Origin of the sequence: Mesorhizobium sp. M2D.F.Ca.ET.226.01.1.1, assembly GCF_004022705.2 — a bacterium.
GTDB lineage: Bacteria > Pseudomonadota > Alphaproteobacteria > Rhizobiales > Rhizobiaceae > Mesorhizobium.
The window spans coordinates 123,208-230,157 of sequence record NZ_RZOY02000012.1; the positions used below are offsets into that span (position 1 = coordinate 123,208).

87 protein-coding genes, 1 tRNA gene and 2 pseudogenes are annotated in these 106,950 nt (G+C 63.8%); 47 read left to right on the forward strand and 43 right to left on the reverse strand.

Annotated elements, in window-relative coordinates; translation table 11 throughout:
• On the reverse strand, positions 1 to 2,860 hold a 2,860-nt coding region (locus EN869_RS25905; protein WP_210236309.1), incomplete at its 3' end, for a VCBS domain-containing protein.
• Positions 2,861 to 3,210: 350 nt separating this feature from the next.
• Here EN869_RS25905 and EN869_RS25910 point away from each other — a divergent pair.
• Positions 3,211 to 4,128 (forward strand): transglutaminase-like cysteine peptidase, encoded by a 918-nt coding sequence (locus EN869_RS25910; protein ID WP_348630873.1) that lies wholly within the window; start codon positions 3,211 to 3,213, stop codon positions 4,126 to 4,128.
• 102 nt (positions 4,129 to 4,230) lie between these two features.
• Here the strand turns inward: EN869_RS25910 and EN869_RS25915 are convergent, their stop codons facing one another.
• The 5 genes and pseudogenes from EN869_RS25915 to EN869_RS25935 all read right to left on the reverse strand — a co-directional run.
• Complete coding sequence (locus tag EN869_RS25915; RefSeq protein WP_127230820.1) at positions 4,231 to 4,872, reverse strand: ribbon-helix-helix domain-containing protein; 642 nt, start codon at positions 4,870 to 4,872, stop codon at positions 4,231 to 4,233.
• Positions 4,862 to 6,151 (reverse strand): HlyD family type I secretion periplasmic adaptor subunit, encoded by a 1,290-nt coding sequence (locus EN869_RS25920; protein WP_127230821.1) that lies wholly within the window; start codon positions 6,149 to 6,151, stop codon positions 4,862 to 4,864. Before EN869_RS25920 ends, EN869_RS25915 begins: the two co-directional genes overlap by 11 nt.
• Before the next feature lie 15 nt (positions 6,152 to 6,166).
• Positions 6,167 to 8,299, reverse strand: a complete 2,133-nt coding sequence (locus EN869_RS25925) for a type I secretion system permease/ATPase (RefSeq protein ID WP_127230822.1) — start codon at positions 8,297 to 8,299, stop codon at positions 6,167 to 6,169.
• Between the two features lie 40 nt (positions 8,300 to 8,339).
• A complete protein-coding gene (locus EN869_RS25930; RefSeq protein ID WP_127230823.1) occupies positions 8,340 to 9,788 on the reverse strand; it encodes a TolC family outer membrane protein in 1,449 nt (482 codons plus the stop codon).
• 333 nt (positions 9,789 to 10,121) lie between these two features.
• Positions 10,122 to 10,220 (reverse strand): annotated as a pseudogene (locus EN869_RS25935) (3-oxoacyl-ACP reductase); the annotation flags it as partial.
• A 248-nt stretch (positions 10,221 to 10,468) separates the two neighbouring features.
• On the opposite strand from EN869_RS25935, the gene EN869_RS25940 reads away from it, so the two are divergent.
• Positions 10,469 to 11,809 carry an NAD(P)H-dependent oxidoreductase gene (locus EN869_RS25940; protein WP_127230824.1) on the forward strand — a complete coding sequence of 447 codons (1,341 nt, stop codon included), beginning with the start codon at positions 10,469 to 10,471 and terminating at the stop codon, positions 11,807 to 11,809.
• Here EN869_RS25940 and proC read toward each other — a convergent pair.
• The 3 genes from proC to EN869_RS25955 form a co-directional block, all read right to left on the reverse strand.
• Positions 11,784 to 12,599 (reverse strand): pyrroline-5-carboxylate reductase, encoded by an 816-nt coding sequence (proC, locus tag EN869_RS25945; protein WP_127230825.1) that lies wholly within the window; start codon positions 12,597 to 12,599, stop codon positions 11,784 to 11,786. The two genes, EN869_RS25940 and proC, sit on opposite strands and share 26 nt — an antisense overlap.
• Positions 12,600 to 12,681: 82 nt before the next feature.
• Positions 12,682 to 14,001, reverse strand: coding sequence for an O-antigen ligase (locus tag EN869_RS25950; protein WP_127230826.1), 1,320 nt, complete (start codon positions 13,999 to 14,001; stop codon positions 12,682 to 12,684).
• On the reverse strand, positions 13,970 to 14,968 hold the full coding sequence (locus EN869_RS25955; protein WP_127230827.1) for a glycosyltransferase: 999 nt from the start codon (positions 14,966 to 14,968) through the stop codon (positions 13,970 to 13,972). Before EN869_RS25955 ends, EN869_RS25950 begins: the two co-directional genes overlap by 32 nt.
• A gap of 170 nt (positions 14,969 to 15,138) precedes the next feature.
• On the opposite strand from EN869_RS25955, the gene EN869_RS25960 reads away from it, so the two are divergent.
• From EN869_RS25960 to EN869_RS25970, 3 genes are read left to right on the forward strand one after another with little or no spacing between them, the layout of a single operon-like run.
• The gene (locus EN869_RS25960) at positions 15,139 to 16,311 is read left to right on the forward strand and encodes a glycosyltransferase family 4 protein (RefSeq protein WP_127230828.1); all 1,173 of its coding nucleotides are present in this window, start codon (positions 15,139 to 15,141) and stop codon (positions 16,309 to 16,311) included.
• Positions 16,308 to 17,102, forward strand: a complete 795-nt coding sequence (locus EN869_RS25965) for a WecB/TagA/CpsF family glycosyltransferase (RefSeq protein WP_127230829.1) — start codon at positions 16,308 to 16,310, stop codon at positions 17,100 to 17,102. Before EN869_RS25960 ends, EN869_RS25965 begins: the two co-directional genes overlap by 4 nt.
• A complete protein-coding gene (locus EN869_RS25970) occupies positions 17,099 to 18,019 on the forward strand; it encodes a DUF6492 family protein (RefSeq protein WP_127230830.1) in 921 nt (306 codons plus the stop codon). The genes EN869_RS25965 and EN869_RS25970 overlap by 4 nt, the downstream gene beginning before the upstream one ends.
• A 155-nt stretch (positions 18,020 to 18,174) precedes the next feature.
• Here EN869_RS25970 and EN869_RS25975 read toward each other — a convergent pair whose 3' ends face one another.
• Positions 18,175 to 19,470, reverse strand: a complete 1,296-nt coding sequence (locus EN869_RS25975) for a lipopolysaccharide biosynthesis protein (RefSeq protein WP_127230831.1) — start codon at positions 19,468 to 19,470, stop codon at positions 18,175 to 18,177.
• Between the two features lie 201 nt (positions 19,471 to 19,671).
• On the opposite strand from EN869_RS25975, the gene EN869_RS25980 reads away from it, so the two are divergent.
• The 4 genes from EN869_RS25980 to EN869_RS25995 all read left to right on the forward strand — a co-directional run bounded on the left by EN869_RS25980 (position 19,672) and on the right by EN869_RS25995 (position 26,026).
• A complete protein-coding gene (locus EN869_RS25980; RefSeq protein WP_127230832.1) occupies positions 19,672 to 22,131 on the forward strand; it encodes a GumC family protein in 2,460 nt (819 codons plus the stop codon).
• Between the two features lie 210 nt (positions 22,132 to 22,341).
• Positions 22,342 to 23,241 carry a bifunctional methylenetetrahydrofolate dehydrogenase/methenyltetrahydrofolate cyclohydrolase FolD gene (gene folD / locus EN869_RS25985; RefSeq protein ID WP_127230833.1) on the forward strand — a complete coding sequence of 300 codons (900 nt, stop codon included), beginning with the start codon at positions 22,342 to 22,344 and terminating at the stop codon, positions 23,239 to 23,241.
• 14 nt (positions 23,242 to 23,255) lie between these two features.
• Entirely contained in the window at positions 23,256 to 24,254 is a 999-nt protein-coding gene (locus EN869_RS25990) for a GlxA family transcriptional regulator (RefSeq protein ID WP_040988147.1), read from the forward strand.
• 113 nt (positions 24,255 to 24,367) lie between these two features.
• Positions 24,368 to 26,026, forward strand: a complete 1,659-nt coding sequence (locus EN869_RS25995; protein WP_127230834.1) for a VWA domain-containing protein — start codon at positions 24,368 to 24,370, stop codon at positions 26,024 to 26,026.
• Positions 26,027 to 26,094: 68 nt separating this feature from the next.
• On the opposite strand, the gene edd is transcribed toward EN869_RS25995, so the two are convergent.
• Genes edd through zwf form a run of 3 tightly spaced genes read right to left on the reverse strand, consistent with a single transcriptional unit; the run spans position 26,095 to position 30,145 of the window.
• Positions 26,095 to 27,918, reverse strand: coding sequence for a phosphogluconate dehydratase (gene edd / locus EN869_RS26000; protein ID WP_127230835.1), 1,824 nt, complete (start codon positions 27,916 to 27,918; stop codon positions 26,095 to 26,097).
• A 59-nt stretch (positions 27,919 to 27,977) separates the two neighbouring features.
• Positions 27,978 to 28,694, reverse strand: coding sequence for a 6-phosphogluconolactonase (pgl, locus tag EN869_RS26005; RefSeq protein ID WP_127230836.1), 717 nt, complete (start codon positions 28,692 to 28,694; stop codon positions 27,978 to 27,980).
• Positions 28,676 to 30,145 (reverse strand): glucose-6-phosphate dehydrogenase, encoded by a 1,470-nt coding sequence (gene zwf / locus EN869_RS26010; RefSeq protein ID WP_127230837.1) that lies wholly within the window; start codon positions 30,143 to 30,145, stop codon positions 28,676 to 28,678. Before zwf ends, pgl begins: the two co-directional genes overlap by 19 nt.
• A gap of 308 nt (positions 30,146 to 30,453) precedes the next feature.
• Between zwf and EN869_RS26015 the strand changes: the two genes are divergently transcribed.
• Positions 30,454 to 31,200, forward strand: a complete 747-nt coding sequence (locus EN869_RS26015; protein ID WP_127230839.1) for an SDR family oxidoreductase — start codon at positions 30,454 to 30,456, stop codon at positions 31,198 to 31,200.
• A 310-nt stretch (positions 31,201 to 31,510) separates the two neighbouring features.
• Here EN869_RS26015 and EN869_RS34590 read toward each other — a convergent pair whose 3' ends face one another.
• The 5 genes from EN869_RS34590 to EN869_RS26040 all read right to left on the reverse strand — a co-directional run bounded on the left by EN869_RS34590 (position 31,511) and on the right by EN869_RS26040 (position 36,242).
• On the reverse strand, positions 31,511 to 31,768 hold the full coding sequence (locus tag EN869_RS34590; RefSeq protein WP_167507098.1) for a hypothetical protein: 258 nt from the start codon (positions 31,766 to 31,768) through the stop codon (positions 31,511 to 31,513).
• Positions 31,769 to 31,803: 35 nt separating this feature from the next.
• Positions 31,804 to 32,703: an SH3 domain-containing protein gene (locus tag EN869_RS26025; protein ID WP_167507099.1), complete on the reverse strand. Its 900-nt coding sequence runs from the start codon at positions 32,701 to 32,703 to the stop codon at positions 31,804 to 31,806.
• 258 nt (positions 32,704 to 32,961) lie between these two features.
• The gene (locus tag EN869_RS26030) at positions 32,962 to 34,248 is read right to left on the reverse strand and encodes an FAD-binding oxidoreductase (protein ID WP_127230838.1); all 1,287 of its coding nucleotides are present in this window, start codon (positions 34,246 to 34,248) and stop codon (positions 32,962 to 32,964) included.
• 146 nt (positions 34,249 to 34,394) lie between these two features.
• Complete coding sequence (locus EN869_RS26035) at positions 34,395 to 34,763, reverse strand: four helix bundle protein (protein WP_127230614.1); 369 nt, start codon at positions 34,761 to 34,763, stop codon at positions 34,395 to 34,397.
• A 45-nt stretch (positions 34,764 to 34,808) separates the two neighbouring features.
• Positions 34,809 to 36,242: a glutamine synthetase family protein gene (locus tag EN869_RS26040; protein WP_127230665.1), complete on the reverse strand. Its 1,434-nt coding sequence runs from the start codon at positions 36,240 to 36,242 to the stop codon at positions 34,809 to 34,811.
• A 169-nt stretch (positions 36,243 to 36,411) separates the two neighbouring features.
• Between EN869_RS26040 and EN869_RS26045 the strand changes: the two genes are divergently transcribed.
• Entirely contained in the window at positions 36,412 to 37,125 is a 714-nt protein-coding gene (locus tag EN869_RS26045; RefSeq protein ID WP_127230615.1) for an HAD family hydrolase, read from the forward strand.
• 29 nt (positions 37,126 to 37,154) lie between these two features.
• Here EN869_RS26045 and EN869_RS26050 read toward each other — a convergent pair whose 3' ends face one another.
• The 3 genes from EN869_RS26050 to aceA all read right to left on the reverse strand — a co-directional run bounded on the left by EN869_RS26050 (position 37,155) and on the right by aceA (position 39,416).
• Entirely contained in the window at positions 37,155 to 37,604 is a 450-nt protein-coding gene (locus EN869_RS26050) for a response regulator (protein ID WP_127230666.1), read from the reverse strand.
• Between the two features lie 225 nt (positions 37,605 to 37,829).
• Complete coding sequence (locus EN869_RS26055; RefSeq protein WP_127230616.1) at positions 37,830 to 38,072, reverse strand: hypothetical protein; 243 nt, start codon at positions 38,070 to 38,072, stop codon at positions 37,830 to 37,832.
• A 54-nt stretch (positions 38,073 to 38,126) separates the two neighbouring features.
• Positions 38,127 to 39,416 carry an isocitrate lyase gene (aceA, locus tag EN869_RS26060; RefSeq protein WP_127230617.1) on the reverse strand — a complete coding sequence of 430 codons (1,290 nt, stop codon included), beginning with the start codon at positions 39,414 to 39,416 and terminating at the stop codon, positions 38,127 to 38,129.
• Between the two features lie 251 nt (positions 39,417 to 39,667).
• Between aceA and EN869_RS26065 the strand changes: the two genes are divergently transcribed.
• From EN869_RS26065 to EN869_RS26090, 6 genes are all read left to right on the forward strand, one after another.
• Positions 39,668 to 41,110, forward strand: coding sequence for a helix-turn-helix transcriptional regulator (locus EN869_RS26065; protein WP_127230618.1), 1,443 nt, complete (start codon positions 39,668 to 39,670; stop codon positions 41,108 to 41,110).
• 214 nt (positions 41,111 to 41,324) lie between these two features.
• Positions 41,325 to 42,275, forward strand: coding sequence for a DMT family transporter (locus tag EN869_RS26070; protein WP_127230619.1), 951 nt, complete (start codon positions 41,325 to 41,327; stop codon positions 42,273 to 42,275).
• A gap of 343 nt (positions 42,276 to 42,618) precedes the next feature.
• Positions 42,619 to 43,716, forward strand: coding sequence for a polyamine ABC transporter substrate-binding protein (locus EN869_RS26075; protein ID WP_127230620.1), 1,098 nt, complete (start codon positions 42,619 to 42,621; stop codon positions 43,714 to 43,716).
• An 82-nt stretch (positions 43,717 to 43,798) separates the two neighbouring features.
• Positions 43,799 to 44,938: an ABC transporter ATP-binding protein gene (locus EN869_RS26080; RefSeq protein ID WP_127230621.1), complete on the forward strand. Its 1,140-nt coding sequence runs from the start codon at positions 43,799 to 43,801 to the stop codon at positions 44,936 to 44,938.
• A 9-nt stretch (positions 44,939 to 44,947) separates the two neighbouring features.
• Positions 44,948 to 45,913 (forward strand): ABC transporter permease subunit, encoded by a 966-nt coding sequence (locus EN869_RS26085; RefSeq protein WP_127230622.1) that lies wholly within the window; start codon positions 44,948 to 44,950, stop codon positions 45,911 to 45,913.
• Positions 45,910 to 46,728, forward strand: a complete 819-nt coding sequence (locus EN869_RS26090; protein WP_127230623.1) for an ABC transporter permease subunit — start codon at positions 45,910 to 45,912, stop codon at positions 46,726 to 46,728. The genes EN869_RS26085 and EN869_RS26090 overlap by 4 nt, the downstream gene beginning before the upstream one ends.
• Before the next feature lie 34 nt (positions 46,729 to 46,762).
• On the opposite strand, the gene EN869_RS26095 is transcribed toward EN869_RS26090, so the two are convergent.
• Positions 46,763 to 48,643 (reverse strand): AsmA family protein, encoded by a 1,881-nt coding sequence (locus EN869_RS26095; RefSeq protein ID WP_127230624.1) that lies wholly within the window; start codon positions 48,641 to 48,643, stop codon positions 46,763 to 46,765.
• Between the two features lie 263 nt (positions 48,644 to 48,906).
• Here EN869_RS26095 and EN869_RS26100 point away from each other — a divergent pair, with 263 nt between their 5' ends.
• Entirely contained in the window at positions 48,907 to 50,865 is a 1,959-nt protein-coding gene (locus EN869_RS26100) for an acetoacetate--CoA ligase (protein ID WP_127230625.1), read from the forward strand.
• A gap of 242 nt (positions 50,866 to 51,107) precedes the next feature.
• Here the strand turns inward: EN869_RS26100 and EN869_RS26105 are convergent, their stop codons facing one another.
• Positions 51,108 to 55,154 (reverse strand): PAS domain S-box protein, encoded by a 4,047-nt coding sequence (locus EN869_RS26105; RefSeq protein WP_127230626.1) that lies wholly within the window; start codon positions 55,152 to 55,154, stop codon positions 51,108 to 51,110.
• 260 nt (positions 55,155 to 55,414) lie between these two features.
• On the opposite strand from EN869_RS26105, the gene EN869_RS26110 reads away from it, so the two are divergent.
• From EN869_RS26110 to EN869_RS26120, 3 genes are all read left to right on the forward strand, one after another.
• Positions 55,415 to 55,873: a phasin gene (locus EN869_RS26110; RefSeq protein WP_127230627.1), complete on the forward strand. Its 459-nt coding sequence runs from the start codon at positions 55,415 to 55,417 to the stop codon at positions 55,871 to 55,873.
• A gap of 342 nt (positions 55,874 to 56,215) precedes the next feature.
• Positions 56,216 to 56,292: transfer RNA gene (locus EN869_RS26115), tRNA-His, on the forward strand.
• A 176-nt stretch (positions 56,293 to 56,468) separates the two neighbouring features.
• Entirely contained in the window at positions 56,469 to 56,723 is a 255-nt protein-coding gene (locus EN869_RS26120) for a DUF768 domain-containing protein (protein WP_127230628.1), read from the forward strand.
• Positions 56,724 to 56,753: 30 nt separating this feature from the next.
• Here the strand turns inward: EN869_RS26120 and EN869_RS26125 are convergent, their stop codons facing one another.
• Together EN869_RS26125 and xseA are read right to left on the reverse strand one after the other, a co-directional pair.
• The gene (locus tag EN869_RS26125) at positions 56,754 to 57,878 is read right to left on the reverse strand and encodes a P1 family peptidase (RefSeq protein WP_127230629.1); all 1,125 of its coding nucleotides are present in this window, start codon (positions 57,876 to 57,878) and stop codon (positions 56,754 to 56,756) included.
• Between the two features lies 1 nt (position 57,879).
• Positions 57,880 to 59,445 (reverse strand): exodeoxyribonuclease VII large subunit, encoded by a 1,566-nt coding sequence (gene xseA / locus EN869_RS26130; protein WP_127230630.1) that lies wholly within the window; start codon positions 59,443 to 59,445, stop codon positions 57,880 to 57,882.
• Positions 59,446 to 59,565: 120 nt separating this feature from the next.
• Here xseA and EN869_RS26135 point away from each other — a divergent pair, with 120 nt between their 5' ends.
• Positions 59,566 to 61,776 carry an EAL domain-containing protein gene (locus EN869_RS26135; RefSeq protein ID WP_127230631.1) on the forward strand — a complete coding sequence of 737 codons (2,211 nt, stop codon included), beginning with the start codon at positions 59,566 to 59,568 and terminating at the stop codon, positions 61,774 to 61,776.
• A 95-nt stretch (positions 61,777 to 61,871) separates the two neighbouring features.
• Here EN869_RS26135 and EN869_RS26140 read toward each other — a convergent pair whose 3' ends face one another.
• On the reverse strand, positions 61,872 to 62,828 hold the full coding sequence (locus EN869_RS26140; RefSeq protein ID WP_112100734.1) for a LysR substrate-binding domain-containing protein: 957 nt from the start codon (positions 62,826 to 62,828) through the stop codon (positions 61,872 to 61,874).
• 182 nt (positions 62,829 to 63,010) lie between these two features.
• On the opposite strand from EN869_RS26140, the gene EN869_RS26145 reads away from it, so the two are divergent.
• Positions 63,011 to 63,301 carry a DUF1127 domain-containing protein gene (locus EN869_RS26145; RefSeq protein WP_127230632.1) on the forward strand — a complete coding sequence of 97 codons (291 nt, stop codon included), beginning with the start codon at positions 63,011 to 63,013 and terminating at the stop codon, positions 63,299 to 63,301.
• Positions 63,302 to 63,659: 358 nt separating this feature from the next.
• On the opposite strand, the gene EN869_RS26150 is transcribed toward EN869_RS26145, so the two are convergent.
• From EN869_RS26150 to EN869_RS26165, 4 genes are all read right to left on the reverse strand, one after another.
• Positions 63,660 to 64,664, reverse strand: a complete 1,005-nt coding sequence (locus EN869_RS26150; protein WP_127230633.1) for a DUF937 domain-containing protein — start codon at positions 64,662 to 64,664, stop codon at positions 63,660 to 63,662.
• Positions 64,665 to 64,765: 101 nt separating this feature from the next.
• Positions 64,766 to 66,139, reverse strand: coding sequence for a glutamate--cysteine ligase (locus EN869_RS26155; protein ID WP_127230634.1), 1,374 nt, complete (start codon positions 66,137 to 66,139; stop codon positions 64,766 to 64,768).
• Positions 66,140 to 66,343: 204 nt separating this feature from the next.
• Entirely contained in the window at positions 66,344 to 67,078 is a 735-nt protein-coding gene (locus EN869_RS26160) for a 16S rRNA (uracil(1498)-N(3))-methyltransferase (RefSeq protein ID WP_127230635.1), read from the reverse strand.
• A gap of 31 nt (positions 67,079 to 67,109) precedes the next feature.
• Positions 67,110 to 67,772, reverse strand: a complete 663-nt coding sequence (locus EN869_RS26165) for a hypothetical protein (protein WP_127230636.1) — start codon at positions 67,770 to 67,772, stop codon at positions 67,110 to 67,112.
• A gap of 86 nt (positions 67,773 to 67,858) precedes the next feature.
• On the opposite strand from EN869_RS26165, the gene EN869_RS26170 reads away from it, so the two are divergent.
• Both EN869_RS26170 and EN869_RS35565 read left to right on the forward strand, forming a co-directional pair.
• Complete coding sequence (locus EN869_RS26170) at positions 67,859 to 68,557, forward strand: type 1 glutamine amidotransferase (RefSeq protein WP_127230637.1); 699 nt, start codon at positions 67,859 to 67,861, stop codon at positions 68,555 to 68,557.
• A 294-nt stretch (positions 68,558 to 68,851) separates the two neighbouring features.
• On the forward strand, positions 68,852 to 68,983 hold the full coding sequence (locus EN869_RS35565; RefSeq protein WP_263481599.1) for a hypothetical protein: 132 nt from the start codon (positions 68,852 to 68,854) through the stop codon (positions 68,981 to 68,983).
• Positions 68,984 to 69,079: 96 nt separating this feature from the next.
• On the opposite strand, the gene EN869_RS26180 is transcribed toward EN869_RS35565, so the two are convergent.
• The 3 genes from EN869_RS26180 to EN869_RS26190 all read right to left on the reverse strand — a co-directional run bounded on the left by EN869_RS26180 (position 69,080) and on the right by EN869_RS26190 (position 71,912).
• Positions 69,080 to 69,847, reverse strand: a complete 768-nt coding sequence (locus EN869_RS26180) for a metallophosphoesterase family protein (protein ID WP_127230638.1) — start codon at positions 69,845 to 69,847, stop codon at positions 69,080 to 69,082.
• Between the two features lie 112 nt (positions 69,848 to 69,959).
• Positions 69,960 to 71,096: an alpha-hydroxy acid oxidase gene (locus EN869_RS26185; protein ID WP_127230639.1), complete on the reverse strand. Its 1,137-nt coding sequence runs from the start codon at positions 71,094 to 71,096 to the stop codon at positions 69,960 to 69,962.
• A 12-nt stretch (positions 71,097 to 71,108) separates the two neighbouring features.
• Positions 71,109 to 71,912: an FCD domain-containing protein gene (locus tag EN869_RS26190; RefSeq protein ID WP_127230640.1), complete on the reverse strand. Its 804-nt coding sequence runs from the start codon at positions 71,910 to 71,912 to the stop codon at positions 71,109 to 71,111.
• A gap of 208 nt (positions 71,913 to 72,120) precedes the next feature.
• Between EN869_RS26190 and EN869_RS26195 the strand changes: the two genes are divergently transcribed.
• The 5 genes from EN869_RS26195 to glcF all read left to right on the forward strand — a co-directional run bounded on the left by EN869_RS26195 (position 72,121) and on the right by glcF (position 78,313).
• A complete protein-coding gene (locus tag EN869_RS26195; RefSeq protein ID WP_127230641.1) occupies positions 72,121 to 73,443 on the forward strand; it encodes a DUF3422 family protein in 1,323 nt (440 codons plus the stop codon).
• Between the two features lie 144 nt (positions 73,444 to 73,587).
• The gene (locus EN869_RS26200) at positions 73,588 to 75,084 is read left to right on the forward strand and encodes an FAD-linked oxidase C-terminal domain-containing protein (protein WP_127230642.1); all 1,497 of its coding nucleotides are present in this window, start codon (positions 73,588 to 73,590) and stop codon (positions 75,082 to 75,084) included.
• A 235-nt stretch (positions 75,085 to 75,319) separates the two neighbouring features.
• Positions 75,320 to 76,564, forward strand: a complete 1,245-nt coding sequence (locus EN869_RS26210; protein ID WP_127230644.1) for an FAD-binding protein — start codon at positions 75,320 to 75,322, stop codon at positions 76,562 to 76,564.
• A 20-nt stretch (positions 76,565 to 76,584) separates the two neighbouring features.
• Positions 76,585 to 76,974, forward strand: a complete 390-nt coding sequence (locus tag EN869_RS26215; protein ID WP_127230645.1) for a DUF4870 domain-containing protein — start codon at positions 76,585 to 76,587, stop codon at positions 76,972 to 76,974.
• Between the two features lie 10 nt (positions 76,975 to 76,984).
• A complete protein-coding gene (gene glcF / locus EN869_RS26220) occupies positions 76,985 to 78,313 on the forward strand; it encodes a glycolate oxidase subunit GlcF (protein ID WP_127230646.1) in 1,329 nt (442 codons plus the stop codon).
• 6 nt (positions 78,314 to 78,319) lie between these two features.
• On the opposite strand, the gene EN869_RS26225 is transcribed toward glcF, so the two are convergent.
• Both EN869_RS26225 and EN869_RS26230 read right to left on the reverse strand, forming a co-directional pair.
• On the reverse strand, positions 78,320 to 79,240 hold the full coding sequence (locus tag EN869_RS26225) for a bifunctional 5,10-methylenetetrahydrofolate dehydrogenase/5,10-methenyltetrahydrofolate cyclohydrolase (protein WP_127230647.1): 921 nt from the start codon (positions 79,238 to 79,240) through the stop codon (positions 78,320 to 78,322).
• A gap of 369 nt (positions 79,241 to 79,609) precedes the next feature.
• Positions 79,610 to 80,350 carry a L,D-transpeptidase gene (locus tag EN869_RS26230; RefSeq protein ID WP_127230648.1) on the reverse strand — a complete coding sequence of 247 codons (741 nt, stop codon included), beginning with the start codon at positions 80,348 to 80,350 and terminating at the stop codon, positions 79,610 to 79,612.
• A 217-nt stretch (positions 80,351 to 80,567) separates the two neighbouring features.
• Between EN869_RS26230 and EN869_RS26235 the strand changes: the two genes are divergently transcribed.
• On the forward strand, positions 80,568 to 81,206 hold the full coding sequence (locus EN869_RS26235; RefSeq protein WP_127230667.1) for a DNA-3-methyladenine glycosylase I: 639 nt from the start codon (positions 80,568 to 80,570) through the stop codon (positions 81,204 to 81,206).
• A gap of 97 nt (positions 81,207 to 81,303) precedes the next feature.
• On the opposite strand, the gene EN869_RS26240 is transcribed toward EN869_RS26235, so the two are convergent.
• Positions 81,304 to 81,531: a hypothetical protein gene (locus tag EN869_RS26240; protein WP_127230649.1), complete on the reverse strand. Its 228-nt coding sequence runs from the start codon at positions 81,529 to 81,531 to the stop codon at positions 81,304 to 81,306.
• 363 nt (positions 81,532 to 81,894) lie between these two features.
• Between EN869_RS26240 and hisS the strand changes: the two genes are divergently transcribed.
• From hisS to EN869_RS26275, 6 genes are all read left to right on the forward strand, one after another.
• Positions 81,895 to 83,439, forward strand: a complete 1,545-nt coding sequence (gene hisS / locus EN869_RS26245) for a histidine--tRNA ligase (protein ID WP_127230650.1) — start codon at positions 81,895 to 81,897, stop codon at positions 83,437 to 83,439.
• Between the two features lie 178 nt (positions 83,440 to 83,617).
• Positions 83,618 to 84,736, forward strand: a complete 1,119-nt coding sequence (locus tag EN869_RS26255) for an ATP phosphoribosyltransferase regulatory subunit (protein WP_127230652.1) — start codon at positions 83,618 to 83,620, stop codon at positions 84,734 to 84,736.
• Positions 84,733 to 85,431, forward strand: coding sequence for an ATP phosphoribosyltransferase (hisG, locus tag EN869_RS26260; RefSeq protein WP_127230653.1), 699 nt, complete (start codon positions 84,733 to 84,735; stop codon positions 85,429 to 85,431). The genes EN869_RS26255 and hisG overlap by 4 nt, the downstream gene beginning before the upstream one ends.
• 72 nt (positions 85,432 to 85,503) lie before the next feature.
• Positions 85,504 to 87,270, forward strand: a complete 1,767-nt coding sequence (locus tag EN869_RS26265; protein WP_127230654.1) for an AMP-binding protein — start codon at positions 85,504 to 85,506, stop codon at positions 87,268 to 87,270.
• Between the two features lie 9 nt (positions 87,271 to 87,279).
• Positions 87,280 to 87,903 carry a poly-gamma-glutamate hydrolase family protein gene (locus EN869_RS26270; RefSeq protein WP_127230655.1) on the forward strand — a complete coding sequence of 208 codons (624 nt, stop codon included), beginning with the start codon at positions 87,280 to 87,282 and terminating at the stop codon, positions 87,901 to 87,903.
• Between the two features lie 131 nt (positions 87,904 to 88,034).
• Positions 88,035 to 89,138 (forward strand): calcium:proton antiporter, encoded by a 1,104-nt coding sequence (locus EN869_RS26275; protein WP_127230656.1) that lies wholly within the window; start codon positions 88,035 to 88,037, stop codon positions 89,136 to 89,138.
• A 55-nt stretch (positions 89,139 to 89,193) separates the two neighbouring features.
• On the opposite strand, the gene EN869_RS26280 is transcribed toward EN869_RS26275, so the two are convergent.
• A complete protein-coding gene (locus EN869_RS26280; RefSeq protein ID WP_127230657.1) occupies positions 89,194 to 90,102 on the reverse strand; it encodes a hydrogen peroxide-inducible genes activator in 909 nt (302 codons plus the stop codon).
• 162 nt (positions 90,103 to 90,264) lie between these two features.
• Between EN869_RS26280 and katG the strand changes: the two genes are divergently transcribed.
• On the forward strand, positions 90,265 to 92,475 hold the full coding sequence (katG, locus tag EN869_RS26285; RefSeq protein ID WP_127230658.1) for a catalase/peroxidase HPI: 2,211 nt from the start codon (positions 90,265 to 90,267) through the stop codon (positions 92,473 to 92,475).
• Positions 92,476 to 92,543: 68 nt separating this feature from the next.
• Here katG and EN869_RS26290 read toward each other — a convergent pair whose 3' ends face one another.
• A complete protein-coding gene (locus EN869_RS26290) occupies positions 92,544 to 93,221 on the reverse strand; it encodes an MIP family channel protein (protein ID WP_127230659.1) in 678 nt (225 codons plus the stop codon).
• 331 nt (positions 93,222 to 93,552) lie between these two features.
• Between EN869_RS26290 and EN869_RS26295 the strand changes: the two genes are divergently transcribed.
• The 5 genes from EN869_RS26295 to EN869_RS26315 all read left to right on the forward strand — a co-directional run bounded on the left by EN869_RS26295 (position 93,553) and on the right by EN869_RS26315 (position 99,246).
• Positions 93,553 to 94,842, forward strand: a complete 1,290-nt coding sequence (locus EN869_RS26295) for an RsmB/NOP family class I SAM-dependent RNA methyltransferase (protein ID WP_127230660.1) — start codon at positions 93,553 to 93,555, stop codon at positions 94,840 to 94,842.
• 94 nt (positions 94,843 to 94,936) lie between these two features.
• On the forward strand, positions 94,937 to 95,398 hold the full coding sequence (locus EN869_RS26300; RefSeq protein WP_127230661.1) for a PaaI family thioesterase: 462 nt from the start codon (positions 94,937 to 94,939) through the stop codon (positions 95,396 to 95,398).
• A 3-nt stretch (positions 95,399 to 95,401) separates the two neighbouring features.
• On the forward strand, positions 95,402 to 96,040 hold the full coding sequence (locus EN869_RS26305) for a 5'-methylthioadenosine/S-adenosylhomocysteine nucleosidase (protein WP_127230662.1): 639 nt from the start codon (positions 95,402 to 95,404) through the stop codon (positions 96,038 to 96,040).
• 70 nt (positions 96,041 to 96,110) lie between these two features.
• Positions 96,111 to 97,676 (forward strand): glutamine-hydrolyzing GMP synthase, encoded by a 1,566-nt coding sequence (gene guaA / locus EN869_RS26310; protein WP_127230663.1) that lies wholly within the window; start codon positions 96,111 to 96,113, stop codon positions 97,674 to 97,676.
• Between the two features lie 316 nt (positions 97,677 to 97,992).
• Positions 97,993 to 99,246 carry a site-specific integrase gene (locus EN869_RS26315; protein WP_126101887.1) on the forward strand — a complete coding sequence of 418 codons (1,254 nt, stop codon included), beginning with the start codon at positions 97,993 to 97,995 and terminating at the stop codon, positions 99,244 to 99,246.
• Here EN869_RS26315 and EN869_RS26320 read toward each other — a convergent pair.
• Positions 99,227 to 99,532, reverse strand: a complete 306-nt coding sequence (locus tag EN869_RS26320) for an AlpA family phage regulatory protein (protein WP_348628167.1) — start codon at positions 99,530 to 99,532, stop codon at positions 99,227 to 99,229. The two genes, EN869_RS26315 and EN869_RS26320, sit on opposite strands and share 20 nt — an antisense overlap.
• Positions 99,533 to 100,487: 955 nt before the next feature.
• Between EN869_RS26320 and EN869_RS26330 the strand changes: the two genes are divergently transcribed.
• The 4 genes and pseudogenes from EN869_RS26330 (at position 100,488) to pmtA (ending at position 103,928) form a co-directional block, all read left to right on the forward strand.
• Positions 100,488 to 101,267 (forward strand): phosphodiesterase, encoded by a 780-nt coding sequence (locus EN869_RS26330; RefSeq protein ID WP_126101885.1) that lies wholly within the window; start codon positions 100,488 to 100,490, stop codon positions 101,265 to 101,267.
• A 256-nt stretch (positions 101,268 to 101,523) separates the two neighbouring features.
• Positions 101,524 to 102,368 (forward strand): annotated as a pseudogene (gene panB / locus EN869_RS26335) (3-methyl-2-oxobutanoate hydroxymethyltransferase).
• Positions 102,365 to 103,255, forward strand: a complete 891-nt coding sequence (gene panC, locus EN869_RS26340) for a pantoate--beta-alanine ligase (RefSeq protein WP_126101884.1) — start codon at positions 102,365 to 102,367, stop codon at positions 103,253 to 103,255. The pseudogene panB and the gene panC overlap by 4 nt, the downstream one beginning before the upstream one ends.
• Before the next feature lie 76 nt (positions 103,256 to 103,331).
• Positions 103,332 to 103,928 (forward strand): phospholipid N-methyltransferase PmtA, encoded by a 597-nt coding sequence (gene pmtA / locus EN869_RS26345; RefSeq protein ID WP_126102846.1) that lies wholly within the window; start codon positions 103,332 to 103,334, stop codon positions 103,926 to 103,928.
• 676 nt (positions 103,929 to 104,604) lie between these two features.
• On the opposite strand, the gene EN869_RS26350 is transcribed toward pmtA, so the two are convergent.
• From EN869_RS26350 to thiS, 4 genes are read right to left on the reverse strand one after another with little or no spacing between them, the layout of a single operon-like run.
• On the reverse strand, positions 104,605 to 105,366 hold the full coding sequence (locus tag EN869_RS26350; protein ID WP_126101883.1) for a hydroxymethylpyrimidine/phosphomethylpyrimidine kinase: 762 nt from the start codon (positions 105,364 to 105,366) through the stop codon (positions 104,605 to 104,607).
• Positions 105,357 to 105,962, reverse strand: a complete 606-nt coding sequence (locus EN869_RS26355) for a thiamine phosphate synthase (RefSeq protein ID WP_126101882.1) — start codon at positions 105,960 to 105,962, stop codon at positions 105,357 to 105,359. Before EN869_RS26355 ends, EN869_RS26350 begins: the two co-directional genes overlap by 10 nt.
• Positions 105,959 to 106,732: a thiazole synthase gene (locus EN869_RS26360; RefSeq protein WP_126101881.1), complete on the reverse strand. Its 774-nt coding sequence runs from the start codon at positions 106,730 to 106,732 to the stop codon at positions 105,959 to 105,961. The genes EN869_RS26355 and EN869_RS26360 overlap by 4 nt, the downstream gene beginning before the upstream one ends.
• Before the next feature lies 1 nt (position 106,733).
• On the reverse strand, positions 106,734 to 106,931 hold the full coding sequence (gene thiS, locus EN869_RS26365) for a sulfur carrier protein ThiS (protein WP_024504260.1): 198 nt from the start codon (positions 106,929 to 106,931) through the stop codon (positions 106,734 to 106,736).
• Between the last annotated feature and the right edge of the window lie 19 nt (positions 106,932 to 106,950).

The window sequence follows — 106,950 nt, forward strand, 5'->3', positions numbered from 1 at the left end:
CGTCGGCGCCGTAGTTGGAGGTCAGCGTCACGATCGCCGCAGCGCTCGTGGCCGTCATGATCGCCGGGTTCAGCACGCCGTCCGTCGTCGGACCGTTGTTGGTCTCGTCGAGCGTCACCGAGCTGCCGGCGACGGCGTTGCTGATCGACGGAACATCGTCCGTGATGTTGATCGAGATGGTCGACGTCGACGTGTTGCCAAAACTATCGGTCACCGTGAACGTGAACACGTCCTGCCCGGGCTGCACGTTGGCGCCGTCGTTGCCGGCCGGGACATTCGCCTCCGGCGACGTCAATGTATAGGTGTAGGTGCCATCCGCGTTGACATGCAGGATGCCGTACGTGCCATTGATGTTCGTGCCGACATTGCCGCTCACGTCGCTGCCGACATCGCCTGCCTGAACACCGGTCACGGTTGCACCGTCCGGATCCGAGAAGATCAGCTGGCCTTTCGTCGTCTCCGTGCCGTCGCCCGCATGCGAACCGTCCACAGTCCCGGGGCCGAGGTCGCCGGCCGGCGGCGTCGTGTCGATGCCCGCCTCGTTGACCGCCGCAACCTCCGGCTTCACCAGCGGCTGGCTGCCGGTCACGTCGATCGTTAGCGTCGCCGGCGAGGTGTCGCCATCGCCGTCGGTGATCGTGTAGTGGAACACGTCAGTGCCGGTGGGTGCGTTCGGGGTGGCCTGATAGCTGTAATCGCCATTGGCGAACACCGTCAGCACGCCATGCGCGCCCGTCACCGTCATCACGCCGTTGCTCGTTACCGCACCGGTCCAGGCGATCGACGCGATGCCGTCCGCACCAGCCGTGTCGGCCGCGCCGGTGCCGTGGGTGCTCGTGCCGGCCTCGACATTGCCCGTCACCGTCTCGCCGGACTGTGCCGCGTCGGTATCGGCCTTGGCCGTCGGCACGTCGTCGATGACGTTGATCGTCAGGGTACCCGATGCGGGCTGGCCGTCGAGGTCGGTCACTGTGACCGCGAAGCTCGGATTGGCCTCGACGTTGGGGCCGTTGTCGCCGGCGGCGGCGAGATAGTCCGCCGTCAGAGTGTAGGTGTAGTGGATGGTCCCGGTGCCGGTCGCGCTGTCATAGGTGTAGTACGCGCTCACCTGGCCATTCGACCCCGGACCCGCCGTGAACACGGTCGGGTTGCCGGCATCGCTCGACAGCGCATTGCCGCCCAGGGACACCGAGCCGACGCCGTCCGGAGAGGAGAACGAGATCGTGCCGCTCGTCGTGTTCGAGCCGTCATGCAGCGTACCGCTCGCCAGGCCCGCCTCGTTGACGAGCGCACCGTCAGCGCCCGCGGCCGGGATGTCGCCCAGCTTCGGCGGCTCGTTGCCGATGTTGATCGTCAGCGTGGTGCTCGACTGGTCACCGTCGCCATCTGTCAGCGTGTAGTGGAACACATCGCTCACGCCGCCGGGCGTGTTCGCCGCGCGGTCGTAGGTGTAGTGGCCGTCCGAATAGAGCGTCAGCGTGCCGTACTGGCCCGCAATCGTGGTGCCGGTGACGGCGGACGTCACATCCTGCGGCGCACCCGTGCCATAGGCCGAGGTTACGCTGGCGCCGTCCGCTCCCTTTACGTCCGCGCTCGTGACCGGATCCGTCTCGCCGGCGCCGGTGATCACATTTCCCGAGATCTCTGCATGGCTGCCCGCCGCGACGCTGTTGGCGTCCGGGTTCGCCGTCGGCACATCGTCGACGATCTGAACCGAGAGCGTTCCGGGAAGCGAGACGTCGCCGTCGCTGTCGGTGACGGTCACGGTCATGTTGTCGAAGATGGGAGCGTCGCCGGCCGGATGTGTCTCTGCATGCAGCAGCGTGTAGGTGTAGCTCACCTGGCCGGTGGCGGGGTCGTAGCCGTTGATGGTCAGCGTGTTGCCGAGCGGCGTGGTGATGTCGATCGGCGTCGACCCGCTGTTGGCGAGCTCGGCGGCCGAAATCACCTGGCCGTTGATGTTGACCGAGCCGATGCCGTCCGGCGAGTTGATGGTGAAGGTGCCGGTGTTGTGCTCGGAGGGGTCGTTGTCGACCGCGGCGCTGGTGCCCGCTTCGCCGGACCCCGTCGCGCCGGCAGTCTCCAGACCCTTCTCATCGACGGTGGTGTCGCCGCCGTTGACCGAAGGCGTCAGGTCGAGGATCGTTGGCGTCGAATTCTCGCGCACGAGCCCCGGGAACAGATCCCTATGCTCCGGCTGACCGAACGACAGATCCGTCGGCGGCAGAAGCGCCGTCAGGCCAAAGCCGTCGCCGATACCACCGGGAGGCTGTTCGAAATTTCCGCCTGCGCTGCTCGAGCCGTTGCCGCCGGCCGAGATCGAGCCGTCGGCGCCGAAGGCGACATCGACATGGCTTGCCTCGAGCGCGGCGATCAGGGCGACGCGCGGCACCTCGACGTCGCCGATGATGAAGGTCGGCACATTGAGCGCGCCGTCCTTGATGATGATCTCGGACCCGTCGGCCTGCACCAGCACGAGGTTGTGCCCCTCGACCTTGATGTTGTCGATTGAGACATTGGCCGGGAGCTTCACGACATTGCCGGCTTCGGCGTGATATTCATGCGGGACGTTCGTAGCCGCTGCATTCGCCGCCGGTGCATTCGCGGCCGGGGCGTTTGCGGCATTGGACGCCGGGGCGTTGGAGGCGGGGGCTTTTGCGTCCGCTGCTGGCTGGTTTGCCCCTTGAGCGTTGGCTGCGCCCTGCGCCGGAGCGCCGTTGCCGACATCGACCGGCACGGGCTCACTTGCCGCCTGGCCGCTTGCCGCGACCTGGACTCCCGTCGGGATGTGATTTTCACCAGCGCTGGTGTGCTCGTCCCACGAATTTGAAACGGCGTCGAATTCGATATTGTTCGTCATAGCCAAAACCCCTCCGGCATTTCCCGGAAAGAGACATGCGGGGCCGGAACTTTGCAACAGACCTTCAATCTATTTCATATACTGCAATATGTAGAGAATCGCATTTTTTACACTTGGTAAATCCTGATGATATATGCAGATATGCATGTTCTTAAGGAATGCGGAACTGGCTGCCGCGCACGTCGCCGGTTTGGTAAATGAAAGTATAAATTTGAATAAAATTCGATGGAAAATAGAATAGAGTGATTCGCGGAAATTTACCCACCTTCATTTCCGATAATTTGAGACAAGATTGGTAGCGTCCACAGTCAAAGGTGGGCGTTATGAAAATACAAGAAGCAGCCCCGGGCATGACGGGGATCAAGGTACTCTTGCTGGCGATTGGCCTTGCCGTTCCAGCAAATCCATCATCGGCGAGCCCGAATTCAGTCGCGGATCCGGCCCTGCAACAGCTGTTTGCGCCGGCCAGCCTGGGCGGTGTTTCACTGGTCCGGCATGAGCCCTGGCAGCCGGCCGCCGCCTACCGGATCGCGGAGATTTCGGCTGGCTACGCGCCGGCACTTAATGAGGTTTCGAGCGCCGCTGGCGGTGCCGGCATCGACCCGATCCAGACAGCCGCGATCATTCCCGGCGTTTTCGGCTCCGTCGCCCTGTCGATGCGCAATTTCCCGGTCGCGGCGCGCTGGGCTCCCGTCTACAAGGCCATCGTCGATTGCACCGCGGGCAGCTCCTGCGACCGCGAAAGCCCGGCTTTCGCCGAGATCATCAACATTGCCGCCGGCAAGGGTTTTCGCGAAAAGCTGTCCTTCGTCAACAGCAGCATCAACCGCCTGATCGCCTATCGCAAGGACAGCGTCGTCTACGGCGAGCTCGACTACTGGGCAAAGCCTTCCGAAGTCCTCGAGCATCGCGCAGGGGATTGCGAGGATTTCGCCATACTCAAGATGGCGGCGCTGCTGCGCGCCGGCATCCCGGCGCAGAGCATGTCGCTGGTCGTGCTCCAGGATCGCCGCCGTAAGTTCTTCCACGCGGTTCTGTCGGTGAGCACGGGAAGCGGCGCTTTCATCCTCGACAGCCTCAGCAACGCCGTCATGCGCGACAGCGACCTGCCCGACTATGTTCCGCTCTACTCCTTCAGCACCGATCGCGCCTGGATCCACGGCTCGAAGTCCGGTGCGCAGATGGCCGACATAGCCGGCGGCTTCGCAACCGTGGCGCCTGGCGAAGGTTCGCCGGAACCATCAGTCGCTTCGAACCTGAGGCAATAGAGCGGAGCGGTCCGACGGTTTACGGAAATTCGAAACTTCTCGATCTGTCGTTTCCAAGTAATTCCGGACAGGAAGCTGCTGCCCGCGTTTCCCAAAATTGGCTTAGCCGTTGAAGACGAAGGCCATTAGCAGTTCGGTCTCGGTGACAGGCGCGCGCACGGCGCTGAGCTGGCCGCGATAGCGGCGCTCGCCGGCGCCGATGACGAAGCCGGTGCTCACCGGCGTCTCGCCGTTGGCGTCGAGCCGGGCGAAGATGTCGGGAACGTGGAGGTCGAGCGCCAGCTTCAGATCCTGCCGCCCATCCTCGCCGGGCGCGCTCGGCAATTGACGCCTGACCAACTGCTGGAACGGCGTGTTGAAGGCCAGGATCTTCTTCGACGAAGACAACGCGAAGGCGGGCGAGGGGCAGGCGATCAGGATCGCATTGATGGTGCGGATCGAAGCGAGCTTGCGCAGCTCCATGCTTTCCTCGGCAAGGCCACGCATGCAGGCGACCCGGATCGCCGAGGTGAGATTGCCATGGTCGGGATGCTGTTCGGCGATCTCCTCGACCAGCATGCCGATCGTGCATTTGCGGTTTTCCGCCATCTGCTTCAGCGACACCCAGAAGGCGCGTTCCAGCCGGATGCCGCGACGCACGCCGCCGCGCGCCACAACGCGGAACTCCGGGCCGAAATCCTCGGCCACGAGCGCCGGCAGCAGCCGTTCGCGCGGAGTGTCGGGGCGGGTGGCGCTATCGCTCACTCATCGCCTCCTGACGCGCCTTGTTGATGGGCTTCAAAAGATAGTTGAGGATCGTCTTGCGTCCAGTCTTGATGTCGACCGAGCAGATCATGCCGGGAATGATCGAGTAGGTCTTGCCGTTTCGTGTCAGCGTCGACTTCTCGGTGGCAACCCGCACCTGGTAGTAGGGCTCGCCGGTCTTCTGGTCGACGAGACTGTCGGCGGTGATGTTGGAGACCTTGCCTTCGATGCCGCCGAAGATCGAGAAGTCATAGGCCGTCACCTTGATCAGCGCATCCTGGTCCGGCTGGATGAAGGCGACGTCGCGTGGTGAAACCCGTGCTTCGACCAGAAGCGTCTCGGAAGTCGGCACGATACCGGCCACCACCGCGCCTGGCTGCACGAAGGCGCCGAGCGTGTTGATGTCGAGCGTATTGACGATGCCGTCGACCGGCGAGCGGATGTCGGTGCGCGCCACCTTGTCCGTGGCGCCGCGAATGGTTTCGTCGACCACGGAAAGATCGGCGAGCGCCTGCGTCAGGTCGCTCAACGCTTCCTGTTGTAGCTGTAGGCCCAATTCGTTCACCTGAAGCTGCGCTTCGGTGATTGCCGCCCGGCCCTTCTTGATCGTCTCTCCGGCAAGGGCCAGCTGTCCGTGAAGGTCGGTCTGTTCCCGCTCGACACGGATCTGTTCGGTCCTGGCCATCAGGCCTTTCTTGACCATGGGTTCGACCAGCGCCGCCTCCTGGTCGGTGACGGCCAGGCTCTTGGACAGGCGGTCGGCGTTGGCGGTGGCCTCGTCCAGTTCCTTCTCGCGCTGATCGAGACGCGATTTGAGAACGGACAGCTTCACATCGAAATTGTCGCGGCGCGCAACGAGCAGCTTTTGCTCGTTGTCGCAGATTTCCGGCGCGACTTTCTGGATTTCCGCCGGGCAGGGGAACGCCCCTTCGACATTGCCGCTCTGCTCGAACTGCAGCCGCGCGATGCGCGCCTGCAGCGCTCGCGCCTTGGCCTTCTCTTCGCCAAGGCTCGACGTGTTGCCCGAATTGTCGAGACGGATGATGAGGTCGTTCTTCTTGACGGTCTGGCCGATCTTGACGGCGATCTCCTGCACCACGCCGGGCTCGCTGGCCTGAATGATCTGCGTCTTGGAAGCCGGTATCACCTTGCCATCGCCGCGCGCGATCTCATCGACCTCGGCAAACGATGCCCAGGCCGTGAAGCACACAAACAGCGCGCCCACGATATAAACGGACGCCGAAGCGAAAAGGGGCGGGCGATCTTCCTTTGCAAGCATATCTATGCGTTCCGGTCAGGCATTGCCCTTCTGCAATGCCTGGATGACTTGTTCCTTTGGCCCGTCGGCGACGACGCGGCCTTGATCGATGACGATGAGGCGGTCGGCGAGTTCGAGCATGCTGTAGCGATGGGTCGACACGATCAGCGTCGTGTCGCGGTCGAACGCCACCTTGAGCTGCTTGATCAACTGCCGTTCGGAAGCGAGGTCCATCGAACCCGACGGCTCGTCGAGGAAAACGATCTTGGGTTTGGTCAAAAGCAGCCGCGCGATTGCCACCGCCTGCCGCTGTCCGCCCGACAGATTGGTGCCCCGCTCGCCGACATTCATGTCGTAGCCGCGCGGATGCCGCGAGACGAAGTCATCGACGCCCGCGGCTTTCGCCGCGTCGATGATCTCCTCGTCGGTCGCTTCCGGCGCCGCCATCAAAAGGTTTTCCTTGATGGTCCCCGAAAACAGATCGCCGGCCTGCGCGACGATCCCGACCGCGGCGCGAACCTCGGATGGATGGTATTGGCGGATGTCGATGCCGTCGACCATGAGCTCGCCCGACGTCGGCAGGAAAAGCCGGCCGATCAGCCGGCCCATCGTGGTCTTGCCGGAGCCGATGCGGCCGATGATGCCGACGCGCTCGCCAGGCCTGACCGCGATATTGAGCCCGCTCAGAACTTCGTTCTCCGTGCCCGGATAGGCGAAGCCGACATTCTTGAAGACGAGCGCGCCGCTGCGGATCGGCCGGTTGACGAAACCGACCGTGTCCGGGCGGTCCTCCGGCTGCGACATGATCGTGTTGATGATCCTGAGCGACAACATCGCCTGGCGGAACCGCGCAAGCGTGATGGCGATCTGGCCGAGCGGCGCCACGGCGCGGCCAGCTAGCATCACGGTGCCGATGATGGCGCCTGTCGAGATCTGGCCTTCCGAGAACGCATAGGCGCCGGCCACGACCAGGGCGACCGTCACGAATTGCTGGATGGCGCCGGTGACGTTGCCGGCCGCCGCCGACAGCTCCTTGATCTTCTCCGAGGTGTTGGCTGCATTCTTCGAGTGCTCGCCCCACTTGCGCAAGAGATAGGCCTCGGCGCGCAGCGACTTGATCGTCTCCAGCGTGGAAATCGATTCGACCAGCAGCGCCTGGCGCTGCGAGGCCTCGTTCATGGAGGCGGCGACCCGCTTGCCGATCCGCCGCTGCGTGATCAGCCCGACAATGACGGAGATGACGAAGGCCAGCGCCGGTATGATCACCAGCCAGCCGCCGATGGCATAGATCACTGCCAGGAAGACGAAGACGAAGACCGTGTCGATGAAGACGCTGATAGTGTTGGAGGTGAAGAACTCGCGCACGAACTCATACTGCGTGACGCGGTTTGCATATTCGCCCGTCGACCCGGGCCGGGCCGAAAGCGAAGAGTTCAGCACTTTCTCGAACAGCAGATAGGAAATCCGCAGGTCCGCCTTGCGTCCGGCATAGTCGATCAGCGACGCCCTCGCCGTCTTGAGCAGCAGGTCGAACAGGATGGCCGCGCCGATGCCGAGCGCCAGCACCCACAGCGTGGCGATCGCCTTGTTCGGCAGGATGCGGTCGTAGACGTTCATGGTGAAGATCGGCGAGGCGATCGCCAGTAGGTTGATGAAGACCGCCGACAGCACCACCTTCGAGTAGGTGCGCCAGAACGCCCCCATGGTGCCGGTAAGCCAGTGACGCCTTTCGATCCGCGCGGCGGTGCCGACCGTCATCTCTTCGGCAGCGTTGGCATAGGTGATCGAGAAGGACGTGCCGCCGCTGATATAGCTCTCGGCAAGTTCCGATCTGTCGATCGTGGTGCGGCCGTTTTCCTGCGGCGCCGTCAGATATTGCCCGCCCTCCGTCTCCGCCAGCAGAGCGACCGGCAACTGGCTGACGCGGAAGACGATGGCCGGAAGATCGAAGCGGCCGCGCAGGAAGTCGCGATGGCTGAAATCCTGGACTTCGAGGCCGATGCGTTCGGCCAGATGGCGGATTTCATCCGGCTCGATGCGCGTCTCCGAAATCGGCACGCCTGCAAACAGCACCGTTTCAGCGCTCGGCCTGCCGAGATAGGCCGCAACAGCGCAGAAGCAGGCTTTGAAAGCCTCCTTGGGCGACAAGATATGAGGTTGCTGGTTCACGATCCGCCCCGAAGGACTGAAAGATCGATGCTTACATCGGCTACTTTTTCCTGACCGGCGCGAGGATGTCGAACGGCAGATCGTTCTTCTGTTCCGACGGCGTCCGCGCATAGGTCTCGGTGTCGGCCGTAGCCGGCACACCGAACTCCGCCCGCGCATAGGCGTCCGACTGCTTGGCCGGCTGGATGTTGAGCGTCTTCAGCAATTCCCCGGTTGCGGCCAGCAACCGGTATTCCGCAAACAGCGACGCGTAGGACGACGTGTCGGCCAGCGTTGCGGTGTTGAAGCGCGTGTTCTGGGCATCGAGCACATCGAGTAGCGAGCGCTGTCCGACCTTGAACTGCTCGCGGTAGGAAGCGACGAGCTTTTCATTGGTGGCTGCCTGCTGACGCAGCGTCTTTGCAAGGTCGGCCTGGCGGAAGCGGCGGTCCCAGGAGGTGCGGACAGCTTCCTCGATCTCGCGCTGCACCTGGTGCAACGCAAGACGCTGCTCGCTGGTGCGGCGGATCTGCTCCTGTTCGTTGGCCTTGTCGATACCACCGCGATAGAGATTCCAGCGCAGCACCACCCGGGCCTGCAGGTCGCTGGTGTCGCCATTGTCGCCATCGATATCGTACCCGCCGCGGGCGACACCCTCGGCGGAGATTGTCGGACCGTATTTCGCCCGCGCCGCATCGACCAGCGAAGCCGCGGCGTCGATATCGCTGTTGGCCATATGGACACGCGGATTGTTCTGCCTGGCAAGCCCGATCGCATCGTCCAGCGACCGCGGCAGGGCGGCTGAGACATCAGCCGGCCGCGATGGGCTGGTCAGCGGCTTGCCGACATTCTTGAAGAAGCGGATCTTGGCCGCCTCGAGTTCCTCGGTTGCCTCCTGCATCCGCGCCTTGGCGGCAAAGAGGCGTTCCTCGGCTTGCTGACGGTCGGCATCGTTGAGCGCGCCGCCAGCGATGCCTTGCTTGATGTCGCTGAGGATGGACTGATGAAAGCCAAGGTTCTTCTTGGCTTCGGCCACGATCGAAGCCTGCAGCATATACTCCAGATAGTCCTGGACGACCGCAAGTCCGATGAACTCGGACCGCTCCAGAACCCGGAAGGAAGCTCCGTCGACCCGCGAGGCCTGACGATTGAGTTCCGCCCGCCTCGCGCCGCTGTCGTAAAGCGTCTGCGAAACGGTAAGGTCGGCCTCGTTCGGATAAAGGGCTTTGTGATCCTCGTCGAGCGCGCGCCGTGTGTCATTGTCCAGGCGGCGAACGCCGGTCGACGCTTCCAGATCGACGCTCGGAAGATAAAGGCCTTTCGCCTGGCGCAGCTCGAATTCGATCGCTTCGCGATTTTCGATCGCCTGGCCAATCTCTGGATTGGATTCCACAGCGACTGCAACGGCTTCCTTGAGCGTGAGTGCACTGGCGCTACCGCAAGCCAGCATCGACACCGTAATGGCAAGCGCAACGCGCCAGCCGACGGTAATTTTACCCGTCCTGGTCATTTCTACCCCGTGACTATCCCCGCGCCATTTTGTTTTTATTGGCGCCTATTTGCCCAAGCCTGCCACCGGAGCTTTCGGCCAGTATCTATCAGATTTTTCGAGGATGTGAGTGCATAATGGATTAGGCACCACTTAAAAGGGCGATTCACGGCATTAGAGCCAATGCCTGTAGCAAAAATGGCACATAACCGAGTGCCGCAGGCGAGGGGCCGTCAGCCCAAAACGGGCCGCTATGGTTAATGATCTGGAACCAATGGCGATTCGTGCGGCGGCCATGCTGAGGCCTGTTTCAACGGTACCGTGCCGCAGGAAACTACCGACCAAGCCGCTAACGACAAGAATGTTGGCGCCAGTGATCTGCGCCGCCGCCGGCGGCGCCAGAAACACCACCGTTCCCACGACATCGACCGGATCGCTGATGCGGTCGAGCGGGGTGGCCCAGAACGTGCGCGTGAAATCCTGGTCGGCAAGCAAGAGGCGGGTGAAGGCCGGCGTGGCATCAGCTCATCCGACATTCGCCGGTCGCGCCGCGGAAGTCAGAAGGTCGCGGCTAGTTGAGGAAAAACTGCTGCGGCTTTGCAAAGCATGCGCAAGAAATCGCCATGCTCGCCTGCTTTGGTTGGCAAACCGGGATCGTTCGCTGTAATGCCAGCCGGAAGCAAAAGCGTGGAACGTCTTGCATGACCAATGTCGTCCTGACCGGGCTTGCCCGTGATCTCGCTCGGCGCGCCGCCGAGGGCAGGCCGGTGCGCATCGGCGTCATCGGCTCCGGCGAGATGGGCACCGATCTGGTGACGCAGGGCATGCTGATGCCGGGCATTTCGATCGCGGCCATTTCTACGCGCCGCCCGCACACCGCGCGCGAGGCGATCCGTATCGCCTATGGGGACGAAGCGATGGCCGCCGAGGCCGAAACGGCCTCCCGGGTCACCCAGGCGATCGAGGCTGGCCGCATCGCCATCACCTCGAACGAGATGCTGGTCACCAACCCGTTGATCGACGTCGTCATCGACGCCACGGGCAAACCGGGCGTCGCCGCCGATTTCGACCTGATGGCCATGGAGCATGGCAAGCACCTAGTGATGATGAATGTCGAGGCCGACGTGACCATCGGCTGCTACCTGAAGCAGCAGGCCGACCGCTTGGGTGTGGTCTACTCGGTTGGCGCCGGCGACGAGCCGTCAAGCTGCATGGAACTGATCGAATTTGCCTCGGCGCTTGGGCTGACCATCGTCGCGGCCGGCAAGGGCAAGAACAACCCGCTCAACCACGACGCTGTCCCGGACGACTACCGGGAGGAGGCTGAACGCCGCAACATGAACCCGCGCATGCTGGTCGAGTTCGTCGATGGCTCGAAAACCATGGTCGAGATGTGCGCCATCGCCAACGCCACCGGCCTGGTGCCGGATGTTCCCGGCATGCATGGTCCCAAGGCCGATCGCGACCACCTGGCCAAGGTGCTGATCCCGAAGGAGGATGGCGGCCTCCTGTCGAGGAAAGGCGTGGTCGACTACACGATCGGCAAAGGCGTGGCGCCCGGGGTCTTCGTCATTGTCGAGGCGACGCATCCGCGCGTCGTCGAGCGCATGGACGACCTGCATGTCGGCAAGGGTCCCTACTACGGCCTGTTCAGGCCCTATCACCTGACCTCGCTGGAAGTGCCGCTGACTGCAGCCCGAATCATGCTGCATGGCAAGCCCGACATGGTGCCTCTGCCGAAGCCCGTGGCGGAAGTCTGCGCGGTCGCCAAGCGCGACCTTGCCGCCGGCGAGGCCTTCGATGCCATCGGCGAGACCTGCTACCGCTCCTGGACCATGATGGTCGCCGATGCCCGCGCCAGCCGCGCCCTGCCGGTCGGGCTGCTCGAAGGCGGCAAGGTGCTGAAGCCTGTCAGGAAAGGCGAGCTGCTGACGGCGGATAATTCTGCGCCGGACCGGACGACGAAGCTCTACGCTTTGCGCCAGCTCCAGGACGAGATGCTGTACGGTGCGAAGGTTACTTACCCAGCTCTATCGACCTGAGCCGCGCCGCCTCGACGGCTTCCGTAACAAGGTTCGTTAGCCGGTCCCCGCCCATGAGCACGGCGAGTGCGGCGGCTGTCGTGCCGTTGGGGCTGGTCACCTGCTGGCGCAGCACGCCCGGTTCCTCATCGCTTTCGCTGGCGAGCGAGGCGGCGCCGAAAACGGTCTGCATGGCAAGCAGCTTGGCGGTCTCGGCCGGCAGGCCGGCCTTCTCGGCCGCAATCGTCAGCGCCTCGATGAAGTGGAAGATATAGGCGGGGCCGGAGCCGGAGACGGCCGTCACGGCATCCATGAGGCCCTCGTCGTCGATCGTCGTCACGACCCCGCTGGCGGACAAAAGCTCGAGGACGAAGCGGCGGACGTCGTCGGAGACCAGCGGGTTGGAGAACACCACCATCATGCCCTTGCCGATCGCAGCCGGCGTGTTCGGCATACAGCGGATCACTGGCGCGTGCTCGCCGAGAATAGTTTCGAACGTGGCGACCGGTGTGCCGGCGGCAATGCTGAGAAAACTGGTCCTGCCGTCGCCGAAGCGCTTGTAGTCAGCCGTCACCTCGCGGATCACCTGCGGTTTTACCGCAATGACGACGAGATCGGGCACGGTATCGGCTGGAATGCCTGCGGCGTCGGCGGCGGCGCGACAGCCGAGATGTTCGGCGCGCTGACGCAGTTCCGCATTGGGCTCGACCACGAACATCGCCGACGGTTCGAGCTTTGCGGATTTCAGCCAGCCTGAGAGCATGGCGTAACCCATATTGCCGCAACCGGCGAGAACGAGCCTGATCGTCATCAAAAACCTCCGCAAGAAGCCTTTCCTTAGACGCTTGCGCGGCGGCGGGAAAGTCCAGCTCAGCGAAGACGATCGGCCGGGGTCAGGGGGAAAGGCGAACCGGGATCGGTCGCAGCGAGACTTGTCTTAGGCCAAGCACGCCCAGCACGAAGAACAGCCAGACGGGATCGCCGCGATGGAAGAAGAAGCTTTCCAGGAAACCGTTCAGCGCCGTGAACAGCACCACCATCATGAAGAAATCGCCGAGGAAGATGTTTTCCTTGCGCGCCGGGATGCGCATGTAGTCGCGCAAAGGCGCGATCAGGAAGGTGTAGACTGCGACGCACAGCGCCGGGATGCCCATCAGCACGGCGATGTCAAGATAGCCGTCATGGCCATGCACGATGGTGCGGATGTCCCAGGGCCTGTCGAAGGGCTGGTCCTGGTTGAGCAGCAGCGGCGTCCCCCAGAAGCTTTCATAGCCGTAGCCGGTCCATGGCCTCTTCGCCAGCATGTCGCCCGCGAACTCCCAAAGCGTCGTGCGTCCGGTATAGGTCAGGTTCGGGAAATAGGCCGCCGCCAGGTGTTTCACCGGCGGGATGAAGACGATGCCCAGCGTGCCGATGGCGGTCGCGATGATGGCCAGCGCAAACAGGATCGGCGTGCCGAGCCGCATGCCGATGAGGCTGGGCAGCACGACGATCATGATCGAGAATGGAACCAGCCCGGCCGTGGTCTTCGAGCCGGTGTGCAGCATGAACACCATCGCCGCGCAGAAGATGCCGACCCCCCACCAGCGCTGGCCGCGCCGGAAGAGATAGAGCCCGGCAAAGCTGAAACAGGCCATCACCGGACCGGCGATGTTCTTATGCGTGAAGACGCCGCGCCACAGGCCGGCATGCTCGGGCTCCTGCGAGTCGGCGGTGTGCAGCGCCTCATGCGGGAAGACGATCAGACCGATATAGGACAGGCCGATCACCACCACGGCGGTGAAGATGACCACCCTGGAGAAGGAGTCCGCGTCGCGCGGCAGCACCAGGATCGTCGCCATTGTGATGATGCCGATCATGGTGAAGGAGGCGGCGCGCATTGCCGCCGGTGGATCGGTGGCGAGCACCACCGACAGGAAGAAGAAGCCCAGCATCAGCGCCCAAGATGGGCTGACCAGCGAGCGCACCACGCGGGGGTCGGCGAAGGCGAGCAGCGCGAAGATCGAGACGGCGCCGAGCGAGCCGAAGCCGAGCTGGTTGACGATATCGCCGCCCTCGCCGGTCAGTTCCGCGCCCGCCGGCTGGAAGGGCCGGAACGAGACCATGATGACGGTGAACAGGAGCGCGGCGATGGCCGTCGCCACACCTTGCCTGGTGAAGGCGGCGCCGAGCGGCGCGCGCTCAATTTTTCTCAGGCTGTCGGTACTGCTCATTGGCATATCCGAATTCGGCAAGCACCCGGCCGAGCGCGACATAGACCGGATAGAGGCCTGTCGTCAGCGAGCCGGTGCGCGCCAGCCGGATGGCGCCGCGCAACGGCGAGGCCGCGAGCAGCGCCAGGCTTTTCAGGAAAACTTTAAAGCCGGCAAACGGCGTGCCGGCCCGCTTCTTCTTTTCGACCAGCGTCGAGATCACGCCATTGCGCAGGCTGCGGGCGCGGATCCAGTCGGCTTCGACGCGCCGTGCCGGCACGGTCTCGTTGACCTTTGCCTCGGCGCACCAGCCGAGCACGAAGCCTTTCTGCGCCGAACGGCTGAGGAAGTCGGAATCGCCGCCGCCCATGAAATTGAATCGCAAGTCGAGGAAGGGCGGTCCCATCGTGGCCAGCACGTCGCGCCCGACCAGCAGATTGCCGGACGAGTAAAGCGCCGGCACGCGGCCCGTTTCCCGATAGGGCGGTGCAAAGACCGGGTGCTCGGCCCATCTGGCGTGCCTCGCGTCGGCGAAGACCGGCACCTGTGGGCCGCCGACGATGTCGGCTTGCAGCGTCTCGGCTGCCTTGCACATGCGCTCCAGCCAGTCGGGTTCGGCGATCTCGTCGTCGTCGATGACCAGGAGGTGCCTGAAGTTTGGAAACTGCAGGATCGCCGTCTGCCAGCCGGCATTGTAAGCGCTGCAATTGCCGCGCTCATGCGCGATGATCACCATGCCGGGTATCTCGCCGCTCTCGAACAGCGGCAATACCGCGCTGGCGCTCTCGCGCGCCTCGGCCTCGTTCTCCATGACGATGACGGCGAAGCGCCGGCCGGTCCGCTGCGCCTTGAGCGAAGCCAGGGTCTCCAGCACTTGCTTTGGCCGCTTGAAGGTCGGCAGCGTCACCACCACCTCGACGCTCTCGGCGGCAAGCCCCGGCGACCGCCCGGCGATCGATACAGAAGCGTCGGACGGCAAGGGGATCATCCGTTTTTGAGCAGCGTGGGTTTGCGCCCTCGATAGCATCGCGGTGATAACGTTTCGTTAATCACCTTCTCGCCCGGCTGTCGGAAAAGCCGGGTCTTTGGCCTTTGACGGTGCCATTTAATCAAGGCTTCACCGCGTTTTGCTACCGGCTGCACCTAAGGATAGGTGAGATGCATCTGCTGTTCGCCACATCGATCGTGCCTGATGGCGCTCTCGCCTCGGGCTACGAGATTGCCAACGCCGCAATCATCGACGCCTTGCGGCGCGCCGGCGTGCGCGTGACGGTGATGGGCTTCATCTGGCCGGGCAAGGCTCCGTCCGATCCGCAAAACACCATCGTGCTCGACGCTGTCGAGGTTCGCACCGAAAGCGCGTCGCCGCTGCAAAAGTTTGCCTGGCTGGGCAAGGCGGTTTCCTCCGGCCTTACCTTTGCCTCGGTCAAGCTGCGTGTCGTTTCCGATGCCGAGGTTCGCGCCGCCATCGATCGCGCCGGTCCCTTCGATGGCTATGTGCTGAATTCGGTGCAGTTCGCCGGCGCCTTCGAAAAGGCTCTCGCCGACCGTCCATTCGTCTTCGTCGCGCACAATGTCGAGCATCGCTCGGCCGAGGAGAACGCCGCCACGGCCGGCAGCGCCTTCCAGCGCTGGATGTTCCGCCGCGAGGCGAGACTGCTCAGGGTCGTGGAAGAGCGCCTCTGCGGCGCCGCCCGCTTCGTCTTCACGCTTGCCGAGGAGGACCGCGCGGCACTTGGCGTTGCCTTCGACAGACGCTCGGCGGTGCTGCCGCTGGTGACCCGGGCGCAGGCGCCGACGATCAAGGCGAAACGCCATGTCGATTGCGACGCCGCGCTGATCGGCACCTGGACCTGGCAGCCGAACCGCATCGGACTCGACTGGTTCCTGACGAAGGTCGTGCCGCATCTGAAGCCGGATTTCCGTATCAGGATAGCGGGCAACATGCCTTCCGGCATCAGCTCGCCGCATCCCGGCGTTTCCTTTGTCGGCAGGGTTGCTGATGCGCAGGCTTTCGTGCGCGGCGCCGCCGCAATTCCCTTGATCAGCACCGCCGGCAGCGGGGTGCAGCTGAAGACCATCGAGACCTTCGAGCTCGGCCTGCCGTCCGTCGCCACCAGCCGCTCGCTGCGCGGCATCGGCTACCGTCCCGACAATTGCGTGGTGACCGACGATCCGATCGCTTTCGCGGCCGCCCTCCAGGCGGCAGCGGCAAACGTCCGCGACGTGGATGGCAGCGCCTTCCATCGCCGCCAGCTAAAGGCGCTCGACGCCGCGATCGGGCTTGGCCTGGAGAAGCTCGGCGCCGTCAGGCAGGAAGTCGCCGCATGAACATGCACACCGCGCGCGCCGCCTTCGGCTTCGACACGCTCAAGACCATTCTCGGCATTCCGGTGCTGGCCATACGCTGGGACGAGGCCATCACCTTGCTCACCCGGCTGATCGACGAGCGCCGCTTCACCAAGGTGAGTTTCCTCAACGCCCACAATGCCAACCTCGCCTGCACCGATGCGGTCTTTGCCGAGGCGCTGGAAAACTTCCTCATCCTCCCCGATGGCGTCGGCGTCGACATGGCGGCAAAGCTGCTTTACGGCGCGCCTTTCCCCAGCAACCTCAACGGCACCGACTTCATCCCGGCCTTCCTGCAGGCATCGTCGCACCCGCTGACGGTGGCGCTGCTCGGCACGACGCGCGCCAATGCCGAAGCCGCGTGTGCGAAGCTTTCGACGCTCGCCGTGCAGCACAATTTCGTCGTCATCCACGACGGCTTCTTCTCCGCCGCCGAGGAGCCGGCGATCCTCGAACGCATCGCCAGGCTGCGGCCAGATGTGCTGCTCGTTGCCATGGGCGTGCCGCGTCAGGAATTGTGGATCGAGCGCCACATCGACAGCCGTCATTGCACGCTGCCGGTCGCCGTCGGCGCGCTGCTCGATTTCATGAGCGGCTCGGTGCCGCGCGCGCCGCTTTGGCTGCGCCGGCTGCGGCTCGAATGGCTGTTCCGGCTGTGGATCGAACCCCGCCGCTTGTGGCGCCGCTACATCGTCGGCAACCCGCTCTTCCTGTGGCGCGTCGTGAGGCAGAAGCTGTCGCTTGGGCCGCGACCGGCGGAGGCACGCCGGTGAACAGCCATTTCGTGCCGGACACTGCTACCAAAATCGAACCGCTGCCGCGCGCGCCCCTGGCCGCGATCGTCACCGCGAGCTATGCGCCCGATTTCGAGCGCTGCCGGCTTCTGTGCGAAACCATCGACCGCCACGTCGCCGGCATGGCGCATCATTACATCCTTACCGAACATCGCGACGTAGCGCTGTTTCGCCAGTTGGAATCCGGCCGCCGCAGCGTCGTCGACGAGCGGGATCTGTTGCCGCGCTGGCTGCGCGTGTTCGACGATCCGCTGAGCGGTTTTCGCCGCCGCATCTGGCTGAGCTTCAGGACACAGCCGCTGCGCGGCTGGCACGTGCAGCAACTGCGGCGCATCGCCATTGCCGGCCAGGCGAAGGAAGACGTGCTGGTCTTCTGCGATTCCGATGTCGCCTTCATGAAACCGTTCGACGCGAACGCCTTTTGGCGCGACGGCAAGGTGCGGCTGTTCCGTCGCGACGGCGTGCTGTCGAATGATGGCCATGACGAGCATCGCGTCTGGTCGCGGAATGCCGGCGCAGCGCTCGGCATCGATCCCGCCAATCCGTCGAGGCACGACTACATCTCGACGCTGATCGCCTGGCGCCGCGAGACGGTCAACGCGATGTGCGAGCGCATCGGGAAGGTGCATGGTCGCGACTGGGTCGGCGTCCTCGGTTCGGCGCGCCAGTTCTCCGAATGCATGATCTATGGCCGCTATGTCGACGACGTGCTCGACGGCGCCGGCCATTTCCACGGTTCGGAGGAGTTCTGCCGCGTCCACTGGAACGGCAAGCCGCTCTCCGATGACGAATTCCGCCGCTTCGTCGACACCATGGCGCCGGAACAGGTCGCGATCGGCATGCAGTCCTTCATCGGCACCGATATCGGCCGCATCCGCCGCCTGATCGGGCTTTGAACCGCGCTGAGATTCAGGTCAGGCCGAGTCGGAGTCGAAGACGGGCGCGAAGCGACCAAACAAGGTGGTTTCCAAGAACCGGAGCGGAGTGTACTTAAAGTACGTGAGCACCGGAAGCGCAGGAAGCCGCCATTTGCAGGCCGGCCTCACCTGAATCAGATCGCCTTGGCTGGCCGGCGCATGGCCGAATAGGTCAGCAGCATCGAGGCGAGATAAAGCAGCAGGAAGACGATGTTGAGCGACAGCACCAGGTTGGCGGTGTAGGGGATGGTCGTCAGCACATAAGTGAGCAGAACCGCCTTTAGGCCGGCGAGCAGGCCGAGATTGATCGCGCGCACCGCAGTCTGGCCGCGCGCGAAGAGCAGCTCCGCCTGGTATTCGACGAGGTTGCGCAGTCCCGGCACGCAGACCGCGAGCGCCACCAGCGGCGCTGCCTCGGCGACATTCTTGCCGAGTGCGTTCGGGAAGAAATGCAGCACGATGCCGAGCGACAGCAGCGCTAGTGTCGAGACCAGGAAGACGCCGCCTTCGATGCCGCTCTTGACCGCCAGCCGCGACAGAAGCTCAGGCGCCCGCATCATGCGTTGCACCAGTATCATCGAGAAGGTGCGGATCGGGATCGCTGTGAGATCGACCAGCCGCATGATGATGGCATAGATGCCGGCCAAATGCGGTCCGCCGATCGACAGCACCAGAAGCTTGTCGAACTCCATCTGCAGGTAGAACAGCACTTCGGAACCGGCGACGTAGACGGAATCGGCGAGCCGCCGGAAATAAAGCTCGGTGCGCAGCCTTAGCCGCTGCCGTGGATAGAAGAAGACGAAGGCGACGACGAGCGAGGCTGCGTTGGCGCCGATGTAGAACAGCGACCAGACGCCGATCGTGTGCTGCGCTGCTAGCATGAACAGGATCGCGCCGGCTGCCCTCAGCGCCGTCGCCAGGATGGCAAGCACAGCCGCGCGCCCGAACTTGCCGAGCCCGTTGTTGACGATCAGCGCCACTTCGACCGGTCGCCACAACAGCGCCTCGGCGAAGACGACCGCGGCGAAGGCCGACAGCGGCACGGTGCCTGAAAAGAAGATCAGGTAGACGATATAGGAGGCGGCGGCGAGGAACGGCAGCGACAGAACGCCGAGAAGCAGGAAACCGGCGGTGAAGGTGCCGATCAGGTTGGGGCGGATCGTGGCGGTGCGATAGAGCGCCGAGATGAAGCCGAAGGCCAGGATGCGCGACAGCATGATGCCGGCGGCAGAGGCGGTCGCGAACATGCCGAACTCGGCGATCGAGAGCGTGTTGGCCAGAGCGATGAAATAGGCGAGCGAAAACACCAAGCGGCCGCCGGCGCCGCTGATTGCCGAGAAATAGTCGAATACCAGCTTCCGGCGGCTGGCCACGAAGTGGCCGATCCGCGCGAAGCTCCGCCTCTGCGGCATGTCGCTGGCCTGGGTCATGTCGGGGGCGATAGATAGGCTGGAAAGTTTAACGCGGCGTTCTGGCGGCCGCCTCAGCGGCGCCGAAATGCCGCGAGCAAGGCAAGAAACCGTGTGAGCCCGGACGCAAAATTAACCGTTTGTTTCCTATGCCCGTTTAGCGTGGCTTAACGATTGGCCGATCCGCCGCTCCCAAGCCGCCAGAGAGTAAGTTCCAGGACAATGGTTGACAGGGATAACCGTGATGACTGGAGGCGCGAGCGTTCCCTGCTGGCGCTCGGTCAGGCTATGCGCGGCGAGGACAACACGGTTGCCATCGGCGACCGGGCCAATTCTTCATGGCGCGAGGACGCCGCCGCGCGCCACCGCGCCGCGCGCTCCGAGCGCGAAGCGAAGTCTAACCCGCAGCCAGCCGGTGCTGGCGACTTAGGCAGCGATCAGACCCTGCTGAGCGCGGATCCGGTCAAAACTGCGGACGCCTGGGCCGGTGGAGATCGGCAAGCCTCGTCCGATCAGGGCCACGAGGCTGCGTCGGCGGGTAGTCGGCCGCAAGCCACCCGCGATCCTCATTATCCAAGCCGGCCATCTGCCGCCGACGATTCCCAGGAGTGGAAGCCGCTGATCGACCCGATGCAGGTCGTTCACGGCGTCATCCGATCGAAGGCGCTGATTCTGTCGACGACCATACTGGGCGCCGCCCTCGGCGTCGCGATCGCGCTGTCGACGCCGAAGAAATATGAGGCCACCACCGACGTCATCGTCGACCCCCGCGACCTCAAGCTCACCGACCGCGACCTGACGCAGAACGTGGTCGCCTCGGACGCGACGCTCGCCATCGTCGAGAACCAGGTCCGCATCCTCACCTCGGGTACCGTTCTCAACAAGGTCGTCACCGACCTCAACCTCACCAACGACCCTGAGTTCAACGGCCAAGGCAAGGGTGGCCTCGGCCTGATGTCGACGCTGCGCTCGATCCTGTCGCGGCAGGATGCCGGCCCAGCCGACGAAGCGCGCAAACGCGCTCTCGCGGTCGGCAATCTGGCCGACTGCCTCGACGTCGAGCGCGGCGGCAAGACCTTCGTGGTCTCGGTCAGCGCCACCACGCAGAACGCCGAGAAATCCGCCCTGATCGCCAACACCATGGTCAAGGCGTTTAAGCAGATCTCCAGCGAGATCCAGTCGAGCACCGCGGGCCGCGCCAATGACGAACTGACCGCCAGGCTCGACGAGTTGCGCAAGGGGGTCGAGACAGCCGAACGCAACGTCGAGGATTTCAGGGCGACGCACGACCTCGTCGACGCGCAGGGCCATCTGATCAGCGACGACCAGATGTTGAAGCTCAACGAGCAGCTTTCGGTCGCCCGCGCGCGAACGCTGGAGCTCAATGCCCGCGCGGCCTCGGCACGCTCGCTGAACGTCAATTCGGTCCTTAGCGGCACTTTGCCCGAGGAGATCAACTCCAACATGATGAGCGAGCTGCGCTCTCAATATGCGGCGCTCAAGCAGGAAGCCGACCGCGCCGAGGTCAAGCTCGGGCCGCGCCATCCGGAAATCGAGGCGCTCAACGCTCAGCTTGCCGGCGCGCGCGAACGCATCGGCGCCGAACTGCAGCGCATCGCGTCCTCGCTGCAGGTCGACCTGAAGCGCTCGGTCCAGCTTGAGCAGGATCTTTCCTCGCGCCTGGCGCAGGCCAAGGTGCAGAGCGGCGACGTCAACAACAATCTGGTCTCGCTGCGCGAGCTGGAGCGCGAGGCGGCCGCCAAGCGTTCCGTCTACGAGCAGTTCCTGCTGCGGGCCAAGGAAACCGGCGAGCAGAAGGACATCAACACCGCCAACATCAGCGTCATCTCGGACGCCTATGCGCCGCTGCAAGCCAAGGGTCCGTCGCGCGCCGTGATGGCTCTGGCCGGCCTGTTCGCGGGCCTGTTCGCTGGCATCGGCCTCGGCGCGCTGCGCGGCATCCTTGCCAGCCTGCGCGAGACGGCCGATGGCCGCTCGCGCCGCAGGGTCGATGAGCGTGTTCCAATGGTGGAGAACAGTTCCAACCGCGCCGCTCCGCCGGCGCCGCCGCTCGTCACGCCGCCACCGGTCGTCACACCGCCGCCGGCCCCGCCGGTCGCTCCGCCGCCCGCCCCGTCTTTCACGCCGCAGCGTCCCGCCCCGTCTTTCACACCGCCACCTACCTCGCCTGCGGCCCCTCAGCCCGTGTCGGTGGCTGCGCCGCCTGCGGCGCAACCCGTCACACCGCCACCGATGCCGGACAACGACGCCGGCCGCCCGGGACTTTTCGGCTCGCTGGCCTCGGCGCTCCGCTATTTCGTGCGGCGCGAGCCGGCTGACACGGTCGATCTGGACTCTGTCCCGCCCGAAAGCGCCTGGCGCGCGCCCAGCCGGGAGGAACGCTATTCTCGCGCTGAAACCCCGGCGCGGGAGAATATTCAGCCGCCATACGAGCAGGGCTATTCCTATTCCTATCGGCCGGACCATGCGCGGTCCGATCCCTACGAGGAACAGTATCCGGCCTCGCCGGCAGCCTACCATCCGCAGCCGCAGCCCGCCGGCGAGGCTCGCCAGCCAGCCGCCGACCAGGGGGAGATCGACGACATCCGAGCCAGCCTGCGCGAATTCCGCGAGGCGGTGCGCGAGCTGACCGAAAACCGCTCGCGTCGCCGCTATTTCTAAGGCACCCGTATTCTCGACTACTCGACCTTCGATAAATGCGACCGGTTTCGGGTTTACGGCATCCGACGACGCTTTGACGGGATTGCCTTGTCGAATTTTCGTGAAAATGCCGCGCGGCATTTCGGCCGATTGCGCCTTGCGTTGGCGGTTCGGAATGCGGATTGAGGCATGGGGCACGCATCGATGCGGCCTCAAAACGGAGAGTTCGTGATGACCGAAGTGATTGACGGAAAGCGTGTCGCCGAGGATGTGGTTTCGAAGGTCAAGGCGCTGACGTCGGAGCTTTCGGCCAAGGGCGCCACCAAGCCCGGCCTGGCGGTGGTCATTGTCGGTGAGGATCCGGCAAGCCAGGTCTACGTCGCCTCGAAATCGCGCACCGCCAAGGAATGCGGCTTCCATTCGCTCCAGCACACGCTGCCGGCCGACACCAGCGAGGAACAGTTGCTGAAGATCATCGGCGACCTCAACGCCGACAAGTCGATCCACGGCATCCTCGTGCAATTGCCGCTTCCCGGCCATATCGATGCCGGCAAGGTCATCCAGACGATCGCGCCGGAGAAGGATGTCGACGGCTTCCATTTCATCAATGTCGGCAAGCTCGGCACCGGCGAGTTGGAGACCGCATTCGTGCCCTGCACGCCGGCTGGCTCCATGCTTTTGATCGAACGCGTGCGCGGCAAGGACCTTTCCGGTCTCAACGCCGTCGTCGTCGGCCGCTCCAACATCGTCGGCAAGCCGATGGCCAATCTGCTGCTCGCCGCCAACTGCACCGTCACCATTGCCCACAGCCGCACCAGGGACCTGCCGGCGCTGGCGCGCACCGCCGACATCCTGGTCGCCGCCGTCGGCCGCCCCGAGATGGTCAGGGGCGATTGGGTGAAGCCCGGCGCCACCGTGATCGACGTCGGGATCAACCGCATCCCGGCGCCCGAGAAGGGCGAAGGCAAGAGCCGCCTGGTCGGCGACGTCGCCTACTCCGAAGCCGCCAAGGTCGCCGGCGCCATTACGCCGGTCCCTGGCGGCGTCGGGCCGATGACCATTGCCATGCTGATGGCGAACACTGTAGCTTCCGCCTACCTCGCGGCCGGGCTGAAGCGGCCGTCCTTCTGATCGAAAGCAGATCCTTGCCGAACCTTACTGCTCCTATCGAACGGCCGATCACGAACGATCCCGTTCAGGGCGGCCGCCAGTTCGGCTTTCTGCTGGTCGACAAATTCTCGATGTTCTCGCTGGCGGCGGCCATCGACTGCTTCCGCTCGGCCAACCGCCTGCTCGGTCGCGACTTCTACGGCTGGACGACGATCTCGGCCGACGGCGACGCGGTCATGGCCTCGAACGGCCTGCCGCTGAAGATCGACTATTCGGTCGCCGACATGCCGCCGGTCGACATCCTGTTCGTCTCGGTCGGGCTTACCACCGAATTCCCGGGCAAGAGCAAGGTGCTGGCCGCGCTGCGCAGCTGGGGCCGGCGCGGCAATGCGCTCGGCGCGCTCTCGGTCGGCTCGTATCTGCTGGCCGAGGCCGGACAGCTCGACGGCTACCGCTGCACCATCCATTGGGAAAATCGCGCCGGCTTCATGGAGCGCTTTCCCGACATCAACTGCACCGGCAACGTCTTCGAGATCGACCGCAAGCGCTACACCTGCGCCGGCGGTACGACCTCGATCGACCTGATGCTGGAGATCGTCCGCGGTGATTTCGGCTCCAACCTCGCCAATGGCGTCGCCAACCAGTTCCAGCACGAACGCATCCGCTCGGCCGGCGACCGCCAGCGCGTCGGACCTGAGCGCGACCTCACCGGCAAGTCGGAAAAGCTTAGGCGCATCGTCGAATTGATGGCCGACCATCTCGACGAGCCGCTGTCTGCGGTGCAGCTCGCCAAGTCTGCGGGGCTTTCGGTGCGCCAGGTCGAACGGCTGTTCCTGCGTCACCTCAGCGTGACGCCCGGCCGCTATTACATGCGGCTGAGGCTCGAACGGGCGCGCGAATTGCTGCGCCAGACCAACATGCCGATCCTCGACGTGGCGATCGCCACCGGCTTCACCTCGCACTCCTATTTCGCGCAGAGCTACAGGCTGCAATTCGGCCGTCCGCCCTCGGAAGAACGGCGCACCACCTACTGATACCCAAGCTCCACGAGCGAATGCCTAGCAGGGGCAACTCCCGCAGACTTGTATCCTGACGCCGTGTCAAATAGCTTTCCGGGCGCGGACGGGGGTTCACTCAGGAGATTTCTATGGCGGGACTGGCACGGAGCGTTGCTGCGGCGATCCTCCTTTTGTCGATGACCACGTTTGGCTTTGCCGCCAACAAGGTCATTATCATCCTCGATGCATCGGGCTCCATGTGGGCTCAGATCGATGGCAAGCCGAAGCTGGAAATCGCGCGTGAATCGCTGCGCACGGTCCTGCAGTCGGTTCCGGCCGACGACGAGATCGGCTTCATGGCCTATGGCCACCGCACCAAAGGCAGCTGCGACGACATAGAGCTGATCGTGCCGCCGCAGGCCGGTTCCGCCAGCGCCATTTCGGCAGCGGCCGACAGCATGAAATTCCTCGGCAAGACGCCGCTGACGGCTGCCGTCAAGCAGGCCGCCGAGGCGCTGAAATACACCGAGGACAAGGCAACGGTGGTGCTGATCACCGACGGCCTGGAGACCTGTGGCGGCGATCCATGCGCGCTCGGCAAGGAACTCGAGCAAAGCGGCGTCGACTTCACCGCCGATGTCGTCGGTTTCGGCCTGACCGCAGACGAAGGCAAGCAGATCGCGTGCCTGGCCGAGAACACAGGCGGCAAATACATCCAGGCCTCCGACGAGAAAGCGCTGCAGGATGCCCTGGTCGAGACCGTGGCGGCTCCGGCGCCGGCGCCTGAGCCCGCTCCGGCACCCGCGCCGGCGCCCGCGCCCGCCAAGCCTGAATTCAATTTCATGCCGAGCGTGGTCATGGCCGAGGGAGGTCCCGAGATCTCCGACAACGGCAATGCCTGGGAAATCTACAAGGCCAATGCGGACGGCTCGCGCGGCGATCAGGTCATGACCGAGTATGGCGAGCTGAAAACCAATCTCGAACCGGGCGATTATATCGTCGTCGGCCGCGACGACGAGGCAAGAAGCGAGCAGAAGATCAAGATCGAGGCCGGTCAGGTTTACAAGCCGCTGTTCACGCTCAACGGCGGCACGCTGGTTATCCATCCGCATGCGAGCCAGGGATCGGAGATTAGCGGCGAGGCGCGTGTCGACTTCGCCTATCCCGGCGGCAGCACCACCCACTATGGCGACGCCAAGGCCACGGTGCCTGCCGGCGAGCAGAAGGTGACGGTGCAGATCGGCGCCGGCACAGTAACGGAGACCATCCAGCTTGCAGCTGGACAGACAGTCGATAAGGACGTCGTCGTCGGCGTCGGCCACGCCGTGCTCAATGCCTTCTACACCGCAGGCGGCGACAAGGCCGACAATTCCGGTCTCGGCTTCGAAATCGTCAAGGCGAAGAAGAAGATCGACGGCAGCCGCGAGAGCGTCGAGCACTCCTACGGTCCGGACAGCAAGTTCTGGCTGCCGCCGGACGACTATGTCGCGCTCACGACCCTCGATCTCGCCGTCGTCGAGCAGCCCTTCACCATCAAGGCCGGCGACAACCAGGACATCAAGGTCCCGCTCGACGCCGGCGTGCTGGCGATGTCGGCGCCCGGCGCTTACTCGATCGAGGTGTTCTCGTCGAAGAAGGACATAGAGGGCAAGCGCAAGTCGCTGGGCCTAAGCTATGGCGACAGCTGGCAGCAGACGATTCCCGCCGGCGACTACGCGGTCGTGCGTCACGCCCCCGATCAGGGCCAGGACAAGGAAATGCCCGTGACGATCAAGGCCGGCGAGCGGAGCGAGATCACCCTTCAGTAGGCGTTGCAGCCAGGCGGCAAAAAGGGGCGGCATCGGGCCGTCCCTTTTTTTAAGCTGTTGCGAACAGATCAGGCGTTGCCGAACGCCGCCGCCCCATGGTCGGCGCGGCCGACCAGTTGCCGGAACCCGGCAAACAGCTCGCGGCCGAAGCCGAACTCGTTGCCGATGAGGTCGGCGTCGGCCGTGCGGCGCAACGCGAATTCCGTTCCCGGCACCAGCACTTCCAGCGTGCCGGCATCCGCATCGAGCCGGATGACGTCGCCGTCATGGATCCTGGCGATCGGTCCGTCTTCGACCGCTTCCGGCGTCACATGGATCGCCGCCGGCACCTTGCCGGAAGCGCCCGACATGCGCCCGTCGGTCACCAGCGCGACGCGCTGGCCGCGATCCTGCAGGATGCCGAGCACGGTGGTCAGCTTGTGCAGCTCCGGCATGCCGTTGGCCTTCGGGCCCTGGAACCGGATGACGGCGATGAAATCGCCGGTAAGCTGGCCAGCCTTGAAGGCGTCGTTCAACGCCTGCTGGCTGTCGAACACCTTTGCCGGCGCCTCGATGACGCGCCGCTCTGGCTTCACCGCTGAGGTCTTGATCACCGCGTGGCCGAGATTGCCGCCCAGCACTTTCAGGCCGCCCGTCGGCTGGAACGCTTTGCTGACCGGCGCAAGCACCTTCTCGTCGCCGCTCGTGAGCGGTGCGGCCTCGCGCACCACGCCGCCGTCGTCGCCGAGTCTCGCCTCGACCGCATAGGGCCGCAGGCCTTCGCCCCACACTGTCTGCACATCCTCATGCAGCAGGCCTTCGTCGAGCAATTCGCGGATCAGGAAACCGAGCCCGCCGGCGGCGTGGAAATGGTTCACGTCGGCAAGTCCGTTCGGATAGACGCGGGCGAGCAGCGGCACGGCTTCCGACAGGTCGGAAATATCCTGCCAGGTCAGCGCGATGCCGCCGGCGGCTGCCATCGCGATCAGGTGGATCGTATGGTTGGTCGAGCCGCCCGTGGCGTGGAGACCGACCACGCCATTGACGATGGAGCGCTCGTCGATCATGCGCCCGACCGGCGTATAGGCATTGCCGAGCGCGGTGATCGCCAGCGCCCGCTTCGCCGCTTCCCTGGTCAGCGCGTCGCGCAGCGGCGTGCCCGGATTGACGAAGGAAGCGCCGGGCGTGTGCAGGCCCATGATCTCCATCAGCATCTGGTTGGAATTGGCGGTGCCGTAGAAGGTGCAGGTACCCGGCCCGTGATAGGATTTGGACTCCGCCTCCAGCAATTCGGCCCGACCGACCTTGCCTTCGGCGTAAAGCTGACGGACCTTTGCCTTCTCATCGTTCGCCAGGCCCGTCGTCATTGGCCCCGCCGGGATGAAGACGGCCGGCAGGTGGCCGAAGGTGAGCGCTCCGATCACCAGCCCTGGCACGATCTTGTCGCAGACACCGAGGAACACGGCCGCGTCGAACATGTTGTGCGACAGGCCGATAGCCGCCGCCATGGCGATCACGTCGCGCGAGAACAGCGACAGCTCCATGCCGGGCTGGCCCTGGGTGACACCGTCGCACATGGCCGGCACGCCACCGGCGACTTGAGCGATGCCGCCGGCCTCCCGCGCCGCTTCCTTGATCAGCGCCGGGAAGGTCTCGAAGGGCTGATGCGCCGACAGCATGTCGTTGTAGGAGGTGATGATGCCGAGGTTCGGCACCCCGTCGCCGCCAAGGGCGATCTTTTCCGACGGGCTGCACACGGCAAAGCCGTGGGCGAGATTGCCGCAGCCCAGCACCGCGCGGTTGGCGGTGTGGCTGGAGGCCTCCGCGATGCGGCCGAGATAGGCTTCGCGGCCGGCTTTCGAACGTTGGCGGATGCGTTCCGTGATGGCTTCGATGTCGCGTCTGGCTGTCATGGTCCGTCCTTTCGAGCCCGGCGACATCCTCCCAGCGCCGTCGGGCCGTCTTGTTTCAATCAGGGTGCCCAGAACACCTCTATTGGTTTCGGCGCCGCCTCGATCACTCTGCGGATGGGCTTTTTCACGCCTGGCCCCATCGCGCCGTTAAAGGCGGTGCGCTTGTCTTCGCCTTCGATGTGCAGCGCAACGAAGCCGGCGGCGACGATGCGCGCCATCGACAGTGTGAGCCGCGGCTCGCCGCCGCTCGCCGCATGCACCGGCAGAACGATCCGCTGCGAGGCCGGATCGAGCAATTCCTCAAGGTTGCCGGCATCCGGAAAGAACGAGGCCGTATGGCCGTCGCCGCCCATGCCGAGGATCACCACGTCCAGCGGCCAGGGCAGCGACCGCAGCGCTTCGCTGTCCGTTGCCGCCGCGTCCTCGATGCTTGCGGCCTCGTGGTAGAGCGGCACGAAACGCGCCGCCGCCGCCTTGTTCTGCAACAGGTTGGCAGCCACCAGCCCAGCATTCGAGCGCGGCGAGGACGGCGGCACGAAGCGCTCGTCGACCAGCGTCACGACAACCCTGTCCCAGGCGATCGGGATCGCGGAGAGTGCTGCAAAGAATTTCGCCGGCGTCGTGCCGCCGGAGACCGCAAGCAGGGCAGTGCCGCGTTGCGCGATCGCATTGGTCAGCAGGGCGGCGACATGGTCGGTCAGGGCCGCCGCCAGTTGCGGGCGGTCGGCAAAGCCGTTCCAGTTGAAACGCGGCTCGCTCAATTGCTCTCGTGCCATGTCCGTCCGTCACGTTCGATGAGCGCGATGGAAGCCGACGGCCCCCATGTTCCGGCCGTGTAGCCCTGAGCTTCCTGCTTGGCGCTTTCCCAGGAATTCTGGATCGGGTCGATCCATTTCCACGCCGCCTCGACTTCGTCGCGGCGCATGAACAGCGTCTGGTTGCCGCGCACCACATCCATGATCAGCCGCTCATAGGCGTCCGGCGCGCGTCCGTCGAAGGATTGCGCGAAGCTCATGTCGAGCGAGATCTGGCGGAGCCGCATGCCGCCCGGTCCCGGATCCTTGATCATGATGTACTGCTTGACGCCTTCGTCCGGCTGCAGTCGGATCACCAGCTGGTTGGCGAAGATCGGCCCGGCGCTTTCGTCGAAGATCGAAAAGGGGATCGGCTTGAACTCGATGACGATCTCCGAAACCCGGCTTGCCAGCCGTTTGCCGGTCCTGAGATAGAACGGAACGCCGGCCCAGCGCCAATTGCCGATTTCGGCCCTGATGGCCACGAAGGTCTCGGTGGTGCTGTCCTTGCCGAGTTCCTCGACATAGCCCTTAACCGGGCCGCCCGCCGAGGCGCCGGCGCGATACTGGCCGCGCACCGTGTGCTTGGGCGCCTCGTTGCCATTGATGCGCTTCAGCGCCCTGAGCACCTTCAGCTTCTCGTCGCGAACGGCGTCGGCGTCCATCGAGGACGGCGTCTCCATGGCGACCAGGCAAAGCAGCTGCAGCATGTGGTTCTGCACCATGTCGCGCAGCGCGCCGGCCTTGTCGTAATAGGTGACACGGTCTTCGAGGCCGACGGTCTCGGCGACCGTGATCTGCACATGGTCGATATGCGCCGAATTCCACAACGGCTGATAGAGCGCGTTGGCGAAGCGCAGCGCCATCAGGTTCTGCACCGTCTCCTTGCCGAGATAATGGTCGATGCGGAAGATCTGGCCTTCGTCAAAATCATCGCCAACTGCATCGTTGAGCGCCCGTGCCGAAGCGAGGTCGCGGCCGATCGGCTTTTCCAGCACAATGCGCGAGTTCGGCGTGATCAGCTTATGTTGCTTGAGCTGGTGCGAGATGTCGCCGAACAGCGCCGGCGCCACCGCGAGGTAGAAGGCGCGGACACGGTCGCTGTCGCCGATCGCCTTCTTGAGCTTGTCGAAGCCGGCGCCGGTGGTCGCATCCGCCGAAACATAGGAGAGGCGGGCGAGGAACGTGTCGAGTTCCTTGGGGTCGATGTCGGCCGGCTTGACATGGTGCGATATTGCCTGATTGGCGAAGGCCTGGAACTCGGCGTCGGTCATCTTTGCGCGCGACGTCCCGATGATGCGCGTCGGTTCGGAGAACTGATGGTCGCGCTGGCGATAATAGAGCGACGGCAGGAGCTTGCGTTCCGACAGGTCGCCGGTGCCGCCGAAGATGATGAAGTCGAAGGGATCGACAGGGATGATCTGGCTGGTCATGGTCAGTCCGATTTGATGCCGGTTGGCGGCAGCGTGGTTGGTATATTCTAATCGATTTAAATTTTCCAGTGCCATGGTGTCACATGTAAGGACCAATCGCTTGCGCTTGCATCGGCCCACATGTTTCCCGACACTCGCGCCGCCGGCAGGCTTGTCGGCAAGCCATGGCTTCCGGCGGCGTTCGCACCTGCACCATAGAACGCGAATGTGACGAAAGCTAAGGGAGATATTGTCGGGCGTGGCGTGGGCGGACGACAGGTGGAAAAAGTCACGTCAAAAACTGCGGAAATTCAATGAACGGGAAAACCATGCGTCTGGAAAACAAGGTCGCCGTCATCACTGGTGCCGCGTCGGGCTTCGGCGCGGGTATGGCGAAACGCTTTGCCGAAGAGGGCGCGCGCGTGGTCGTCGCCGATCTCAACGCCAAGGGCGCCGAGCGGGTGGCCGAAGAGATCGGCGCCAATGCGATCTGGACCCAGACCGATGTTTCGCTACGCTCCGAATTCGACGAAATGATCTATGCCGCCAAGAGCGCCTTCGGCCGCATCGACATTATGGTCAACAATGCGGGCTTCACTCACCGCAACGGCGATATGCTCGGCGTCGACGAGGAAACCTTCGACCTGATCACCGCTGTCAATATGAAGGCGATCTATCACGCGGCTCTCGCCGTCGTGCCGATCATGGACCGGCAGGGTGGCGGCGTCATCCTGACCACGGCCTCGACGGCCGGGCTCAGGCCGCGCCCTGGCCTGACCTGGTACAATGCCTCCAAGGGCTGGGCGATCACCGCCACCAAGTCGATGGCCGTGGAGCTGGCGCCGAAGAACATTCGCGTCAACTGCCTGTGCCCGGTCGCCGGCGAGACCGGCATGCTGGAAAAATTCATGGGCGCCGACACGCCGGAGATCCGCGAGAAATTCCGCGCCTCGATCCCGCTCGGCCGGCTCTCGACACCGCTCGATATCGCCAATGCGGCACTGTGGCTGGCCTCGGATGAAGCCGCCTTCATCACCGGCGTGGCGCTGGAGGTCGATGGCGGCCGCTGCATCTAGTCGATCACGTGCTGCTTGAGTTTGACTTGACGATCCGCCGAAAGGCACAACGGTGCCTGGGGCAGCGCCTCAAGATCTACCGGGCGAGGCGCGCAAGGGCTCGGAGCAAGGCCACCTTCATCGGCGTAACCGGCAGCTCAGGAAAGTCGACCGCAGCGAGCCTGCTCGGGCATCGAACGCAAAATATGCGCGCGCCGCGCGAGATTGCCGACCAGGTGATCTATGTCGGGGAGCATGCCCATCGCTCGAAAGCCAGCCAGGCCGATCGCGACAGCGGCCGGTTCGTCGAACTGCGCACGCCGAAGAGGTTTCAGATCATCTCAGGCGCACGGCGGCACCCGGCGAACTCATCCTTCTCAAGAGTTCTTCCAGTCTTCACCTGGAACGTTTGGCGCTTGCCTAGGCACATGATGTCAAATGCTGGATCCCCGCCTGCGGGAAGAAGGAAGGCTGCCAGGATTGCGGCCTTTTCGAAGTGCTGTTCGAGGAGCATCGGGAGTTCGTCAAGAAGCGCAGGAATGATCGCCGGCGGCAGCGCCTGCGTCGCCTCTTCGGCGGCTGACGCCATCGCGGTTCGGCCGCGGCGCTGCCGGCACAACGGCCTCACGCACCGGTCTTGACGTAGCTTTTGTAGACCCAGCCGTGCTTGCCGTTGTAGACGATCTCGCACCATTGCTTGCAGCTCATCACCTGCACCGACGCCTTGGCCGGCACCGTGGTGATTGCGGCGGCGCCTTTCTTCGGGCCGGAACGCATGGTGACGGACCTCAAAACGCGTCCATTGGCCGCGGCGCTGACTTTTTGAGCTTTCGGCTGGGGCTGAGCCGCGTCGTCGGTCGCTTCCGGCGTGGCATCGGGTACCTGCGCCTTGGCTTCGGGAATTGCGGCGGTTTGGGCGCTGTCCATCTTGTCGCCCGGCTTCTTCTCCGCTGTCGGCGTCTCGCTCGCCGGAGCGGGTGCGGCAACCTGTGACAGCGCGTCGGAAGCGTCGTTCTCGGCGGCGGGCTCGGCGAAGGCCGTATCGGTTGATCGCGCGGCGCTCGTATCGGCGGCGTGGTTGGACGGAGCTGGCTGTTCCTCGGTCTGAGCCGGCGGCGTCTTGGCTTCGGCAGGCGTCCAGCGCGGGCTGCTCGACGACAGCGCCGGAATGCTGGCTACGCGGGCCGCCGTCGTCGGCGTAACGGCATCCGCCTTGCGCGCGGCCTGCGGTGCGGCTGCTGCGACGCTGACCGCGGCGGCGGCCGGAGCGATCTTCGTCGTCTTCACCGGAATCGTCGGAACGGTCTGTTCGGCGCTTGCCGCGGCCACTTGCCGGCCACTGCCCGGAATGCACAGCCACAACGCCACCGCGGCCACGCCGAGCAGCGCTGCGGTGCCGACCGCTGCAATGACCAGATGCGCGTTCGACTGCACCTTCTGCCAGAAGGATGGCCGAACACTATAGCCGAACTGCATTGTAAAGCGCTGCCGTTCCGGCATGCCGAAACTGAAGGGCTCGTTCACTCAAACCACCTCCAACAAGCGGGCCGACGTTCTTTCGATCATTGCCATAAGGATTGGCCTTGATCGGCATCGGTCCCGAAATCACTGCGGACAGGTCCGCCAAATCCCCGGATTTTCGCCCATGATGGCATCTTTTACTGCTGATTATGGCATGAGTGAGCCAATTTGCGAAATTCTGCGCGTTCGTTAAGGCTTCAATAACCTGCCGCATGAAAGCCGCCCAGGCCGAATCGATGGCTTCGGCTCGAGCGGCCGGTTTCAGATCCGGTCGCGTAGCGCGAACCAGTTGAGCGCGAGAAACAACAGCGGCGCGCGGAACCGGCGGCCGCCCGGGAAGCCCGGGATCTTGAGGTCCTCGATCAGTTTCAGGCGGTCGCGATTGCCGGCAACGGTCTCGGCGTAGAGCTTGCCGAAGAAATTCGACAGCATGACGCCGTGCCCGGAATAGCCGCCGATCGAAATCACTTTCGGCATCACCTCGCGCACGAACGGCTTTCTTGGCACCGTGATGCCGACATAGCCGCCCCAGCCGTGCGTGATTTCGACATCCTTCAGCGCCGGATAGAGTTCGGCGATCTGCTTGCGGATGTGGATATGGATGTCCTTCGGATCGTTGACGGCATAGACCTCGCGTCCGCCGAACAGGAGACGGCCATCCTTCGACTTGCGGAAATAGCGCACCACGAAACGGGAATCGTCGACCGACTCGTCGCCGGGCAGAACTTTCGAGTCTGGGCCCAGCGGCACGGTCGCGCCGATGAACGAGCCGATCGGCATGATGTGGGCCGCGCTCACTGGTTCCAGATTGCCGCCATAGGCGTTGACCGCGATCAGGCATTTGTCGGCGGTGATTGTGCCCCTGGGCGTCGTGACCTTCACCTTGCCACCGCTGGAAATGATGCCGGTGGACGGGGTCTGCTCGAAGAGATGCGCGCCGGCCGCCGCTGCGACTTTCGCCGTGCCGATCACCAGCTTCAGCGGATGGATATGCCCGGTCCCGGTGTCGCGCGCGCCGCCGAAATAGCGCGTCGAGCCGAGCCGCTCCGCCGTCTCCGCAGCGTCCATGAAGCTGACATGCGGATAACCGAAGCGGCTCGCCATGAGCTCGGCATGGCGCTTGTAGTCGTCGACATAGCGCCGCTTGTGCGCAACCGAAAGCTGTCCCGGCATATAGTCGATCTCGATGTCGTTGGCGGCGGCGAAGCCGAACAGATGCGCCTTGGCCTCTTCCGCCATGTCGAACAGTGCCTTGGCGCGGGAAAGGCCATACTCGGCTTCCAGATCTTCCGCCCAGGCGCGCTGCCCGGTGCCGAGCTGGCCCCCATTGCGCCCCGACGCGCCGTCGCCGAAACGATAGGCCTCGATCAGCACGACATTCGCGCCCGCCTTCGCGAGATGCGCGGCCGCCGACAAGCCAGTGAAACCGCCGCCGACGATGACGACATCTGCGGCGCGGTCACCTTCGAGCGCCGGATATTCCGGCCGAGGGCCGGCCGTATCCTCGTACCACGAGCGGCCGGGGGAAATGGGGGATTGGTAGGGCATGACGCTCGTCGGGGGAGTAGGGGAGTAGGGGAGTAGGGGAGTAGGGGAGTAGGGGAGTAGGGGAGTAGGGGAGTAGGGGAGTAGGGGAGTAGGGGAGTAGGGGAGTAGGGGAGTAGGGGAGTAGGGGAGTAGGGGAGTAGGGATAGCTAGTCGGCTGCTAATTTTCGAATCAAAAGTCGAAGAAGCTTTCCCACACTTTCGGTGCTGGCCAGCAATGACGCCGTCGTCTGCTGTGACGCGATACCGGTGCGTTCAGCGATCAAAAACTGTGTTTCTAATTCCTTCAGCGATCCTTGGGCGATGCGGAGAAACTGCTGATAGGAACCCCGAATCTCTCTTCCATAACCCTCGGCTATATTTGATGGCACCGAAGCCGCGGAGCGACGCACTTGGCTGGTCAGTCCATAGAGTTCTTCCTTGGGCCAGGATTTTGTCGGGTTGTAAACCGAAACCGCCAAATCCATCGCTTGCTGCCAGACCACTAAATCCTTGTAGGAGCCTGTCTTTTCGGCCACCCGTCCTACTCCCCTACTCCCCTACTCCCCTACTCCCCTACTCCCCTATACATTCAGCAGCAGATACTCCCGCTCCCACGGGCTGATCACTTCCATGAAGGTCTCGAACTCGGCGCGCTTGATCGCGGTGTAGGTGGCGGCGAAGGATTTGCCGAGGATGGCACCGAGCTCTTTGTCGTCCTCAAACAGGCCGACGGCTTCCAGAAGGCCGCGCGGCAGGTCGATTTCATCCGCATTGGCGGTCGTCAGCACCGGTGGTTCCGCCTTGATCTTGTTGTTCATGCCGACCAGCCCGCAGGCGAGCGACGCGGCCAACGCCAGATAGGGGTTGGCGTCCGAGGATGGGATGCGGTTTTCGACGCGCCGCGCCGCCGGGTCGGAGCGCGGCACTCGGAAGGCGGTGGTGCGGTTGTCATAGCCCCATTTGTTGTTGACCGGGGCCGAGGCCTGTTGGGTCAGCCTGCGGTAGGAATTCACGTAGGGCGCGAACATCACCAGCGCGTTTGGCACATGCTTCTGCATGCCGCCGATGAAATGGAAGAATGCGTCGGTCTCGGAGCCGTCCTCGGCCGAAAAAATGTTGCGGCCGGTTTTCTTGTCAACCACCGACTGGTGGATATGCATGGCCGAGCCCGGCTGCCCCTGGATCGGCTTTGCCATGAAGGTGGCGTAGATCTCGTGCTTCAGCGCCGCCTCGCGGATCGTGCGCTTGAACATGAACACCTGGTCGGCGAGCTCGATCGGATTGCCGTGGCGCAAGTTGATCTCGAGCTGGCCGGCGCCCTCTTCGTGGATCAGCGTGTCGATCTCCAGGCCCTGCCGTTCCGAGAAATGGTAGATGTCGTCGATCAACTCGTCGAATTCGTTGACGCCGGCTATCGAATAGCCGGCACCGCCGCCGATCGGCCGTCCCGAGCGCCCGACGGGCGGCGTCAGCGGATAGTCCGGATCGGGGTTCTTGCGCACCAGATAGAACTCGATCTCGGGCGCCACGACCGGTTTGAGCCCACGCTCGTCATAGGCGGCAAGCACACGCTTCAGAACGTTGCGCGGCGTGAACTCGACCGAGCGGCCGTCCTGGTGCACGAGATCGCAGATCACTGCTGCCGTCGGGTCCTCTTCCCAGGGCACCACAGTCAGCGTCGAGAGATCGGGCAGAAGCTTCAGGTCGCCGTCATCCTCGGGATAATGGAAGCCGTTGCCGTCCTCGGGATAGCCGCCGGAGATCGTCGTCATGAACACGGCCGAGGGCAGCGCCAGCGACGTGTTGGAGGTGAATTTCTTCGACGGCATCATCTTGCCGCGGGCAACGCCGGCCTGGTCGGGCGTGATGCATTCGATGTCCTCGATGCCGCGCCATTCGAGCCATTCGCTGGCTTCCTTCCAGTTCCTCACACCGCGCTGGTTTTTCAGGAAAGCAGGCGTGCGGGTGCGTCCCCCCCGGCTTGACGGACGGACTTCCTTTTTTTCAGGCGGCATCATTCACCAGATTGTGTTGCGGATTTCGGACTATAGCCGGGCGCCACCGGGGAAGGGAAGGGGAGGTCGTCGCAGTCGCGGCAGTGGGAGGCCTTTGCTCAACCGCTTCTGACTGGCGACGGCCCCCGACAAGGTCTAGATGAGCCTATCCGAAAGTCGAGTGTCTTCCATGTCCGTTCCACGTTTGACGACAATCGGCTTCGATGCCGACGACACGCTGTGGCAGAATGAGCAGTTCTTCCGCGGCACGGAGAGGCGCCTCACCGGCTTGCTGATGCAATATGGCGACCATGAGCAAATCGCTGGGAAGCTGCTGGCGGCGGAGAAGCGAAACCTCGCCCTTTATGGCTTCGGGATCAAGGGCTTCACCTTGTCGATGATCGAGACGGCGGTCGAGGTCACCAATGGCGAGGTGTCCGGTACGGTTATCGGCGAGATCCTTGCCGCGGGCCGCGAGATGCTCAGCCATCCGATCGAGCCGCTGCCCCATGCGCGTGAAACCGTCGAGAAACTCGCCGGTGCCTACCGGCTGATCCTGATCACCAAGGGCGACCTCTTCGACCAGGAACGCAAGCTGGCGCAATCGGGACTGGGCGAGCTTTTCGACGCCGTCGAGATCGTCAGCGACAAGAGCGCGGCCACCTATGCCCGCATATTCAGCCGCCATGGCGACGGACCGCACAAGAGCATGATGGTTGGCAACTCTCTCAAGTCGGACGTGGTGCCGGCCATTGAGGCAGGGGGCTGGGGCATTCATGTGCCGCATGAATTGACTTGGGCGGTCGAGCATGCCGAGGCGCCGGTGACGGCGCCGCGTTTCCGGCGGATCGCCGATCTGAGCGAGTTACCGGCGCTGATAGAGCGCATCGCCACAGCGGGCTAACGACGTTCGGGGATGTATCCCGAAACGCGCTAGCCGCGCCCGACCAGGCGATCCACCACCGGTTGCAGTCGGTCGGGCGTGATCGGCTTGGCAACCACCGCATCCACCACGCCCGACACGCCAAGGCTTTCCGGCGTGCCATTGCTGGTTGAGAGCAGGATCACCGCGGGCAGCGGCTTGCCTGAGACCCGCCGCAGCGCGTCGATGGCGGACATCAGCCGGTCGCAATCCTTGTTGTCGGACCCGCCGTCCAGGATCACGGCGCCGGGCAGATGGCCAGCCAGGGCTTTCTCGGCAGTCTCGGGCGATTCCGAAATCGGCTTCAGCCCCGACTTCTCGACGATCTTCGACACCACGACCCGGTTGATCGACGACTTTCCGACGACCAGCACCTTGGAAAAATCCGCCGCCCTCGCGCTAGCGCGGATGGCAGGTTTCAGGTGTTTTTCGGAGGGGTCGTCACGGTCGGCGGGACACATCGGTGGGCGGGCACTCTGGTTCAATGCAGGGTTGAAACCTGAGGCACAATTGGGTGAGTTCGCGGCCGGTGTCAAGCTGAAACGGTCGTCATCGAGAATAAAGCAAGAAATTCCCGAATTCAGCACAAGTCGTGTCTCGCACGACGAAGGCAAACCGAAAAAATGCGATAGTCTCCCGAACGTATAGCGCGCGGGAGACTTTTCGCCGAGACTGTTGACGTTACGTCAAGTGTGACTCTGCTGGGTAACGATCACCGGGATCAGAAGGTCACCCCAGTTGCCGTCGCCGCCATGGTGCCTGGCCGAGCGCACCAGTTCCACCGAAACGCCTGCGTCGACTGCCTTCATGACCGACTGGTTGAGCCTGTGCAGATCGTTGGCGAGCATGCGGATCGTCGCCTGCTGATCGACGCTCATCGCGCTCGATTGCTCTTCTGCTCTTTCCTTGACGCGGCTTATCGATGCCATTGGTCTTCTCCTCGATGTGATTGCCCTGCGGGCGTTTCCTCTGGTTGTTATCCGTCACTCGGCCGCTGGCCTGAACTGGGCGTGCTCGGTCGATTCATGCATGGCGGTGGTCGAAGACTGGCCGCCGGTGATCGCCATCGACACGGCGTCGAAATAGCCGGTGCCGACCTCACGCTGGTGCTTGGTCGCGGTATAGCCGCGGGCTTCAGCCGCGAACTCCGCCTCCTGCAACTCCGAATAGGCGGCCATCTGGCGGTCCTTGTAGCCGCGCGCCAGCTCGAACATGCCGAAGTTCAGCTGGTGGAAGCCGGCGAGCGTGATGAACTGGAACTTGTAGCCCATCGCGCCAAGCTCCTTCTGGAACTTCGCGATCGTCGCGTCGTCGAGGTTCTTCTTCCAGTTGAAGGACGGCGAGCAGTTGTAGGCGAGCAGCTTGCCGGGATGATGCTTGTGCACGCCTTCGGCGAACCTCCTGGCCTGCGCCAGATCCGGCTTCGAGGTCTCGCACCAGATCAGGTCGGCATGCGGCGCGTAAGCCACGGCGCGCGCGATGCAGGGCTCGATGCCGTTCCTCACATTGTAGAAGCCCTCGACCGTGCGGCCGGCGTCGTAGTCGACAAAAGCCCGGTCGCGCTCGTCGATATCGGAGGTCAAAAGCTTTGCCGCTTCCGCGTCCGTGCGCGCCACCACCAGCGTCGGCGTGCCCATCACGTCGGCCGCGAGGCGCGCCGCGTTGAGGTTGCGGATATGCGCCGCCGTCGGGATCAGCACTTTGCCGCCGAGATGGCCGCACTTCTTCTCCGACGCCAGCTGGTCTTCATAATGGACACCGGCAGCGCCGGCTTCGATGAAGGCCTTCATGATCTCGAAAGCGTTGAGCGGGCCGCCGAAGCCGGCCTCCGCATCGGCGACGATCGGCGCGAACCAGGTCTCGACCGACAACCCCTTGCCTTCCGAGGTTTCGATCTGGTCGGCGCGCTGCAAGGTGCGATTGATCCGCTTGACCAGTTCCGGCGCGGCGTTGGCCGGGTAAAGCGACTGGTCTGGGTACATGGCGGACGCCGTATTGGCGTCGGCGGCCACCTGCCAGCCCGAGAGATAAATCGCCTTGAGCCCCGCGCGAACCTGCTGCATCGCCTGGTTGCCGGACATCGCGCCGAGCGCGTTGACGAAATCCTCCTCGTGGATGAGCTTCCACAACCGGTTCGCGCCCATCTCGGCCAGCGTCTGGCGGATTTGCACCGAGCCGCGCAGCCGCTTCACATCCTCTGGCGAGTAGGGGCGCTCGATCCCGTCGAACCGGCCCTCGGGCGCGGAAGGAACGAGGTTGTAAAAATCGGTCATTGGTCACTCCGGATCGCTTGAAAACTGCTTTGGCCGCACATCGAAAAGGTATGCTTCGCGACGTCTGCGTATGACACCATTTACATTGCAGCGCGAAAGGCAGCGAGAAAAACCAGAAATTTATCCAAGAAATAAAGGAAAAGCTGTGTTGCCATTGACAGGCTGGGTCTGTAAATTTGTCACGATTGTAAAAGCGTCGGGGCAGGCGCTCGACGCGTTACCCATGTAAATTCTTGTCAAGGATGGCTGGGATGGCCGACCAGAAGATCTTTGCCGGGCCGCGGCTGCGCCGGTTGCGCAACGCCAGGGGCCTGACCCAGACGGCTATGGCCGATGGACTGGGCATCTCGCCCTCCTATCTCAACCTCATCGAGCGCAACCAGCGGCCGCTGACGGTGCAGCTCATTCTCAAGCTGGCCTCGGTCTACAAGGTCGATCCGCATGAATTGCAGGGAGAGACCAAAGGCTCGATCGCGGCCTTGCGCGAAGCCTTCAGCGATCCGCTTCTTGCCGGCGAATTGCCTGGCGACCAGGAGCTGATCGACCTCGCCGAGACGGCGCCGAACGCCTCGGCGGCGATGGTAAAGCTCTTTCGCGCCTATCGCGAGCAGGCCGAACGCCTGTCCGACCTCAACCAGCTTTTGGCCAGGGAGGGCAGGGCGACGGCGCTGTCCGGCACGCGACTTCCCGCCGACGAAGTCCACGAAATGTTCGAGCGCCGGCCGAACCACTTCGCTGCGCTGGAAGAGGAGGCGGAGGCCTTCACATCGGTCCTCGACCCCGGCGATGATCTGTTCGCCGCCCTGAAGGCCTGGCTGAGGCGCGAGCACGGCATCGTCGTCAAGGTGCTGCCGGTCGCCACCATGCCCAACTGGCGCCGCCGCTACGACCGCCATTCGCGGCGCCTGTTCCTGTCCGAGCGGCTGTCGCCTTTCGACCAGCTGCGCGAAATCGCCATGGAAGCGAGCCTGATCCGCATGTCGGTGGCCGTCGCCGGCGAGATCCAGGCTCTCAAGCTCGGCACCGACGAAGCGCGCCGGCTTGCCCGCTTCGAACTCGGCCGCTACGCCGCGCACGCCTTGATGATGCCCTACCAGGCCTTCCATGCCGCCGCCGTCCGTGCCCGCTACGACATCGACGTCCTGCGTTCCCGCTTCGGCGTCTCGTTCGAACAGGCGGCCAACCGCCTGACCATGCTGCAGCGTCCAGGCGCGGCTGGGGTGCCGTTCTTCATGCTGGAGGTCGACAATGCCGGCAATCGTTTCCGCAAGGCCGGCAGCCAGGGCTATCCGCAAAGCCGCTTCGGCGGCGGCTGTCCCAAACTTCCCGTGCATGCTGTCTTCTCGCAGCCGGGCCAGATCCTGGTCGAGGCGGTGGAAATGCCTGACGGCGCCGAATTCCTTTGCATCGCCCGCACGCTGGAGGGCCCGCAAGGCGCCTTCTCCGAACGGCCACGGCGCACCGCGCTCCTGCTCGGCTGCGATATCGGCTTTCGCGACGAGATCGTCTATGGCGCGGCGTTGCCGGCGGGAGCGGCCGGCAGGTCCGGGCAGGGTTTCGCCACGCCGGTAGGCCCCGCCTGCCGGCTTTGCGAGCGCGTCGGCTGCCTGGCCCGCGCCGAACCGCCGGTGACGCGCCCGCTCGGCCTCGACGAGATGGTGACGGGCTTAAGCGCTTTCGATTTCCAGGGCTGATACACATCGCCCAAACATGCGCATCGGCTGTGGAACCCAGACATGCGCCAAGTAGGGACGTAGCGAGGTTGTCCCACATTTCAGCGAATGCTGGATCACGCATGGCTGTCTACTTTGCGCTACGCGATTGGGACACGGTCTTGTCGTCTAAGACACAGAATCCCTGTTGTCCCTGGTGCATCGTAGCGCAAATAACTCGCTGACAGTCCTATCCATGTCCGATACCGCCTCGCCCCGTGCCGCCTTGCCAGTTGTCTCGCCGCGCGAGGAGCGGATCGGCATGCTGCTGGTCTTTCTTTCGGCGCTCATGTGGAGCTTTGGCGGCACCATCGCCCGTTTCATCCACGTCGAAGACAGCTGGACCGTGGTGTTCTGGCGCTCGCTCTGGGCCGTGGCTTTCCTCGTCGCCTTCATGGTCTGGCGCGACGGCGGGCGCGGCACCTTGAGGCTCTTCCGCGATATGGGCCTGCCTGGCCTCGGCGTGGCCTTCTGCTTTGCCACGGCCTCGACAAGCTTTATCGTTGCGCTCGCCTATACGACGGTCGCCAACATCCTGCTGATGCAAGCCGGCGTGCCGCTCCTGGCTGCCTTGCTCGCCTGGCTTTTGTTTCGCGAGCGCGTGAGCCAGGGCACCTGGATTGCCATCGCCGCTGTCATCGCCGGCGTTGCCATCATGGTCTCGGAATCCCTGGGCGGCGCCGTCTCGCCGATCGGTGATGGCCTGGCGCTGCTGATCGCGGTGATGTTTTCGTTCGCGACCGTGATCACCCGGCGCTTTTCCCATGTGCGCATGGTGCCGGCCACCTGTCTCGGCGCGCTGCTTGCCGGTGTTTTTGCAGCAACCCAGGCCACGGAATTCTCGGTCTCCGCGCGCGACATGGGCTTTCTCTTTGCCTTCGGCGTCATCAACCTCGGCGTCGGCCTCGCTTTCTTCGCCATGGGCGCGCGGCTGGTGCCGGCGGCGATCGCGGCACTGCTTGGCACCTTCGAGCCGATACTCGGACCGATCTGGGTCTGGCTTGTCCATTCCGAGGTGCCGTCGCTGCGCACCATCATCGGCGGCATGATCGTGGTCACGGCGCTGCTCGTCCATATCGGCCTGGAGTTCAAACGCCAGGCGCGGCCGGCGCGTCCCGGCATCACCGGCCTGCCGTCCCCCAATTGAAGTTGAGAGTCTTCCCCCATTGACAACCCCGCTGCCGGACGGGCAGGCTGCGATCACGGCAACAATAAGACAGGCGTATCTTGCCAAGTGTCTCTGCCGGCCTGACTAAGGCCGGACAACATCGTTGTATCTCTGCCCACGCCACGGCGAACGCCGCTGACGCCGCCCGGATACCTTATAAGGGCACGCCGCGGGAGGTCTTCGACCACCGACCGGCAACCCGGCGCAGCGCCGACAGGAAGCGCTTGTTGCCCTCCGGAAAGCTCAACAATCTGAACCAAACGCCGGTCCGCGCTCTTATCGCGACGAGCCGGCACGGGAACACTCACCAAAGGAGAACATCATGATCCGCAAAGCTCTATGGCTTTCGGCGACGTCGATATTTCTGACGCTTTTCACGGCAGGCGGCCATGCCGAGGACCGCGTCGTCAACGTCTATAACTGGTCGGACTATATCGACAGCTCGATCATTGACGACTTCACCAAGAAGACCGGGATCAAGGTCGTCTACGACACCTTCGATTCCAACGAAATCCTGGAGACCAAGCTGCTTGCCGGCGGCAGCGGCTATGACGTCGTGGTGCCCAGCGCCAACTTCCTGGCGCGCCAGATCCAGGCGGGCGTGTTCCAGAAGCTGGATAAGTCGAAGCTGCCGAACATCTCCAACATGTGGGACGTCATCTCCGAACGCACCGCCAAATACGATCCGGGCAACGAATATTCGGTCAACTACATGTGGGGCACGGTCGGCCTCGGCTATAACGTCAAGAAGGTCCAGGCCGCTCTCGGCACCGACAAGATCGACAGCTGGGACACGTTCTTCAATCCGGACAAGCTGGCCAAGCTGAAGGATTGCGGCGTCTATGTGCTGGATTCTCCCGCCGACATCATTCCGGCGGCGCTGAAATATCTCGGCCTCGACCCCAACAGCACCTCGCCGGATGACATTGCCAAGGCCGAGGAAGCGTTGCTCAAGGTCCGCCCCTACATCCGCAAGTTCCATTCGTCCGAATACATCAACGCTTTGGCCAACGGCGATATCTGCCTGGCCATCGGCTGGTCGGGCGACGTCTTCCAGGCGCGCAACCGCGCGCAGGAAGCCAAGCAGGGCGTCGAGATCGGCTATTCGGTGCCGAAGGAAGGCGCCCAGATGTGGTTCGATCAGATGGCGATCCCGGCGGACGCGCCGCATGTCGCCGACGCGCTTGAGTTCATCAACTACATGATGACGCCCGAAGTCATCGCCAAGTCGTCGAACTATGTGCTCTACGCCAACGGTAACAAGGCTTCGCAGCAGTTCGTCGACAAGGCGATCCTGGAAGATACTTCGGTCTATCCGGACGCGGAGACGACGAAGAAGCTCTATACCGTGGCGCCATACGATCCCAAGACCCAGCGCGTCATCACGCGCACCTGGACCAAGATCGTCACCGGCCAGTAAGCATTGCGACACGGCCCCGGCAGCCATCTGCCGGGGTCGCTTTCTTTTGCGGAATTTTTAAAAGAATAACGGAGTGGGGACCATGAAATCGCTTGGCAGCATCCGCAGGGATTTCGCGCCATGGAACGACCCGAAGGCCAAGCCATACATCCAGTTCGACAAGGTCACCAAGAAGTTCGGTGACTTCACCGCCGTCAACAATTTGTCGCTGACCATCTTCGAGCGCGAATTCTTCGCGCTGCTCGGCGCTTCGGGCTGCGGAAAGTCGACGCTGCTGAGGATGCTCGCCGGCTTCGAGGAACCATCCGCCGGCCGCATCCTGCTCGACGGGCAGGACCTGCGCGGCATCCCGCCCTACAAGCGGCCGGTCAACATGATGTTCCAGTCCTATGCGCTGTTTCCGCATATGACGGTGGAAAAGAACATCGCCTTCGGCCTGAAGCAGGAAGGCATGCCGGGACCCGACATCGAAAGGCGCGTCGCCGAGATGCTGAAGCTGGTCAAGCTCGAGCAGTTCGCCAAGCGCAAGCCGCATCAGCTTTCCGGCGGTCAGCGCCAGCGCGTCGCCCTTGCGCGTTCCGTCGCCAAGCGTCCCAAGGTTCTGCTGCTCGATGAGCCGCTCGGCGCGCTCGACAAGAAGCTGCGCGAGGAAACCCAGTTCGAGCTGATGGACCTGCAGCAGGAACTCGGCCTCACCTTCGTCGTCGTCACCCACGACCAGGAGGAGGCCATGACCATGGCCGACCGCATCGCCATCATGGACAAGGGCGAGGTGATGCAGGTGGCGACGCCTGCCGAGATCTACGAGGCCCCGACCTCGCGCTTCGTGGCGCATTTCGTCGGCAACGTGAACATGTTCGAGGGCAAAGTCGCAGAGCGCACGGCAAGCACGACGCGCATCACCGGCGCGACCGGCGCTCAGATCGTCGTCGACAATGGCGGCGAGGCCACCGCCGGTTCCGACATCGTCTTCGCGATCCGGCCGGAGAAGATCAAGGTTTCGTCGAAGAAACCCGCGGATGCCGTCAATGCATTGGAAGGCGAGGTCTATGATGTCGCCTATCTCGGCGACATGACTGTCTATCATATCAAGCTGGACGACGGACAGGTCGTGCGGGCGAGCGCGATGAATGCCTCGCGCGTCACCGAGGATCCGCTGACCTGGAACGACCGCGCCTGGGTTTCCTTCCGGCCCGACGCCGGCGTCGTGCTGACGAGATAGGAGGCGGACATGACCCACATCGCCGCCACGGCCTCGTCGCCGACCCAGCCCGCCGAGGCCTTCCCGACGACATTGGCGAAGGGCTTCGTCAACCGCCTCGTCATCATCATCCCCTATCTCTGGCTGCTGTTCTTCTTCCTCGTCCCCTTCATCATCGTCTTCAAGATATCGCTGTCGCAGACGGCGATCTCGATGCCGCCCTATACGCCGGTGCTCGACTTCAAGGACGGGGTCTCGGGATTCTTCGCGGGCTTTCGCGCGCTCAACTTCGACAACTACACCTGGCTCACCCAGGACGCGCTCTACTTCAACGCCTATGTGACCAGCCTGATCATCGCGGCGATCTCGACGGTACTCACGCTGATCGTCGGTTATCCGATAGCCTACGGCATGGCGCGCGCGCCGGCGACGGTCCGGCCGACCTTGCTGATGCTGGTGATCCTGCCGTTCTGGACCTCGTTCCTGATCCGTGTCTATGCCTGGATCGGCATCCTGAAACCCGAGGGGTTGCTCAATCAGGTCCTGCTCGCTACGGGCCTGATCAGCCAGCCGCTGGTCATCCTCAACACCTACACCGCGATCTTCATCGGCATCGTCTATTCCTACCTGCCCTTCATGGTGCTGCCGCTCTATTCCTCGCTGGAAAAGATGGACTATTCGCTGGTCGAGGCTGCGGAGGATCTCGGGTGCCCGCCGATCGGCGCCTTCTGGAAGATCACATTCCCGCTCTCGCTGCCTGGTGTCGTCGCCGGCTGCCTGCTGGTCTTCATTCCGGCGGTCGGCGAGTTCGTCATCCCCGATCTCCTCGGCGGCTCGCAGACGCTGATGATCGGCAAGACGCTCTGGAACGAGTTCTTCTCCAACCGCGACTGGCCGGTCTCGTCGGCGGTCGCCGTGATCCTGCTTCTGGTGCTGACCATCCCCATCATGTTCTTCCAGCAGGCGCAGGCAAAGGCGCAGGAGCAGGGCAGATGACCTCGACCTGGAGCCGTTTCAACATCACCTCGATCGTGCTGGGCTTTGCCTTTCTCTATCTGCCGATCGTGCTGCTCATCGTCTTTTCCTTCAACGAATCCAAGCTCGTCACCGTCTGGGGCGGCTTCTCGACCAAATGGTACGTGTCGCTGTTCCACAATCAGGGCCTGATGGACGCCACCTGGGTCACGGCGCGCGTCGGCGTCATCTCGGCCACGGCGGCGACCGTGCTCGGCACGCTCGCCGCCATCACGCTCACGCGCTACACGCGCTTCAAGGGGCGGGTGCTCTTCTCCGGCATGGTCTTTGCGCCGCTGGTCATGCCGGAAGTCATCACGGGCCTGTCGCTGCTTTTGCTCTTCGTCGCGGTCGGGCTCGACCGCGGCTTCTTCACGGTGACGCTCGCGCACATCACCTTCACCATGTGCTTCGTCGCTGTCGTCGTGCAGTCGCGCCTCGTCTCCTTCGACCGCTCGCTCGAAGAGGCGGCGATGGATCTCGGCGCGCCGCCGGTGAAGACCTTCTTCCAGATCACCTTGCCGGTGATCCTGCCGGCGATCATCTCCGGCTGGATGCTGGCTTTCACGCTTTCGCTCGACGATCTGGTCATCGCTAGCTTCACCTCGGGCCCCGGCGCCACCACGCTGCCGATGAAGATCTACAGCCAGGTGCGCCTCGGCGTGACGCCGGAAATCAACGCCGCCTGCACCATATTGATCGCGGTGGTGGCGGTCGGCGTCATCATCGCCTCGATCGCCAACAAACGCCGCGAGATCCAGCGCCAGCTCGACGAGCAGGCCGCGCAGCGCGGTTGAGGGATGAACGGCGGGGGTGCGTTGCGCCCCCGATTTACTGGCCCGAGACGCCGGGAGCGATCGGCGATATGAAGGGCGCGCTCCAGTTGCCGCCGACGAAGAACAGCGACTGGCTTGGCGGCGCGGGAGCCGGGCTGGCTGCCTGGCCGCTGGCCGGCTGGGGTTGCTGCGCCGGTTGTCCGGCCGGCACGACGCCGCCCGAAAGTGCCAGGCCGCGGCCGACATAAGAGGCGATGCCGGACAGCCAGATCTTGTATTTCTGCGCGTTGATCTCGGCCTTGTCCAGGCGCGCCACGCCCTTGGAGATGCTTGCCTTGATCTCGGCGCCGTCGATCGGCAGCGAACCCTTGGCGACGTCGTTGAGCGCGAAGAAGCCGCCTTGCTGGGTGCGCTTGAGGAAGGCCGGCAGGTCGAGCCCGTTGAGTGTGCCCGGCCCGAACGTCGCCGAGAATGATCCGTCGGCATTCTCGAAGATCGAGCTCCAGGCCTTGCCCGGCCCCTTGAGGATGACCGACACCGTGCCGGTGCCGGCCGGCACCAGCTGCGTCATTCCCGCCGCCGTGGCAAAGGCTCCCGTATCCACATCCGATGCCAGGAGCCGCATCTCGACTTGCGTGCCTTCCGGCTTGCGGTCGAAACGCAGGCTGCTCTGGACGGTGCCGCCAAAGGCCGACGCGTCGGATATGTCGAACACGGCAAGGCCGTTCTTGACCTGCGCGGTTGCCGCGACGTCGGCGAGCTGCACCGGTCCCGCCATGGCGTGCGCCGCCGACAGCCTGAGGTCAAGGTTTATTCGATCGGCGAAACTGGTGTCGATGTCGCCGGGGCCCACCTCGCCGGTCGGCGCGACCGGCGTGAAGGCCGACAGGAAAGACCTGAGATCGAGCGTGTCGAAAGCGAGCGTGCCGGCAACCACCGGCCGCCCGTCCGCGACGGAGAAATCAAGCGCCCCCATGCCCGGATTGTTGTTGAGGGTGACCGTGGTGTTCTCGAACTTCACGCGCCCCGCCGAGGCGTTGACCTTGCTGGCGATCGAGACCGCGCCGATCGCAGCACCCGGCGCGAGCCCGGCTTGCGACCACTCCAGCACGCGCCGCAGCGACGGCGCGGCGAACTTCGCCTGGCCGTCCAGATAGGCATTGTCCGACATCGAGGCCGTTCCGTCGAAGGAGAACGTCGCTGGCGCCGCCTTGAAGGAGAGGGTGACGGGCGCGGCACCCCCGGCAAACAGCACCAGCGGCTTCGCCGAGGAGAAATCGAGCTGCACGCTTTCGCCGCGCCAGATCCCGGTCGCGGTCAGCGATGCTTCGCTGTTCATCGCTTGCCAGTTCACCTGGCCGCTCAGGCTGCTCAGGATTTCGGTGTCCTTGCCGTCGGCCGTGGTCACGACGCGGCCATCGCGGAACTCGACGGTGCCGAACGGATCGGACGGCAATCTGCCGAGATCGGGCTTCTGCGGGTTGGCCGTCACCACCCCGCGCGCGGTATCGATCGAGCGCGTGATGCGCCCGCCGGTCGGAAGCGGCGGCAGATAGAAGCCGCTCGCCATGCGCTGCACCCTGATCGTCGGCCGCACCAGCCTTGCCGTCGAGAAGGCGACGTCACCCTGCAAGGCGGCCATGGCCGAGAGATCGACTTCCAGGCGATCGGCCTCGACCACCGGCGGCGCGTCGGTCTCGGTCCATTGCGACAGGGTCACGTCGCTGAGGATCGCCCGGAACTTCGGCCACACCTCGATGCGCGGCGAGCCGTCGATGGTGACCCTGAAGCCGCTCCAGGCGCTCAATTCCCAAGCGATGCGGTCGCGGACGATGCGGGTCGAGGCAATCAGCGGCAGTGCCGCGACCGCGAGCGCGATGACGAGCACGGCAACGCCGATCGCCCACACCCCGCGCCGGATCAAAGATGATGGCATTTCGCCCCGTATGCTTCTGTTGCCGACAAATCGCCCGACGGGTGTACCCGAGCGCCGACGCTTTTCAAGTCTTTATGGCCTTGCGATGGCGTTTGCGCCGTGCTCGCCACGGGCCATCCGAACAAAATCTTGCTCTGCTGCGCTGCAACATGCATAAGCAGTTTGCACGATCCCGGTCCGCGGTTGCGTGCCGTTTTTGGGACGATGGCATATGCGATCTTGAGCTAAATGGCTCGAAAGCGACGCGCTTGGGAGGAGCGATCATGGCCGCCGACACACCTTTGTGGATCCCGACGCAGGATCGGATCGAAGCAGCACCCCTGACGGCGTTCACGAAGGCTGCGGAGGCGAAGACCGGGCTGTCATTCTCCAATTATGCCGAGTTGCACCGGTGGTCGATCGAGGACCGCGAAGGCTTCTGGAGCCTGGTCTGGGATTTTTGCGATCTTGTCGGCGACAAGGGCGAGCGCAATCTTGTCGACGGCGAGAAGATGCCGGGCGCGGCTTTCTTTCCTGACGCCAGGTTGAACTTTGCCGAAAACCTGTTGAAGAAGACCGTCAGCGGCCAGGCCATAATCTTTCGCGGCGAGGACAAGGTCGAGCGCCGGCTGTCCTGGAACGAACTGCATGCGCTGACCTCGCGGCTGCAGCAGCTCTTCCTGTCGCTCGGCGTCAAGGCCGGCGACCGCATCGCGGCCATGATGCCCAATATGCCCGAAACCATCGCCGCGATGCTGGCCGCCGCCTCGATCGGCGCCGTCTGGTCCTCATGCTCTCCCGATTTCGGCGAGCAGGGCGTGCTCGACCGTTTCGGCCAGATCGAGCCGGTCGTCTTCATCGCGCCGGACGGCTATTGGTACAACGGCAAGGCGATCGAGGTGGCAGACAAAGTGCGCGCGGTAGCGGCCAAGCTTGCCACGCTGAGCAAGGTGCTGATCGTCGACTATCTCGGCACCTCGGCCGACGTCGCCGCCACCATCGACAAGGCGGCCGCGCTTGAGGAAGCGCTTTCGCCCTTCGCCGCCAGGACCGTCAGCTACGATCGGCTGCCATTCGCCCATCCGCTCTACATCCTGTTTTCGTCCGGCACGACGGGCATCCCGAAATGCATCGTGCATTCGGCCGGCGGCACGCTGATCCAGCATGTCAAGGAGCACCGGCTGCATGCCGGCCTGCTCGACGGCGATCGCCTGTTCTACTTCACCACCTGCGGCTGGATGATGTGGAACTGGCTGGTCTCCGGCCTGGCGTCTGGCGCGACGCTTTTGCTCTATGACGGCTCGCCTTTCTATCCCGATGGCAATGTGCTGTTCGATTTCGCCGATGCCGAGCAGATGACCTATTTTGGCACCTCGGCCAAGTTCATCGATTCGGTCCGCAAGGCCGGGCTGAAGCCGATCGCCAGCCACGATCTGTCGACGGTGCGCACGCTCTCCTCCACCGGTTCGCCGCTGTCGCCGGAGGATTTCCGTTTCGTCTATGACGGCATCAAGAAGGACGTGCATCTGGCCTCGATCTCGGGCGGCACCGACATCGTCTCCTGCTTCGTGCTCGGCGTGCCGACCGAGCCGGTCTGGAGCGGCGAGATTCAGGGGCCGGGCCTCGGCTTGGCCGTCGATGTCTGGGACGATGACGGCAAGCCGATCCGGCAGGAGAAGGGCGAGCTGGTCTGCACCAAGGCCTTCCCGTCGATGCCGATCGGCTTCTGGAACGATCCCGAAGGCAAGAAGTATCACGCCGCCTATTTCGAGCGTTTCGACAATGTCTGGTGCCATGGCGATTTCGCCGAATGGACGGCGCATGGCGGCATGATCATTCACGGCCGCTCCGACGCCACGCTCAATCCTGGTGGCGTCAGGATCGGCACGGCCGAGATCTACAATCAGGTCGAGCAGATGCCGGAAATCCTCGAGGCGCTGTGCATCGGCCAGGATTTCGACAATGACGTCCGCGTCGTGCTGTTCGTGCGCCTGGCCGCCGGAGTGGCCCTGGACGAGGATCTGGAAAAACGCATCCGCGCCAAGATCCGCACCGGCGCCAGCCCGCGCCACGTGCCGGCCAAGATCGTCGCCATCAGCGACATCCCGCGCACCAAATCCGGCAAGATCACCGAGCTCGCGGTGCGCGACATGGTCCACGGCCGCGCCGTCAAGAACAAGGAAGCGCTCGCCAATCCCGAAGCGCTGGAGCTGTTCAGGAACCTGCCGCAGCTGGCAAGCTGATACCGTCGTGGTTAACGAAATCTCTCCGCCGAATTTACCTAGATTTCACGGGTGGTACACATTCGTAAATTTTTTCGCCGCCCGGTAAGGACTTGTTAAGGGACGCCCCCGATAGTCGCGAGTAACTTGAGGGAGAAATCCCGTTCCTCGTCCCCTGAGGTTCAGCTCAAGCCCCCGTTGTGACAGCATCCCATTTCTCAAGGCGTCCTCCAGGACGCCTTTTTCTTTGGGTTCTGACAGGGCTACTCGGCGAGCACGCGGGTCGAGGGGAAGCCAACCTCGACAAGCGTTCCTTCGCCCGGCGTGGAGGTGATGGTGAACCGGGCGCGGTTCGCCTCCACCATGGCCTTGGTGAGCGGCAGGCCGAGGCCGGTGCCGTCGCCACGGCCGCGCTTCAGCGCGTTGATCTGCTTGAACGGCTTCAGCGCCTGCTCGATCTCGGCCTGCGTCATGCCGATGCCGGTGTCGCGCACGCGCATGACGACATCGCCCGAGGCCTCGTAAGCGGTCGACACGATCACCTGGCCGCCGGCCTGGGTGTAGCGGATGGCGTTGGACAGGATGTTGAGGGCGATCTGGCGCACGCTTCTCAAATCCGCCACCACTTCCGGCAGCCGCGAGGCGAAGCTGGAGCGGATGATGACGCGCTCGCGATTGGCCTGCGGCTGCATCATCGCCACCGTCTCGGCCAGTGTGTCGTTGAGCGACACCGCTTCGTAATCCATCTCCTGCTGGCCGGCCTCGATCTTGGAGATGTCGAGCAGGTCGTTGACGAGATCGAGCACGTGGTTGCCGGAACGGTTGATGTCGCGCAGATAGTCGCGGTAGCGGTCGTTGGCGACCGGACCGAATTTCTCGTCCACCATCAGCTCCGAAAAGCCGATGATGGCGTTGAGCGGCGTGCGGATCTCGTGGCTGATGCGGGCCAGGAAATCCGTCTTCTGCGAGGAGGCGCGCTCGGCCACGGCGCGTGCCTGCGTCAGGTCTTCCTCAGCCCGTTTCCATTGCGTGATGTCGCGCACCACGGCGCAGAAGCCGCTGTCGTTCGGCAGCCTGCCGATGGTCATGAACAACGGGATGAAACGTCCCTGCGCCTCGCGGCCGATGACCTCGCGGCCATCGTTGAGCACGCTCGCCACGCCCGCCTCTGAAAGGCCGGCGAGATAGTCGCGCGCCGCGCGCTGGCTTTCGATGGCGAACAGCGAGGCAAAGGGCTTGCCCGCGACCTCGTCGCTGTCGAAGCCGAACAGGGCTTCCGCCGGCCGGCTGATCGAGCGGATGTTGCCGTCGCGGCCGATCAGCACCACGCCGTCGGTGGCGGTGTCGATGATGGTGCGCATCTCGGCGATGCGCGACTTCAACTCCGGCACGTCCGGCTGCAGCGCCGGTTCGTCATTGGCGGCGGTGAAATGCGCCGCATCGTCCTCGCCGGAGCGCCGCACCACCAGCATAAGCGCCTTGCCGCCGCGCCACGGCACCGAGCGCAGCAGCGCATCGATCGGAAATTCCTGACCCTGGCGGGTTTTGAGCTTCAGCGAGTGGTCGCTTTCATCCGCGGCTGCGTCCTCGGCGTAGGGGTCGGCAAAGAGCGCGCCCAGGCCTCCCGCATCCGTGAGGTCGTCCAGCGCGTCGTAGCCGGTGAGCTCGAGGAAAGCCTCATTGGCATAATGCAGCATGTCGCCCGAATGGATGAGCAACGGCACCGGCAGCCGGGCGAGGATGGATGTATCGGGCGCCTTGGTTTCCTCGCCGGTCGAAAAAGCGGACGGCACAAAACCCGAGAGTTTCAGCGGCGGCACTTCCAGCCGCGGCCGCACCAGCACTACCGGTTCTTCCGGCTGTTTGTCTGAGGCCGTGGTGGCGGCATCCGCGTCGGAGCCGGCCCAATCCTCGCTGTCTTGCGCATCGCGAAAATCGTCGGCGGTCATGCTGTCGTCGTCCGCCGCATCGCGGGCAGGCGGCTCGGCAGCGACCGGCTGTGCCATAGGCTGTTCGGCCGACTGTCGCGGTTCCGCGGCGCCATGTTCGACCGCGTGCTGGGCGCTCGCTGCCTGCTTGTCTTCGGAGACCGGTTCGGCGCCGGCTGCTTCGGTGGATTTCTCGCCGTCGGCATAGCTGAGCAGCGAGCCGGAAACGACGGGCGTCTCGGGCCGGCTGGTGTCGCTGGTCTCAGCAGCGTCATCGATGCCGTCAAGTCGCGCCAAGTCTTTTTGGTCTTCGGCCTCGGTCTGGGCTTCGGCGGTCTCCGCATCGGCCTTCGAGTCGACGGTCTCCGAAGCTTCCGGCGCGGATGGCAGGGTCGCTTCGTTCACGGAGCTCTCGTGCTCGGCTGCTTCAGGCGCAGGCGACCGGCTTGCCGCGGCCGGCACTTCGCCGGTCGGCTCCTTCGCCGCTGCGTCATCCTTGCCGGCAACGGTCGCATCGGACTGCTTGTCGGCTTCGGCGAGGCCCGGCTCGGCGGGGGCGGAACTGTCCCTGCGCAGCCGCTCGCCGATCTCCCGGAAGGCGCTGCGCTCGAGGATCGACAGACCCTTGTGAGGCGTGTCGTTTCCCGGCTGCTTGTCGTTGGCCGGCTGGCGATGCTCGGCCAGCCTTATCACCTTGTCGGCGAAGCGCCGTTCCGGTTTCGGCACGATGGTCAACGCCGGCACTTCGCCCTGGAACGGATCTTCGGGCTTTGGCTGTTCCGGCTCCGCGGTTGGCTTCGCGACCGACGGCTCGCCCCCAGCGGGAGCGGGCCCAGTAGGCGCGGCGTTCGGCACCAGGGCCATGCCAAGCGCTTCGGGATCGACGACGGCGTCGGCCGCGCGCGCAACGCCGAAGCCGCGAAAACCCTCGAAAGCGCGGCTACGGCCATAGACGGGCAGCGCCGCCAGGTCGACAGGGATCTTCAGCCCGGTGCCGGCCACGGGCCACAGTACTGAGCGCCCGGACCAGGTGTCGCGGCGTTCGAGCAGGCCGGCGATCTCGCCCGAGGCGTCGAGGCCGAACGTGGTGGCGACATCCTTGAAGCGGCGGCCAATCACATCGGCGGCCGGCTGGCCGACGATCTCGGCGAATTCGGGCGACAGTGCGCTGAATTTACCTTCGGCGTCGGTGCGCCAGACGAAGCGCAGCGGCGGCGCTGAGCGGTCAATGTCGCGGGGCGAGGCCGGCTGCGCCGGCGCGATGGTTTCGCGTGCGGCGGTTTCGTTGACTTCTTGCCGCCGGTCTTCGGCTGTGACGACCTCCGCCGGCTCGTCCTTCGTCGGCGCTTCCGGTTCAGCTTGCCGGGCATCGTCGTCGCCGGTGTTGAAATACCAATGGTCATGCTGGCCGGCTTCGGAGGCCCGTGGGCCCGCTTCGACGGCATTGGCTTGATGATCGGTCTCGGTGGGCTGCTGGTCGGCCACGGTTCCCGCGGCGGCTACGCTGCTTTCGAAGCTTGGCGGGGCAGCCTCCGGCTCTTTGGCAGCCACGGGCTCGCCGGCGGCCTGCGCATCCTCTTCGGCAGCCGCCTGAGGTACTTCAGCCCGTTCTACGGCCACCACGGCCGGCGCTGGGCTGATGTCCTGGCTGGGTTCGACGTCCGGGCTTTCGCCGGATGGCATGGCCGTCACCCCCGCCGGGTGATCGCCTTGATCGTCGAGTTGGTCCTCGTCGATCACCACCAGCAGATGCCGCGTGTCGGTGAGCCGGGCAAAACCGGCCGGGTAGGAGGTGCCGGTGCCAGGCACGAGGCGCTTGACGAGGCGGTCGCCGCTGGCCGTCACGTCCGCAACCAGGGCAGCCAGCGTCCGCCGCTCGATGCCGAGCGCCGCAAAGCCGTCCGAGGCCGCCTCGACACCCCCTTGCGCGTCGACGAAGGCGATGAAATGCCCGGCTTCGGTGAAACCGCCGATGGCGCGGCTGGCGATCTCGCCGGCGCTGCGCGAGCTTGTCTGCGCCGCCGGTACCGCCAGCATGATCGCCTTTTCGCCGTCCGGCATCGTCACGGCACTGGCCAGGAAGCCGACGGCGCGGCTCACAATACCGGTCGCCAGCCTCACCGTGATGGCGCGATCGCTGCCGATATCCGGAAAACCGCTGGTCGCCATGATCTGCCGCCGGGCAATAAGCGGCAGCCGCGCCGAAGCGCCGATGATGGCTTCGATATCCGGATAGCCGAACATCGACGCCCCAGGTCCGTTTGCCCAGATCACCTGTTCGAGGTCGCTCGACAAGATTGCCAAAGCGTTGCCGGCGGCAAAGCGCTGGCGCACCGCGTCGAGCACGGCGACGTCGAGGAAGGAGTAGTTTTCAGGCGGCATGCGCTGGCCGACCCTCCGGAGCGGGCATTTTCAGTTAACGCTTTGTTAATAAAAGCCCGCGGCTCGAAGGTCCACAAGCCTTGGCTTGCAACGGTCGAAATCTCTGGGCTCTTGGTTAACGGCCGCAAGGGCTGACGTGGGGGAAGATTTTATGGTGCGCTGCAACAAAGATGTTGCAATGCACAAAAAATCCTCTATATTGCCATCATACATGAACGAGACGGCTTTCTGTCAAAGCCGCTGCCCCGAAAGGTTGGAAAATGTCCAAGACGACCACGACCAAGACCATCGAAAACGTTGAATTCCCGAGCTTCGACGCTTCCAAAGCCACCGACCAGATCCGAGCCTTCGCCGAGAAGGGCGTCGAGCAGTCGAAGGAAGCCTATACCAAGCTGAAGACCGGCGCCGAGGAGACCCAGAAGGTCCTGGAGTCGACCTACGAGACCGCCAAGACCGTTTCCAGCGACGTTTCGCTCAAGGCGATCGCCGCGCTGCGCGCCAATGCCGAGGCCAGCTTCTCGCACCTCGAAGCCCTTGTCGGCGCCAAGACCCTTTCGGAAGTCGTCGAGCTGCAGACCTCCTTCCTGCGCAAGCGCGTTGAAATGGCCGTCGAGCAGACCAAGGAGTTCCAGACCGTCGCCGCCAAGGCGGTCGAGGACGTCTCCAAGCCGGTCAAGACCGCCTTTGAGAAGGCGATCAAGGACGTCAAGGCTGCCTGATTTTCGCGCACAACCCCGCGATGCATCAAAACGTCGCATTTCGTCAGACAAATAGTCGTGCGATAGGGTTGAACAACCAGATACCCGGAAACGGAACCTCCTCCCTCCGTTTCCGGGGTGACCAGCCAGCACCTCCTCCCGCTGGCTCGTAACAGGAAAAGGCCGGCACCTCCTCCCGCCGGCCTTTTCTTTTGCCTTGACGAAAGGCGGATGAGGAAACCAATCCTTTACCTTATCAAGGCCCTTGAATTAGAATTCGATAGCCCGTATTTGACGCATCGCCAACGACAGAGCGGATCACGGAGAATGAAGCTTTCACGTCGATCCAGCTCAGGCAGGCAGGCCGTTGTAGCTCAGTTGGTTAGAGCACCAGATTGTGGATCTGGGGGTCGCTGGTTCGAGCCCAGCCAACGGTACCATCATTTTCGCTGATCTGAACGTGCACCTTGAACCATTCCATTCCTTCGGCTCCACGGACCATGGGCAAGACGTCTTGCCGGTGGAGGCCGACTCGGTTCGAATGGGACATGCATCCTTTGACAGGGTGCGGGCGTTGATGACTACCAACCGGCTTTGCCGCTAGGGAAGAAGCAGTATGAGTGAACATGCGATCGAGTTCTTGCGCGGATGGATTGGCGAGAAAGTCCAATGCCCGCATTCGCCGATCGAGATCGACCAGCAGGCCGAGACTCTCGCTAAGGAATGCTGCGCCAAGGCCGCCGAGGCTGGCATTCTCCTGGAGGACATCCAGGAAGAGGTCGGCGACATCCAGGAACTGATCGCATCGCGCCTCGAGGAAGCCGCCGAAGAAGGCAGCGGCGAACCGAAGTCGGACAAGCCCGCGGAGTAAATACCCGCTCGCCACAGCCGGACGGTAGCGTCATCTTTCCCCGAATTTTTCCCTCAGCCACTCCTTAGGCAGCGCCGGCACGAAATTGCCGTCGCGTCCCGTCATATCCTCATTGGCGACCAACGCGTTGAGGATCGCCTCCTCGACACCTTGCACGACCGCGTCGAAGAACGGATCGATGTCGACATCCGGAATGAATTCCGCGCGGCCGATGCTGCCCGAGGCGCCGAGCGCAGCTTCCGGATTGGCGGTCGAGAAGGCGAGAAAAATGTCGCCCGAACTGTGATAGCCATAGCCGCCGGTCATGGCGATGCCGAGCGGCACGCGCCTGGCGAGCCGCTTCATCTGGTGCGGCAGGAACGGCGCGTCGGTGGCGACGATGGCGATGATCGAACCCTTTTCGGCGCGTGCCGTCGCCTTGCGGATCGCCGGGTCGACAAGCTCCTGCCCGATGCGCCGGCCACGAATGGTGAAATTGCGCCGCTGGCCGAAATTCGACTGCACGAAGACACCCAGCGTATAACGCCCGTCCTGCCATTCGACGACGCGTGAGGCGGTGCCGGATCCGGCCTTGAAGCCGAAGGTGATCATGCCGGTGCCGCCGCCGACGCTGCCTTCCTCAATGGCGCCGCTGGTCGCCCCGTCAAGCGCTTCCGCGACATGGTCGAAGCCGACATGATGGCCGTTAATGTCGTTGAGGAAGCCGTCATAGGTCTCGGCCGCCACCGGCAGGACCCAGCCTGTGTCGAGCGCGGCCGGCAGCACCTTGTGCATCCAGCGCAGCGTGCCGTCGCGGGTGACGCCGCAGGAATGCGTGTTGGTGACGGTGACCGGGAAGTTGAACGCGCCGGTCTCCTCGATGATATGCGTTCCCGTCAGCTCGCCATTGCCGTTCTGGCTGAACACGCCGGCAAACACCGGCGTCGCAAGTTCCGCGACCGGCCTTGGCAGGATCGCGGTGACGCCGGTACGCACCGGTCCGGTCCCAACCCGAAGCGGACCGTCGCCTGAGATCAGCGTCGTGTAGCCGACCGATACTCCTGGCACATCGGTGATGGCGTTGAAGCGGCCCGGCGTTCCGTCCAGCACAACGCCGAATGCGCGTAGGCGCGGCTTGCCCGAAGGCGTGCGAAGATGCGGATCGTGGCTGATCATCTCAGAACAGCGAGCCCTGTTTGCCAGGTTCCTTGGCCTTCGTGGACGACTTGGCGGCCAGTTTCGGTCGCGCGCCGCCGCTGGTGGCAATGGCCTCGGCGGTGCCGTCGGCGAATTCAAGCTGTAAGGCGGCGCCTGGCGCCACCTCTTCGACCCGCTTGATCACCGAACCGCCGGCGTCCTTGACCAGCGCGAAGCCGCGTGCCAGCACGGCCTTGTGCGACAGCGTCGACAAGAGCCGGTCCGCCTGGGTCAGCGCCGCGCGCAGCCGGTCCAGTCGCCGCGCCGCCGCCTGATCCTGGCGGCGCGTCAGCGCGGCCAGCGTGTCGGCCTGCTGCTTCTGGCGCCGCACGATTGGCGCAGGCGACAGTCGCGTCGACGTGCGTTTGAAGCGCGCGCGCCGCTCGCGCACGATGGCGAAGAACGCCGCGCGGGCACGCGCGATATCCCGCCCCGTCAGCGTGCGCGCTTCGTTGAGACGCCGCGACAGGGTCGCCGGCGTCAGCCTTTGTCGCTCCAGCGTTGCCCGCTTGCGCTCGATATTCACCGTCAGTCCGCGGCCGAGCCGGCTGGTCGCATCGTCGAAACGGCGGCGCGGCAGCGCCAGCAACTGGTCGGGCGAAGGCAGCCCGCGCGCCGCCGCGCGCACCGCCTGGCGCTTGCGATCCAGATGCCGCGTGGAGCAGGCATTGAGCCGCGCGCCAAGGCTGGCGAGCGTCGCCTCCAGGTCCGCCCTGACCGGCACGGCGATCTCGGCCGCGCCCGTCGGCGTCGGCGCGCGCCTATCGGCAACGAAGTCGATCAGCGTCGTGTCGGTCTCGTGCCCGACGGCGGAGATCACGGGGATGGAGGACGCCGCGACGGCGCGTGCCAGCCCTTCGTCGTTGAAGCCCCAGAGGTCTTCCAGGCTGCCGCCGCCGCGTGCCACGATCAACAGGTCCGGCTGGCGGATGGGGCCGTCCCAGGTCAATGCGTTGAAACCGTTGACGGCCGCGGTCACTTCCTTGGCTGTCGTCTCGCCCTGGACCCTCACCGGCCAGACCAGCACATGGAGCGGAAACCGGTCCTTGATGCGATGGATGATGTCGCGGATCACGGAGCCGGTCGGCGAGGTGACGACGCCGATCACACGCGGCATGAACGGCAGCCGCCGCTTGCGGCCGGCATCGAACAGGCCTTCGGCCTGCAGCCGGCGCTTGCGCTCCTCGAGCAGCGCCATCAGCGCACCGGCGCCGGCCGGTTCGAGATTGTCGATGACGATCTGGTAGTTGGATTTGCCGGGATAGGTCGTCAGCCTGCCGCTGGCGATCACCTCCATGCCTTCCTCGGGGCGGAACTTCAGGCGTGCCATCGTGGTCTTCCAGACCACGGCATCGATCCGCGCCCGGTCGTCCTTCAACGCGAAATAGGCGTGGCCGGACGAATGCGGGCCGCGATAGCCGGAAATCTCGCCACGCACCCGCACATTGCCGAAGGCGTCCTCGACAGTGCGCTTCAGCGCGCCGGAAATCTCGCTCACCGTGTATTCGGTGGCGTTGCTGCGTGATTCGGTTGCTGTTTCACTCATTTGGCGATTGGGGAGCGCTTATCGGCCGGCGTCAAGCCGGGACAAACCTCGCTAATATTATAACGCGATCTTAAGCCCGATTTGCTTTCACTGGCGGCACATGAGCCGGCCAGGGACGCGATGAGCGCACGCCACAACAGCAGCCCGTTGACGCACCAGGTCACGCTGACCGTGCTGACGCTCGCCGCTTTCGCGCTGGCCATCGTCGTCGGTTTCGGCTTCTACGCCACCGACCAGGCCGACAAGTCCTCGCTCGAACGGCAGAAGATTTTCATCGCCGATGGCCTGAAGGATCAGATTGCCGCGGTCCAGCGCGAGCAGGAGAGCGTGACCGTCTGGGATGATTCCGTGATCAATGTGAGGGCGGGCAATCAGGGTTGGATCGAGGAAAACCTCAGCACCTGGATGTACACCTACTACGGTCACAACCGGGTCTACATTCTCGACGCAGCCAACCATGCAATCCACGCCATGCGGGAAGGCAAGGTCCTCGCGGCGTCGGCCTTTGGCGAGGATGAGCCCGAACTGCAGCCGACCATCGACAAGCTGCGCCACATGTTGACTGAGCCCCCGAAGGCCGACGCGTCCGGCCAGCCGGCCAAGATGGTCGCGCAGGATCTTGTCTCGCTCCAGGGGAAGCCCGCGATCCTGAGCATCATGCCGTTGGTGCCGAGCACGGATCGCGTCACCCAAGCCGCTGGCACGGAATATCTGCATATCTCGGCCGAGTTCATCAACGATGCCGTCATCGGCAAGATCGCGGCAAAATACCTGCTCGATGGCGCGCGCCTGGTGCCGCTGTCGCAGCCGGTTGGTCCGGCCGCCGTTCCGCTGGTCGATTCGCGTGGCGTCATCCTCGGCTACATCGGCTGGGACCAGTTGCGGCCTGGCCTCACCTTGGTGCGCAAGATCGCGCCAGCCTTGGCGATCGCCCTGCTTGTGGCGGGCGGCGTTCTGGTGTTCCTGCTGCGCCGGTTGCGCCGCGCCTCGGCCGCGCTGCAGACCAGCCAGGACCAGGCGCAATATCTCGCCTTCCACGACACGCTCACCGGGCTGCCCAACCGTGCGCTGTTCGAGGACCGCCTGCGGCGCACGCTGCTGTTCGCCAGCCAGGACGGAACGCGCGTGGCGCTGCTTTACCTCGACCTCGACCGCTTCAAGCACATCAACGACACGCTCGGTCATCCGGCCGGCGACCAGCTCGTGCGCCAAACGGCCGCGCGGCTCAAGCACACGATCCGCGAAGTCGATACCGTCGCGCGGCTCGGCGGCGACGAGTTCGCCGTCATCCTGCTCGATGTGCCCGATGTCAGAAGCGCCGAAGACATCGCCGAAAGGCTGCTTTTGAAGCTGCGCGAGCCGTTCAGGCTGATCGATGATCAGGTCTTCGTCAGCGCCAGCATCGGCATCGCGCTGTCGTCGGGATCGAAGACTGACGCGGACGATCTTCTGCGCAAGGCCGACATTGCGCTCTACGAGGCCAAGAAGAACGGCCGTGGCCGCTACCAGCTGTTTGCCTGCGACATGGACGATCTGCTGCTGCGCAAGCGCAAGGTCGAGGCGGAGCTGCGCAAGGCGCTGGATGGCGACGGCGGCATAAGGCTCGCCTATCAGCCCGTCTTCGCGGTGGACGGCCACAGGATTCTTGGCGCCGAAGCGCTGATCCGCTGGGGGCATGAGGTGCATGGCGCGCTGCCTGCGGGGCAATTCATCGCCATCGCGGAAGAACGAGGGCTGATCGGCGAACTCGGCAAATGGGCGCTGACCGAGGCCTGCCGCTTCGCGGTCACGACCGAACTGCCCTGGATCGCCGTCAACATCTCGCCGGTGCAGTTGCGCGATGCCGGCTTCGCCGCACTGGTTGCATCGGTGCTGAGCGAGACCGGGTTGGACCCGGCCCGGCTGCAACTCGAGACCACCGAGGGGGTGCTGCTCGAGCACAACGACACGATTACCTCCGTCATCGCAACCCTGCGTGATTCCGGCGTCCGCATCGTTCTAGACGACTTCGGCACCGGCTATTCGTCGCTGAGCTATCTGCGCCGTCAGTCGATCGACAAGCTGAAGATCGACCGCTCCTTCGTGCGCCTTCTCGACGAGGACGAAAGTGCCCGCGCGATCGTCAAGTCGCTGATCGAGTTGGCGCTGGCGCTAAGGGTGGAAGTGACCGCCGAAGGCGTCGAGACCGATGGACAGAAGGCCCTGCTGGTCGGCATGGGCTGCCGTCAATTGCAGGGCTATCTGCTGTCGCCGCCGCTGGAACCCGGCCAGTTGCTGGCGTTGCCGGGTGTTTCGCACACTAAGCCGGAACGGTCTGCCGTTCGCGCATAGAGCGCTCCTCCGTTTCACGGAAACGGTGAACCGCTCTATCTCTTTGTTTTCCTGACGGAAAACCGCTTCACACTTTTCCTGGAATTGCCTCCGCCTTACCAGCCGGGCATGATCTGGTTTGCCTTGACCCGCTTCATCTTGGCGAAGGCGAGCGCGGCGAAGTCGAAGCTTCCCGCCTCTTCGCTGATCGGCACGGAAATGTTGTCGAGGCTTTCGGCGATGTGACGGGCCAGAGCGTCGACGATCTCCGGCTGCGAGGTCTGGCCGCGCATGATGCCGATGCGGCAGTCCGGCAACTGGCCGAAGCCGTCGGCCTCGCCAAGCACGCGCATGCCGGGCCGGAGCGCGCATTCCGGCAGCACCGAGATGGCGAGGCCTGACAGCACGGCTGCGGTGATGACAGTGGCCGAGAAGCTGGAGAACAGCACGCGATATTCGCGGCTCTGCCGGTCGAGCACGTCGACTGCGGCGCGCCGCCAGATGCAGTTCGGCCGGCCGAAAGCCATCGGCAGGATTTCCTGTTCATGCGTGGCGTGGTTGGCCGAGGTCACCCATAAAAGCGGCTCGCGCCGCACGACCTCCGACTGGCCGCGCGTGTCGTTATGCGTCACCAGCGCCAGGTCGAGATTGCCGCGCTTGATGTGCTCGACCAGCCCCGGTGTCGGCTCGCAGACCACGGTTAGCTCGACACGCGGGTTGGAGCGCGAGAAGCGCGCCATGATCTCGGGCAGGAAGCGGTCGGCATAGTCGTCCGGCGTGCCGATGCGAATCGTGCCTTCCAGGCGCTGGTCGTCGAAGGCGGCCAAGGTCTCGCGGTTCAGGTAGATCAGCCGCCGTGCGTAGGACAGCAGCCTGTCGCCTTCCTCGGTCAGCTTGTTGGTGCGGCCGTCCTTTTCGAACAGGGGCTTGCCGATCCGCTCCTCCAGCCGCCGCATTTGCATCGACACCGCCGACTGTGTTCGGTGCACCTCTTCGGCCGCACGGGTGAAGCTGCCGGTGTCGGCGATCGAGATGAAGGTTTGCAACTGATCGAGGTCAAGCGGCGCTTTCATCGGTCCAACCTATCATTGATGTTGATGCCAAAGATTAAAAACATTCGTTGGATTAATCAATCGTACGATGGCAAATTGCCACTGTCCACATGAGAACATGTGAATGGAAACCGGAACGGCGCTTCTCCCAAGGCGCCGATTGGCTGGTTTCGTCCGCTCGACTCCTGAAAGGAGAGACTGAAATGACCACGATTGAATTCGCCTCCGAGACACCGCGCATCACTACGCGTCCGGCCGTTGCGACGCTTGTGGTCAATGCCATCGCCAACAGCTACCGAGCCTGGAAAAACCGTCGCGCCTTCTATCGCCTGGGCGAGATGACGGACGCCGAGCTTGCCGATATCGGCCTGACGCGCGCCGACCTTCACGTTGCCGTCGCCGTGCCCTTCGGCCGAGATCCGACGGTGAAGCTGCGCGCCATCGCCAGCGAGCGCGCCGACACGATCGAGGACCTTGCTCGCCAGGTAGGCTGAGCGGGCGCGTTGCCCCTGGATTTCCGATCGCGTTGAACCTTTTCACGGCTCGGCGCGACGAAGGTTCATGCAGGCTCCCACACTCCCTGCCGGTTCCCCGCCGGCCCGCCTGCACATTTGCCCGGTTCCTCCTCCAGGACCGGGCATTTTTCTTTTAGTTCGTCATTTTAGGGCGGAGCAAGGACCGAAGCGACGCGCGCAGACCCTAGAATCCATGCCGTGACGTTGACGTGCTGCAACTGTTCAGAATTCTGCTCCGCCGCGCTCTTCGGCGGAGGTCGCGGAATGGATCCTTGGGTCTGCGCTCCGCTTCGCGTCGCTCCGCCCGTGGATGACGACCTCGCCGTCGGCGTGATACCTACCGCCGGTCCATGTCGCGCTTGAACTGATCGAAGATCGTCCCGACGGTCTTTTCATATTCGTCGCGCTGCTGCGCGCCGGTCTCGAACATCTTGCCGAAGATGTCGTCGAACGGGTTTCGCGGCCGGCCGCTCGGGTTGGTCTGCGGCTGTTGCGGGGCGCTCTGCTGCGGCTGGCGCTGTTGCGGCTGCGGCGCCGGCTGTCCGCCGGGCAGGCCGAACCCGCCGCCGCCCTGGCGCAGCATTTCCTCGAAGATTTTGCCGAGCGGATTGTCGCCATAGGGGCTCTGCGTCTGCGGCGGCTGAGTCTGTTGCGGCGCGCTGCCGCCGAACATGTCTTGCAGCACCTTGCCGAGCGGGTTCTCGCCATAGGGATTGGGCGTCTGCTGGGGTTGGCTCTGCTGCTGCGGCGCACCGCCGCCGAACATGTCCTGCAGCACTTTGCCGAGCGGATTCTCGCCATAGGGATTGGGCGCCGGTTGCGGCGCCGGCGCCACGCCGCTTTGCCGCATCATCTGCTCGATGATCTCGCCGAGCGGATTGCCGCTGCCGCCGAAGGCCTGCATCTGCCCCCCAGTCAATTGATTGTTGGTCTGCTTGAACAGTCCGCCCATCATCATCGAGGCCATGGCCGGCAGCATCTGTTGCAGCACTTGCTGGCTCAATCCCGTCGCCTGCGCGGCTTGAGCGGCCACGGCGCGCGACAGATCCTTCGAGCCGAACAGATGACCCAAGATGCCGTTGCCCTCATCGATGCCTTGCGGCGAGAAGGCTCTGGTCGCGTCCTCGAAATATTTGGCGTGTTGGCCGCTCGCCATCGCCGTCATGAAGGCGCCCATCCCGTAAGGATCGGCTGTGTTGCGTTGCAACCCTTGCGAGAAGGCGGGCAGCAGCGCCTGGACCGCGGCCTGCGCCTGCTGCATCGAAAGCCCGTATTGCTGCGCCAGCGCCTGCATGCCGGCGCCGTTCTGGGCCTGGGTGAAAATATCGAACAGGGAAGGCATGAGGTCTCCTCCGGCAGTGTCCTCGCCGGAAAAGACTAGTTCGTTTCGATCACTGATTGAAGCGGCTTTTACCAACCAACCGCGTAGCGGGTACCCGACGGTTAATAGGCATATTCCATGAACACAGGCTCGATCGAGCCGCCCCAGCGCGTATGGTAGGCCGACAGCATCTCCTCGGCGCTGGTGGTGCCGCGCGCCACGACCTCGTCAAGCGTGTTGAGGAATGAGGTCTCGTCATAGCCGTCGCGGTTCTTCTTGCCGCGGTTCTTCAGGCCCGTGCGCGCGATCGCCAGCACGTCGCGGGCGACGTCGCGCAAAGTGGCGTTGCGGAACGGGGCCGCAATGCCTTGCTCCGGCACGGCGTTGCGCATCGCCAGCGCTTCTTCGTAGGTCCAACTGGCAGTCAGCGCCTCGGCGGCGTCCAACGCCTGCTCGTCGTACAGCAGCCCGACCCAGAAGGCGGGCAGGGCACAGATGCGCCGCCACGGCCCGCCATCGGCGCCGCGCATCTCGAGGAAGCGCTTCAGCCGCACGTCGGGGAACAGGGTCGAGAGGTGGTTCGCCCAGTCGCCCATCTCCGGCAGCCCGTCGGGAATCTCGTTGCGCGCGGCGCCCGCCATGAACTCACGGAAGGTGTAGCGCGTCATGTCGTGATACTGGCCGTCGCGGATGACGAAATACATCGGCACGTCGAGCGCCCATTCGACATAGTCGGCGAAGCCGAAATCGGGCGAGAAGCAGAATTCGAGCATGCCGGAGCGCTGGTTGTCGGTGTCGCGCCAGATGTCGCCGCGCCAGCTCTGCAGCCCGTTCGGGCGGCTTTCGGTGAAGGGCGAGTTGGCGAACAGCGCCGTGGACAGCGGCTGCAGCTTCAGCGACACCTGCATCTTGCGGCGCATGTCGGCTTCGCTCTCGAAGTCGAGATTCACCTGGATCGTGCAAGTGCGATACATCATGTCGAGGCCCTTGGTGCCGACCTTGGGCATGTAGCGGGTCATGATCTCGTAGCGCGACTTCGGCATTTTCGGCGTGTCGGCCAGCGACCATTTCGGGCTGCCGCCAAGACCGAGGAAGCGGATGCCCAGCGGCTCGGCGATCTCGCGCACCTGCGCCAGATGCGCGTTGCCCTCGCGGCAGGTCTGATGGATCGACTCCAGCGGCGCGCCGGAAAGCTCGAACTGGCCGCCCGGCTCCAGCGAGATCGCGCCCTGACCGGTCGGCTCGACAAGGCCGATGATGCGCCCGGCATCCATGATCGGATCCCAGCCGAGCTTTTCCTGCATGCCTTCGAGAATGGCGCGGATGCCGCGCTCGCCGCCATAGGGCACCGGCGCGTTGCCGTCGACATAGAAGGGGAATTTCTCGTGCTCGGTGCCGATGCGCCATTTCTCGCGCGGCTTGTTGCCGGCCGCCAGATAGCCGACCAGTTCGTCGATGCCTTCGATGGGCTGGGTATCGGTCGTGTCGCGCGCCATGAGGCCCCTCCGAGCGCTTTGCCCGGGAAATCGGCATCGACTTCCGTCAGGCGTCTTGCACAGTTCCTAAGTGTTACAGCGCCCTTCGCGCGTCGAAAAGGAGGCGTGGTGCTGCAGAGGCCGGACGGCCGCCGGCGCTAGATGGACGAAATGTCAGGAGCCGATCAAGCAAAAAATCCTGAGCCAGGCCTCAAGAGGATTTGATCACCAATCGCCGATCGTCGCCTGGATCGCGGCAAGTGCGGCCACCGCCGCCGTGTCGGCGCGCAGGATGCGTGGCCCAAGCGGGATGGCGGTGACGAAAGGCAGCGCCCGCAGCATCCTGCGCTCGTCGTCGGAAAATCCACCTTCCGGCCCGACCAGAAGGGCCAACCTCTTTTCCTTGATCGCCTGCAAGGCCGGCAGCGGATTGTTGGTCGAGGCGTCCTCGTCGCAGAAGATCAGCCGCCGCTCCTTGTCCCAACTGCCGAGCAGCCGTTCGAGCTTCTCGGTCTCGCGCACCTCCGGCACGGCCAGTATGCCGCATTGCTCGGCTGCTTCGACGACATTGGCGCGCAACCGCTCGATGCCGGACTTTGCCACTTGCGTGTGCTGGGTGATGACGGGCTGCAGCACACCGGCGCCCATCTCGACTGCCTTTTGTACAAGGTAATCGAGCCGGCCCTGCTTCAGCGGCGCGAAGCAATAAACGAGATCGGGCAGCGGCGGCTGCGGTCGCTGCAGTTCCAGCACTTTCAGCCGGACCGCCTTCTTGGACTTGGCGGCGATCGAAGCCGACCATTCACCATCGCGGCCGTTGAACAAAAGAACCTCGGCGCCCTCGCCGAGCCGCAGCACATGCGCGAGATAATGGCTTTGCTGTCGTCCGGCATCGAATTCGAGGCCTGGCCCGAGATCGTCCGGCACGAACAGCCGCTGCATTTTGTAATTGGCGCGCATGGCCGACCAATGGGCGAGGCGATGGGCATCGTCAAGTATCGGCGGTCGGATGCCAGACCGGCGCGAAGCCTTGCCGCAATACCGCAACGGTGGTCGCCGGCGTCAGCAAGCGCAGCGGTCGGTCGGCGAAGCGATCGAAGGCAATTGGGCCGGCGTAGCCCGCGAACGACCATTGGCGTGCCGTACCGGAACGCAGCGCATAGGCGGCGTCGCCGTGCGCGATCATCGTCCCATCGGGCAAGTCGCCAAGCTCGGATATGGTAACCGCAGGCGGCAGTCCGCCTGAGGCCAACCGCTCCTTGTGCAGCCGCTTGTCGACCATCGGCGCGCGCGGTTCTCCAATGCCGAACGCTTCGCCGAACCGGGATACAAAATCGGTCGCCTGTTTACGCCGACAGAAAAAGCAGGGCCGGTGGCCGGCGGCCAAAGCCGTCACCTCGTCGAGGAAGAACAGCTCGGTCCAGCCGGCCTTTCCGCCCATTTGATCAGCGCCTTGTCGGTTGCGGCCCATCGGCTCGCGCCGCACGTTGCGGAACTGGCAGACGCAGATGATCCAGGCGGGCAAGGCCCAGCGCTTCTTCAACAGCGTTTTCGTTTCAGGGTCGTGGATGATGCCGCGATTGCCGGTGAACAGGCCGCGTTCGGGCACCGCGTGTATGGCGCCGAAGGGGTCGACCCGGTTCTGCAGTGGCATAGTTTTCTCTCTCGATCCGCATCTTGGCTGAAATATCGGCTGCATGATATCGCTCGCCCCAGCGTTTTCATGTCAGCAGGTTTTCGATGCGGGTTTTGGTCGTCCAGAATTTCGACAATGAGGGCCTTGGCCAGATCGGCGCCGCGCTCGAAGAAGCCGGTGCCGACATCGATCTGCGCAAGCCCTATGACGGCGAAACGCTGCCGCGGGACAGTAGCGAGCATGACGCGATCGTCGTGTTGGGCGGCGCTCAGAACGCGCTCGACGACGAGATCTGTCCCTATTTTCCCGCGTTGCTCGATCTCACGCGCGATTTCACCGACAAGAACCGCTCGGTGCTCGGCATCTGCCTCGGCAGCCAGCTTCTGGCGCGCGCCTTCGGCGGCACGAACCAGATCGGCGGCGCCACTGAGTTCGGCTGGCACAAAGTGTCACTGACGCCGGACGCGAAGTCGGACGCGGTGCTGGGCGGCTTGCCCGAAAGCTTCCCCATTTTCGAATGGCATGACGACACGTTCGGCCTGCCGGAAAACGCCGTGCGGCTGGCCGGCAGCGCGGTCGCCGAAAACCAGGCTTTTCGCCTCGGCCGCGCCGCCTATGGCTTCCAGTTCCATTTCGAGGTGGATAGCCCGATGGCGCGCGATTGGAGCACCTGCTTCGCATCGCTCATCGCTGAGCGCCATCCAGATTGGGCCGGCAAGCTCGATGACGAGATAGCCCGCAACGGGCCCGACGCCGACGCCGCCGGCCTGGCGATTGCCCGCGCCTGGGTGGCGACGATCTGATCGTCGAACCCCTCATCGACCGCAGCGTGGCATAATTGGCACGCCTCACGGCTTCCGCCTGGGGACAACGTTCTTCACCCTTGGTTTGTGTCCGGCCGCTGCCCTAAGAGGGCGCGCTTTGTATCGCCGGTGCAACCGCCATGAACCTTTTGTGTGATCCAGCCGACACACCGGCGATACGAAATCTGCTTAGAAGCGCGAAATCGTCGAAACATTGAGACGCATTTTATCGTTTCAACCCATTGGTAACCGCCTCGTGCCCAGATGCAGAAAGCTTAACCAGAGATGACGTCCGTGAAAGCAGCTCTCCTGTCTTTTGTCATGCTGTCTGCCATCGTGCTCTGCGGCCTGGGCATTTATGCCGCCGACGCAGCGACCAATCATCGGGCCGTCGACGGCTACGGCGTGACGGCCTCGCTGAACTAGGCCTCGACAAAAATCGCAAGCACTCCCGCGCCGGCACCGGGCTGAAGGCGTGTTGATATTCAGGTCAGGCTAGCCTCACCTGAATCTCAGCGCGCGTTAAAGCGCTTTGCCTTGCACGTCGATGATCTGCTTGTCGCCGCCATTGACGGCGAGTGCGCTGAGCGTTCCCGACTTCCAGGCGAGCGTGTCGACATTGACGCGGTTGGCCTTCACCTCGGCTTCCGGGACTGGCGTGTGCCCGTGCACGATCACCTTAGAAAAAAGCTCCTGGTGATCGTGGAAGGCATCGCGGATCCAGATCAGGTCCTGCAGGTTCTGATGGTCGAGCGGCACGCCCGGCCTTATCCCAGCATGGCAGAAGAAGAAATCGCCGAAACTGACCGAGAAAGGCAGTGACCGCAGGAAGTAGACATGGCTGCGCGGCACCGCCTTCACCAGGGCCATGTGCCCTCGCGCGACGGCCTCCGCCTTGCCGAACCAATGCATGTCCCGTGTGAAATCCACGCCATAGGACTGCGCCGTCTGGACGCCGCCATAGTTCATGAAGAGGCCGTCCGGCTCGGCATTGGCGAGAAAATCGAGCATGCCGATGTCATGATTGCCGGCAAGTATGATGTTGCGCGGATCGCGTTTTTGCGCCTCGATCAGGAAATCGATGACGCTCTTCGAATCCGGTCCGCGGTCGACATAGTCGCCGAGATGGATGATGCGCCAGTCGGTGGCCGGCGCATATTCGAGCTCAGTCTCGATGCGCCGGTGCATGGCGGCAAGAAGGTCGTGGCGTCCATGCACGTCGCCAATGGCGTAGAGCCGCATGCCGTCAGGCCCGCGCGCGTCGAGATAGTGGATGCCGGTTTCGGTCAAGGCAGACATGTTCCCAGGAGAAGCCGGGGCAAACCTAGCGCCGATCGATGAACAACGCCCTAGCGAGGCAACCGATCCTTGCCATGTCGGCGTTGAAGTGCTTGCCGCGGCTCTAGCGACGCAACTGCTCCTTGCCCATGTCCGTCACCAGACGCTTGCCGCACAGTGCCAGCGTGACGTCCATTTCCTTGCGGATGATCTCGAGCGCCTTGGTGACGCCTTCCTTGCCCATCGCGCCAAGGCCATAGAGGAAGGGCCGGCCGATATAGGTGCCCTTGGCGCCGAGGCAGAGCGCCTTGAGTACGTCCTGGCCGGAGCGGATGCCGCCATCCATATGCACCTCGATCCTGTCGCCGACCGCATCGGCGATTTCTTCCAGCACCGAGATCGACGAAGCGGCGCCGTCGAGCTGCCGTCCGCCATGGTTGGAGACGACGATCGCGTCCGCTCCGGTCTCGGCCGCCATCAGCGCGTCCTCCTTGTCGAGGATGCCCTTCAGGATCAGCTTGCCGCCCCAGCGCTCCTTGATCCACGCGACGTCCTTCCACGACAGCTGCGGATCGAACTGCTCCGTCGTCCAGGACGACAGCGAAGAGACGTCGCCGACGCCCTTGGCATGGCCGACGATGTTGCGGAAGGTGCGGCGCTTGGTGCCGGCAATCCCCAGGCACCAGCGCGGCTTGAGCGCCAGGTCGACGATGTTGGCGAGCGTCATCTTGGGGGGCGCCGAAAGCCCGTTGCGGATATCCTTGTGGCGCTGTCCCAGGATCTGCAGGTCGAGCGTCAGCACCAGCGCCGAGCATTTCGCCGCCTTGGCGCGGTCGATGAGGTTGAGAACGAAATCCTTGTCGCGCAGCACATAGAGCTGGAACCAGAACGGCTTTTTGGTCGCTGCAGCGACATCCTCGATCGAGCAGATGCTCATCGTCGACAGCGTGAACGGCACGCCGAACGCTTCCGCCGCCTGCGCCGCCAGCATCTCGCCGTCGGCATGCTGCATGCCGGTCAGCCCGGTCGGGGCGAGTGCCACCGGCATCGCCACTTTCTCGCCGATCATGGTCGATTCCAGCGAGCGGTTGCTCATGTCGACCAGCACGCGCTGGCGGAACTTGATCTTGCCGAAATCCTCCTCGTTGGCGCGGTAGGTACTCTCCGTCCAGGCGCCGGAATCGGCATAGTCGAAGAACATCTTCGGCACTCTGCGGCGCGCCAGGTCCTTCAGGTCGGCGATGGTGAGGATTTCGCTCATGATGGGTCCCCGCTAGGAACGTTTGCGTGTGGGTTCGATATCGCCGGCATCCGAGCGTTGCCTGAGGCGCAACCTCGACACCCGCTGCCAGTCGCCGCTGCGCTCGGCTTCCGCCATCGAGCGCTCGACATAGGTGATGTGGTCCATCGCCGCTTTGCGCGCCGCGATCGGATCGCCGGCTTTGATCGCGGCATGGATCGCCCGGTGCTGCGCAAGCAGCGCCTCGCGCGCGCCCGGCACGCCGAACACCAGAAGCCGGTTCTGGAAAACACCCTCCGACAGCAGCCGGTAGCAGGAGCGCAGCGTGTGCAGCAGGATGATGTTGTGCGCGCATTCGCACACCGCGTGATGGAACTCGACGTCGATTTCCGCCTCGTCATCGAAATCGCCGGTGCGGTGCGCCTCGTCCATGCGCGCCATGATGCGGTCGAGCAGCGCCAGATCCTCCGGCGTCGCCCGCCTGGCCGCATATTCGGCCGCCACAGCCTCGATCTCGCGCCGATACTCCAGATAATCCGTCACCGCCTTGCGGTGCGTGGAGATCAGGTCGGTCACCGGCTTGGTGAAAAGCTGGCCGATGACGTCGGCGACATGTGTGCCGCCGCCGGGTCGCGTCGTCAGCAGCCCGCGCCCTTCCAGCGCCTTCAGCGCATCGCGCAGGATCGGCCGCGACACGTCGAACTGGCGCGCCAGCTCGCGCTCGCCGGGCAGCCGGTCGCCGGTGCGCAGCACGCCTTCGAGGATCAGGGTCTCGATCTGCTGCACCACCTCGTCGGCGGTGCGCGAATGCTCGATCCTGGAGAAAATATCGCTCAAGTAAGGCGCCTGGAGAGTGAAACGGACGTGTTTCAGATTAAAGCGTTCGTCGCCAACTGGTCAAATTATTTATCCAATTCGCATGGTCGAGTCACGTCGCCTGCCACGCGCCGCCAACCTCCGTTACCGATATTTGCTGTTTACGCGTCTCGCCGATTGCCGCAAGACAACGGGGTTGCACGAAGGGTCGAAAACAGGGGGACCAGCCGTGTCGGACGAGATGTCCAGTCTCGAATTCCAGCCGCGTGCGCAGGGCAGCGTGATGGGCTTCCCGGCGCATGAAGGGCGGCCTGGCGCGCTGGGCGAGGTCCATGCCCGCCCGCATCCGCTGATCGACAAACCCCGCGTGCTCATCCAGCTTTCCTTCATGACCGAGGGGGGCGCTGCGGTCGACCATGCGGTACTGTCGGAACTGTCGCGGCGGCTGGGTATCGCCGCGCCCGAGCGCAACGCCCGCCACCACGCCATGAAATGGGGCAAGGGCACGCTGCGCTGGGAGAGGCATACCGAGTTCTCGACCTATCTGTGGGAAGGGCCGCTGGCCGAGAACGGACGGGGGCAGGAAGATTCGCCCTTCGGCAACGGCTTCTCGCCGCCGGGCAGGGTGATTTCGGGCATCCGCCTTGAAATCCGCAAATGGACGCAGGCGAGCGAAAGGCTGATCGCCGGCTTCGACCCGACCAGCCTGTGCTATTCGCTGGTCGAGCGGGGTGCTGCCGCCATCATCACCGATTTCCGCCAGGACGGCGACGGCCTGACCCGCATGCTGGTGCTCGATCGCGGCCTGACGCCGGCAAGCACCGGCGCCCTGTCGCAGCGGCTGATCGACATCGAGAATTATCGGACGCTGGCCATGCTTGGCCTGCCGCTGGCGCTGACTTTGTCCGGCCGCGCCCGCCGCATCGAGGATCGCCTGGCGCAGACCACACGGGAAATGAAGGCGGTCGAGACCCGCGACAGCCAGACGTTGCTCGCCGATCTCACCGAGCTTGCGGCCGAGCTGGAGGCCGACGCTGCCTCCAGCCTCTACCGCTTTGGCGCCAGCCGCGCCTATGACGGCATCGTCACCGAAAGGCTGGAAGCGCTCGATGAAGAGCCGGTGCAAGGCTTTGACACCTGGGTGGGGTTCCTGCAGCGGCGCATGGCGCCAGCCATGCGCACCTGCCGCTCGGTCGAGGAGCGCCAGGCCAATTTGTCGCGAAAGCTCACCCGCGCCACCACGCTTTTGCGCACCTGGGTCGATGTCGATGTCGAGAAGCAGAACCGCGACCTGCTGGCTTCGATGAACAACCGCGCCCGGCTGCAGCTGCGCCTGCAGCAGACCGTCGAAGGCCTGTCCGTCGCTGCCGTCTCCTATTATGTCGTCGGCCTCATCGGCTATGTCGCCAAGGGCGCCTCGATCTTCGGCCATGCCTTCGCGCCCGAAGTCGTCACCGCCGCATCGGTGCCGGTCGCCATCCTGCTCGTCTGGTGGGGCGTGCGCCGGGTGCGAAAAATGCATTCCGAGCCGGCGAAGCAACCGGGCGAGTAATCTCTCTCTAGGAGGAGAGCGCCAGCGGCAGATTGCCGCTGCGGAAGCTTGGCAATGCGCTTGCGGCCCGATGCGACCAAAGCAGCGTTTGCAACAAATCCGTCATGCTGGTAAAAGATTTTGACCAGTCAAGCGAGATGCCCGATGTCCGGCCTAGCCATGCCCAAGCCAGATGCCGAGACGCTGCGCCGGCGCGCCGAGATCGTCGCCGACATGCGCATCATCGTGCCGGGCGAGGGCGTCGTCGACACGGCCAATGAAATGCGCGCCTTCGAGAGCGACGGCCTCACCGCTTACCGGCAACTGCCGCTGGTCGTGGTGCTGCCCGAGACTGTCGCCCAGGTCTCCCGCGTCCTGAAATATTGCAACGACCGCAACATCCGCGTCGTGCCGCGCGGCTCCGGCACCTCGCTGTCCGGCGGCGCGCTGCCGCTGGAGGATGCGGTGCTTCTGGTGATGAGCCGCTTCAACCGCATTCTGGCGATCGACTATCCCAATCGCATCGTCGTCGCCCAGCCGGGCGTCACCAATCTCGGCATCACCAACGCCGTCGAGCAGGACGGCTTTTATTACGCCCCCGATCCATCCTCCCAGATCGCCTGCTCGATCGGTGGCAATGTCGCCGAGAATTCCGGTGGCGTGCACTGCCTGAAATACGGCCTCACCGCCAACAATGTGCTGGGCATCGAGATGGTGCTAATGAATGGCGAGGTGATGCGCCTCGGCGGCAGCCATCTCGACCAGGAAGGCTATGACCTGCTTGGCGTCATGACCGGTTCCGAAGGCCTGCTCGGTGTCGTCACCGAGGTGACCGTGCGCATCCTGAAGAAGCCGGAGACGGCGCGCGCGCTACTGATCGGCTTTCCGACCAGCGAAGAGGGCGGCCAATGCGTCGCCGACATCATCGGCGCCGGCATCATTCCAGGCGGCATGGAGATGATGGACCGTCCGGCGATCCACGCGGCCGAGGATTTCGTCCATGCCGGCTATCCGCTCGACGTCGAGGCGCTGCTCATCGTCGAGCTCGACGGGCCGAGCGTGGAGGTCGACCATCTGATCGGCCTCGTCGAGGCGATCGCCTATCGCAACGGCTCGAGCACCTGCCGCATCTCGCAGTCGGAACAGGAGCGGCTGAGCTTCTGGGCCGGCCGCAAGGCAGCATTTCCGGCGGTCGGCCGGATCTCGCCTGACTATTACTGCATGGACGGCACCATCCCGCGCAAGGAACTGCCGCGCGTGCTGGCCGGCATGCGCGATCTGTCGGAGAAATACGGTCTCGGCGTCGCCAATGTCTTCCATGCCGGCGACGGCAATCTGCATCCGCTGATCCTCTACGACGCCAATGTGCCGGGCGAGCTCGACAAGGCCGAAAACTTCGGCGCGGACATACTGCGGCTTTGCGTCGAGGTCGGCGGCGTGCTGACTGGCGAGCACGGCGTCGGCGTCGAGAAACGCGACCTGATGCCGGAAATGTTCAACCAGATCGATCTCGACCAGCAGATGCGCGTCAAATGCGCCTTCGATCCCAACCATCTGCTCAACCCCGGCAAGGTCTTCCCGCAGCTCCGCCGCTGCGCCGAGCTTGGCCGCATGCATGTGCATCGCGGCCAGGTGGCGTTTCCTGACATTCCGAGGTTTTGATGGGGACTCAAACTCGCATGTCGGCGTTCCTTCGCGCCCCCCTCTGTCCTGCCGGAAATCTCCCCCACAAGGGGGGAGATCAGCTGCCATCGCGGCCTTCGCCAATCTCCGCCGTTGCAAGTGAGGCGCGGCCGCGGAAGCTGCCAATCTCCCCCCTAGTGGGGGAGATGTCCGGCAGGACAGAGGGGGGCGCGAAGGAACTCGACGTGGCCTCTTTTGGGGGTGTCGCGCCATCATGACCATCTTCACCCCATCCTCTTCCGCCGAAATCCTCTCCACCACCCAATGGGCGGCGGCCGAGGAATCGCCGCTGGAAATCCTCGGCCACGGCTCCAAACGCGGCATCGGTCGTCCGCTGCAGACCGAGCATACGCTCGACCTGTCCAAGCTCACCGGCGTCACCCTCTACGAGCCGGCCGAACTGGTGCTGTCGGCCCGCGCCGGCACGCCGCTTGCCGAAATCGAACAACTGCTTGCCGAAAACGGCCAGCAATTCGCCTTCGAACCGATGGACTACGGCCCGCTGCTCGGCGGTGAGCCGGGCCAAGGGGGCAAGAACGGCACAATCGGCGGCGTGCTCGCCACGAACCTGTCCGGGCCTCGCCGCCTCAAGGCAGGCGCCGCGCGCGACCACATCCTTGGCGTCGCCGCTGTCTCCGGCCGTGGCGAGGCCTTCAAGTCGGGCGGGCGCGTGGTCAAGAACGTCACCGGCTACGATCTTTCCAAGCTGATGGCAAACAGTTGGGGCACGCTGGCCGTGCTCACCGATGTCACCTTCAAGGTCTTGCCGGCCGCCGAAACGGAAGTGACTTTGGCCGTCCGCGGTCTGCTTGACGAGGCCGCGGTCGCCGCCATGGCGCTGGCGCTGGGCTCCAGCGCCGAAGTCTCGAGCGCGGCGCATCTGCCGGAGCGCATCGCCTTGAAGGTTGCCGGCGGCAAGCACGGCAGCGATGCCGCGACGCTGCTACGCGTCGAGGGGTTTGGCCCCTCGGTCGTCTATCGGGTCGAGGCGCTTAAGCAACTGCTCGGCAAGGCTGGGCCGCTGGAAGAGATCGCCGGCGAGGCGTCGAAAGCCATCTGGCGCGACATTCGCGACTGCCGGCCTTTCGCCGATGGTGGCGCGCAGCCGGTCTGGCGCGTCTCGATGGCGCCGTCCGAGGCGCACCATATGGTGATGGCGCTGCGCATGCAGGCGGCGGTCGACGCATTCTACGACTGGCAGGGCGGCCTGGTGTGGCTCTCCATGCGGGAGGATGATCCGGAGGCTGAGCTGCTGCGCAGGCTGATCCGCAAGCATGGCGGCGGCCATGCGACGCTGGTGCGCGCCTCTGCCCCGCATCGCGCGGCGCTGCCGGTGTTCGAACCGCAGCCGCCGCATCTGGCGGCGCTGTCGGCGCGGCTCAAGGTCGAGTTCGATCCGAAGAATATCCTCAATCCCGGCCGCATGGCGCCGGGCGCCGGCTCTGCTACTCTTGCCTGATCAACGGAGGGAGCAGCACCATGAGCAACACCGATCCAGGACCGAGCAGCGCACCGCGCCAGACCGATCGCTGGCTGGAGCCGGGCCAGACCAACGCGCTGGTCATCTACATTCTCTACCTCGCCAGCCTCGTCATCGGCATCACCGGCATTGTCGGTATCGTGCTCGCCTATATCAACCGCGGCAAGGCCGGCGGCTTCGTCGAAAGCCACTATACGTTCCTGATCAGGACGTTCTGGATCGGCCTTCTCTACGCGCTGATCTCGGTGGTCCTGATGATGCTTGTGATCGGCTTCGTGCTGATGTTGGCCGTCGCAGTCTGGTTTATCGCGCGCTGCATTCTCGGCATCCAGGCGCTGCAGCGCGGCGAGCCCGTCAAGAACCCGCAAAGCTGGCTTCTGGGACAGTAAGGATTTTTGCGTGCAGACCAATTTTTCCCTTGCCCAACTTGCCGACCCGCATGTCGCGGAATCGGAAAAGATCCTGCGCAAATGCGTGCATTGCGGCTTCTGCACCGCCACCTGCCCAACCTATGTGACTTTGGGCAATGAACTCGATTCGCCGCGCGGCCGCATTTACCTCATCAAGGACATGCTGGAGAACGGCCGGCCGGCCGACAAGGAGATCGTCACCCATATCGACCGCTGCCTGTCCTGCCTGGCCTGCATGACGACATGCCCCTCGGGCGTGAATTACATGCATCTGGTCGACCATGCCCGCGCCCATATCCAGGAGACCTATAAGCGCCCGCTGCTCGACCGGCTGACGCGCGCCATGCTGGCTGCCGTGCTGCCTTATCCCAGCCGCTTCCGTGCCGCGCTGAAACTGGCAGGGCTCGGCCGGCCGTTTATCGGCCTGTTCGAAAAACTGCCGGCGCTGAAGCCGGTCGCCGCCATGCTGAAGCTCGCGCCGTCGTCGCTCCCATCGGCATCGCCGATGGCGAAGCCGGGCACGCATGCCGGGCAGGGAACCAAAAAACGCGGCCGCGTCGCGATCCTCACCGGCTGCGCGCAATCGGTGCTCGATCCGGCCATCAACGACACCACCATCTCGCTGCTTACGAGGCTCGGCGTCGAAGTGGTGGTGCCGGAAGACGAGGGCTGCTGCGGCGCGCTTGTCCACCACATGGGCCGCGAAGCGGCGGCGCTCGCCTCGGCAAGACAGAACATCGACGCCTGGACGCGAGCCATCGACCAGGGCGGGCTTGACGCGATCATTGTCACCGCATCCGGCTGCGGCACCACGATCAAGGATTACGGCTTCATGCTGCGCCTCGATCCGGCCTATGCCGAAAAGGCCGCCCGCGTCTCGGCGCTGGCCAAGGACATCACCGAATATCTGGCCGCCCTCGACCTGCCCGAGCCGTTGCGCAAGCCAGGCACGATCGTCGCCTATCACTCCGCCTGCTCGATGCAGCATGGCCAGAAGATCACGCGCCAGCCGAAGGAGCTTCTCGCCAAGGCGGGCTTTGTCGTGCGCGAGCCGCGTGAAGGTCATCTCTGCTGCGGCTCGGCCGGCACCTACAACATCCTGCAGTCCGAGATTTCGGCCAAGCTGCGCGACCGCAAGGTAAAAAATATCGAAGCGACGGGTGCAGAAATCGTGGCGACCGGCAATATCGGCTGCATCACCCAGATCGCGTCCGCCGCCAAGCTGCCGGTGGTGCACACGATAAAACTGCTCGACTGGGCTTATGGCGGCCCCAAGCCGGGAGGCGTCTCCGACGTAGCGATGGTTGCCGCCGAGTAGTCGAAACTACTCCGCCGCGAGCTGATCCGCCACGCCATAGGTCGCACGATAAAGCGCGCGCTGGCGGTTGAGCGCCACCATCGTGTTGCGCAAGAGGATCGCGACCGTGAGCGGGCCGACGCCGCCCGGCACTGGCGTGATCCAGGACGCCACTTCCTTGACGCTGTCGGTGTCGACATCGCCGACGATGCGGGTTTCACCGTCGGGCCCCACCTCGGAATTGATGCCGATGTCGATGACGCAGGCCCCTGGCTTCACCATGTCGGCCTTGATCAGCCTGGGCTTGCCGACGGCGACGAACAGCGCATCCGCGCGCCGCGCATGCGCGGCCAGCGAGCGCGTCATGTGGTGGCAGACGGTGACCGTCGCCCCTTCGCTCATCAAAAGGAAGGCGATCGGCTTGCCGACGATCTCGGAATGGCCGACGACCACAACCTCCAGCCCCTTCAACTCGAGGCCGGTCTCCTTCAGCAGCTCGACCGAGGCAGCCGCCGTGCAGGGCGCCAGATCGAGCTGGTTGTAGACGATGTTGCCGATCGAGGCCGGGTGCATGCCCTCGACATCCTTCAGCGGATGCACCGCCGCCTGCAAGGTCTTGATCGGGATATGCGCCGGCACCGGCCGCTGGATGATGATGCCAGTGACGCGCGGATCGGCGTTGAGGCCGTGGATCGCGGCTTCAAGTTCGCCGGCGGTGATGTCGGCGGCGAAGCGACGCTCCTCAAAGCCGATGCCTGCAAGGGCGGCCTTAGCGCGCTGATTGCGCACATAGACATCGACCGCGGCGGTATCGCCGACGGTGATCGAGACCAGCTTCGGCGGAAAGCCTTCGGCTGCTGCGATTGCGGCGTCCTCGCGCACGGAGGCGATGATGCGCTGGGCGACCGGGCCGCCTTTCAGATAGCGGCTGTCATCGGTCCGGGTCATGGCTGGCACCTCTGCCTTCTGGAGCAATTCGAGGGCAAGCCCCGAAGCGGCCGCCCGTTCGCAATTGCATAACTGCCGAAATTTGTGCACTGCAATAGCAGAGGAGCGCCGGGAAATCAGCCCCGAATGCGAAACAGCCTGCTTTCGGTACGACCTGCCGCGCCGGGCGTCATAAAGAAAACGCAAAAACGAAAAAAGGCAGCGCGGTTTCCCTGCGCTGCCTTTTCGTGACCGGCCGTATCCCCACACGGCCCGTCCCCCGTAAACTCTTCACCGGTTAAAGCACATCCCGCAGGATCGCACTATGACTTGTCGGCAACAGCATGGGCTAAAAAGTGCTGCGCAGCCTAACCGGCTGATTCGCTGCGACTATATCACCTCGACCGTGGTTCCGACATTCACGCGCTCGTAAAGGTCGACGACGTCTTCGTTGCGCATGCGGATGCAGCCGGAAGACACCGCGCCACCAATCGTCCAGGGCTGGTTGGTGCCGTGGATACGGTATTCGGTGGTGCCGAGATAGAGCGCGCGCGCGCCGAGCGGGTTTTCGATGCCGCCCGCAAGATAGGTCGGCAGGTAGCGGCCCTTGGCCGCCTCGCGCTTGATCATCACCGCCGGCGGGCGCCAGTCAGGCCAAACCTTCTTGTCGGTGATCTTGTGCGTGCCCGACCATTCGAAGCCGGGCTTGCCGGTGCCGACGCCGTAACGCCGCGCCTTGCCGTTCTTCTCGACCAGATAGAGAAAATTCTGGTGAGTATCGATGACAATGGTGCCCGGCTTCTGCGGGCCGTCATAGGCGACTTCCTGGGGGAGGTAGATCGGGTTGATCTGTGGGCGCATCGCCACGCGCCTGGCCGGCTGCTGCACGGCCGCCGTGCGCTGCCGGTCGGGCTGCGCCTGGAAAAGGCGCTGCAGCGGCTGCTGCGTCGCCTGCCGGGTCGGCCGCACGATGCCCGGCGCACGGCCAAGCTGCAGCACCCAGGGTGCCGAAAGGTCGGGGCTTACCGTCACCGGCGGCATGTCGGCATAGCGGTCATTGGCAAGGGAGGTGGTGGCACCGGCGGCAAGGATCGCCGCAGCACCAAGCAGGGAACAAAACGCTGTCTTCATCGGAACGCACCTTGATCGTCGAACTCGTGCCGAGGCGGGAAGGCGCTCTCAGGCTTCGCGATCCTTGGCGCGGAGCGGCAAGCAAAACATGAATCGGAATGCGTAAAATGCCGCTTTGTCAGTAAACCTTTTGGTGTGGTTACCGGCCGGTTCAGGAATCTGGTAAAGCCACGGTAAACCAAGTGCGGAAGCGCATTAACGAATGGATCTGCTAGTTATGGCAACTGAAAATGCCGGCATTCTCGATGGCCCCGACGGCAAGGCGCGCTGTTTCTGGCACGGCAACTTGCCCGACTATCTTCACTATCACGACCATGAATGGGGCCGGCCGGTGACCGATGATCGACGGCTGTTCGAAAAGATCTGTCTGGAAGGGTTCCAGTCGGGTCTGTCATGGCTGACCATCCTGCGCAAGCGCGAGAATTTCCGCGAGGCCTTCGCCGGTTTCGACTTCAACAAGGTGGCGGCGTTCACCGAGAAGGATGTCGAGCGCCTGCTCGGCAATGCCGGCATCATCCGCCATCGCGGCAAGATCGTCTCGACCATCAACAACGCCAAACGCGCCCGCGAAATGGCCGATGAGTTCGGCTCTTTGGCGGCCTGGTTCTGGAAGTTCGAACCGGGCCCGGACGAGCGTCCGGAAATCGTCGACCTCGCGCATCTGCGCGCCAATCCGACGACGGCGGTGTCGGTTAGGATATCGAAGGAATTGAAGAAGCGCGGCTGGAGCTTTGTCGGCCCGACGACGGTCTATGCCTTCATGCAGGCGATGGGACTGGTCAACGATCACCTTGAAGGCTGCTACTGCCGCGCCGAGGTCGAGAAAGAGCGCAAGAAGCTGATGCGACCGAAGTAGCGCATTCCCTTCCTTCTCCCCGTTCAACGGGGAGAAGGTGCCCGAAGGGCGGATGAGGGGCAGCGCCGGCCTTCGAGATTTCTCGGTAGACCTCAGCTCAAACGCTGCTGGCGCCGGCCAGGAACAGTCCGGCCAGGATCGCCGCCACCGCGGCGAAAGCCGGATAGATCACCAAAAGCCCGGTCACCAGCGCGTCGCGCGCGCTCGGCTTGGTGGCCGCAACCTCGAACGGCCCGGCCGGCTGCTGCGACGGCTTGAGCGCCGGAACCCCGGCAGGCCTCAGCCTTGCGGTCTCGTTCTCGATGATGTCTTCAGCCGTCGTCATGGCCCCGAACCCCTTGTTTCGGCGCGCTTTATGGTCGCCGATTGTGTCGGCAGCATGCCGCGCTGGTGTCGAATTGTTTCGTTTTTCGCGTGGTTTTGTTTCAGCTCCTTCCTTCTCCACTTGTCGGAGAAGGTGGCCGCGCAGCGGCCGGATGAGGCGTGTTCCAGGTAACGCCGATGTCTCACTCCGCTGGAACAGCCCTCATCCGTCTCGGCGCTGCGCGCCGATCCACCTTCTCCCGCAAGGGGAGAAGGAGAGGCGCCCACCCTTGCCGCACCAAGCGGCATCGGTTAGGACACGCGCGCCTTGGAAATAGGAAGTTTCCTATCTATGGCGAGCCACGAAACATTGAGTACCGATCCCATGGCCGACAAATCCGAAAAGACGAAAGCGCGGTTGCCGCGCGGTTTTGCCGACCGCAGCGCCGAAGACATCCGCGCCGTCGAGAAGATGATGGCGACCATTCGCTCGGTCTATGAGCTCTACGGTTTCGAGCCGGTCGACCAGCCGATGATCGAATACACCGACGCTCTGGGCAAATTCCTGCCCGACCAGGACCGGCCGAACGAAGGCGTGTTCTCCTTCCAGGACGACGACGACCAGTGGCTGTCGCTGCGCTATGATCTCACCGCACCGACGGCGCGTTTCGTCGCCGAAAATTTCGACAAGCTGCCGAAGCCTTACCGCAGCTATCGCTCCGGCTGGGTGTTCCGCAACGAGAAGCCCGGCCCCGGCCGCTTCCGCCAGTTCATGCAGTTCGATGCCGACACCATCGGCACGCCGGGCGTCGCCGCCGACGCCGAGATGGCGATGATGATGGCCGACGTCATGGAAGCGCTCGGCATCAAGCGCGGCGACTATGTCATCCGCGTCAACAACCGCAAGGTGCTCGACGGCGTGCTGGAGGCGATCGGCCTCGGCGGCGAGGAAAATGCCGGACGCCGGCTGACGGTGCTCAGGGCCATCGACAAGCTCGACAAGTTCGCACTCGAGGACATTCAACTTTTGCTTGGAAAGGGCCGCTGGGACGGCGGAAAGGAAGGCGAGGGAGATTTCACCAAAGGCGCAGGTCTTTCCGACAGTCAGATATCGCTGTTGTTAAACATCACTGGTTGGAAGGCCCAGGGATCGGGCAGCAGCGGGGTTGCTAACGGCCTTACTGTCGACAATCTGCGTCGCGGCTTCGAGCAGACCCCTCTGGTGATGCAGGGTTGCGACGAGCTTGATCAGATACAACTGCTCTGTGCAGCCGCTGGGTACGACGAGACTAAGATATTGATCGACCCCTCCGTCGTGCGCGGCCTCGAATATTACACCGGCCCGGTCTTCGAGGCCGAGCTGCTGGCCGAGATTCCCAACGACGAAGGCCAGATCGTGCGCTTCGGCTCGGTCGGCGGCGGCGGCCGCTATGACGGGCTGGTGTCGCGCTTCCGTGGCGAGCCGGTGCCGGCGACCGGCTTCTCCATCGGCGTCTCGCGGCTGATGACGGCGCTGAAGAACCTCGGCAAGCTCGACACCTCCGATGTCGTCGCGCCGGTCGTTGTGCTGGTCATGGACAAGGACACCGAAAGCCTCGGCCGCTACCAGAAGATGGTTGCCGACCTTCGCGCCGCCGGCATCCGCTCCGAGATGTATCTTGGCGGCGCCGGCATGAAGGCGCAGCTGAAATACGCCGACCGCCGCGGCAGCCCGGTCGCCGTCATCCAGGGCGGCGACGAGCGCGCCAAGGGCGAGGTGCAGATCAAGGACCTCATCGAAGGCTCGCGCCTTTCGGCCAAGATCACCGACAACGCCGAATGGCGCGCGGCAAGGCCGGCGCAGGTGACTGTGGCGGAGAGCGAGCTGGTGGCTGAGGTGAAGAAGATACTCGCGGCGCAGGCAGCTGACCGCATAAAGGGTGGCGCTTGAGCCCCCCTCTCTGGCCTGCCGGCCATCTCCCCCTCAAGGGGGGAGATCAGATGTCGCGCATACCTTCGCCAATTTTCAACGTTGCAGGAGGAGGCGCGGCGCTCGAACTGCAAATCTCCCCCCTTGAGGGGGAGATGTCCGGCAGGACAGAGAGGGGGGCCTCGCGCCCAAACTATCAATGACCTCCCGCCCCGCCATCGCCGCCGACATCGCAAAACTCTTCGCCACCCGCGACACCCACGCGGTCGAAGTCGCCGTGCTGCAGCCGGCCGATCCGTTCCTCGACATGGCCGGCGAGGACCTGCGCCGCCGCATCTTCCTGACCGAGAGCGAGACCGGCAAGACGCTGTGCCTGCGGCCCGAATTCACAATCCCCGTCTGCCTCGACCACATTGCCAGCCAGGCCGGCACGCCGCGCCGCTATTCCTATCTGGGCGAAGTGTTCCGCCAGCGCCGCGAGGGCGGCAACGAGTTCTTCCAGGCCGGCATCGAGGATCTCGGCGATCGCGACACCGCCGCCGCCGATGCACGCTCGCTGGCTGACGCGCATGCGCTGCTGTCGCTGGTGCTGCCCGGAAAGCCGCTCGCCATCACGCTTGGCGACCAGACCCTGTTCGAGGCGGTGCTGGCGGCGTTGGGCCTGCCGCGCGGCTGGCGCATGCGGCTGGCGCGTGCCTTCGGCTCGGCACCGCTGCTGGAAGCGGCCCTGGCCGATCTCGCCAATCCGCCGCGCAACAGCCAGCTGTCCGGTCCCGTCGCCTTGCTGGTGCTCGACGGTGATGCGGAAGGCCTCGCCGCGCACATTGCCGAAGGCATGGAGGAAGCGGGGCTGTCGGCTTCCGGCGGCCGCGCGCCGGCCGACATTGCGCGCCGGCTGATCGAGAAAGCGCAGCTGCGTAGCGTGCGCCTGTCCGACGACGCCTTCTCGGCGCTGAAGGGCTTTCTCGAAATCGATGTCGCGCTCAGCGGCGCGACCGCGGCGCTTGAAAAATTCGCCGCCGATGCCGGCCTGTCGCTGGGGCCGGCGCTGGAGAATTTCGCCGCGCGAGCCAAAGCGATCGAGGCGCACGGCTTGCCGATGGCAGACATCCGTTACGACGCCGCCTTCGGCCGCCCGCTCGACTATTATACTGGCCTCGTCTTTGAGATCGCTGTCCAGGGTGGCGATCGCCCGCTGGTCGGCGGCGGCCGCTACGATCGGCTGCTGACGCTGCTCGGAGCAAAAAAGCCGATCCCTGGCGTCGGCTTCTCGGTCTGGCTCGACCGCATCGAGGCTTTGCGGGAGAACGCCAAATGATCACGCTGGCGATCCCGTCGAAAGGCCGTCTCAAGGAACAGTCTCTCGAAGTGCTGGCCAACGCCGGCCTGGCGGTTACCTTGCCGCAGGACGACCGCAAATACCGCGCCCGCATCGACGGGCTCGACAATGTCGAGGTGGCCTTCCTGTCCGCGTCCGAGATCGCCGGCGAGATCGGCCAGGGCGCGGTCGATCTCGGCATCACCGGCGAGGACCTGCTGCGCGAGAACCTCGCCGACTGGGAAGCGCGCGCCGAGATCGTCGCCCGCCTTGGCTTCGGCCATGCCGACGTCGTCGTCGCGGTGCCCGACGTCTGGCTCGATGTCGATACCATGGCCGACTTGGACGATGTCGCCGCCGATTTCCGCCAGCGCCACGGCCGGCGCTTGCGGATCGCCACCAAATACTGGCGGCTGACGCAGCAGTTCTTTTCGCTCAAGCACGGCATCCAGGTCTACCGCATCGTCGAAAGCCTCGGCGCCACCGAAGGCGCTCCGGCGGCTGGCCTCGCCGATGTCATCGTCGACATCACCACCACCGGCTCGACGCTGCGCGCCAACCACCTGAAGGTGCTGGGCGATGGCACGATCCTGAAATCGCAGGCCTGTCTTGTCGCTTCAAAGAAGCAGCGTGATGCGGCGGATGAGGCACAGTTACGCGATATCGCAGCCAAAATGGGCGCTTTGGTCGCCTAGCCCTCCCTACCTTCGGCGGGTTTCCACCGCCTTTGCGGGCTGATAGGCTCGATCCTCCCGGAGGAGACGGCGATGGCGATCAAACTCGACGAGCTCATGAACGCCACCAATCTGCGCGGGCCTCGCGCGAGCGGCACCTTTGTTGCCCCGGTCGGCGGCAAGGCGCATGTCTCGGGGGACCGCTCGGTGCCCTTGCTCGACAAGACCATTCCGGAGCTGTTTTCCGATACGGTGAGCAAATACGCCACGCTCGACGCCGCTGTCTTCGTCGGCCAGGACAAGCGCTTCACCTGGAGCGAATTGTCGGACGCGGTCGATGCTTTGGCCGCCGGCTTCCTGGCGCTTGGGCTTGAGAAGGGAGACCGCGTCGGCATCTGGTCGCCGAACCGCTGGGAATGGGTGGTGACGCAGTTCGCCACCGCCCGCATCGGCCTCATCCTGGTCAACATCAACCCGGCCTATCGGCTGACCGAGCTGGAATATGCCCTCAACAAGGTGGGTTGCAAGGCGCTGGTCACCGCCGTCAGCTTCAAGACCTCCGACTATCTCGGCATGATCGGGACGCTGGCGCCGGAGCTCGCCACGGCCGAGCCGGGCAGGCTCAAAGCGAAAAAGCTGCCGTCGCTTGAGATCGTCATCCGCATGGGCGACGACAGCTCGCCCGGCATGTTCAATTTCGGCGATGTACTGGCCATGGCCGGCCGCGACGAGCATGACAGCCTCGACCGCATCTCCGAAAGCCTGAAGCCCGGCGATGCCATCAACATCCAGTTCACCAGCGGAACGACGGGCGCGCCGAAGGGAGCGACGCTCACCCACGCCAACATCGTCAACAACGGCAGTTTTGTTACCTCGGCGATAAAACTCACCGTCGACGACCGGCTCTGCATCCCGGTGCCGCTCTATCATTGCTTCGGCATGTCGATGGGCACGATGGGCTGCGTCACCAAGGGCGCCACCATGGTCTTCCCCGGCGAGGGCTTCGATGCCGGCGCGACGCTGAAGGCGGTGGCGCAGGAGCGCTGCACCGGCCTCTACGGCGTGCCGACCATGTTCGTCGCCACGCTCGATCACGCGGATTTCGCCGGTTTCGATCTTTCCAGCCTGCGTACCGGCATCATGGCCGGCTCGCCTTGCCCGATCGAGGTGATGAAGAAGGTGGTGTCACTGATGCATATGAGCCAGGTGACCATCGCCTACGGCATGACGGAGACCAGCCCCGTTTCCTTCCAGAGCAGCGTCGACGATCCGCTGGAGAAGCGCGTCTCCACGGTCGGCCGCATCCACCCGCATGTCGAGGTCAAGGCGATCGGCGCCGACGGCGCTACAGTCGCGGTCGGCGAGCCGGGCGAGCTCTGCACCCGCGGCTATTCGGTGATGAAGGGCTATTGGGACGATGCTGAGAAGACCCGCGAGGCGGTCGACGCCGACGGCTGGATGCACACCGGCGATCTCGCCACCATCGACGCCGAAGGCTATTGCAACATCGTCGGCCGGGTAAAGGACATGGTCATCCGCGGCGGCGAGAACGTCTATCCGCGAGAACTCGAGGAATTCCTCTACCGCCATCCGAAAATCAAGGAAGTGCAGGTCTTCGGCATTCCGGACGACAAATATGGCGAGGAGCTCTGCGCCTGGATCGTCTTGAAGCCCGGCCAGATCGCCACCGCCGAAGAAATCAAGGCCTTCTGCGCCGGCCAGATCGCGCACTACAAGGTGCCGCGCCACATCCGTTTCCGGACCGAACTGCCGATGACGGTGACCGGCAAGCCGCAGAAATTCCTGATGCGCGAGGCGATGGTGGAAGAACTGGGGCTGGTGGCGCAGAAGACGGCTTGAACGGCATTCATGGACAACGAGTTTCCCAATTTCGCGGCGCTGAAAGCCGCCAAAATCGAAAATGTGGACTATCGTGTCGTGATCCGGCGCGGCGCGCGAACCGGCAATGCGATCGTCATGGCTCCGCATGGCGGCAAGATCGAGCCCCGCACCTCCCTGATCACCGAGACGATAGCGGGACGCGATCTCGATATGTATTGCTTTGAAGGCCTCATGCCGGAAAGCAACCGGGAGCTTCACATAACGTCCAGGAATTTCGACGAGGAATCTGCGCTGGAGCTGTTGCGGACGAAGTCCACCGTCGTCGCCATCCACGGCCGTCAGGATCGGGAGGATCCGTCGACGGTCTACCTTGGCGGCAAGGACGCCGCGTTGGTTTCGGAGATAGCCTGGCGACTGCAGGAGGCCGGCTTCCAGACGCAAAAGGACAACCATCCCTTTCCAGGCATCCAGGATTCGAACATCGTCAATCGCGGACTGACGGGGAAAGGAGCACAGCTGGAAGTGCCCTTCTTCCTGCGCCGCCGGATGGGCAACGAGCCGGAACTTCTGGAAAAATTCTGTGGGGCGGTCCGCAAGGCCATCGACATAGTCGACGCCAGACACGGCGCCCGGTCCCCAATCATGCTTTGAACGGTGCGCCTGGACTAAAGCGCGTCGCGATCTTTCAGATTCGCTCCATGCGCTTTAGGTTTTTGATTTTACGCATGTCTTTATCCCGAAACCCGTTCCCACTTTCGGTAGACATGCTTTAGGGGGCTTGGATGACTGGTTATGCCCGGTCGGTGACGTCCTACACGATGCCGTTGGCCGCGCTGGCGATGGCGCTAGCGGTCAGGGCCGGCGGCTTTTCGGTTGAGGAAGGGTCGCTGAACGTCAGGATACTCGTCGGAGCGCTGTCGAGCGCGATCATGTTCACCACCATTTTCGTGGTGCTTGACCACGCCGAGGCGGTGGCCCGGCGCATCGGGGAGCCATACGGAACATTGGTGCTGACCTTTGCGGTGACGGCAATCGAAGTATCGATCATCGTCTCCATGATGTTGCATGGAGAAAACAATCCGACACTGGCGCGCGAGTCCGTTTTCTCGACGGTGATGATCACCTCCACCGGTGTCGTCGGCATATGTCTCACGCTTGGCGGCTGGCGCTATCGCAAGCAAGCGATCCTTCGGCAAGGGACCAGCGCTTACCTGTCGGTTCTGATCGCGCTGACCGTGATGACGCTTATTCTTCCGACCTACACACAAGCCACGGGTCCCGGCACGTTTTCGGCGGCCCAGCTTGGTTTCGTAAGCGTCCTTTCAGTGCTGCTCTATGCGAGCTTCGTGTTCGCCCAGACCGTCCGTCACCGGGAGGACTTCGTCCAGGGACAGGCGCACGATGCTCCAATGCGAACTGCCTCCCACGCAAGTATTTCCGTCAGCGCCCTGCTGCTGTTGAGCGGGCTCATCGGAATAGTCCTGCTCGCCGAGCAGGTCGCCGCAAGTGTGGAGGATGCGCTTGCCGCCTACCAGGTAACCCAGGCCGACAGCATCGTGGGGGCATTGATCGCGGCACTGGTTCTGATGCCGGAAGCCATCTCGGCGATCCGCGCTTCGTTCAGGAACGAGCTGCAGCGCAGCCTGAACGTCGCGATGGGCTCGGCCTGCGCTACGATCGGTTTGACGATACCGGCGGTCGCGGCCGCCAGCCTGCTGACGGGCAGGGGGCTGACCTTGGGGCTTCCGGCGTCCGATGCCGTGCTTCTGGTGCTGGCGCTTTTCATATGCAGCGTGAGCTTCAGCACCGAAAGAACGACGTTCCTGACCGGCATGGTCCATATCGTGGTGTTTTTTACCTATGTGTTTCTGATCTTTGTGCCGTGAAATTGGCGCAAGCCGGCCATTAAGCGCAGGGATAGAGACGGCTCAAGGGGGTGCTTCACACTCTCAGCACCGCTGCATCCAACCCGCGTATGATCCGCGCCAGCTCCACGCACTCGTCCTGCCGCGCCCTGTTGCGGCGCCACGCCATGCAGATCAGGCGCTGCGGCATCGGTTCCTGGAACGGCACGATCCTCAGATCCGGCATGACGCCGGCCGCACTTGCCGCCATTTCCGGCACCAGCGTCACGCCCAGCCCATGCGCCACCATCTGCAGGAGCGTCGTCAGGCTGGTCGCGCCGTAGCTTGCCATCGCCACCGGCCGCACATTGCCGCATACGGCCAGCGCCTGTTCGCGCAGGCAGTGGCCTTCCTCGAGCAGCATCAGCCGCTCCAGCGCCGGGCTCTCGGGCGGCACGGGCGGCGAGGCAAAGGCCGGGTCGCCCGACGGCACGGCGAGGAAGAAGCGATCGGGGAAGAGCTCTTGCGCGACAAGGCCCGGATGGTCGAGCGGCAGCGCGGCGATAAAGGCATCGAGCCGGCCGGAGGCCGTGTCGTCGACCAGCGATGCGGTCACCGCCTCGCGCAGCTCGAGCTGCAGGGCAGGGTATTGCTTCTTCAATTCCGGCAGCACATGCGGCAAAAGATACGGCGCCACTGTCGGGATGATGCCCAGCCGGAAGCGGCCCTCCATGGCGGGGCGGCCGCGTCGCGCCGTCGCTTCGACGTCACGGATATCGGCGAGGATGCGCTCGATGCGTGGCTGCAAGGCATGCGCTTCGTCGGTCATCCGCACCGTCTTGCCGCCGCGTTCGAACAGACGACAATTTAGTCGTTCTTCCATCTCGGCGATCTGCGAGGACAGTGCCGGCTGGCTGACGCCGGAGCGCCTGGCGGCGCGGCCGAAATGCAGCGTTTGCGCCAGCGCATCGAAGTAAAGCATCTGACGGATGGTGATACCAATCATAGGAAAATCCTATCGAAAGAAACAGGAAAGGCAATTTGTCTTTATCGGCTGGCCGGCCTAGTCTGGAATCATTCCAGATTGGTGTGGCCTGCTGGCCGCCCCGGAATTCCCGGCAAAAATCAAACCCGGCAAGATCAAACCTCGGCAGATTTGGAGATTGAGATGGACGCGAAAACCGACGACAGCAGCGCTGGCAAATGCCCCGTCGCCCATGGACACGGCGGCAGGACCAACAGGGACTGGTGGCCGAACCAGCTGGACATTTCCGTTCTTCACCAGCAGTCGAACCTCTCGGATCCGATGGGCGAGGATTTCGACTACGCCAAGGAGTTCGCCAGCCTCGACCTCGATGCGGTGGTCAAGGACCTGCACAAGGTCATGACGGATTCGCAGGATTGGTGGCCGGCCGACTTCGGCCACTACGGGCCGCTCTTCATCCGCATGGCCTGGCACAGCGCCGGCACCTATCGCATTGGCGATGGCCGCGGCGGTGCCGGTGCCGGTCAGCAGCGTTTCGCGCCGCTGAACAGCTGGCCGGACAATGCCAACCTCGACAAGGCGCGCCGGCTGCTGTGGCCGGTCAAGCAGAAATACGGCCGCAAGATCTCCTGGGCCGACCTTCTCATCCTCACCGGCAACGTCGCGCTGGAATCGATGGGCTTCAAGACCTTCGGCTTTGCCGGCGGCCGCGCCGATGTCTGGGAGCCGGAGCAGGACGTCAACTGGGGTTCCGAAACCAAGTGGCTTGGCGACGAGCGCTATTCGGGCGATCGCGAGCTGAGCGGCCATCTCGGCGCCGTGCAGATGGGCCTTATCTACGTCAATCCGGAAGGCCCGAACGGCAAGCCGGACCCGATCGCCGCCGCGCGCGATATCCGCGAGACCTTCGGCCGCATGGCGATGAATGACGAGGAGACCGTGGCGCTGATCGCCGGCGGCCACACCTTCGGCAAGACGCATGGCGCCGGTGACGCCTCGCTGGTCGGCGCCGAGCCGGAAGGTGCCGGCATCGAGGCGCAGGGCCTCGGCTGGTCGAGCAAATATGCCTCCGGCATTGCCGGCGACGCCATTACCTCGGGTCTCGAAGTGACCTGGACGACGACGCCGACCAAGTGGAGCAACAATTTCTTCGACAACCTCTTCAACTATGAATGGGAGCTGACGAAGAGCCCGGCCGGCGCCCATCAGTGGACGCCGAAGGGCGGCGCCGGCGCCGGCACGGTTCCGGACGCGCACAATGCCTCGAAGCGTCATGCGCCGGCCATGCTCACCACCGATCTCGCGCTGCGTTTCGATCCTGCCTATGAGAAGATCTCGCGCCGGTTCCACCAGAACCCGGAGCAGTTCGCCGATGCCTTCGCCCGCGTCTGGTTCAAGCTCACCCACCGCGACATGGGCCCGGTCGTGCGCTATCTCGGCCCGCTCGTGCCGAAGGAAGAACTGATCTGGCAGGATCCGATCCCGGCCATCGACCATGAGCTGGTGAGCGAGGCCGACATTGCTTCGCTGAAGGCGAAGATCCTGGCTTCCGGCCTCTCGGTTTCCGAGCTGGTCTCGACCGCCTGGGCTTCGGCCTCGACCTTCCGCGGCTCGGACAAGCGCGGCGGCGCCAATGGCGGCCGCATCCGCTTGAGCCCGCAGAAGGACTGGGAGGTCAACGAGCCGGCTCAGCTCGCTAAGGTGCTGGGCAAGCTCGAAACGATCCAGAAGGAGTTCAACGCGGCTCAGAGCGGCGATAAGAAGGTCTCGCTGGCCGACCTCATCGTGCTCGGCGGCGTCGCCGCGGTCGAGAAGGCGGCGAAAGACGGTGGCAACGAAGTGAAGGTGCCCTTCACGCCTGGCCGCATGGATGCTTCGCAGGAGCAGACGGACGTCCACTCCTTCGCGCCGCTCGAGCCGAAGGTCGACGGCTTCCGCAATTATGCCCGCGGCAAGCTGCCGATGTCGGTCGAAGCCATGCTGGTCGACCGCGCCCAGTTGTTGACGCTGACCGCGCCGGAAATGACGGTGCTGGTCGGCGGCCTGCGCGTCCTCGGCGCCAATGCCGGCGGCTCGAAGCATGGTGTCTTTACCGACAGGCCGGGCCAGCTCACCAACGACTTCTTCGTCAATCTGCTCTCGATGGCGACCGTCTGGGATCCGGCGGCGGGCTCCGAGCCGGGCTCGGATGAGGTCTACGAAGCGCGCGACCGCAAGACCAGAGAGGTGAAGTGGACCGGCACCCGCGCCGACCTGATCTTCGGCTCGCACGCGCAGCTGCGCGCGCTGTCCGAGGTCTATGGTTCAAGCGACGCCAAGGCGAAGTTCGTCAAGGACTTCGTCAAGGCCTGGACCAAAGTGATGAACGCCGACCGCTTCGACATCGTGAAGTAAGATACTACCTCCCAAGCAAAAAGGCGCGGGTCATGCCCGCGCCTTTTTGCTTTTGCTCGAAACTGCGATCAGTCTTTTTCGAAAATACCGGCCTTGGCAACCACGCCGGCGATCGCTCCGCCGATCAAGGGCGCGACGATGAACAGCCAGAGCTGGCTGAGCGCGGCACTCCCCGAAAACAGCGCCGGGCCGATCGAGCGCGCCGGATTGACCGAGGTGCCGGTCACCGGGATCATGGCGAAGTGGATGCCGGCCAGCGTCAGGCCGATGACCAGTCCGGCGAAGGCGGTTGTGTGCTTGGCGTTGGTGACGCCGAGGATCACGGTGACGAAGGTGAAGGTGCCGATCAGCTCCCACAGGAAGGCCGAGCTCACGCCCCATTTCGCCTCGTCCCAGCCATTGGCGCCGAAGCTGCCGGTGTGGCCGCCAACCTGTCCGGAAACGATGATCCACAGCGCCAGCGACGCGATGATGGCGCCGATGATCTGCGCGATCCAGTAAGGGACGACATCCTTGGCCGGCATCCGTCCCGCCAGGAACACGCCAAGGGTGACTGCCGGATTGAGATGCGCACCCGAGATCGGGCCGATCGCATAGGCCGCGGCGATCAGGCCGATGCCGAACGCCAGGCCGATGCCTTCCTGGCCGAGCGGCAGCGCGCCGCCGAAACCGCCCGTGACCACGGAGGCCGTGCCGATGAACACCAACAAGAACGTGCCGAGAACTTCTGCCAGATAAGTCTTCATTGCCCTCTCCTCATAGGATCCGTCAAACCGCGTTTCCCGCGCCGCGAATCACTGCGGCAAGAGTATTCCTGCCGGCAAAACTTAGAAAGCTGAGAGGTTAAGCCGGCAGGCTTGCTTGTGCTTGTCAGTTAAAGACATTAGAGATCTTTCATATTCTGATCGATGTTCTTGTTTTTCCCGCGGCACCCACTCGCGATGGAAAAACCGTTTGGGGAAATGGCATGGCGCCGAAACGTCGTTTCACCGGCAAACCGAACAGAATTGTTTCAATCCTGGCCTGAAAGGCTTTAAGAGCGGCTGGAACCGATTTGCAGGAGCGACGGAAAACGGGATGCGATTGGGCGGAAGGCTGGCGGCGGCCATAGAGGTTCTGGAAGACATTGGCCGGCGTCACCGGCCGGTGGCCGACGCCTTGCGCGATTGGGGCCTGTCGCACCGCTTCGCCGGCGGCGGCGATCGCGCCGCGATCGGCAACATCGTCTATGATGCGCTGCGCCGCAAACGCTCGGCCGGCTGGTTGTTCGGCGACGACACGCCGCGCGCCATCGGCTTCGGCGCGCTGCTGCTGGAGTGGGGGCAAACGGCGCAGTCGCTCAATGAAGCGCTGAACGGCGACAAGTTCGCGCCGCCGCTGCTCAAAGCCGCCGAGTTGAAGGTCGCGGCCGAGCGCAGGCTTGCCGATGCGCCCGAGGCCGTGCGGGCGGACGTCCCGGACTGGTGCGCGCCGCTGCTCGAGCAAGCCTATGGCGACGCCTGGATCGAGGAAGGCGCGGCACTCGCCCAGCGTCCTCCGCTGGACCTCAGGGTCAACACACTCCAGGCCGATCGCGCCAAGGTGCTGGCCGAACTCCAGGGCACGGGCGCGGCGCCGGCGGCCATCGCGCCGCACGGCATCCGCATCCCGCCGATCGACGGTGACGGCCGGCACCCGAACGTGCAGGCCGAGCCGGCCTTCCAGAAAGGCTGGTTCGAAGTGCAGGACGAGGGCTCGCAGCTTGCCGCCGCACTTGCGGGTGCCGCGCCCGGCATGCAGGTGCTCGATTATTGCGCCGGCGCCGGCGGCAAGACGCTGGCGCTGTCTGCCGAGATGGACAATCGGGGCCAGCTCTTTGCCCATGACGCGGAGAAGGTGCGGCTGGCGCCGATCTTCGAGCGCATCCGCCGCTCGCACAACCGCAACATCCAGGTCGTCAGCAAGCCTGCAGAGCTTGAGCCGCTTTCGGGTCATATGGACCTCGTCCTCATTGACGCGCCCTGCACTGGCAGTGGCACCTGGCGCCGCCGCCCAGACGCCAAATGGCGGCTGACCGAGCGGCAGCTCGATGCCCGAAAGGCAGAGCAGCAGGCGATCCTCGACACCGCGCAGGCCTTCGTCAAACCGGGCGGCTTGCTGGTTTACATCACCTGTTCGGTGTTCGATGCCGAAAACGGCGAGCAGGTCGCGGCGTTCCGTCAGCGTCATGGCGGCTTTGCGCCGATCGACCATCGCCAGCTCTGGAATGGCCGCTTCCCTGGCCATGCAGGCGCCGCGCGCATTGCCGAAACCGGCGGCATCTCGCTGTCGCCGGCGCTGAGCGGCACCGACGGGTTCTACCTCCATGCCTTGCGCAGGGCCGGTTGAGGGCAGCCGTCTTTTGCTGCGCTGCAACATAAAAGATTGCCTGTCCTGCCTGGCTCTGCAATAAGCTTCGCCAGCAAATAAGAGGCAAAGCGCCATGGCAGCAGCCAAGATCGTACCCGCTCCCGACTTCGAGGAACGCGTCAGGACGTCCTTTGCCCGGCAGAAAGCCATGGCCACCATCGGCGCCGAGCTGACCCTGGTGACGCCCGGCATCATCGAGATCGAGATGCCTTATTCGGCTTCGCTCACCCAACAGCACGGCTTCCTGCATGCCGGCGTTATCTCCACGGCGCTCGACTCCGCCTGCGGCTATGCGGCTTTCTCGCTGATGCCGGAGAATTCCGGCGTGCTGACCATCGAATTTAAGGTCAACCTGCTCGCGCCGGGCAGGGGCGAGCGCTTCCTGTTCCGCGGCTCGGTGACCAAGCCCGGCCGCACCATCATCGTCGCTGACGGCCAGGCCTACGCCTTCGCCGTCGACGGCGAGGCCAAGCTGATCGCCACGATGACCGGCACGATGATGACGGTGGTCGGCCGCGATGGAATAGAAGGGTGATGCATGGCTGGTGCAGTTCAGGTCGCAGGTAAGGCTGTTCTGTTCGTCATGGCGGTCGAGGCCGAATACGGCCCGCATCTGAAAAACCTGTTCACGCCGCTGATGACCGGCGTCGGTCCGGTCGAGGCTGCAGTGCGGCTAAGCGCGGAACTCGCGGCGCTGAAGGCCGAGGGAGCGCTTCCGAATCTGATCGTTTCGCTGGGCTCGGCCGGCAGCCGCAAGCTGGAGCAGGCTGAGATCTACCAGGCCGTGTCGGTGAGCTATCGCGACATGGACGCTTCACCGCTCGGCTTCGAAAAAGGCGCCACGCCTTTTCTCGACCTGCCGGTGACGGTGCCGCTGCCCTTCGTCATTCCTGGCATCAAGACCGCCACGCTCTCGACCGGCGGCGCGATCATCACCGGCGCTGCCTATGACGCCATCGATACCGACATGGTCGACATGGAGACTTTCGCCTGCCTGCGCGCCTGCCAGCTCTTCGGCGTGCCGCTGATCGGCTTGCGCGGCATTTCCGACGGCGCGGCCGATCTCAGGCATGTCAACGACTGGACTGAATATCTGCATGTCATCGACGAGAAGCTGGCCGCCGCCGTCGGGCTGCTGGAACAGGCGATCGAATCCGGCTCGATCCGACTGGCATAGGCGCAAAAGGACGGAAAGCCGCAGCGCGCAGCCCATTGCGCAGACTCGTTTCTTTCTCTAAAGGCTCGCCATGACGACGACAGCCAATCATCCCGACACCGTTCTGATTGTCGATTTCGGCAGCCAGTTCACGCAGCTCATCGCCCGCCGCATCCGCGAGGCCGGCGTCTTTTCCGAGATCGTGCCGTTCCAATCGGCCGAAGCTGCCTTCAAGCGCATCAATCCGAAAGCGGTGATCCTTTCCGGCGGCCCTGCCTCGACCACCGACATCGGCAGCCCGCGCGCGCCGCAGATCGTCTTCGACGCCGGCGTGCCGGTGCTTGGCATCTGCTACGGCCAGATGGCGCTCTGCGTGCAGATGGGCGGCGTCGCCGAAAGCTCCAACCATCGCGAGTTCGGCCGCGCCTTCGTCGAGATCGAGAAGGAAAGCCCGCTGTTCGAGGGGCTGTGGGCGCCCGGCCAGCGCCACCAGGTGTGGATGAGCCATGGCGACCGCGTCATCGAATTGCCGCCGGGCTTCAAGGTGCTCGGCAAGTCGGAAAGCTCGCCCTTCGCCATCTTCGGCGATATCGAGCGCAAGATGTACGGCATCATGTTCCACCCGGAAGTGGTGCACACGCCGGATGGCGCGAGGCTCTTGAGAAACTTCGTCCACAACATCGCCGGCATCGAGGGCGACTGGACGATGCGCGCCTATCGTGAGCACGCGGTCGAAACGATCCGCAAGCAGGTCGGCAAGGGCAAGGTGATCTGCGCGCTCTCCGGCGGCGTCGACTCCTCGGTCGCCGCACTTCTCATCCACGAGGCTGTCGGCGACCAGCTGACCTGCATTCTTGTCGACCACGGCCTGATGCGCAAGGACGAGGCTGAGAGCGTGGTGGAGATGTTCCGCCAGCACTACAATCTGCCGCTGATCCTGGTCGATGCTTCGGACCGCTTCATCTCGGCGCTGGAAGGCGAGGCCGATCCCGAAAAGAAGCGCAAGACCATCGGCCGCCTGTTCATCGAGGTGTTCGAGGAGGAGGCCAAGAAGCTCGGCGGCGCCGATTTCCTGGCCCAGGGCACGCTCTATCCCGACGTCATCGAAAGCGTCTCCTTCTCCGGCGGTCCGTCGGTGACGATCAAGTCGCACCACAATGTCGGCGGCCTGCCCGAGCGCATGAACATGAAGCTGGTCGAGCCGCTGCGCGAATTGTTCAAGGACGAGGTGAGGGCGCTGGGCAAGGAGCTCGGCCTGCCCGAAAGCTTCATCGGCCGCCATCCCTTCCCGGGTCCCGGCCTTGCCATTCGCTGTCCGGGCGGCATCACGCGTGAGAAGCTGGAGATCCTCCGCGAGGCCGACGCCATCTATCTCGACGAGATACGCAAGGCCGGCCTCTACGACGCCATCTGGCAGGCCTTCGCCGTGCTGCTGCCGGTGCAGACGGTCGGCGTCATGGGCGACGGCCGCACCTATGAATTCGTCTGCGCGCTGCGCGCCGTGACGTCCGTCGACGGCATGACGGCCGACTTCTACCACTACGACATGAACTTCCTGGGTGCGGCCGCCACCCGCATCATCAACGAGGTGAAGGGCATCAACCGCGTCGTCTACGACGTGACGTCGAAGCCGCCAGGCACCATCGAGTGGGAATAAAGCTCGGTCGTTCGCCAGCATTTGGTGGCTATCGGCGCCAGCCACTTAACATGTTGAAATGTAATCTTTTTCATCTCTTTTCCTATCGCTGACTATCGCCCGCAAGCGGAATCATTTGGCGGTAGACCTGACGGTATCGCTTTCCTCATCATTCTCGCTCGAGACCGATACCGTCACCGCCTGATTTCCTAGAAGGCTAGCTAAAATTTAGGTAAGCTATTGAACTACAAGAGAAATTTTCAAACCTTGACGGTACAATCGATGACGGTAAAATCGGGCGCTGAATATGCGGCCACGCGCTCGGATTGCCCTCGCCATGCTCACCGACATTGCACTTAAGAAGCTGAAACCTAAAAACAAAATATACAAAGTTGCTGATCGTGACGGTATGTACGCCACCGTGTCCACGGCCGGGCAGATCTCGTTCCGCTACGACTACCGAATGAATGGAAGGCGAGAGACAGTCACGCTGGGCCGCTATGGTGAGGGTGGCATCTCGCTAGCAGAGGCGCGTGACCGCTGCATTGCGGCCCGAAAAATGGTGGCAACCGGACAATCGCCGGCGCATGAAAAGCAGCGTAAAAAGCGGCGCCTATCTGCAATGGCCACCTTCGGCGATGCCGGCCGGGCCTGGTTTAAGGAGGCCAAGATGGCGGATAGCACGCGCTCAATGCGCAAGGCCATCTTCGATCGAGACATCTTGCCAATCTGGGACAAAAGGCTCCTCACAGAAGTAACAGCTGGCGACTTGCGGGCGCTCTGCGCAAAGGTGCGGGACCGTGGCGCGCCGGCAACAGCCATTCACGTCCGGGATATTGTTAAGCAAATCTATGGCCATGCCATTCTGCACGGCGAGAAGATTGCCAATCCAGCGGACGAGGTAGGACCGGCTTCGATCGCCACGTTCGAGGCAAAAGACCGAGCATTGTCCCCAGCAGAAATCCGCATCGTGCTGACTGAGTTGGAACATGTGCCAACATTGCCGACGATACGGCTGGGCCTAAAGCTGATCCTGCTCACGATGGTTCGGAAGGGTGAGCTGCTGGACGCGACTTGGGACGAGGTCGATTTTGAGAACGCTGTGTGGAGCATTCCCAAAGAGCGAATGAAACGGAAAAAGCCGCATAACGTCTACCTGTCCCGCCAATCCCTCGATATCCTGATTGCGCTCAAGACTTGCGCAGCGAACTCCCGATATGTGCTGCCATCTCGCTATGACGCCGACGAACCCATGTCGCGCGCCACCTTCAATCGTGTCACAATGGCCATTGTCGACCGCGCAAAAAGACAAGAAATGCCGCTTGCGCCCTTTACAGTGCACGACCTACGGCGGACTGGCTCGACAATCCTAAACGAGATCGGATTCAATCGCGACTGGATCGAGAAATGCCTTGCTCACGAAGACAGCCGCACTTCGCGCGGTGTCTATAACAAGGCTGAATATGAGCCGCAGCGCCGTCATATGCTCCAGGAATGGGCCGACATGGTTGAGGCCTGGGCAGCGGGCAAGAAGCACACCCCCGTACTCCAGCCGGCTGCCGGGGCGGCAATCATTCTCGATCCGATTTGACAGGCCTCGTCTTGCGCGACCGGACGTCTGGACCTGGGGCGGTTTCGAGAGTCCCGGCAGACGAGGCGTTTCGCCTTGCCTGAACCCAGGCCTCGACCTCTGCTAGATCCCAAACAACACAGCGGGGAGTCAGATTGAAGCGTCGTGGGAACTCGCCGCGTTGCTCCATTTCGTAGATGGTCGTGTCCGATAAAGGGACGATTTCTCGCAATTGTGACCGGCGCACAGTTCGCACAACGTGTCGCGCCTGAATGTGCGGCAAAACCGGAAGAGATTGCTCTTCCATTATGCGTTGGCAGCTTTCAGGTTGAGTAGGGTTGCGCAATTTGACCATGCTTATGACCGGAAAGGCTCCGTGGGAGCGCATGGTCGCGTGTCTGCCCCATTTCCGATATAGCCCCCAATTGCGACCACATCGCCGTCCTTGACCAGCAGGCGGTCCTCGGGAGCAGCACTAGGGCCGTTTAGACATCGAGGCTATGCAATGTTCGAGGCGCTCCAACCGAGCCTTCTGCGAACGAAGCTCATGCCCTGCGTTCAGCAAATTGGATTTGCCTCTGGAGGAGGCAGCAATGATCAGTTCGCATTCTAACAGAGCGATACGATCTCGCATCTGCTGAGCTTCATCCTGCCGTATCCTTCTAATCCAACCCAGGCCGCGCATATTCTACCACCACCGTCCATGCAGCACGGGTAGCATTTGAAAACTAACGCCCGTCAATTCGAAAAACTCGTATTTTAACCGTCGCTAAATTCACCGGCTAATGACAACCTTGCTGGTGAAGTCAGGCCAAACCCGGTGACTTGCTCGCTCGCTTGCACGGACAATTTTAATCGATGCGGTGACGACGCAATTGCCGTAAACGACAGGCCGAAGGTCGCGGACGACTGCAATGATCGTCACGACTAGAGATTTACCCACAAGACGCTTGGAGCGCGGCGTCATGCAGTTTCTTTAGAGACGGGCGCTGAACAGGCCGAGGCAGTGCCTTTCAAGGCCGCGTGAACGCGCCCTATCTTGTCAAGCGCGTTCGGCCCGCGGCAGTGATCGGCGGCCCCTCGAACCGGCGGGAAGGCTCGCGCATGCGTCGGCAGAAAAATAGCGTCGGAGACCAAGGAGGCGAGCATATTGGCTGCGTACGGCTGCTACCATGTCGAGCCGCACGTGGCGCCCAACCTTCATTCTGCTCTCAGCCGAAATCGCTCGAAAGCGACTGTGAGGGGCAATTGGGTAACGCGCCATGCTCTTCGGCTTCGATCCTGCCCAACGGCTTCGCAAGACCATTGAGCGCATCAGCCGCGATCATGCCGACGCCGAGCTTTGCGTCGTGACTGGCGATCTCACCGACGAGGGCGATTTCGCCTCCTACGTCCTGTTGCGCGAGGCGCTGCAGGAACTGCGGGTGCCCGCCCGCCTTCTGCTCGGCAATCACGACAGGCGCGAGAATTTTATTCGCGCATTTCCTGAAGAGCCACGCGATGCGAATGGCTTCATTCAGTCGGTCCAAGACGGGACTGCCGGGCGCCTCATTTTTCTCGATACATTGGTGGAAGGCTTCGGTCATGGTGCTTTGGATCAGGGCCGGCTCGAATGGCTGCTGGCGCGCTTGGCCGAGGAACAGAAAACGCCTGCCTATCTCTTCGCCCATCATCCGCTGCAGCCGATCGGCCTGCCGCATTTCGAGCCTTGGAACATGCAGAACTGGCAAGAGCTCATGCGGGCGATCGCCGCCGCCGGCAATGTCCGGCACATTTTTCACGGCCATGTGCACGTTGATGTTGGCGGCACCTGGAGCGGCATTCCCTTCAGCGCCATCCGCGGCGTTGCGCATCAAATCATTCCGCACTTCGCGCGCAGGGACGCAGACTTTGTCGAGGATGCGCCGGCTTTTGACGTCGCGCTGATCGACGACGATGGCGTGCTCGTGCACCGTTTCGAGGTCAGCGACAGGAATGTGGTTGAAATCTCGCCCGCAGGTCCTTTCCCGGGGGTGACCAATGAAGCAGCAGAAATCTCATGAACTGGTCATTTTCGATTGTGACGGCGTCGTCGCATCGACGCCGAGGAACTGACCCGTATTGGCTCGTTGACCTTGGCTCCCGAACTGCCTGGAGTTGGCAGAGATAGCTGCGGAAACAGCTAAACCGATTTGATTGGTTCTGACGATGAATGTCGGCGCGTCATCTTCTCGCAATCGCGAATTTACTCTTCGCACCTGCACAAAAATGTGCCAAACGCGGCACCCATAGTTGGTAACGTTGGGGAAGGAGCCCTTGTTGAGTGCGGTTGCTAACACCAAGGCGATCACACCGCCGGATATTCGTTCCCGGAAGGGTGGCACTCCGCTCGTCTGCCTGACGGCCTATACCACGCGATCGCAAAGCTCGTTGATCAGCATTGTGACATTGTTCTCGTCGGCGACAGCGTCGGCATGGTGCTGCACGGCTTCCCGTCGACGCTGGGCGTGACGCTTGAGATGATGATCATGCACGGCCAGGCCGTGCGCCGCGGCCTCGAGCAGGCGCTGATGCTCGTCGACATGCCGTTCGGCTCCTACGAGGAAGGCCCCGAGCAAGCCTTCCGCAATGCTGCACGTGTCATGACGGAAACCGGCTGCGCGGCGGTCAAGCTCGAAGGTGGCGAGGCAATGGCCGAGACGATCCGCTTCCTGGCTGCACGCGGCGTGCCAGTCATGGGCCATGTCGGCTTGACGCCTCAGGCGGTCAATACCTTCGGCGGCTACCGCGTGCAGGGCAGAGGCGGTGATGCCGAGCGCGTCGCGGCCGACGCGCTTGCCGTGAGCGAAGCGGGGGCATTCGCGCTGGTGCTGGAGAAGGTCCCGGAGGTGCTCGCCGGCCGGATCACCGCAGAGGTAGCGATCCCGACGATCGGTATCGGCGCCTCGGCGGCCTGTGACGGGCAGATTCTCGTCGTCGACGACATGTTGGGCATCTTCGGCGACTTCCGGCCCAAATTCGTCAAGCGCTATGCCGAACTCAGTGAGATCGCCGGGGAGGCGATTGCGGTCTATGCGCAGGAAGTGCGCGACCGCCGCTTTCCAGCCGCCGAGCATCTGTTCGGCGATGCGCCAAGGACGGTCAATGGTGGAGAAGGCGCATGAGCATTCCGATCGCACGAACCGTCGCCGAGTTGCGCATGGCTGTGGCCGCATGGCGGCAGAATGGCCTCAAGGTCGCTGTCGTGCCGACCATGGGTGCCTTGCATGAAGGCCATCTGAGCCTGGTGCGTGCCGCGCTCGCCAAGGCGGACCGGGTTATCGTGACGCTCTTCGTCAACCCGAAACAGTTTAACAGCGCGGCCGATCTCGTGGCCTACCCGCGCACTGAGCATGACGATGCCGCCAAGCTTGCGCCGCTCGGCGCTCATCTGCTCTACGCGCCAAATGCAGCGGACATGTATCCGGAAGATTTCGCCACCACGATCTCAGTCAGTGGGGTGAGCGATGGCCTGTGCGGCGCGTTCCGTCCGGGCCATTTCGACGGCGTGGCAACCGTCGTCGCCAAGCTCTTTCTACAGACGCGTGCTGATCTCGCCTTCTTCGGCGAGAAGGATTTCCAGCAACTGCACGTCGTTCGCCGGCTCGTCCGCGATCTCGACATTCCAATCGAGATTGTAGCATGTCCAACGGTCCGTGAAGCCGACGGCCTGGCAATGTCGTCGCGCAATGTCAGGCTTTCGGCCGAACAGCGCTTAGCAGCGCCAAGGCTCGCCGAAGTCCTGTCGGCTTCGGCCGGGCGATTGTCGGCAGGATTGCCAGCCGAGCTTGTGCTTGCCGAGGCCAGGCAAGCGATCCTCGCTGCCGGTTACGACGAGGTCGAGTATCTCGAGCTACGGGCAGACCATGACCTGTCACCGCTTTCCGCCGCGGATCGACCGGCCCACCTAATCGTCGCCGCCTGGCTTGGCGGGACGCGGCTTATCGATAACGTTGGAGTTCTGCCCGGGCAGCGCCAAGGCGAGCTGCTCGCGGCAGCCAATGCCGCATGATTGAGAATGCCGCAAGGCTTGTACAAAGGTGCGTCGTCAAAATGACCCAGACAAATGGCCGGAGCAGGGAGTGGATATGGTGTTTCGATTGAAGGAGCGCCTCGGCAGGAAGTTCGAAGAAGAAGTGCAATTCTTCAAGGGCTGGCAGAAGGACAAGAAACGAGTGGGCGCGCTGATGCCAACGTCCGTTCATGCCGCGCGTCGTATGGCAAGCGTCATCGATCCGGCATCCGGATTGCCGGTTCTTGAACTTGGCGCCGGAACCGGCGTCATTACCAAGGCAATCCTGGAAAGAGGCATCAAGCCGCAACAACTGGTTTCGGTCGAGTATTCCAAGGATTTCTATGAGCGCCTGACGCGAGCCTTTCCGGGCGTGGATTTTCGATTGGGCGATGCGTTCGCGTTGGAGGAAGTGCTTGCCGAGCGGCGCGGGGAGCAATTCGACTGTGTGATAAGTGCGGTGCCGCTGTTGAGCTTTCCAATGGAACAGCGTGTCGGCCTGCTTGAGGATTTGCTGGCCCGCATTCCTGCTGGAAGACCTGTGATTCAGATCACTTACGGACCGTTGTCGCCGGTGATCAAAATGCCCGACCGCTATGTCGTGTCCCACTATGATTTCGTCGTCCGCAACATCCCGCCCGCACAGCTGTGGACTTACCGACGAGCAGTCTGACGGAGCGGGACGCGCGAGGACGGCGGGCCGTTCGCAAAATCGTCAGGACAGGCGGTGGTCGTGACGAAATTCGCATCGAGTGCGCTTTTTATAGCCGCCGCCGTTTTGCGGAGGCCGCTATGCCCTTTCGCTGGCAGGCGCACACTCATCTGCTACACCCATCGCCCTGCGGTCGACAGACGGCGAAGCCACCACGGCCGCGAAAATCTCGAGACGGCGTCTCGGTACCGGGACCGGCCTGCCATTTTTGGGAGGCGATCCGTGCAGGTGCCTGGCCCGGATCGTGCCATCTATCTCCTGAGCGAGTCATAGCCGTCGTCCATTCACCCGGCCGAACCTCCCGATTGCCGGACCCCTGATGAAGATTCCCCTGGAAAGTGACGTCTTCTTTAGAGCGTGACGGTCTGCGCCGTCTTGTGGTGCCTCAGCTTGTACGATGGCCGGCTGCCCTTCCCGTGCCACGAATGCGATGAAGTCCAGTCACTCTACCGTGCAATGGCATTCAGAAATACGACAGGAAGACCATAATAGTCGGGTTTGGCTGAAAGACTTTTCCGCAGATGCCGAAAAAAGGGGACAGCTCTTCCGGTCCTTGCAAAGCTCCTGAACTCGTTTTCGTTGGACAAGCGTGGTCGCCAGTCCAGCTCTTGCGAGTGATCGGCGCAAAAGCGATCACTCACATGGCTGCATTCTTCTGCAGTTTCCCGAAAACAAACAGCTTGCCTTCGCGCACGCCGTCTTCGAGTGGGCTCGCATTCGCCATATGCGCCGCAATCGCACTGGCCAGCATGCATCCCGTCCCGCGCATCGACGTAGCCAGACGCGGTGTGTCGAAGCGGATTGGTTCTTGATCGTGGCGCAACAGAATATCGGTTGATCGAGGTCCCGATGCATGGCCGCCCTTGATCAGCAGGGCCTGCGCTCCGGCCGCCAGCAATTCGTGGCCTTGCAACAGTGCGCCGTCGTCATCCACTGCCAGTTCCGAGCCAACCAGGAGCGCCAGCTCGATGAGGTTGGGTGTGACCAGGCGGCAAAGCGGCATCAGATTCCGCTTCATGACGGCGGTGGCGCCGGCTTCCAGAAGCGTCCGGCCTGATGTCGAGGCCAGCACCGGGTCCAGTATCGCCGGCACCTGCGGATTCTCGCGCAGCACTGCGGCAACGGCAACGATGATCTCGGCCGTCGCCAGCATGCCGATCTTGACGGCAGCCACCTCGTTGGCTTGCAGCGCGGCGCGCATCTGATCGGCCACCAGGCGGGGTTGCGAAGGATGGATTTCCATGACGGCTTCGTGCGTCTGCACCGTCAGCGCGGTGACCGCAAGGCATGTCCGCACGCCAATCGAAGAGATCGTTTCGATGTCGCGCGCAATTCCGGCTCCGCCGCTGGAGTCGGATCCGCCGACGACAAGCACATGCGGTTCTCGCCTCAGCGCCATCGATCTGTCTTTTCGATCCATTCTCGCGTGCGCGCTTGGGGATCGGCATTCAATGTGATGTCGGTGACCACCGCCGCGCTGTCCGCACCGGCCGCAAAGACACCGTCGAGTCGGTCAGGGTTGAGGCCACCAATGGCGACCAAAGGAACCGGTGCGACCCGGCGCTTCCATCCGCTGATCCGTTCGACCCCTTGCGGCGCCCATTTCATCTTCTTCAGAATGGTTGGATAGATGGGGCCGAGCGCGATATAGTCGGGCCTGGCGGCCATAGCCGTTTCCAGTTCGATATCATCATGGGTGCTCAGTCCGAGCCTTACACCGGCCGCCCTTATCCGCGAGAGGTCGGCGGTCTGCAAATCCTCTTGGCCGAGATGAACGAAGTCGCAGCCTTCCTCGATCGCCAGCCGCCAATGATCATTGATGATGAGCTGGCTTTTGTGTTGGACACACAAGGCCTTCGACCTGCGGATCTCCGCGCGCAGCCCGGTTTCATCCATCGTTTTGATGCGAAGCTGAACCAGCTTGACGCCGAGCGGCGCCAACCTTTCGATCCAGGTGGCGCTGTCGACGATTAGGTAGAAGGGATCGAGATTCATGAAAGAACGGCCCTGCCGATCGTCGGCGTCGATGGCACGGCGACGTCGCGCGGCTCGAGAAGACCCGATGCGTGGGCTTCACGACCGGCTTCGACCGCCTTACCGAAAGCACGCGCCATGCCGACCGGATATGCCGCCTTGGCGACTGCTGTGTTCAGGAGCACGGCGTCAAAGCCGAGTTCCATGACGGTGGCCGCGTGCGACGGCCGTCCGAGCCCCGCATCCACAATCAGCGGGACGCCAGGGAAATATCCGCGCATCGAGCGCAGCGCCATGATGTTGATCGGCCCGAGGGCGGAACCGATCGGTGCGCACCAGGGCATCAAGACCTTGCAGCCCGCCGCAAGCAGCCGCTCTGCGACAATAAGGTCGTCGGTGGTGTAAGGGAATACCGCAAAACCGTCTTCGCACAGGATGCGGGCGGCTTCAACCAGACCGAACACATCCGGCTGTAGCGTGTCGTGATTGCCAATCACTTCGAGCTTGATCCAGTTGGTGCCGAAGACCTCGCGCGCCATTTTCGCGGTGGTGACGGCTTCCTTGACGGAAAGGCAGCCGGCGGTATTGGGCAGGATTCTGGCGCCCAGCGAGCGGATCAACGACCAGAATTGTTCGCCGGCCCTACCGCCCGCCATCTCACGCCGCAACGAGACGGTCACCACCGACGTGCCCGATGCCTTGACTGCATCGGCAAGGATGGCCGGCGAAGGATACTGAGCCGTGCCGAGAAGCAGGCGCGACGAAAGCTCGGTTCCATAAAGCTCCAACATGCTAGCCGCCCTGCATGGGCGAGAGGATTTCGATCCGGTCGCCGTCGCTCAACTGGAACTCCGCGCGGTTGGCTTTGTGCACGAGGTCGCTGTTGACGGCGGTGGCGAGCCAATCGCCCTCATAGTCGAGCGCGGCAAGCAACTCGGCCAGCGTGGTGGCGGCAATCTCACGCGCCTCGCCGTTGACCATCAGTTTCATGAGCATGCTCCTTGGTTCT

Excerpts from the sequence above, each read along its gene's own strand:
- EN869_RS26280 (WP_127230657.1), bottom strand. The coding sequence starts at position 90,102 with ATGATTGGTATCACCATCCGTCAGATGCTTTACTTCGATGCGCTGGCG.
- EN869_RS25960 (WP_127230828.1), top strand. The coding sequence starts at position 15,139 with ATGCATCTGCTGTTCGCCACATCGATCGTGCCTGATGGCGCTCTCGCC.
- EN869_RS26215 (WP_127230645.1), top strand. The coding sequence starts at position 76,585 with ATGAGCAACACCGATCCAGGACCGAGCAGCGCACCGCGCCAGACCGAT.
- EN869_RS26050 (WP_127230666.1), bottom strand. The coding sequence starts at position 37,604 with ATGTGTCCCGCCGACCGTGACGACCCCTCCGAAAAACACCTGAAACCT.
- EN869_RS26125 (WP_127230629.1), bottom strand. The coding sequence starts at position 57,878 with ATGATCAGCCACGATCCGCATCTTCGCACGCCTTCGGGCAAGCCGCGC.
- EN869_RS25980 (WP_127230832.1), top strand. The coding sequence starts at position 19,672 with ATGGTTGACAGGGATAACCGTGATGACTGGAGGCGCGAGCGTTCCCTG.
- EN869_RS26240 (WP_127230649.1), bottom strand. The coding sequence starts at position 81,531 with ATGACGACGGCTGAAGACATCATCGAGAACGAGACCGCAAGGCTGAGG.
- katG (WP_127230658.1), top strand. The coding sequence starts at position 90,265 with ATGGACGCGAAAACCGACGACAGCAGCGCTGGCAAATGCCCCGTCGCC.
- EN869_RS26235 (WP_127230667.1), top strand. The coding sequence starts at position 80,568 with ATGGCAACTGAAAATGCCGGCATTCTCGATGGCCCCGACGGCAAGGCG.
- EN869_RS26045 (WP_127230615.1), top strand. The coding sequence starts at position 36,412 with ATGTCCGTTCCACGTTTGACGACAATCGGCTTCGATGCCGACGACACG.
- xseA (WP_127230630.1), bottom strand. The coding sequence starts at position 59,445 with ATGAGTGAAACAGCAACCGAATCACGCAGCAACGCCACCGAATACACG.
- EN869_RS25920 (WP_127230821.1), bottom strand. The coding sequence starts at position 6,151 with ATGCTTGCAAAGGAAGATCGCCCGCCCCTTTTCGCTTCGGCGTCCGTT.
- EN869_RS26105 (WP_127230626.1), bottom strand. The coding sequence starts at position 55,154 with ATGCCGCCTGAAAACTACTCCTTCCTCGACGTCGCCGTGCTCGACGCG.
- zwf (WP_127230837.1), bottom strand. The coding sequence starts at position 30,145 with ATGACCAGCCAGATCATCCCTGTCGATCCCTTCGACTTCATCATCTTC.
- EN869_RS26210 (WP_127230644.1), top strand. The coding sequence starts at position 75,320 with ATGACCATCTTCACCCCATCCTCTTCCGCCGAAATCCTCTCCACCACC.
- edd (WP_127230835.1), bottom strand. The coding sequence starts at position 27,918 with ATGACAGCCAGACGCGACATCGAAGCCATCACGGAACGCATCCGCCAA.
- EN869_RS26055 (WP_127230616.1), bottom strand. The coding sequence starts at position 38,072 with ATGGCATCGATAAGCCGCGTCAAGGAAAGAGCAGAAGAGCAATCGAGC.
- EN869_RS25965 (WP_127230829.1), top strand. The coding sequence starts at position 16,308 with ATGAACATGCACACCGCGCGCGCCGCCTTCGGCTTCGACACGCTCAAG.
- folD (WP_127230833.1), top strand. The coding sequence starts at position 22,342 with ATGACCGAAGTGATTGACGGAAAGCGTGTCGCCGAGGATGTGGTTTCG.
- EN869_RS26290 (WP_127230659.1), bottom strand. The coding sequence starts at position 93,221 with ATGAAGACTTATCTGGCAGAAGTTCTCGGCACGTTCTTGTTGGTGTTC.
- EN869_RS25950 (WP_127230826.1), bottom strand. The coding sequence starts at position 14,001 with ATGAGCAGTACCGACAGCCTGAGAAAAATTGAGCGCGCGCCGCTCGGC.
- EN869_RS26090 (WP_127230623.1), top strand. The coding sequence starts at position 45,910 with ATGACCTCGACCTGGAGCCGTTTCAACATCACCTCGATCGTGCTGGGC.
- EN869_RS26075 (WP_127230620.1), top strand. The coding sequence starts at position 42,619 with ATGATCCGCAAAGCTCTATGGCTTTCGGCGACGTCGATATTTCTGACG.
- EN869_RS26355 (WP_126101882.1), bottom strand. The coding sequence starts at position 105,962 with ATGAATCTCGATCCCTTCTACCTAATCGTCGACAGCGCCACCTGGATC.
- pmtA (WP_126102846.1), top strand. The coding sequence starts at position 103,332 with ATGGTGTTTCGATTGAAGGAGCGCCTCGGCAGGAAGTTCGAAGAAGAA.
- EN869_RS26360 (WP_126101881.1), bottom strand. The coding sequence starts at position 106,732 with ATGTTGGAGCTTTATGGAACCGAGCTTTCGTCGCGCCTGCTTCTCGGC.
- EN869_RS26185 (WP_127230639.1), bottom strand. The coding sequence starts at position 71,096 with ATGAGCGAAATCCTCACCATCGCCGACCTGAAGGACCTGGCGCGCCGC.
- thiS (WP_024504260.1), bottom strand. The coding sequence starts at position 106,931 with ATGAAACTGATGGTCAACGGCGAGGCGCGTGAGATTGCCGCCACCACG.
- EN869_RS26140 (WP_112100734.1), bottom strand. The coding sequence starts at position 62,828 with ATGAAAGCGCCGCTTGACCTCGATCAGTTGCAAACCTTCATCTCGATC.
- EN869_RS25995 (WP_127230834.1), top strand. The coding sequence starts at position 24,368 with ATGGCGGGACTGGCACGGAGCGTTGCTGCGGCGATCCTCCTTTTGTCG.
- EN869_RS26110 (WP_127230627.1), top strand. The coding sequence starts at position 55,415 with ATGTCCAAGACGACCACGACCAAGACCATCGAAAACGTTGAATTCCCG.
- EN869_RS26155 (WP_127230634.1), bottom strand. The coding sequence starts at position 66,139 with ATGGCGCGCGACACGACCGATACCCAGCCCATCGAAGGCATCGACGAA.
- EN869_RS26225 (WP_127230647.1), bottom strand. The coding sequence starts at position 79,240 with ATGACCCGGACCGATGACAGCCGCTATCTGAAAGGCGGCCCGGTCGCC.
- EN869_RS25940 (WP_127230824.1), top strand. The coding sequence starts at position 10,469 with ATGACCAATGTCGTCCTGACCGGGCTTGCCCGTGATCTCGCTCGGCGC.
- EN869_RS25910 (WP_348630873.1), top strand. The coding sequence starts at position 3,211 with ATGACGGGGATCAAGGTACTCTTGCTGGCGATTGGCCTTGCCGTTCCA.
- EN869_RS26030 (WP_127230838.1), bottom strand. The coding sequence starts at position 34,248 with ATGCCCTACCAATCCCCCATTTCCCCCGGCCGCTCGTGGTACGAGGAT.
- EN869_RS26145 (WP_127230632.1), top strand. The coding sequence starts at position 63,011 with ATGACCACGATTGAATTCGCCTCCGAGACACCGCGCATCACTACGCGT.
- EN869_RS26270 (WP_127230655.1), top strand. The coding sequence starts at position 87,280 with ATGGACAACGAGTTTCCCAATTTCGCGGCGCTGAAAGCCGCCAAAATC.
- EN869_RS26295 (WP_127230660.1), top strand. The coding sequence starts at position 93,553 with ATGCGATTGGGCGGAAGGCTGGCGGCGGCCATAGAGGTTCTGGAAGAC.
- EN869_RS26040 (WP_127230665.1), bottom strand. The coding sequence starts at position 36,242 with ATGCCGCCTGAAAAAAAGGAAGTCCGTCCGTCAAGCCGGGGGGGACGC.
- EN869_RS25930 (WP_127230823.1), bottom strand. The coding sequence starts at position 9,788 with ATGACCAGGACGGGTAAAATTACCGTCGGCTGGCGCGTTGCGCTTGCC.
- EN869_RS26065 (WP_127230618.1), top strand. The coding sequence starts at position 39,668 with ATGGCCGACCAGAAGATCTTTGCCGGGCCGCGGCTGCGCCGGTTGCGC.
- pgl (WP_127230836.1), bottom strand. The coding sequence starts at position 28,694 with ATGGCACGAGAGCAATTGAGCGAGCCGCGTTTCAACTGGAACGGCTTT.
- aceA (WP_127230617.1), bottom strand. The coding sequence starts at position 39,416 with ATGACCGATTTTTACAACCTCGTTCCTTCCGCGCCCGAGGGCCGGTTC.
- EN869_RS25975 (WP_127230831.1), bottom strand. The coding sequence starts at position 19,470 with ATGACCCAGGCCAGCGACATGCCGCAGAGGCGGAGCTTCGCGCGGATC.
- EN869_RS26300 (WP_127230661.1), top strand. The coding sequence starts at position 94,937 with ATGGCAGCAGCCAAGATCGTACCCGCTCCCGACTTCGAGGAACGCGTC.
- EN869_RS26095 (WP_127230624.1), bottom strand. The coding sequence starts at position 48,643 with ATGCCATCATCTTTGATCCGGCGCGGGGTGTGGGCGATCGGCGTTGCC.
- EN869_RS26160 (WP_127230635.1), bottom strand. The coding sequence starts at position 67,078 with ATGCGCGCCAATTACAAAATGCAGCGGCTGTTCGTGCCGGACGATCTC.
- EN869_RS26200 (WP_127230642.1), top strand. The coding sequence starts at position 73,588 with ATGTCCGGCCTAGCCATGCCCAAGCCAGATGCCGAGACGCTGCGCCGG.
- guaA (WP_127230663.1), top strand. The coding sequence starts at position 96,111 with ATGACGACGACAGCCAATCATCCCGACACCGTTCTGATTGTCGATTTC.
- EN869_RS26170 (WP_127230637.1), top strand. The coding sequence starts at position 67,859 with ATGCGGGTTTTGGTCGTCCAGAATTTCGACAATGAGGGCCTTGGCCAG.
- hisS (WP_127230650.1), top strand. The coding sequence starts at position 81,895 with ATGGCCGACAAATCCGAAAAGACGAAAGCGCGGTTGCCGCGCGGTTTT.
- EN869_RS25955 (WP_127230827.1), bottom strand. The coding sequence starts at position 14,968 with ATGATCCCCTTGCCGTCCGACGCTTCTGTATCGATCGCCGGGCGGTCG.
- EN869_RS26255 (WP_127230652.1), top strand. The coding sequence starts at position 83,618 with ATGACCTCCCGCCCCGCCATCGCCGCCGACATCGCAAAACTCTTCGCC.
- EN869_RS26315 (WP_126101887.1), top strand. The coding sequence starts at position 97,993 with ATGCTCACCGACATTGCACTTAAGAAGCTGAAACCTAAAAACAAAATA.
- EN869_RS26085 (WP_127230622.1), top strand. The coding sequence starts at position 44,948 with ATGACCCACATCGCCGCCACGGCCTCGTCGCCGACCCAGCCCGCCGAG.
- EN869_RS26350 (WP_126101883.1), bottom strand. The coding sequence starts at position 105,366 with ATGGCGCTGAGGCGAGAACCGCATGTGCTTGTCGTCGGCGGATCCGAC.
- EN869_RS26100 (WP_127230625.1), top strand. The coding sequence starts at position 48,907 with ATGGCCGCCGACACACCTTTGTGGATCCCGACGCAGGATCGGATCGAA.
- EN869_RS26230 (WP_127230648.1), bottom strand. The coding sequence starts at position 80,350 with ATGAAGACAGCGTTTTGTTCCCTGCTTGGTGCTGCGGCGATCCTTGCC.
- EN869_RS26135 (WP_127230631.1), top strand. The coding sequence starts at position 59,566 with ATGAGCGCACGCCACAACAGCAGCCCGTTGACGCACCAGGTCACGCTG.
- EN869_RS26120 (WP_127230628.1), top strand. The coding sequence starts at position 56,469 with ATGAGTGAACATGCGATCGAGTTCTTGCGCGGATGGATTGGCGAGAAA.
- EN869_RS26015 (WP_127230839.1), top strand. The coding sequence starts at position 30,454 with ATGCGTCTGGAAAACAAGGTCGCCGTCATCACTGGTGCCGCGTCGGGC.
- EN869_RS34590 (WP_167507098.1), bottom strand. The coding sequence starts at position 31,768 with ATGGCGTCAGCCGCCGAAGAGGCGACGCAGGCGCTGCCGCCGGCGATC.
- EN869_RS26305 (WP_127230662.1), top strand. The coding sequence starts at position 95,402 with ATGGCTGGTGCAGTTCAGGTCGCAGGTAAGGCTGTTCTGTTCGTCATG.
- proC (WP_127230825.1), bottom strand. The coding sequence starts at position 12,599 with ATGACGATCAGGCTCGTTCTCGCCGGTTGCGGCAATATGGGTTACGCC.
- EN869_RS26165 (WP_127230636.1), bottom strand. The coding sequence starts at position 67,772 with ATGCCACTGCAGAACCGGGTCGACCCCTTCGGCGCCATACACGCGGTG.
- panC (WP_126101884.1), top strand. The coding sequence starts at position 102,365 with ATGAGCATTCCGATCGCACGAACCGTCGCCGAGTTGCGCATGGCTGTG.
- EN869_RS26150 (WP_127230633.1), bottom strand. The coding sequence starts at position 64,664 with ATGCCTTCCCTGTTCGATATTTTCACCCAGGCCCAGAACGGCGCCGGC.
- EN869_RS26265 (WP_127230654.1), top strand. The coding sequence starts at position 85,504 with ATGGCGATCAAACTCGACGAGCTCATGAACGCCACCAATCTGCGCGGG.
- hisG (WP_127230653.1), top strand. The coding sequence starts at position 84,733 with ATGATCACGCTGGCGATCCCGTCGAAAGGCCGTCTCAAGGAACAGTCT.
- EN869_RS26070 (WP_127230619.1), top strand. The coding sequence starts at position 41,325 with ATGTCCGATACCGCCTCGCCCCGTGCCGCCTTGCCAGTTGTCTCGCCG.
- EN869_RS26330 (WP_126101885.1), top strand. The coding sequence starts at position 100,488 with ATGCTCTTCGGCTTCGATCCTGCCCAACGGCTTCGCAAGACCATTGAG.
- EN869_RS26080 (WP_127230621.1), top strand. The coding sequence starts at position 43,799 with ATGAAATCGCTTGGCAGCATCCGCAGGGATTTCGCGCCATGGAACGAC.
- EN869_RS26320 (WP_348628167.1), bottom strand. The coding sequence starts at position 99,532 with ATGGAAGAGCAATCTCTTCCGGTTTTGCCGCACATTCAGGCGCGACAC.
- EN869_RS26275 (WP_127230656.1), top strand. The coding sequence starts at position 88,035 with ATGACTGGTTATGCCCGGTCGGTGACGTCCTACACGATGCCGTTGGCC.